The organism is Pseudomonas koreensis, from assembly GCF_024169245.1.
GTDB classification, from domain to species: domain Bacteria; phylum Pseudomonadota; class Gammaproteobacteria; order Pseudomonadales; family Pseudomonadaceae; genus Aquipseudomonas; species Aquipseudomonas koreensis_F.
The window spans coordinates 1,655,686-1,771,028 of record NZ_JALJWP010000001.1 but is presented as its reverse complement, the minus strand read 5'-3'; the positions used below and the strand labels follow the sequence as shown (position 1 = coordinate 1,771,028).

General features: G+C 60.6%; 99 protein-coding genes and 1 pseudogene (2 of these 100 only partly in view). 46 read left to right on the top strand and 54 right to left on the bottom strand.

Annotation, left to right across the window (positions count from 1 at the left end; translation table 11 throughout):
• The 7 genes from J2Y90_RS08110 to J2Y90_RS08080 form a co-directional block, all read left to right on the top strand.
• A protein-coding gene (locus J2Y90_RS08110; RefSeq protein WP_253498277.1) for a beta-ketoacyl-[acyl-carrier-protein] synthase family protein crosses the window boundary here: on the top strand, nucleotides 1-653 show its 3' portion. Its footprint begins 544 nt before the window's first position; the window shows 653 of its 1,197 coding nt (coding positions 545-1,197); the start codon falls outside the window, past its left edge; it ends in the stop codon at nucleotides 651-653.
• Complete coding sequence (locus J2Y90_RS08105; RefSeq protein ID WP_253498273.1) at nucleotides 650-1,114, top strand: hotdog family protein; 465 nt, start codon at nucleotides 650-652, stop codon at nucleotides 1,112-1,114. Before J2Y90_RS08110 ends, J2Y90_RS08105 begins: the two co-directional genes overlap by 4 nt.
• Complete coding sequence (fabG, locus tag J2Y90_RS08100) at nucleotides 1,107-1,835, top strand: 3-oxoacyl-ACP reductase FabG (protein WP_253498270.1); 729 nt, start codon at nucleotides 1,107-1,109, stop codon at nucleotides 1,833-1,835. The genes J2Y90_RS08105 and fabG overlap by 8 nt, the downstream gene beginning before the upstream one ends.
• The gene (locus J2Y90_RS08095) at nucleotides 1,835-3,061 is read left to right on the top strand and encodes a beta-ketoacyl-ACP synthase (RefSeq protein WP_253498267.1); all 1,227 of its coding nucleotides are present in this window, start codon (nucleotides 1,835-1,837) and stop codon (nucleotides 3,059-3,061) included. The genes fabG and J2Y90_RS08095 overlap by 1 nt, the downstream gene beginning before the upstream one ends.
• Before the next feature lie 25 nt (nucleotides 3,062-3,086).
• A complete protein-coding gene (locus tag J2Y90_RS08090) occupies nucleotides 3,087-3,890 on the top strand; it encodes a hypothetical protein (protein WP_253498264.1) in 804 nt (267 codons plus the stop codon).
• A gap of 417 nt (nucleotides 3,891-4,307) precedes the next feature.
• Nucleotides 4,308-4,718 carry a hypothetical protein gene (locus J2Y90_RS08085; protein ID WP_253498261.1) on the top strand — a complete coding sequence of 137 codons (411 nt, stop codon included), beginning with the start codon at nucleotides 4,308-4,310 and terminating at the stop codon, nucleotides 4,716-4,718.
• A 707-nt stretch (nucleotides 4,719-5,425) separates the two neighbouring features.
• On the top strand, nucleotides 5,426-5,821 hold the full coding sequence (locus J2Y90_RS08080) for a hypothetical protein (RefSeq protein ID WP_253498258.1): 396 nt from the start codon (nucleotides 5,426-5,428) through the stop codon (nucleotides 5,819-5,821).
• 138 nt (nucleotides 5,822-5,959) lie between these two features.
• Here J2Y90_RS08080 and J2Y90_RS08075 read toward each other — a convergent pair whose 3' ends face one another.
• Nucleotides 5,960-6,871, bottom strand: coding sequence for a LysR family transcriptional regulator (locus J2Y90_RS08075; RefSeq protein ID WP_253498255.1), 912 nt, complete (start codon nucleotides 6,869-6,871; stop codon nucleotides 5,960-5,962).
• Between the two features lie 118 nt (nucleotides 6,872-6,989).
• Here J2Y90_RS08075 and J2Y90_RS08070 point away from each other — a divergent pair, with 118 nt between their 5' ends.
• Entirely contained in the window at nucleotides 6,990-8,264 is a 1,275-nt protein-coding gene (locus J2Y90_RS08070; RefSeq protein WP_253498252.1) for an MFS transporter, read from the top strand.
• A gap of 177 nt (nucleotides 8,265-8,441) precedes the next feature.
• Here J2Y90_RS08070 and hemE read toward each other — a convergent pair whose 3' ends face one another.
• The 11 genes from hemE to J2Y90_RS08015 all read right to left on the bottom strand — a co-directional run bounded on the left by hemE (nucleotide 8,442) and on the right by J2Y90_RS08015 (nucleotide 24,234).
• Nucleotides 8,442-9,509, bottom strand: coding sequence for a uroporphyrinogen decarboxylase (gene hemE / locus J2Y90_RS08065; protein WP_253498249.1), 1,068 nt, complete (start codon nucleotides 9,507-9,509; stop codon nucleotides 8,442-8,444).
• 239 nt (nucleotides 9,510-9,748) lie between these two features.
• Nucleotides 9,749-11,167, bottom strand: a complete 1,419-nt coding sequence (locus tag J2Y90_RS08060) for an FAD-dependent oxidoreductase (RefSeq protein ID WP_253498246.1) — start codon at nucleotides 11,165-11,167, stop codon at nucleotides 9,749-9,751.
• 33 nt (nucleotides 11,168-11,200) lie between these two features.
• Nucleotides 11,201-15,646, bottom strand: a complete 4,446-nt coding sequence (gltB, locus tag J2Y90_RS08055; RefSeq protein ID WP_253498242.1) for a glutamate synthase large subunit — start codon at nucleotides 15,644-15,646, stop codon at nucleotides 11,201-11,203.
• A gap of 351 nt (nucleotides 15,647-15,997) precedes the next feature.
• A complete protein-coding gene (locus tag J2Y90_RS08050; RefSeq protein ID WP_253498239.1) occupies nucleotides 15,998-17,584 on the bottom strand; it encodes an AAA family ATPase in 1,587 nt (528 codons plus the stop codon).
• Nucleotides 17,585-17,594: 10 nt separating this feature from the next.
• A complete protein-coding gene (gene aroB / locus J2Y90_RS08045) occupies nucleotides 17,595-18,695 on the bottom strand; it encodes a 3-dehydroquinate synthase (protein ID WP_253498236.1) in 1,101 nt (366 codons plus the stop codon).
• A 152-nt stretch (nucleotides 18,696-18,847) separates the two neighbouring features.
• On the bottom strand, nucleotides 18,848-19,366 hold the full coding sequence (gene aroK / locus J2Y90_RS08040) for a shikimate kinase AroK (RefSeq protein WP_024011270.1): 519 nt from the start codon (nucleotides 19,364-19,366) through the stop codon (nucleotides 18,848-18,850).
• Between the two features lie 4 nt (nucleotides 19,367-19,370).
• Entirely contained in the window at nucleotides 19,371-21,449 is a 2,079-nt protein-coding gene (gene pilQ, locus J2Y90_RS08035; RefSeq protein ID WP_253498233.1) for a type IV pilus secretin PilQ, read from the bottom strand.
• 13 nt (nucleotides 21,450-21,462) lie between these two features.
• Nucleotides 21,463-21,987, bottom strand: a complete 525-nt coding sequence (locus J2Y90_RS08030) for a pilus assembly protein PilP (RefSeq protein WP_253498231.1) — start codon at nucleotides 21,985-21,987, stop codon at nucleotides 21,463-21,465.
• Nucleotides 21,984-22,607: a type 4a pilus biogenesis protein PilO gene (pilO, locus tag J2Y90_RS08025; protein ID WP_024011267.1), complete on the bottom strand. Its 624-nt coding sequence runs from the start codon at nucleotides 22,605-22,607 to the stop codon at nucleotides 21,984-21,986. The genes J2Y90_RS08030 and pilO overlap by 4 nt, the downstream gene beginning before the upstream one ends.
• Nucleotides 22,604-23,170 (bottom strand): PilN domain-containing protein, encoded by a 567-nt coding sequence (locus J2Y90_RS08020; RefSeq protein ID WP_253498228.1) that lies wholly within the window; start codon nucleotides 23,168-23,170, stop codon nucleotides 22,604-22,606. The genes pilO and J2Y90_RS08020 overlap by 4 nt, the downstream gene beginning before the upstream one ends.
• Complete coding sequence (locus J2Y90_RS08015; protein WP_253498226.1) at nucleotides 23,170-24,234, bottom strand: pilus assembly protein PilM; 1,065 nt, start codon at nucleotides 24,232-24,234, stop codon at nucleotides 23,170-23,172. The genes J2Y90_RS08020 and J2Y90_RS08015 overlap by 1 nt, the downstream gene beginning before the upstream one ends.
• Before the next feature lie 218 nt (nucleotides 24,235-24,452).
• On the opposite strand from J2Y90_RS08015, the gene J2Y90_RS08010 reads away from it, so the two are divergent.
• Complete coding sequence (locus J2Y90_RS08010) at nucleotides 24,453-26,897, top strand: penicillin-binding protein 1A (protein ID WP_429462253.1); 2,445 nt, start codon at nucleotides 24,453-24,455, stop codon at nucleotides 26,895-26,897.
• Between the two features lie 357 nt (nucleotides 26,898-27,254).
• Here the strand turns inward: J2Y90_RS08010 and J2Y90_RS08005 are convergent, their stop codons facing one another.
• The 3 genes from J2Y90_RS08005 to rpmE form a co-directional block, all read right to left on the bottom strand.
• Nucleotides 27,255-28,523 (bottom strand): malic enzyme-like NAD(P)-binding protein, encoded by a 1,269-nt coding sequence (locus J2Y90_RS08005; RefSeq protein ID WP_064363273.1) that lies wholly within the window; start codon nucleotides 28,521-28,523, stop codon nucleotides 27,255-27,257.
• A gap of 184 nt (nucleotides 28,524-28,707) precedes the next feature.
• Complete coding sequence (locus J2Y90_RS08000; RefSeq protein ID WP_253498220.1) at nucleotides 28,708-29,490, bottom strand: thermonuclease family protein; 783 nt, start codon at nucleotides 29,488-29,490, stop codon at nucleotides 28,708-28,710.
• A gap of 41 nt (nucleotides 29,491-29,531) precedes the next feature.
• Nucleotides 29,532-29,753, bottom strand: coding sequence for a 50S ribosomal protein L31 (gene rpmE, locus J2Y90_RS07995; protein WP_041477565.1), 222 nt, complete (start codon nucleotides 29,751-29,753; stop codon nucleotides 29,532-29,534).
• Between the two features lie 288 nt (nucleotides 29,754-30,041).
• On the opposite strand from rpmE, the gene J2Y90_RS07990 reads away from it, so the two are divergent.
• Nucleotides 30,042-32,261 (top strand): primosomal protein N', encoded by a 2,220-nt coding sequence (locus tag J2Y90_RS07990; RefSeq protein WP_253498217.1) that lies wholly within the window; start codon nucleotides 30,042-30,044, stop codon nucleotides 32,259-32,261.
• 118 nt (nucleotides 32,262-32,379) lie between these two features.
• Here J2Y90_RS07990 and J2Y90_RS26490 read toward each other — a convergent pair whose 3' ends face one another.
• A complete protein-coding gene (locus J2Y90_RS26490) occupies nucleotides 32,380-32,502 on the bottom strand; it encodes a hypothetical protein (protein WP_016772057.1) in 123 nt (40 codons plus the stop codon).
• Here J2Y90_RS26490 and argS point away from each other — a divergent pair.
• From argS to J2Y90_RS07945, 9 genes are all read left to right on the top strand, one after another.
• A complete protein-coding gene (gene argS / locus J2Y90_RS07985; protein ID WP_253498214.1) occupies nucleotides 32,501-34,237 on the top strand; it encodes an arginine--tRNA ligase in 1,737 nt (578 codons plus the stop codon). The two genes, J2Y90_RS26490 and argS, sit on opposite strands and share 2 nt — an antisense overlap.
• A 1-nt stretch (nucleotide 34,238) precedes the next feature.
• Nucleotides 34,239-34,949: an SPOR domain-containing protein gene (locus J2Y90_RS07980; RefSeq protein WP_016772059.1), complete on the top strand. Its 711-nt coding sequence runs from the start codon at nucleotides 34,239-34,241 to the stop codon at nucleotides 34,947-34,949.
• 233 nt (nucleotides 34,950-35,182) lie between these two features.
• A complete protein-coding gene (gene hslV, locus J2Y90_RS07975; protein WP_003186641.1) occupies nucleotides 35,183-35,713 on the top strand; it encodes an ATP-dependent protease subunit HslV in 531 nt (176 codons plus the stop codon).
• A 55-nt stretch (nucleotides 35,714-35,768) separates the two neighbouring features.
• Entirely contained in the window at nucleotides 35,769-37,106 is a 1,338-nt protein-coding gene (gene hslU, locus J2Y90_RS07970) for an ATP-dependent protease ATPase subunit HslU (protein ID WP_253498211.1), read from the top strand.
• A 153-nt stretch (nucleotides 37,107-37,259) separates the two neighbouring features.
• A complete protein-coding gene (locus tag J2Y90_RS07965; RefSeq protein WP_253498207.1) occupies nucleotides 37,260-37,637 on the top strand; it encodes a gamma-butyrobetaine hydroxylase-like domain-containing protein in 378 nt (125 codons plus the stop codon).
• Between the two features lie 257 nt (nucleotides 37,638-37,894).
• Entirely contained in the window at nucleotides 37,895-39,574 is a 1,680-nt protein-coding gene (phaC, locus tag J2Y90_RS07960; protein WP_253498204.1) for a class II poly(R)-hydroxyalkanoic acid synthase, read from the top strand.
• Nucleotides 39,575-39,716: 142 nt separating this feature from the next.
• Nucleotides 39,717-40,571: a poly(3-hydroxyalkanoate) depolymerase gene (gene phaZ / locus J2Y90_RS07955; protein ID WP_042608685.1), complete on the top strand. Its 855-nt coding sequence runs from the start codon at nucleotides 39,717-39,719 to the stop codon at nucleotides 40,569-40,571.
• A gap of 140 nt (nucleotides 40,572-40,711) precedes the next feature.
• The gene (phaC, locus tag J2Y90_RS07950) at nucleotides 40,712-42,394 is read left to right on the top strand and encodes a class II poly(R)-hydroxyalkanoic acid synthase (protein ID WP_253498201.1); all 1,683 of its coding nucleotides are present in this window, start codon (nucleotides 40,712-40,714) and stop codon (nucleotides 42,392-42,394) included.
• 30 nt (nucleotides 42,395-42,424) lie between these two features.
• Nucleotides 42,425-43,045, top strand: a complete 621-nt coding sequence (locus J2Y90_RS07945) for a TetR/AcrR family transcriptional regulator (protein ID WP_042608683.1) — start codon at nucleotides 42,425-42,427, stop codon at nucleotides 43,043-43,045.
• A 381-nt stretch (nucleotides 43,046-43,426) separates the two neighbouring features.
• On the opposite strand, the gene J2Y90_RS07940 is transcribed toward J2Y90_RS07945, so the two are convergent.
• The 3 genes from J2Y90_RS07940 to J2Y90_RS07930 form a co-directional block, all read right to left on the bottom strand.
• A complete protein-coding gene (locus J2Y90_RS07940; protein ID WP_253498198.1) occupies nucleotides 43,427-44,356 on the bottom strand; it encodes a phasin family protein in 930 nt (309 codons plus the stop codon).
• Nucleotides 44,357-44,366: 10 nt separating this feature from the next.
• A complete protein-coding gene (locus J2Y90_RS07935; protein ID WP_253498195.1) occupies nucleotides 44,367-44,789 on the bottom strand; it encodes a phasin family protein in 423 nt (140 codons plus the stop codon).
• 218 nt (nucleotides 44,790-45,007) lie between these two features.
• Nucleotides 45,008-45,283: a polyhydroxyalkanoic acid system family protein gene (locus J2Y90_RS07930; protein ID WP_056787308.1), complete on the bottom strand. Its 276-nt coding sequence runs from the start codon at nucleotides 45,281-45,283 to the stop codon at nucleotides 45,008-45,010.
• A gap of 154 nt (nucleotides 45,284-45,437) precedes the next feature.
• Between J2Y90_RS07930 and ubiE the strand changes: the two genes are divergently transcribed.
• The 11 genes and pseudogenes from ubiE to J2Y90_RS26710 all read left to right on the top strand — a co-directional run bounded on the left by ubiE (nucleotide 45,438) and on the right by J2Y90_RS26710 (nucleotide 53,698).
• Nucleotides 45,438-46,208, top strand: a complete 771-nt coding sequence (ubiE, locus tag J2Y90_RS07925; RefSeq protein ID WP_039756654.1) for a bifunctional demethylmenaquinone methyltransferase/2-methoxy-6-polyprenyl-1,4-benzoquinol methylase UbiE — start codon at nucleotides 45,438-45,440, stop codon at nucleotides 46,206-46,208.
• Complete coding sequence (locus J2Y90_RS07920; RefSeq protein ID WP_253498192.1) at nucleotides 46,208-46,831, top strand: ubiquinone biosynthesis accessory factor UbiJ; 624 nt, start codon at nucleotides 46,208-46,210, stop codon at nucleotides 46,829-46,831. The genes ubiE and J2Y90_RS07920 overlap by 1 nt, the downstream gene beginning before the upstream one ends.
• Nucleotides 46,828-48,432, top strand: a complete 1,605-nt coding sequence (gene ubiB, locus J2Y90_RS07915; protein WP_253498189.1) for a ubiquinone biosynthesis regulatory protein kinase UbiB — start codon at nucleotides 46,828-46,830, stop codon at nucleotides 48,430-48,432. Before J2Y90_RS07920 ends, ubiB begins: the two co-directional genes overlap by 4 nt.
• A gap of 120 nt (nucleotides 48,433-48,552) precedes the next feature.
• Complete coding sequence (hisI, locus tag J2Y90_RS07910) at nucleotides 48,553-48,954, top strand: phosphoribosyl-AMP cyclohydrolase (protein WP_007899278.1); 402 nt, start codon at nucleotides 48,553-48,555, stop codon at nucleotides 48,952-48,954.
• Nucleotides 48,947-49,279 carry a phosphoribosyl-ATP diphosphatase gene (locus J2Y90_RS07905; protein ID WP_007909355.1) on the top strand — a complete coding sequence of 111 codons (333 nt, stop codon included), beginning with the start codon at nucleotides 48,947-48,949 and terminating at the stop codon, nucleotides 49,277-49,279. Before hisI ends, J2Y90_RS07905 begins: the two co-directional genes overlap by 8 nt.
• A 25-nt stretch (nucleotides 49,280-49,304) precedes the next feature.
• On the top strand, nucleotides 49,305-49,586 hold the full coding sequence (locus J2Y90_RS07900) for a twin-arginine translocase TatA/TatE family subunit (protein WP_039756649.1): 282 nt from the start codon (nucleotides 49,305-49,307) through the stop codon (nucleotides 49,584-49,586).
• 10 nt (nucleotides 49,587-49,596) lie between these two features.
• Complete coding sequence (tatB, locus tag J2Y90_RS07895) at nucleotides 49,597-50,055, top strand: Sec-independent protein translocase protein TatB (protein WP_253498186.1); 459 nt, start codon at nucleotides 49,597-49,599, stop codon at nucleotides 50,053-50,055.
• Complete coding sequence (gene tatC / locus J2Y90_RS07890) at nucleotides 50,052-50,843, top strand: twin-arginine translocase subunit TatC (RefSeq protein WP_016772075.1); 792 nt, start codon at nucleotides 50,052-50,054, stop codon at nucleotides 50,841-50,843. The genes tatB and tatC overlap by 4 nt, the downstream gene beginning before the upstream one ends.
• Nucleotides 50,840-51,547: a 16S rRNA (uracil(1498)-N(3))-methyltransferase gene (locus J2Y90_RS07885; RefSeq protein ID WP_253498184.1), complete on the top strand. Its 708-nt coding sequence runs from the start codon at nucleotides 50,840-50,842 to the stop codon at nucleotides 51,545-51,547. Before tatC ends, J2Y90_RS07885 begins: the two co-directional genes overlap by 4 nt.
• Nucleotides 51,548-51,781: 234 nt before the next feature.
• A pseudogene (locus J2Y90_RS26715) lies at nucleotides 51,782-52,843 on the top strand (methyl-accepting chemotaxis protein); the annotation flags it as partial.
• Nucleotides 52,826-53,698 carry a methyl-accepting chemotaxis protein gene (locus J2Y90_RS26710; RefSeq protein ID WP_370695128.1) on the top strand — a complete coding sequence of 291 codons (873 nt, stop codon included), beginning with the start codon at nucleotides 52,826-52,828 and terminating at the stop codon, nucleotides 53,696-53,698. The pseudogene J2Y90_RS26715 and the gene J2Y90_RS26710, both read left to right, overlap by 18 nt.
• Nucleotides 53,699-53,792: 94 nt before the next feature.
• Here J2Y90_RS26710 and J2Y90_RS07875 read toward each other — a convergent pair whose 3' ends face one another.
• From J2Y90_RS07875 to hutC, 18 genes are all read right to left on the bottom strand, one after another.
• Nucleotides 53,793-54,527, bottom strand: a complete 735-nt coding sequence (locus tag J2Y90_RS07875) for an amino acid ABC transporter ATP-binding protein (RefSeq protein ID WP_253498177.1) — start codon at nucleotides 54,525-54,527, stop codon at nucleotides 53,793-53,795.
• Nucleotides 54,520-55,479, bottom strand: coding sequence for an amino acid ABC transporter permease (locus J2Y90_RS07870; protein WP_253498174.1), 960 nt, complete (start codon nucleotides 55,477-55,479; stop codon nucleotides 54,520-54,522). The genes J2Y90_RS07875 and J2Y90_RS07870 overlap by 8 nt, the downstream gene beginning before the upstream one ends.
• 154 nt (nucleotides 55,480-55,633) lie before the next feature.
• Complete coding sequence (locus J2Y90_RS07865; protein WP_253498171.1) at nucleotides 55,634-56,431, bottom strand: transporter substrate-binding domain-containing protein; 798 nt, start codon at nucleotides 56,429-56,431, stop codon at nucleotides 55,634-55,636.
• Between the two features lie 266 nt (nucleotides 56,432-56,697).
• Nucleotides 56,698-59,268 carry a glucans biosynthesis glucosyltransferase MdoH gene (gene mdoH / locus J2Y90_RS07860; RefSeq protein WP_253498167.1) on the bottom strand — a complete coding sequence of 857 codons (2,571 nt, stop codon included), beginning with the start codon at nucleotides 59,266-59,268 and terminating at the stop codon, nucleotides 56,698-56,700.
• A complete protein-coding gene (locus tag J2Y90_RS07855; protein WP_161806073.1) occupies nucleotides 59,261-61,042 on the bottom strand; it encodes a glucan biosynthesis protein G in 1,782 nt (593 codons plus the stop codon). The genes mdoH and J2Y90_RS07855 overlap by 8 nt, the downstream gene beginning before the upstream one ends.
• A 305-nt stretch (nucleotides 61,043-61,347) precedes the next feature.
• A complete protein-coding gene (gene dtd / locus J2Y90_RS07850; RefSeq protein WP_253498164.1) occupies nucleotides 61,348-61,785 on the bottom strand; it encodes a D-aminoacyl-tRNA deacylase in 438 nt (145 codons plus the stop codon).
• Nucleotides 61,782-62,753 carry a prolyl aminopeptidase gene (pip, locus tag J2Y90_RS07845; RefSeq protein ID WP_126359265.1) on the bottom strand — a complete coding sequence of 324 codons (972 nt, stop codon included), beginning with the start codon at nucleotides 62,751-62,753 and terminating at the stop codon, nucleotides 61,782-61,784. The genes dtd and pip overlap by 4 nt, the downstream gene beginning before the upstream one ends.
• A gap of 235 nt (nucleotides 62,754-62,988) precedes the next feature.
• On the bottom strand, nucleotides 62,989-63,792 hold the full coding sequence (gene hutG, locus J2Y90_RS07840) for an N-formylglutamate deformylase (protein WP_253498161.1): 804 nt from the start codon (nucleotides 63,790-63,792) through the stop codon (nucleotides 62,989-62,991).
• 10 nt (nucleotides 63,793-63,802) lie between these two features.
• Nucleotides 63,803-65,008: an imidazolonepropionase gene (gene hutI / locus J2Y90_RS07835; RefSeq protein ID WP_253498158.1), complete on the bottom strand. Its 1,206-nt coding sequence runs from the start codon at nucleotides 65,006-65,008 to the stop codon at nucleotides 63,803-63,805.
• Nucleotides 65,009-65,108: 100 nt separating this feature from the next.
• Nucleotides 65,109-66,641 (bottom strand): histidine ammonia-lyase, encoded by a 1,533-nt coding sequence (gene hutH / locus J2Y90_RS07830; RefSeq protein WP_253498155.1) that lies wholly within the window; start codon nucleotides 66,639-66,641, stop codon nucleotides 65,109-65,111.
• Nucleotides 66,642-66,757: 116 nt separating this feature from the next.
• Entirely contained in the window at nucleotides 66,758-68,281 is a 1,524-nt protein-coding gene (hutH, locus tag J2Y90_RS07825; protein WP_253498152.1) for a histidine ammonia-lyase, read from the bottom strand.
• Nucleotides 68,282-68,414: 133 nt separating this feature from the next.
• Nucleotides 68,415-69,245, bottom strand: a complete 831-nt coding sequence (locus J2Y90_RS07820) for a quaternary amine ABC transporter ATP-binding protein (protein WP_253498150.1) — start codon at nucleotides 69,243-69,245, stop codon at nucleotides 68,415-68,417.
• Complete coding sequence (locus J2Y90_RS07815; protein ID WP_016772087.1) at nucleotides 69,242-70,093, bottom strand: ABC transporter permease; 852 nt, start codon at nucleotides 70,091-70,093, stop codon at nucleotides 69,242-69,244. Before J2Y90_RS07815 ends, J2Y90_RS07820 begins: the two co-directional genes overlap by 4 nt.
• Nucleotides 70,094-70,164: 71 nt before the next feature.
• Nucleotides 70,165-71,133, bottom strand: coding sequence for an ABC transporter substrate-binding protein (locus J2Y90_RS07810; protein WP_253498147.1), 969 nt, complete (start codon nucleotides 71,131-71,133; stop codon nucleotides 70,165-70,167).
• Between the two features lie 71 nt (nucleotides 71,134-71,204).
• Nucleotides 71,205-72,677, bottom strand: a complete 1,473-nt coding sequence (locus J2Y90_RS07805) for a purine-cytosine permease family protein (RefSeq protein WP_252875452.1) — start codon at nucleotides 72,675-72,677, stop codon at nucleotides 71,205-71,207.
• A 143-nt stretch (nucleotides 72,678-72,820) separates the two neighbouring features.
• Nucleotides 72,821-74,509: a urocanate hydratase gene (hutU, locus tag J2Y90_RS07800; protein ID WP_253498144.1), complete on the bottom strand. Its 1,689-nt coding sequence runs from the start codon at nucleotides 74,507-74,509 to the stop codon at nucleotides 72,821-72,823.
• Between the two features lie 447 nt (nucleotides 74,510-74,956).
• Nucleotides 74,957-75,526 carry a HutD/Ves family protein gene (locus tag J2Y90_RS07795; RefSeq protein WP_253498141.1) on the bottom strand — a complete coding sequence of 190 codons (570 nt, stop codon included), beginning with the start codon at nucleotides 75,524-75,526 and terminating at the stop codon, nucleotides 74,957-74,959.
• Nucleotides 75,523-76,233, bottom strand: a complete 711-nt coding sequence (gene hutC / locus J2Y90_RS07790) for a histidine utilization repressor (RefSeq protein WP_162803449.1) — start codon at nucleotides 76,231-76,233, stop codon at nucleotides 75,523-75,525. The genes J2Y90_RS07795 and hutC overlap by 4 nt, the downstream gene beginning before the upstream one ends.
• A 146-nt stretch (nucleotides 76,234-76,379) precedes the next feature.
• Here hutC and J2Y90_RS07785 point away from each other — a divergent pair, with 146 nt between their 5' ends.
• Nucleotides 76,380-77,744: a formimidoylglutamate deiminase gene (locus J2Y90_RS07785; protein ID WP_253498139.1), complete on the top strand. Its 1,365-nt coding sequence runs from the start codon at nucleotides 76,380-76,382 to the stop codon at nucleotides 77,742-77,744.
• Nucleotides 77,745-77,865: 121 nt separating this feature from the next.
• Here the strand turns inward: J2Y90_RS07785 and J2Y90_RS07780 are convergent, their stop codons facing one another.
• Both J2Y90_RS07780 and J2Y90_RS07775 read right to left on the bottom strand, forming a co-directional pair.
• Entirely contained in the window at nucleotides 77,866-78,435 is a 570-nt protein-coding gene (locus J2Y90_RS07780; protein ID WP_253498136.1) for a lipocalin family protein, read from the bottom strand.
• A 29-nt stretch (nucleotides 78,436-78,464) separates the two neighbouring features.
• Entirely contained in the window at nucleotides 78,465-78,719 is a 255-nt protein-coding gene (locus J2Y90_RS07775; protein WP_253498133.1) for an outer membrane protein assembly factor BamE, read from the bottom strand.
• Between the two features lie 281 nt (nucleotides 78,720-79,000).
• Between J2Y90_RS07775 and J2Y90_RS07770 the strand changes: the two genes are divergently transcribed.
• From J2Y90_RS07770 to J2Y90_RS07760, 3 genes are all read left to right on the top strand, one after another.
• A complete protein-coding gene (locus J2Y90_RS07770) occupies nucleotides 79,001-80,893 on the top strand; it encodes a methyl-accepting chemotaxis protein (RefSeq protein WP_253498130.1) in 1,893 nt (630 codons plus the stop codon).
• A 138-nt stretch (nucleotides 80,894-81,031) separates the two neighbouring features.
• Nucleotides 81,032-81,304 (top strand): type II toxin-antitoxin system Phd/YefM family antitoxin, encoded by a 273-nt coding sequence (locus J2Y90_RS07765; protein WP_101156736.1) that lies wholly within the window; start codon nucleotides 81,032-81,034, stop codon nucleotides 81,302-81,304.
• Nucleotides 81,301-81,633, top strand: coding sequence for a type II toxin-antitoxin system RelE/ParE family toxin (locus J2Y90_RS07760; protein ID WP_253498127.1), 333 nt, complete (start codon nucleotides 81,301-81,303; stop codon nucleotides 81,631-81,633). The genes J2Y90_RS07765 and J2Y90_RS07760 overlap by 4 nt, the downstream gene beginning before the upstream one ends.
• 1 nt (nucleotide 81,634) lies before the next feature.
• Here J2Y90_RS07760 and J2Y90_RS07755 read toward each other — a convergent pair whose 3' ends face one another.
• From J2Y90_RS07755 to J2Y90_RS07735, 5 genes are all read right to left on the bottom strand, one after another.
• Entirely contained in the window at nucleotides 81,635-82,237 is a 603-nt protein-coding gene (locus J2Y90_RS07755) for a DUF924 family protein (RefSeq protein WP_253498124.1), read from the bottom strand.
• A 3-nt stretch (nucleotides 82,238-82,240) separates the two neighbouring features.
• On the bottom strand, nucleotides 82,241-83,251 hold the full coding sequence (locus J2Y90_RS07750) for a class 1 fructose-bisphosphatase (RefSeq protein ID WP_039756611.1): 1,011 nt from the start codon (nucleotides 83,249-83,251) through the stop codon (nucleotides 82,241-82,243).
• A 291-nt stretch (nucleotides 83,252-83,542) separates the two neighbouring features.
• The gene (locus J2Y90_RS07745) at nucleotides 83,543-84,907 is read right to left on the bottom strand and encodes a DUF3999 domain-containing protein (protein WP_253498120.1); all 1,365 of its coding nucleotides are present in this window, start codon (nucleotides 84,905-84,907) and stop codon (nucleotides 83,543-83,545) included.
• On the bottom strand, nucleotides 84,904-88,485 hold the full coding sequence (locus tag J2Y90_RS07740; RefSeq protein ID WP_253498117.1) for a DUF2339 domain-containing protein: 3,582 nt from the start codon (nucleotides 88,483-88,485) through the stop codon (nucleotides 84,904-84,906). The genes J2Y90_RS07745 and J2Y90_RS07740 overlap by 4 nt, the downstream gene beginning before the upstream one ends.
• Nucleotides 88,486-88,736: 251 nt before the next feature.
• Nucleotides 88,737-91,187, bottom strand: a complete 2,451-nt coding sequence (locus J2Y90_RS07735; RefSeq protein ID WP_253498114.1) for a glycogen/starch/alpha-glucan phosphorylase — start codon at nucleotides 91,185-91,187, stop codon at nucleotides 88,737-88,739.
• A gap of 259 nt (nucleotides 91,188-91,446) precedes the next feature.
• Between J2Y90_RS07735 and J2Y90_RS07730 the strand changes: the two genes are divergently transcribed.
• Nucleotides 91,447-91,884, top strand: a complete 438-nt coding sequence (locus J2Y90_RS07730) for a YkgJ family cysteine cluster protein (protein WP_042608652.1) — start codon at nucleotides 91,447-91,449, stop codon at nucleotides 91,882-91,884.
• 283 nt (nucleotides 91,885-92,167) lie between these two features.
• Here J2Y90_RS07730 and typA read toward each other — a convergent pair whose 3' ends face one another.
• Together typA and thiI are read right to left on the bottom strand one after the other, a co-directional pair.
• Entirely contained in the window at nucleotides 92,168-93,988 is a 1,821-nt protein-coding gene (gene typA / locus J2Y90_RS07725; RefSeq protein WP_016772102.1) for a translational GTPase TypA, read from the bottom strand.
• A 139-nt stretch (nucleotides 93,989-94,127) separates the two neighbouring features.
• Nucleotides 94,128-95,582 carry a tRNA uracil 4-sulfurtransferase ThiI gene (gene thiI / locus J2Y90_RS07720; protein WP_253498110.1) on the bottom strand — a complete coding sequence of 485 codons (1,455 nt, stop codon included), beginning with the start codon at nucleotides 95,580-95,582 and terminating at the stop codon, nucleotides 94,128-94,130.
• 327 nt (nucleotides 95,583-95,909) lie between these two features.
• Between thiI and glnA the strand changes: the two genes are divergently transcribed.
• The 5 genes from glnA to ntrC all read left to right on the top strand — a co-directional run bounded on the left by glnA (nucleotide 95,910) and on the right by ntrC (nucleotide 101,482).
• Nucleotides 95,910-97,316, top strand: a complete 1,407-nt coding sequence (gene glnA / locus J2Y90_RS07715) for a type I glutamate--ammonia ligase (RefSeq protein WP_016772104.1) — start codon at nucleotides 95,910-95,912, stop codon at nucleotides 97,314-97,316.
• Between the two features lie 284 nt (nucleotides 97,317-97,600).
• Complete coding sequence (locus tag J2Y90_RS07710) at nucleotides 97,601-98,113, top strand: DUF4124 domain-containing protein (RefSeq protein WP_253498107.1); 513 nt, start codon at nucleotides 97,601-97,603, stop codon at nucleotides 98,111-98,113.
• Complete coding sequence (locus J2Y90_RS07705) at nucleotides 98,110-98,733, top strand: DUF4124 domain-containing protein (protein WP_253498104.1); 624 nt, start codon at nucleotides 98,110-98,112, stop codon at nucleotides 98,731-98,733. Before J2Y90_RS07710 ends, J2Y90_RS07705 begins: the two co-directional genes overlap by 4 nt.
• 230 nt (nucleotides 98,734-98,963) lie before the next feature.
• Nucleotides 98,964-100,049 carry a nitrogen regulation protein NR(II) gene (gene glnL, locus J2Y90_RS07700; RefSeq protein WP_039756599.1) on the top strand — a complete coding sequence of 362 codons (1,086 nt, stop codon included), beginning with the start codon at nucleotides 98,964-98,966 and terminating at the stop codon, nucleotides 100,047-100,049.
• Complete coding sequence (gene ntrC / locus J2Y90_RS07695; protein ID WP_016772108.1) at nucleotides 100,046-101,482, top strand: nitrogen regulation protein NR(I); 1,437 nt, start codon at nucleotides 100,046-100,048, stop codon at nucleotides 101,480-101,482. Before glnL ends, ntrC begins: the two co-directional genes overlap by 4 nt.
• A 617-nt stretch (nucleotides 101,483-102,099) precedes the next feature.
• Here ntrC and J2Y90_RS07690 read toward each other — a convergent pair.
• Nucleotides 102,100-104,088: a leucine-rich repeat domain-containing protein gene (locus J2Y90_RS07690; RefSeq protein ID WP_253498101.1), complete on the bottom strand. Its 1,989-nt coding sequence runs from the start codon at nucleotides 104,086-104,088 to the stop codon at nucleotides 102,100-102,102.
• A 179-nt stretch (nucleotides 104,089-104,267) separates the two neighbouring features.
• Entirely contained in the window at nucleotides 104,268-104,708 is a 441-nt protein-coding gene (locus tag J2Y90_RS07685; protein ID WP_253498098.1) for a hypothetical protein, read from the bottom strand.
• Here J2Y90_RS07685 and J2Y90_RS07680 point away from each other — a divergent pair.
• Nucleotides 104,707-105,162 (top strand): tRNA (cytidine(34)-2'-O)-methyltransferase, encoded by a 456-nt coding sequence (locus tag J2Y90_RS07680; RefSeq protein ID WP_016772113.1) that lies wholly within the window; start codon nucleotides 104,707-104,709, stop codon nucleotides 105,160-105,162. The two genes, J2Y90_RS07685 and J2Y90_RS07680, sit on opposite strands and share 2 nt — an antisense overlap.
• Nucleotides 105,163-105,285: 123 nt before the next feature.
• Here J2Y90_RS07680 and secB read toward each other — a convergent pair whose 3' ends face one another.
• The 3 genes from secB to J2Y90_RS07665 are packed head-to-tail and all read right to left on the bottom strand — an operon-like array spanning nucleotide 105,286 to nucleotide 106,498.
• A complete protein-coding gene (gene secB, locus J2Y90_RS07675) occupies nucleotides 105,286-105,771 on the bottom strand; it encodes a protein-export chaperone SecB (protein ID WP_016772114.1) in 486 nt (161 codons plus the stop codon).
• A 57-nt stretch (nucleotides 105,772-105,828) separates the two neighbouring features.
• Nucleotides 105,829-106,083 (bottom strand): glutaredoxin 3, encoded by a 255-nt coding sequence (gene grxC, locus J2Y90_RS07670; protein WP_253498095.1) that lies wholly within the window; start codon nucleotides 106,081-106,083, stop codon nucleotides 105,829-105,831.
• Nucleotide 106,084: 1 nt separating this feature from the next.
• A complete protein-coding gene (locus J2Y90_RS07665) occupies nucleotides 106,085-106,498 on the bottom strand; it encodes a rhodanese-like domain-containing protein (RefSeq protein ID WP_016772116.1) in 414 nt (137 codons plus the stop codon).
• A 153-nt stretch (nucleotides 106,499-106,651) separates the two neighbouring features.
• Between J2Y90_RS07665 and gpmI the strand changes: the two genes are divergently transcribed.
• The 5 genes from gpmI (at nucleotide 106,652) to J2Y90_RS07640 (ending at nucleotide 113,317) form a co-directional block, all read left to right on the top strand.
• Complete coding sequence (gene gpmI, locus J2Y90_RS07660; protein WP_083354002.1) at nucleotides 106,652-108,181, top strand: 2,3-bisphosphoglycerate-independent phosphoglycerate mutase; 1,530 nt, start codon at nucleotides 106,652-106,654, stop codon at nucleotides 108,179-108,181.
• 230 nt (nucleotides 108,182-108,411) lie between these two features.
• A complete protein-coding gene (locus J2Y90_RS07655) occupies nucleotides 108,412-109,698 on the top strand; it encodes a murein hydrolase activator EnvC family protein (RefSeq protein WP_253498092.1) in 1,287 nt (428 codons plus the stop codon).
• A gap of 31 nt (nucleotides 109,699-109,729) precedes the next feature.
• On the top strand, nucleotides 109,730-111,049 hold the full coding sequence (locus J2Y90_RS07650) for a S41 family peptidase (protein ID WP_042608642.1): 1,320 nt from the start codon (nucleotides 109,730-109,732) through the stop codon (nucleotides 111,047-111,049).
• A gap of 2 nt (nucleotides 111,050-111,051) precedes the next feature.
• On the top strand, nucleotides 111,052-111,828 hold the full coding sequence (locus J2Y90_RS07645; RefSeq protein ID WP_253498089.1) for a divergent polysaccharide deacetylase family protein: 777 nt from the start codon (nucleotides 111,052-111,054) through the stop codon (nucleotides 111,826-111,828).
• Nucleotides 111,829-111,943: 115 nt separating this feature from the next.
• Nucleotides 111,944-113,317, top strand: coding sequence for a Vps62-related protein (locus J2Y90_RS07640; RefSeq protein WP_253498086.1), 1,374 nt, complete (start codon nucleotides 111,944-111,946; stop codon nucleotides 113,315-113,317).
• On the opposite strand, the gene J2Y90_RS07635 is transcribed toward J2Y90_RS07640, so the two are convergent.
• From J2Y90_RS07635 to hisA, 3 genes are all read right to left on the bottom strand, one after another.
• Entirely contained in the window at nucleotides 113,298-114,053 is a 756-nt protein-coding gene (locus J2Y90_RS07635; protein WP_253498083.1) for a substrate-binding periplasmic protein, read from the bottom strand. The genes J2Y90_RS07640 and J2Y90_RS07635 overlap by 20 nt on opposite strands.
• Before the next feature lie 73 nt (nucleotides 114,054-114,126).
• Entirely contained in the window at nucleotides 114,127-114,897 is a 771-nt protein-coding gene (gene hisF / locus J2Y90_RS07630) for an imidazole glycerol phosphate synthase subunit HisF (RefSeq protein ID WP_007897430.1), read from the bottom strand.
• A 10-nt stretch (nucleotides 114,898-114,907) separates the two neighbouring features.
• On the bottom strand, nucleotides 114,908-115,343 hold the 3' portion of the coding sequence (hisA, locus tag J2Y90_RS07625) for a 1-(5-phosphoribosyl)-5-[(5-phosphoribosylamino)methylideneamino]imidazole-4-carboxamide isomerase (RefSeq protein WP_064363356.1). Its footprint extends 302 nt past the window's final position; only the last 436 of its 738 coding nucleotides appear in the window; its start codon lies beyond the right edge, outside the window; it ends in the stop codon at nucleotides 114,908-114,910.

Genomic DNA, 115,343 nt, shown 5'->3' with positions numbered 1-115,343 from the left:
GCGGCGTCGACAGTCTGTGCAAGCTCACCCTGAACGGTTTTTCTTCGCTGGAAGCCGTTTCAGATGAACGCTGCAATCCTTTTTCAGCCAACCGCAACGGCATCAATATCGGCGAAGCAGCGGTGCTGTTCGTGATGAGCAAACGGCGCAACGACGGCCCGGGCATCGCCTTGCTCGGCGCCGGTGCCAGCTCGGACGCGCACCATATTTCCGCGCCAGAGCCGAGCGGTCGCGGCGCCCTGCAAGCGATGCAAAAAGCCCTTGGCCGCGCCGCTCTGCAAGCCGCGCAAATCAACTACCTGAACCTGCACGGCACCGCCACCCAGCACAACGACGCGATGGAAAGTCTGGCGGTCGCGGCGCTGTTTCCCCAAGGCGTCGCCTGCTCGTCAACCAAGCCGCTGACCGGCCACACCCTCGGCGCGGCTGGCGCGCTGGAGGCGGCGTTCTGCTGGCTGAGCCTGAGCGCCGACAACCCTGAGCAGGCGTTGCCGCCGCACATCTGGGACGGCCAGGCCGATCCCGCGCTACCGCCACTCAAGTGGGTGACCGCGAGCGAGCGCCTGACGTCCATTGCACCGCGCTACCTGATGAGCAACTCGTTTGCCTTCGGCGGCAACAATGTCAGCCTGATAATCGGAGACGCTCCATGAGCCACTGGCCGCTCGCCGAACTGCTGCCGCATGCCGGCGACATGATTCTGATCGACGCGATCGAGCGCTTCGACGATGAGCAGATTTTCACCCGCCTCACGGTCAAGCCCGACGGTCTGTTCAACCTGCCCGACGGCAGCCTGCCGGCCTGGGTCGGCGTCGAGCTGATGGCGCAGAGCGTCGCCGCTTTCGCCGGTTGCCACGCACGGCAGAAAGGCAATCCGGTGGCGCTGGGCTTTCTCCTCGGCACGCGCAAGTTCGAGTGCAACGTCGACACGTTTCCTGCGGGCAGCGAGTTGACCATCCATGGCCTGCGCTCACTGGAAGACGATAACGGCATGGGCGTATTCGAGTGCCATATCCACGGTGACGGCATTCATGCCAGCGCTCGCCTGAACGTGTACCGTCCGCCGCAAGCCAACCACTATCTGCAACAGACAAAGGAGTCGCACGATGACTGAATCCGTACTGGTCACCGGCTCCAGCCGTGGCATCGGCCGCGCCATTGCCTTGCGTCTGGCGCAGGCCGGGTACGATATCGTCCTGCATTGCCGCAGCGGCATGACCGAAGCCCAAGCGGTGCAGGCGGAAATCGAAGCGCTGGGCCGCCGTGCGCGCATCCTGCAATTCGACGTCGCCGACCGCGAAACCTGCAAAAGCATTCTCGAAGCCGACGTCGAAAACCACGGAGCCTATTACGGCGTGGTACTTAACGCCGGGCTGACCCGCGACGGCGCGTTTCCAGCCCTGAGCGATGACGATTGGGACGTGGTCCTGCGCACCAATCTCGACGGCTTCTACAACGTTTTGCACCCGGTGATGATGCCGATGATCCGTCGTCGCGCCGCCGGACGCATTGTCTGCATCACCTCGGTGTCGGGCCTGATCGGCAACCGTGGCCAGGTCAATTACAGCGCGTCGAAGGCCGGCGTGATCGGCGCGGCAAAGGCGTTGGCGATCGAGCTGGGCAAGCGCAAAATCACCGTTAACTGCGTCGCCCCGGGCCTGATCGACACGGCCATGCTCGACGAAAACGTACCGGTGGAAGAACTGATGAAAATGATCCCCGCGCAACGCATGGGCAGCCCTGAAGAAGTGGCCGCTGCGGTGAATTTCCTGATCTCGGCGGAAGCCTCGTACATCACCCGCCAGGTCCTGGCGGTCAACGGAGGCCTGTGCTGATGAAGCGCGTCGTCGTCACCGGCATGGCCGGCATCACCTCGCTGGGCAGCGACTGGCAGACCATCGCCGGCAACTTCGCGGCCAACCGCAGCGGCATTCGCCGCATGGACGAGTGGGATCGTTTCACTGAGCTCAACACGCGTCTGGCCGGCCCCATCGATGACTTTGTCGTGCCGTCGCACTGGACCCGCAAGCAATTGCGCAGCATGGGCCGGGTCTCGCGACTGGCAGTCGGGGCGGCGGAACAAGCCCTGGCCGACGCTGGCCTGCTCGGCGACGAATCGATCAAGGACGGGCGCATGGGCGTTGCCTGCGGCTCGTCCACCGGCAGCACTGACGAGATCAAGGCTTTCGGCAACATGCTGCTCAACTCGGTGGCCGAGGGGCTGAATGCCAACTCGTATGTACGGATGATGCCGCACACCACCGCCGCCAATATCAGCATCTTCTTTGGCCTCACCGGACGCCTGATTCCGACCTCCAGCGCCTGCACCAGCGGCAGTCAGGGCATCGGTTACGCCTACGAGGCGATCAAGTTCGGCCGTTTGCCGCTGATGCTCGCTGGCGGCGCCGAAGAACTGTGCCCGACCGAAGCCATGGTGTTCGACGCGCTCTACGCCACCAGCCTGAAAAACGATGCACCGCAGACCAGCCCACGCCCGTACGACAAGGGCCGCGATGGCCTGGTGATCGGCGAAGGTGGCGGCATGCTGGTGCTTGAGGAGCTGGAACACGCCCTCGCTCGTGGCGCACACATCCACGCTGAAATCGTCGGTTTCGGCAGCAACGCCGACGGTCAGCACACCACCCGCCCGGAACAGGTGACCATGCGTCGCGCCATGGAGCTGGCGCTGGAAGACGCTGGCCTGGCACCGGATGCCATCGGTTATGTAAATGGTCACGGCACGGCTACAGAACAGGGCGACATTGCCGAAACAATGGCGACCAGTAGTTTGTTCGGTGAGCGCATGCCGATCAGCTCGCAGAAAAGTTTCCTCGGCCACACGCTCGGTGCCTGCGGCGCGCTGGAGTCGTGGTTCAGCATCGAGATGATGAACCGCGACCTGTACGTGCACACGTTCAACCTCGACGAGATCGACCCGCACTGCGGCAAGCTCGATTACCTGCGCGGCGAATTCCGCCAGATGCATCACGACTATGTGATGAACAACAATTTCGCTTTTGGTGGCGTCAACACCTCGTTGATTTTCCGCCGCTGGCACTGACCGCAACACCTTAGGAGTGAAGGGAATGACTCAGTTTCACCGCATCGCCGCTCTGTTGGCACTGGCTTTTGTGCTCGGCGGTTGCACCAGCAAACCGGTTTACAACGCCAAGGAAGAGTTCTCACCCAACCTCGGCTTTACCCAGCAGCAGATGAGCCGCGCCATTGTCACCGCGCTCAACGACCGCCAATGGGTCGTGCAATCGGTGCGTCCGGGCATGATCAAAGCGGCGATCACCGTACGCGGTCGCCATCACGCCGAAGTCGATATTCCGTTTACCCCGACTTCGTTTGAGATCGACTACCGCAGCAGCTACGGCCTCGACGCCAGGGATGGCAAGATACACGGCAACTACAACCGCTGGGTCAACCGCCTGCGCGACAATGTGCTCAAGGAGCTGTCGATCAACCCGGACATCGAATTCGTCAACGATCTGGGCATCGTCAAACAAGGCGCGGACGAGCCGACCTACCTGAGCTTCCGCGAAGGCGTCAAACGCGCCACAGACGCCGGCCTGCTCGACGGCAGCGTGAAGTTCTACCTGGCCGGCGAAACCCTGCCAAAACAGGTGCGCAAACTCGACACCGTGAGCAGCAGCCGCAAGACCAACGGCTCGAACAAGTCCGACGAAGACGCCTGTTTCTGGGCCCTGCAATCGGCCTTGGCAACCTTGCAGAACGCAGCGAAAAAAGCCGACGCCAATGCCGTGATCAACATCGCCAGCGTCGACCAGCGCGACCTGTACAAAGACACCGAGAAATTCCAGTGCCGTGCCGGGATGGTAGTGTCGAGCGTGGCGTTGCGTGGTGATTTGGCGCACGTGGATTGAATAATTGACTAACTAGAACGTGTACAAAGCAATTTGTCCCGTCTAAAAGCGAATGCCCCGACTTTTCGGGGCATTCGCTTTTCTGCGATCTGAAAAAACAAGGAGCTTGTCAGCGCCATCAACTGTTGCCCTCCCAGCGCTGGCGTTGATGGGGTTCCGATCAAGCTGACCTCACTTTCTGAAGTAATGAACCGGGCGCTGATCGATATTGCCTCATTGCGTGCCTAGTCAATCATTCGACTTACGTCTAGAAACTCGCTTATGCCAAAACCCACCAAAGCAAGCGGAATTATAAAAAATATATTCTAAAAAACTGTCAAGGTTGACAGGTGTAAAAAAAACCCTGCCGGCCTATTTTAAATTTTCGGGACGCATCACCCACAACAAATCCCGACAAACTAATTGGAGTCATCGGAAATGAATATACAAAACAAAGCCCAACTTAAGGATTGCCTGGTAGAAATGATGGAAACAGCTACAAGCAACTTTAACACTGCCAATCAAACAGTTGAAAAAAAGGTAACATACAGCTTCGATCTGGAAGCCCGGAATCCGGCCCGGAAACATGAGCTCTTCCCCTTTCCAGATCATCCCTTGTTGACAATCAGAGTAACCGCCTATGGTTCTTCGGCCCCAATATCTCTCGACAAGTATATTGAGGAATTCTGTTATGAAGACACTCATTCATCAATGCTTGAAACTGAATATGAAGTCGAAACAACTCACAACCTTACCACAATGAGATGCAAGATATTTATAAGCGAACAACTGACTGAGACACAACCAGGGTTTTCAATCGGATCTATCGCGCACTTCCCGAAACATTAACTCCAAAATCGAAGTTTCCATACGGATTAAGCTGGCGAGGCAAGCCGAGCGATATTCATAATTCTCGTCAAACTGTTGCTACGAGTCGTCGGTAAATTCGACGTTGTAGATTGATCAGCAAGTTTCATCGTCTGTCGCGTTGCAGCTAGGGTTTGTGCGGTTACCTTAGCCGGCATTGTTTAAACGTACGGCTGCCGTTTCTGCGCTCTTCGCGAGCAGGCCCGCTCCCACAGTTGAAGGCGGTCTAATGTGGGAGAGATTTTGCTCGCGAAGGGTCGTCAGCCTTCACAAAGATTCAGCCCTGCGCATAAGCAATTCGACAAACGCCTTGGCCATCGGCGATCGATGAAGCACGCTGAACATGCTGATGTTCCTTTAGGTCCTTCAATAGCATTCAGCTCGCGTACCGAAACCACATCGAAATTGTCGGTGTATCCGCGTCTGAAGCGCCCCATAGCGAATAACGAATAACGAATAACGAATAACGAATAACGAATAACGAATAACGAATAACGAATCTGACTCCTCATCAAGTTATAACGACCGCGATGAATTTTCCAGACAGCTAGTGCGAACGGGTCTAAAGGACTGTCATTTCTGACAGGTGTAATGACAGTACGGCGCATCTAACCTGCCAACCCAAGCCCGACACCTTCAGCAATGGGCTCGAGGCACGCATCCTGACTATTTTTTGATGAGGACATATCATGAACGACGAAATAATTATTCTGAAAACCCCGCAAAAGCTCAAAGAACAAATTCAAAAACTCATGGTGGATGTCACCGGAGATAGCTATAAAGATATAAGAAGCAAAAGCGCGAAGCTCTGGTACTTCGAGCAACGGCAGGCGGGAAACATCGGCTATCGCTTCGACCTTTCGGTTGAGGCGAACGGGTCTGATATCAATGTCTCGCTTGATAATTTTGTATCTACGATCAAAGAATATCTGTACCTGGACCAGGAGCCTCCATTCATGCAAGAAAGTCATGATGGTCAAATGTTCCGCGAGGGTCATCAACCGTATAAGCAAAACGTCAAGCACGAAGTCCAAGGTAAAACGATGTATTGCGCCGTCTCGATATCTGTCGAGAGAAACCAATAGCATTGATCAGGCTTATCGCTAACCGATCAGGCTTATCATCACCTTGACCTGATATCGAAGAACCTCGATCGAGTGAAGGGGCGCCAGCAATCAAGCGCCCTTTTGCTTTCAATCCAATCTCAACTTAAGCGAGGTTTTTTAAAACCTGCACGCAGTCAGCGGCTCAACCTTGCGCGTAAGCAGTTCGACAAAAGCCTTGGCCATCGGCGATTTCTGATCCTTGCGCTGCACCAGCCACACCGCTGAAATCGCTTCGGGATCCAGCAGCGGGCGGTAGACCACGCCGTCGATGCGCATCCGCTGATAGGACGCCGGCAGCACCGAAACCCCAAGCCCCGCTGCAACCAGACCGATGATGGTCATCGCCTCGCCGGCCTCTTGGGCAAAGTGCGGGCTGAATCCGGCATCGCGGGCCAGACTCAGCAATTGCGCATACAGCCCGCTGCCGTAGCTGCGCGGAAAAAACACGAACGGCTCCAGCGCCAGCGCCGAGAGAAACAGGCCTTCGTCGCTGCCCTGGGCCAACGGATGCTTGGAGCTGAGCACCGCCACCAACGGCTCACGCATCAACTCCACCACACTCAGCGAATCCGGCAAACCGAGCGGGCGCATGATGCCGACTTCGATCGACTCGTCCACCAAGGCATCGGCGACCATGGTGCTGCTCATCTCGCGCAGATTCAGATGCACCGCCGGAAACCGCTGACGAAAGGAAAAGATCGCCTGCGGAATGGTCGAGTTGAACGGTGCCGAAGAAGTGAAGCCAATCTTCAGTTCGCCAAGCTCGCCAAGCTGCGCACGCCGGGCGACGTCAGCCGCTTTATCGACCTGCGCCAGCACCAGCCGCGCCTCCTGCAGAAACAACCTGCCTGCCTCGCTCAACTCGACCCGACGATTGGTACGCTCGAACAATCGCGCGCCGAGTTGTTGCTCCAGCGCCTGAATCTGCTGACTCAGCGGTGGCTGGGAAATGCCCAGCACCTGCGCGGCGCGGCCGAAATGCAACTCTTCGGCGACGGCAATGAAGTAACGCAGATGACGCAGTTCCATGGGAGCTCCAATAGGTCGTCAAAGCTATCAAACAGGTCGAACAATATATTGGATAGAAACATTAGCCAGCTATATGATTTTTTCATTGCCTGCCCGGCTGTGCTTTCCGAGGTCTGAAGTGAAAACTGCTGTCGCGCCCCTTGCCCACGAAATCCCGCCCGCAGCCGACGACGATGCCCTCGCCGAGCTGCAGGAGATCTACATCGAAAAAGGCACGCCGGCGTTCATGCGCACGGTGCTGGCGCTGTTCTGTGGCGGCTTTGCGACGTTCGCGCTGCTCTATTGCGTGCAACCGATGATGCCGCTGCTGTCCCACGAGTACGGAATCAACGCGGCGCAGAGCAGCCTGATTCTTTCGGTGGCCACCGGCATGCTCGCCATTGGTCTGCTGATCACCGGGCCCATTTCCGACCGCATCGGCCGTAAACCGGTGATGGTCGCGGCGCTGTTCGCTGCCGCGTTGTGCACCATCGCCAGTTCGATGATGCCGAGCTGGCACGGTGTATTGATCATGCGCGCGCTGATCGGCCTGTCATTGAGCGGCCTGGCAGCGGTGGCGATGACCTATCTGAGCGAAGAAATCCATCCACAACACATCGGCCTGGCAATGGGTTTGTACATCGGCGGCAACGCGATCGGCGGGATGAGCGGACGCTTGATCACCGGCGTGCTGATCGACTTTGTCAGCTGGCACACGGCGATGCTGGTGATTGGCGGTCTGGCGCTGGTCGCAGCGGCGGTGTTCTGGAAGATTCTTCCCGAGTCGCGCAATTTCCGCTCTCGCTCATTGCACCCGCGAAGCTTGCTCGACGGCTTCACAATGCACTTTCGCGATGCCGGTCTGCCGTTGCTGTTTCTTGAAGCGTTTGTGTTGATGGGCGCGTTTGTCACGCTGTTCAACTACATCGGCTATCGCTTGCTGGCCGCGCCGTACAACCTGGATCAGGTGTTTGTCGGTTTGCTCTCGGTGGTCTACCTGTCCGGGATTTACAGCTCAGCGAAGATCGGTTCGCTGGCGGATAAACTGGGACGGCGCAAAGTATTGTGGGCGACCATTGCGCTGATGTTCGCCGGGCTGGCGCTGACCATGTTCACCTCATTGTGGCTGGTGGTCGTCGGCATGCTGGTGTTTACCTTCGGCTTCTTTGCCGCGCATTCGGTGGCGAGCAGCTGGATCGGCCGACGGGCGTTGAAAGCCAAGGGTCAGGCGTCGTCGCTGTATCTGTTCAGCTATTACGCCGGGTCGAGTATTGCCGGGACGGCGGGCGGGGTGTTCTGGCATCTGGGCGGGTGGAACGGGATTGGTTTGTTTATTGGGGCATTGCTAGTCGTGGCGCTACTGGTGGCGTTGAAGCTGGCGAAGTTGCCGCCGTTGCAGGGTGTTAAAGCCTGACAGAAACCCCCTGTAGGAGTGAGCCTGCTCGCGATAGCGGTGGGTCAGCCAATACATTCAGCGTCTGGCTCGCCGCTATCGCGAGCAGGCTCACTCCTACATTTGAACGGCGCTCGACACTCAATCGCGCAAACAAAAACGCCCGGCATTTAGCCGGGCGTTTTTATCGGGCATTGATCACTCGTGATACTGCGCCGACAGCTCATGCACTGCACGCAGGAACGCGCCGGCATGTTCCGGATCGACTTCCGGGGTGATGCCATGGCCGAGATTGAACACGTGGCCGCTGCCCTTGCCGTAGCTGGCGAGGATGCGCCCGACTTCAGTGCGGATCGCTTCCGGTTTGGCGTAGAGCACGGTCGGGTCCATGTTGCCTTGCAGCGCAACCTTGTCGCCAACGCGGGCGCGGGCGTTGCCGATGTCGCAGGTCCAGTCCAGGCCGAGGGCGTCAGCGCCGGCGTCGGCGATGCTTTCCAGCCACAGGCCACCGTTCTTGGTGAAAAGAATCACCGGCACTTTGCGACCGTCGTTCTCGCGAATCAGGCCGCTGACGATCTTCTTCATGTAGGCCAGCGAGAATTCCTGATACGCCGCCGCCGACAGGTTGCCGCCCCAGGTATCGAAGATCTGCACCGCTTGTGCGCCAGCCATGATCTGGCCGTTAAGGTATGCGGTCACCGACTGCGCCAGCTTGTCGAGCAGCAGGTGCATGGCTTGCGGGTTGTCGTAGAGCATCGCTTTGGTCTTGCGGAAGTCTTTCGACGAGCCGCCTTCGACCATGTAAGTCGCCAGGGTCCACGGGCTGCCGGAGAAACCGATCAACGGCACCCGACCGTTCAGCTCGCGACGGATGGTGCTGACCGCGTCCATGACGTAGCCGAGGTCTTTGTGCGGATCAGGGATCGGCAGAGCTTCGATATCAGCCAGTGTGCTGACGACTTTCTTGAAGCGCGGGCCTTCACCGGTCTCGAAGTACAGGCCCTGGCCCATGGCATCGGGGATGGTGAGGATGTCGGAAAACAGGATCGCCGCGTCCAGTTGCGGGTAGCGGTCGAGCGGTTGCATCGTGACTTCGCAGGCGAATTCCGGATTCATGCACAGGCTCATGAAGTCGCCGGCGTGGGCGCGGCTGGCGCGGTACTCCGGCAGGTAGCGACCGGCCTGGCGCATCATCCACACAGGGGTGACGTCAACGGGTTGCTTGAGCAGGGCGCGGAGGAAACGGTCGTTCTTCAGGGCAGTCATGTCGGCATCCGGAAAAAAAGTGCGGGCATTTTCTCAGAGCGCGAGGCAAAAGGCACGGATGTGGGTCAGCCTTTTGTCTATCGGGTCAATTTACTGTGTTGGAATACAGGATTTGCAGCGCCCAAAAACAACTGTAGGAGTGAGCCTGCTCGCGATAGCGGCGTTTCAGTCACTGCATCAGGTGACTGATCTACCGTTATCGCGAGCAGGCTCACTCCTACAAGGGACTGCGTCGTTAGTTAGACACCCAGGTAATCGAGAATCCCTTCAGCCGCATTGCGCCCTTCGAAGATCGCCGTCACCACCAGGTCGGAACCGCGCACCATGTCGCCACCGGCGAAGATTTTCGGGTTGCTGGTCTGGTGCTTGTACTGACCTTGCTCGGGCGCAACAACGCGGCCCTGGCTGTCGGTCTGGATCTCGAACTGTTCGAACCACGGCGCCGGGCTCGGGCGGAAGCCGAAGGCGATGACCACGGCGTCGGCCGGGATGATCTCTTCGGAACCCGGGATCGGCTCAGGACTGCGACGGCCACGGGCGTCCGGTTCGCCGAGACGGGTCTCGACCACTTTGACGCCTTCGACCTTGTCTTCCCCGACGATTGCAATCGGCTGGCGGTTGTAGAGGAATTTCACGCCTTCTTCCTTGGCGTTCTTCACCTCTTTGCGCGAGCCGGGCATGTTCGCTTCGTCACGACGATAGGCACAGGTCACCGACTTGGCGCCCTGACGGATCGAGGTGCGGTTGCAGTCCATCGCCGTGTCGCCGCCACCAAGGACCACGACCTTCTTGCCTTTCATGTCGACGAAATCTTCCGGCGACTTTTCAAAGCCCAGGTTGCGGTTGACGTTGGCGATGAGGAAGTCCAGTGCGTCATAAACGCCCGGCAGATCCTCACCGGCAAAACCGCCCTTCATGTAGGTGTAGGTGCCCATGCCCATGAACACCGCGTCGTACTCGGCGAGCAGTTGTTCCAAGGTCACGTCTTTGCCGACTTCGGTGTTGAGACGGAACTCGATGCCCATGCCGGTGAAGACTTCGCGACGATTGCTCAGCACGGTCTTCTCAAGCTTGAACTCGGGGATGCCGAAGGTCAGCAAACCGCCGATTTCCGGGTTCTTGTCGAACACCACCGGGGTCACGCCGCCACGCACCAGCACGTCGGCACAACCCAGACCCGCCGGGCCCGCACCGATGATCGCGACACGTTTGCCGGTCGGTTTGACCTTGGACATGTCCGGGCGCCAGCCCATGGCGAACGCGGTGTCGGTAATGTACTTCTCGACTGAACCGATGGTCACCGCGCCGAAGCCGTCGTTGAGGGTGCAGGCACCTTCGCACAGACGATCCTGCGGGCACACCCGGCCGCAGACTTCCGGCAGGGTGTTGGTCTGGTGCGACAGCTCGGCGGCCTGCAGGATGTTGCCCTCGGCCACCAGTTTCAGCCAGTTGGGAATGAAGTTGTGCACCGGGCACTTCCATTCGCAATACGGGTTGCCGCAACCCAGGCAGCGGTGAGCCTGATCGGCCGACTGCTGGGGTTTGAACGGTTCGTAGATTTCGACGAACTCTTTCTTGCGTTGACGCAACAGTTTCTTCTTCGGATCCTTGCGCCCGACATCGATGAACTGGAAGTCGTTATTCAGACGTTCAGCCATTGTTAAAACCTCATCAAACTCTTCAGGCGCATATCACTGCGGGTTGGCACGAGTGCTGGAAAGCAGGGTTTTCAAGCTGGCAGCCTTGGGCTTGACCAACCAGAAGCGCCGCAAGTAATCGTCGAGATTCTCGGCGAGTTCACGACCCCACTCGCTGTCGGTTTCGGCGACGTACTCGTTCAGCACGTTCTGCAGGTGGCTGCGATAGGCCTCCATCGCTTCGCCGCTGATCCGCTGGATCTCCACCAGTTCGTGGTTGACCCGGTCAACGAAGGTGTTGTCCTGATCGAGCACGTAGGCGAAACCACCGGTCATGCCAGAGCCGAAGTTGTAACCGGTCTTGCCCAACACGCAGACGAAACCACCGGTCATGTACTCGCAGCAGTGATCGCCAGTGCCTTCCACGACGGTGTGGGCACCGGAGTTACGCACGGCGAAACGCTCGCCTGCGGTGCCGGCGGCGAACAGCTTGCCACCCGTGGCGCCGTACAGGCAGGTGTTGCCAATGATGGCGCTTTCCTGAGTTTTATAGACGCTGCCCTTCGGCGGCACGATGACCAGCTTGCCACCGGTCATGCCTTTGCCGACGTAGTCGTTGGCGTCGCCTTCCAGGTACATGTTCAGACCGCCAGCGTTCCACACACCGAAACTCTGCCCGGCCGTGCCTTTGAAACGGAAAGTGATCGGTGCCTTGGCCATGCCCTGGTTGCCGTGTTTGCGCGCGATTTCGCCGGAGATCCGTGCGCCGATCGAACGGTCGCAGTTGCAGATGTCCAGCTCGAACTCGGCGCCGCTGAGGTCGTTGATTGCCGACGAGGCCAGCTCGACCATCTTCTCCGCCAGCAGGCCCTTGTCGAAAGGCGGGTTGCGCTCAACGCCGCAGAACTGCGGTTTGTCCGCCGGGATGTGATCGCTGCCCAGCAGCGGCGTCAGGTCCAGGTGATGTTGCTTGGCGGTCTGGCCTTCGAGAATTTCCAGCAGATCGGTGCGACCGATCAGCTCTTCCAAGGAGCGCACACCGAGTTTGGCCAGCCACTCACGGGTCTCTTCGGCGACGTAGGTGAAGAAATTCACCACCATGTCGACGGTGCCGATGTAGTGATCCTTGCGCAGCTTCTCGTTCTGCGTGGCAACGCCAGTGGCGCAGTTGTTCAGGTGGCAGATGCGCAGGTATTTGCAGCCCAGCGCGATCATCGGCGCGGTGCCGAAGCCGAAGCTTTCGGCGCCGAGGATTGCTGCCTTGATCACGTCGAGGCCGGTTTTCAGACCGCCGTCGGTCTGCACCCGGACCTTGCCGCGCAGGTCGTTGCCGCGCAGGGTCTGGTGGGTTTCAGCCAGGCCGAGTTCCCACGGTGCTCCGGCGTACTTGATCGAGGTCAGCGGCGAAGCACCGGTGCCACCGTCGTAACCGGAGATGGTGATCAAGTCCGCATAGGCCTTGGCCACACCGGCGGCGATGGTGCCGACGCCTGCTTCGGCGACGAGTTTCACCGAAACCAGCGCCTGCGGGTTGACCTGCTTGAGGTCAAAGATCAGCTGCGACAGGTCTTCGATCGAATAGATGTCGTGGTGCGGCGGCGGCGAAATCAGGGTCACGCCCGGCACTGCGTAACGCAGCTTGGCGATCAGTCCGTTGACCTTGCCGCCCGGCAGTTGCCCGCCCTCGCCCGGCTTGGCGCCTTGGGCGACTTTGATCTGCAGCACTTCGGCATTGACCAGGTATTCCGGTGTTACACCGAAACGGCCGGTGGCAACCTGCTTGATTTTCGAACTCTTGATGGTGCCGTAACGCGCCGGATCTTCACCACCTTCGCCGGAGTTGGAGCGCGCGCCGAGGCGGTTCATGGCTTCGGCCAGGGCTTCGTGAGCTTCCGGCGACAGTGCGCCCAGCGAGATGCCGGCGGAGTCGAAGCGCTTGAGCACCGACTCCAGCGGCTCGACTTCACTGATGTCCAGCGGTGTGTCGAGGGTCTTGACCTTGAACAGGTCGCGAATCATCGACACCGGACGGTTGTCCACCAGCGAGGTGTATTCCTTGAACTTGGCGTAGTCGCCCTGCTGCACAGCGGCTTGCAGGGTGTTGACCACGTCCGGGTTGTACGCGTGATATTCGCCACCGTGGACGAACTTCAGCAGACCGCCCTGCTGGATCGGCTTGCGCGGACTCCAGGCTTCGACGGCGAGGGCCTTCTGCTCGGCTTCGATGTCGACGAAACGCGCCCCCTTGATGCGGCTTGGTACGCCACGGAAGCTCAGCTCGCAGACTTCTTCGGACAGGCCGATTGCTTCGAACAGCTGCGCACCGCGGTACGAAGCGATGGTCGAAATACCCATCTTCGAGAGGATCTTCAGCAGGCCTTTGGTGATGCCCTTGCGGTAGTTCTTGAACACCTCGTAGAGGTCGCCCAGTACTTCACCGGTACGGATCAGGTCACCCAGCACTTCGTAGGCCAGGAACGGATAGACCGCCGAGGCGCCGAAACCGATCAGCACGGCGAAGTGATGCGGGTCACGGGCGGTGGCGGTTTCCACGAGGATGTTGGAATCGCAACGCAGGCCTTTTTCGGTCAGACGGTGGTGCACTGCACCGGTCGCCAGCGAGGCGTGGATCGGCAGCTTGCCCGGCGCGATATGACGGTCGCTGAGGACGATCTGGGTACGCCCGGCGCGCACGGCTTCTTCAGCCTGATCGGCAACATTGTGGATCGCCGCTTCGAGGCCAACGCTTTCGTCGTAGTTGAGGTCGATGATCGCCCGTTCGAAACCCGGACGGTCGAGGTTCATCAGCGAGCGCCACTTGGCCGGCGAAATCACCGGCGAGCTGAGGATCACGCGCGAGGCGTGTTCCGGCGACTCCTGGAAAATGTTGCGCTCGGCGCCGAGGCAGATTTCCAGCGACATCACGATCGCTTCACGCAGCGGGTCGATCGGCGGGTTGGTGACCTGCGCGAACTGCTGGCGGAAATAGTCGTACGGCGTGCGCACACGCTGGGACAGCACGGCCATCGGCGTGTCGTCGCCCATCGAGCCCACGGCTTCGTAACCTTGTTCGCCAAGCGGACGCAGCACCTGATCACGCTCTTCGAACGTGACCTGATACATCTTCATGTATTGCTTGAGCTGATCGACGTCGTAGAAAGCCGAACCGTGGTCGTTGTCTTCCATGGTCGCCTGAATGCGCAGGGCATTCTTGCGCAGCCATTGCTTGTACGGATGACGGGATTTCAGCCGGTTGTCGATCGCATCGGTGTCGAGGATCTGCCCGGTTTCGGTGTCCACGGCGAAGATCTGACCCGGCCCGACGCGGCCCTTGGCGAGCACGTCTTCAGGCTGGTAATTCCACACGCCGATTTCCGAGGCGAGGGTGATGAAACCGTTTTTGGTGGTGACCCAGCGCGCCGGGCGCAGACCGTTACGGTCGAGCAGGCATACCGCGTAGCGACCGTCGGTCATGACCACGCCGGCTGGGCCGTCCCACGGCTCCATGTGCATCGAGTTGTACTCGTAGAACGCACGCAGATCCGGGTCCATGGTTTCGACGTTCTGCCACGCAGGCGGAATGATCATCCGCACGCCACGGAACAGGTCGATGCCGCCGGTGACCATCAGTTCGAGCATGTTGTCCATGCTCGAGGAGTCGGAACCGACACGGTTGACCAGCGGGCCGAGCTCTTCCAGATCCATCAGATCATTGGTGAACTTGGTCCGACGGGCCTGCGCCCAGTTGCGGTTACCGGTGATGGTGTTGATTTCGCCGTTGTGGGCGAGGAAGCGGAACGGCTGCGCCAGCGGCCATTTCGGCAGGGTGTTGGTGGAGAAGCGCTGGTGGAACACGCAGATCGCGGTTTGCAGGCGCTCGTCACTCAGGTCCGGATAGAACGCGGCCAGGTCGGCCGGCATCATCAGGCCTTTATAGATGATGGTCTTGTGCGAAAAGCTGCAGATGTAGTGGTCGGTGTCAGCGGCGTTGGCCACCGACGAACGGCGACGGGCACTGAACAGCTTCACGGCCATGTCCTGATCGCTCAGGCCTTCGCCGCCGATATAGACCTGCTCGATCTGCGGCAGGCGCTCAAGGGCCAGGCGGCCGAGGACGCTGGTGTCGATCGGCACTTTGCGCCAGCCGATCAGTTGCAGGCCTTCGGCGAGGATCTCGCGGTTCATGTTCTCGCGAGCGGCTTCGGCCTTGGCCGGATCCTGATTGAAGAACACCATGCCCACGGCATATTGCTTGGGCATTTCGACACCGAAGCTCTCCTGGGCAATGGCTCGCAGGAAGGCGTCGGGTTTTTGAATCAGCAGACCGCAACCGTCACCGGTCTTGCCGTCGGCATTAATCCCACCGCGGTGGGTCATGCAGGTCAGGGCCTCGATGGCCGTTTGCAAAAGGGTATGACTGGGCTCGCCCTGCATATGAGCTATCAGGCCGAAACCGCAGTTATCCTTGAATTCATCTGGTTGGTACAGACCTGCTTTCATAGACACTTTCTCACCAGGCTGCCTCTATTCGAGGCAAATTTCTTTTCAATTCAACCACTTGCGTTCCGCGCCGAACGTACGCCGGCTTAGCGGGGGCAAAAGGGTGGTCATTGTACACAGCGACACAGAGGCTCACAAATTTGACGACGAACTGTCGCAAATTCATGTCGCATTTGTGAAAGGTTTAAAGCGATCTGCTGTGCTAGTCAAAACTTTTTTAAATTCTGACCGCAACGACTCAAAAACTACTGTGACGCAGACACCACAAGGCACGCGACCTTTTCAGGAAGCGCGCACTCGTGGAGATTTTGAGGTGCCGGGAGAGGCGGCCTGGGTAAGGCCGCCGAATCTTCAGCGAGTTGTTGCCAGTTCCTGTTGGACGCTGGCGACAGTGCGAGGCCAAGGTTTACCAGCCTGAACCTTCGCTGGCAAGGCCTTGATGGCAGAAACGGCCGCATCACGATTGGCAAAGTTGCCATAGGTGATCACGTAAAGCGGCTTGCCGTTGAGGACTTTCTTGAAATAACGGTACTCGCCGCCCTGCTCCTTGACGAAGTTCTGCGCGGCGGTTTCCGAGCTGGTGCCGAGGATCTGCACCACGTAGTTGCTGGTCGGCTGACCGGCGTACCAGCTGCCACCGGCGGCCTTGGCCACGGTGACCGGCTTGTCGGCAGGCTTGGCCGGAGCGGGGGTCGGTCTCGCGGCGGGCGCTGGAGTGGCCGGAGCGGGCTTGGCCGTGGCGATCTGCGTCGGTGCCGGGGTTGGCGCCGGCTTGGCCGCCGGAGTCGGGACCGGCGTCGGCGCAGGGCCAGCCGGAACGCCTGCAGGCGGTGCAGAGGTGGTCACGGTCGGCGGGGTATCGCTGGAGCCTTCCAGTGGCACGCCGTCATCGCCTTCGGTGATGCCACCGGCGGCTTCGGCCAGCGGGCCGCGCATGACCGGCTGCGAGTTGCCGACCAGCGGCAGCGGCATCGGCTGGGTGTTGCCAGCGAATTCGACGGACGGGTTGGCGCCATTCGCTGCGCCCTGACCCAATGGCAGTTGCGCCTGTTCATTGGCCGGAGCACCGGTGGTCGGTGCCTTGCTGCGACCCGGCATCAGCCAGGCGGCGGCAACCGCGACCACAACGACGGCGGAAATCGCCAATACGTGTTTCTTCGGCATGTTGAACCCCATACTTGGACGCTTGACCGCTGAGCGGCTGGCAATCATGACTTCGATCAGAGCATCGCGAGCGACCTGGTTGATGTTGCCCGGCCAGCCCTCGGAGCTTTCGTGAATATCAGAGATCTGATCTGCGGTGAAAAGTTCGACACCCCGGCCCGCGCCTTCCAGCCGCTGGTCGAGATATTCGCGGGTTTCTTCTTCGGTGTACGGCTGCAATTCGATGACGTGGAAACGCTCTTCCTCAAGCTGCAAAGCCTCGAGCTGAGCGATCAGCGACGACTCGCCGAACAGGAACACATGCGGGCGACCTTCCGGCGTGCCGGCACCCAGCGCCATCAACGCTTCCAGCGCCGACTCGTCGAGCTGCTCGGCATCGTCCACCAGCAGATAGACTTCCTGCCCGGTCAGACCCAGTTGCACCACCTGCTCGAGAATCGCGCCGACTTCGGCCTGAGCGACATCCAGCGCCTGCGCCACCTGGCGCAGCACGCCGGCCGCATCACCGGCGCCACGGGCGGAAACCACCACGCTCTGCACCGATTGTTTATTGGTGCTGGCCACCAGTGCCTGGCGCAGCAGGGTCTTGCCGCTGCCCTGCGGGCCGGTGACCACCAGCAGCAACTGGCTGTAACGCGCCAGATGATGCAGTTGACCCAGCACCGGTTTGCGCTGGGCCGGGAAGAATTTGAAGCCCGGTACCCGTGGCGCGAACGGGTCGTGACTTAACTGAAAATGGCCGAGAAACGCCTCGTCGGCATGCAAACTAGTCATCGGAATCGTTTTAACCTTTAAGCTGAGCCAGGGCACGGTAATCCGCTCCCAGCGTGGCCTGTAGAACCTCTTTCGGATAATCGTCGGTCACTACCGCTTCGCCCATCCGGCGCAGCAGCACCAGGCGCAGACGACCGTCGATCACTTTTTTATCAATTGCCATGTGTTGGAGAAAATCGGCTTCGGTCATTTCTGTCGGCGGAATCACCGGCAGGCCGGCACGCTGGAACAGTCGAATGCCGCGATCACGCTCCTGCTCGCTGATCCAGCCCAGGCGCGCGGACATTTCCAGCGCCATCACGGTACCCGCCGCCACCGCCTCGCCATGCAGCCAGACACCATAGCCCATGTGGGTTTCGATGGCGTGGCCGAAGGTGTGCCCGAGGTTGAGCGTAGCGCGTACGCCGGTTTCCTTTTCATCGGCACCGACCACGGCAGCCTTGGCCGCGCAGGAACGCTCGATCGCGTAGGTCAGCGCGGTTTGATCCAGCGCCCGCAGGGCATCGACGTTTTCTTCCAGCCAGGTCAGAAACGGCTCGTCGCAGATCAGACCGTACTTGATGACTTCCGCCAGCCCCGCCGACAACTCGCGCTGCGGCAGGGTTTTCAGCGATGCGGTATCGATCAGCACCACGTTCGGCTGGTAGAACGCGCCGACCATGTTCTTGCCCAGCGGATGGTTGATGCCGGTCTTGCCGCCTACCGAGGAATCGACCTGCGACAACAGTGTGGTAGGAATCTGGATGAAATCGACACCGCGCTGATAACAGGCCGCAGCGAAACCGGCCATGTCGCCGATCACCCCGCCGCCCAGGGCGATCACGGTGGTGCGGCGGTCGTGACGGGCGGTCAGCAGACCGTCGAAAATCAGCTGCAGGGTTTCCCAGTTCTTGAAGGCTTCGCCGTCGGGCAACACCACCGAGATCACCGAGAACTGCGCAAGGCTGCGGGTCAGACGTTCGAGATAGAGCGGCGCGACGGTTTCGTTGGAGATGATTGCCACCTGCCGCCCGTGGATATGCGGCGCCAGCAGTTCCGGCTGATCCAACAGACCTTCGCCAATATGAATCGGGTAGCTGCGCTCGCCTAGATCGACCTTGAGTGTCTGCATGTGTCCCCACAGTGAAGATGGAAGCAGGCATCCTGCCCTGAAATTATTGGTGTTCTGCAGCCTGTAGCGGTATGACGCCGCTTGCCCGGCATCCGCCACACTCTCGGCGGGCGCTGACAGGACGCCGAGGATAGCGCATTTCGGCCGATGCTTTAACGGGGTGGCAACTGCGCGAGGCGGTCGAGAATGTCGAGCACCACCATGCGTGGCGGCCGCTCGTCGGTTTCCACCACCAGATCGGCGATTTCCCGATAAAGCGGATCACGGATCTCGAGCAGGTCACGCAGGGTTTTCGCCGGATCGGCGGTGCGCAGCAGCGGCCGATTGCGATCGCGGGAGGTGCGGCCGACCTGCTGTTCGACGGAGGCGTGCAGATACACCACGCGCCCGCCCTCATGCAGGGCCTTGCGATTGGCATCACGCATCACGGCGCCGCCTCCGGTCGCCAGCACCACGCCATCGAACGCGCACAGCTCGGCGATCATCGCCTGCTCACGGTCACGAAAGCCGGGCTCGCCTTCCTTGTCGAAGATCCATGGGATATTGGCACCCGTGCGCAGCTCAATTTCCTTGTCGGAATCCTTGAACGGCAGGCGCAGCTCTTTGGCCAGCAATCGGCCGATGGTGCTTTTGCCGGCACCCATCGGTCCTACAAGTATCAAATTTCGCACAGAATCAACGACTCACAGCAATCGCCTGGTTATTCATGATACGCGGAGTGAGAAATACCAGCAGCTCGGATTTTTTCTCCGAAACCACATCACGCCGGAAAAGGCGGCCAAGATACGGCACATCGCCAAGAAATGGCACCTTATCTACAACCTTGCTCTGAGTATTTGAAAAAACACCGCCGATTACGATCGTCTCGCCGTCATTCACCAGCACTTTGGCGTTGACCTCGTTTTTCTTGATCGGCGGTACATCCTGCACTTTGTTCAGGTAGTCGGGCTCATCCTTGGTGACCTTGACCTCCATGATGATGCGGTTGTCAGGCGTGATCTGCGGAGTGACTTCCAGCGACAGCGAAGCCTCCTTGAAGGACACCGAGGTCGCGCCACTGGAGCTGGCCTCCTGATACGGTATCTCGGTGCCTTTGAGGATCTTCGCAGTTTCCTTGTCCGAGGTGACCACCTTCGGCTGCGAGACGATCTCGCCGTTGCCGGTCTTTTCCATCGCCGTCAGCTCCAGATCCAGCAAAACGTTGTCGGTGATGAACGCGATACCGATCCCGGAGGTATTGTTGACCGTGCCCATGTCGACGAATGGCGAGTTGGTGCCGGTGCTGCCCGGCGTACCGATGGTGCTCGACGAACCGTTGACACCGGAGGCGTTCCAGTTGCCCTTGTTCTGCACCGAGCCGCCCCAGCGCACGCCGAGGCTCTTGTCGTAATCGACGTTGGCCTCGACGATGCGCGCCTCGATCATCACCTGGCGCACCGGAATATCCAGCTGCGCGACGATCCGCCGTAGCTCGTCGAGGCGATCCTGGGTCTGGTAGGCAATAATGTTGTTGGTCCGCTCATCGACAGTAATCGAACCGCGCTCATCGACCTTGGCCTCGGCACTGGTTACCGACTGGAACAGCTTGGCAATGTCCGCAGCCTTGGCGTAATTGACTTGCAGCAGTTCGCGACGCAATGGCGCCAGCTCGGCGATCTGCTTTTGCGACTCCAGTTCCTGACGCTCGCGGGCGGCAATTTCATCGGCCGGCGCGACCAGCAGCACATTGCCGATCTTGCGTTTATCCAGGCCTTTGGTTTTCAGCACCAGATCCAGCGCCTGATCCCACGGCACGTTCTGCAGGCGCAAGGTGATGCCGCCCTGCACCGTGTCGCTTGCCACGAGGTTGAGGTTGGTGAAGTCGGCGATCAGTTGCAGCACCGAGCGCACGTCGATGTCCTGAAAATTCAGCGACAGCTTGTCGCCGACATAGGCCTGACGGTCGGCGTTGCGCTTTTGCAGGTCGTCGACACTCATCGGACGAACGCTCACGGTGAGCTTGTTGTCGGTCTGGAACGTCGAATAGTCGAAGGTGCCGCTGGGCTCGACGCTGATCACGGTGCGATCGCCGGTGAGCGCTGCGTTGACGAACTGCACCGGTGTGGCGAAGTCTTTGACGTCGAGGCGCACGCGCAGTTTTTCCGGCAATTGCGTGCGAGCGAAGCTGAGGATGATCTTGCCGTCGTGCTCCTGGATATCCGGGGCGATGGTCGGGTCAGAGAGGTCGATGACCACGTTGCCCTCGCCTTCGGTGCCGCGCTGGAAATCAACGCCGCGAATCGCCCGGCTGCGCGGCGCCGCGGATCTGGCGGGCGCCGAAGTCGCCGTCGCGGCACGCGGTGCAACTGCGGCGGGGCGCGGCGCAGTCGTGGAGGCGCCCTGACCGACCACCACGAACAGATTATTGCCTTCGACCCGCGTGCTGTAAGGCGCCAATTGCGTCAGGCTGACGATCAGCCGCGTGCGATCCTTGGCTTCGGCCACCGTCGCCGTGCGCGCATTGCCGCTGCCCAGATCAAGATTCCTGTTGGCCAGCTGGCTGGTCACGCCCGGCAGATCCAGTGCAATACGCGCGGGTGACTCGGTCGTGTAGCCCTTGGGCTGTGGTGGCGGGCCGTCGAACGACAGCTTCAGTTCGACGCGGTCACCCGGCAGCGCAGCGACATCCAGCGCTTTCAGATTGGCCGCCATTACCATCGGTGACACCAGCGCTATCCATAGCGAAAAACCGAGGGTGGAGAAAATCCTGTTCATTGTTCGACTTCCACTATGAGTGCTCTTTCAAAGGAATGGTGCGCGGCCGCTCCAGCCAGGCGCCGGCGCCGTCGGGCACGATCTCGACGACATCGACCTGGGTCGCGCTGATGGCGACGATGCGACCATCGTTGCGGCCCAGGTAGTCGCCGACCTTGAGGCGGTGCACCCCGCCCGCGCCGCGCAGCAGCGCAAACGAGCCCGAGGCATTGGCAATCGTGCCGACCATTTCGAACTGCTCGATATTGAACCCTTCAAGGTATTGCTTGACCCGGTTGGGGTCGGGTTTGACGTTGCGCGAGCCGTGCTTCTGCCCGGCCAGATCGACCCGCGCCTGCCGCGAAAACGGACTGCGCAGGTTGGCGGCGCTGTAAGTGAATGTGGGGTAAGACCGGAATGTCGGTGTTGGTTCAATCCTGCCGGCGGGCCGCAAGCGCACTTCGTTGAGGTAAGCGTCGAGGTCGCTGAAGTCATCGCCGCCACCGCAGCCGCTCAATGCCAGCATCATGAGCAAGACGAAATAACGAATCGGGGTCATTTCTCCAGCCCCTTGTCGTTATAGCGGTACGTCTTGGCAAGAATGCTCATGCGCAGCTTCGTCCCGCCCTCGGGATTGGCCGGCGCCAGTTCGAAGTCGTGCAGGGTGACAATTCGCGGCAGCCCGGCGACGCCGCTGACGAAGGTCGCAAGATCGTGATAGGCGCCGGTCACGGTGATCTGGATCGGCAATTCGATGTAGAACGGCTGGGTCACTTCCGGCAGCAGTTTGATCTCTTCGAATTCCAGACCGCTGCCCAGTCCGGTGCGAGTGATGTCTTCGAGCAGGCCCGGCACTTCGGTGTCGCTGGGTAGCTGCCGCAGCAGCACGCCGAAGGTGTTTTCCATCTCTTTCATCTGCTGGGTATAGAGCTCGAGGTTCGCGGACAGCCGCGCCTTGCTGGCGAACTGTTCCTTAAGGGTGGTTTCTTCTTCGCGCTTGAGGTCGAGCTGATTTTCCATGTCGCTGATGAAGAAGTAATAGCCAAGCGCGAGGATCAACACCATCACCAGCGCACCGCACAGAGTTTTCACCGCCGGGGGCCAGGAGCCGATGTTGCTGGTGTCGAGGTCATTGAAGTCGATATTGCGCAGGCCTTGCAGCCACTCGGAGGCCTTCATTGCTCGTCCTCCGGAACCTTGGGCTGGGTCTGCCGAACGGTCAGCTGGAAGACATTGGCCTGTTCGACCTGATCGGCGCTGGTGGCCTTGACTTCATTCAGGCTTGGCGCGTCGAACCAGTCGGACGCGTCGAGATTGCGCATCAGCTCGGAAACCCGGTTGTTCGACTCCGCCGCGCCACTGATGGACAGGGTCTTGCCGGCCATTTTCACATCGGTGAAATACACACCGTCCGGCAACGTACGCGCCAGTTGATCGAAGACGCGCCCGCTGATCTGCCGGTTGCCCTGCAGGTCCTGGATGATGCGCATGCGCTCGACTAGTTGCTGACGGCGCGCCTTGAGCTCGCTGATCTGCTTGATGCGTTCGTCGACCACGGCGATCTGTTTACCGATGTAATCGTTGCGCGCCATCTGTCGCTCAATGGCCGCACTGATGATCTGATCGGCAATCAACACCGCACCGATCGAACCGGCCAACACACCGATCAAGATCAGCAGAAAGCGTTTGCGCCGCTCTTCGCGGCGCTCCTCGCGCCAGGGGAGAAGGTTGATCCGCGCCATCAGTCGAAACTCCTGAGCGCGAGCCCGCAGGCAATCATCAAGGCCGGCGCGTCACTGGCCAGCGCACCGGCATTGACCTTGCTGCCCAGGGCCATGTCGGCAAACGGGTTGGCGACCTGGGTCGGCGTATTGAGGCGCTGTTCGATCAGGCGATCCAGGCCAGACACCGAAGCCGTGCCGCCGGCGAGCAGGATATGGTCGACGGCGTTGTACTGGCCGGAGGCGAAGAAGAACTGCAGAGAACGCGATACCTGCTGCACCAGCGCCTCGCGAAATGGCTGCAGGACTTCGGTCACGTAATCGTCAGGCAGGCCGCCCTGCTTTTTCGCCAGGCCCGCCTGCTCGACAGTGAGGCCATAGCGGCGCTGGATCTCTTCGGTGAGCTGGCGCCCGCCGAACAATTGCTCGCGGGTATAGATGATCTTGCCGTTGTGCAGGACGCTGAGGGTGGTCATGGTCGCGCCGATGTCGACCACCGCCACCGTCAGAAGCTCCTGCGAAGCCGCCAGATGCGTCGCGAGCAAGCCGAACGAGCGCTCCAGCGCGTAGGCCTCGACATCGACTACCCGTGCAGTCAGGCCGGCGAGCGCCAGCGCCGCTTCACGCACCTCGACGTTTTCCTTGCGACAGGCGGCGAGCAGCACGTTGACCCGTTCCGGGTTGCGCGGCGAGACGCCCTGGACTTCGAAGTCAATGGCGACCTCGTCCAGCGGATAAGGAATGTATTGGTCGGCCTCGATCTTGAGCTGGCTCTCCAGTTCGTCGTCCGACAGCCCGGCGTCCATTTCGATGACCTTGGTGATCACCGCCGACCCGGCCACCGCCACCGCCACGCTCTTGACCCCGGTGCGTGCCTTGACCAGCAACCGGCTCAGCGCCTGGCCGACGCCCTCGAGCTCGGCGATGTTCTTTTCGACCACGGCGTTCGCCGGCAACGGCTCTACCGCGTAGGCCTCGACCCGGTAGCGCTCGCCCTGACGGCTCAGTTCCAGCAGCTTCACCGACGTGGAGCTGATGTCGATCCCCAGTAACGCATTGGTCTTTTTATTGAAGAGTCCCAGCACTACCAATTCCCTATGACTTTCCGTGAGTTACGGACTCTGTAATACGCATTGCGTTCCTTCACCCCGTCTTGACAGAAGCGCCAATGACGCCTCCGACGGAAAAGTGCTTATAATGCCCAGCGATTTTTTCCGCTTTTTACTGCCCGCGCGGGTGGCTCTGTGTGTAACCGCAGCCCCGTGCCAAATTCATTCTTTGCCCTGGATGTCCAAAAGCCTTGATTCGTCTGCTGAAATTTTTCGGTTGGTCCATCGTCGCCGTTTTCTGCGGACTGCTCTTAGGTCTCAGCGGCGCCTTTCTTTACCTTAGTCCGGGTTTGCCGTCTGTGGAGGCGCTGAGAAGCATTCAGTTGCAGATTCCTCTGCGCGTCTACAGCAGCGACAACAAGTTGATCGCAGAATTTGGTGAAATGCGCCGCACACCGATCCGTTTCGCCGACATTCCGCCCAATTTCATTAATGCGTTACTAAGTGCTGAAGACGACAATTTTGCCAATCACTATGGCGTCGACCCGAGCAGCCTGATGCGCGCGGCGACGCAATTGGTCAAGAGCGGGCACATTCAGTCCGGCGGCAGCACCATCACCATGCAGGTGGCGAAGAACTTCTTCCTCACCAGCGAGCGCAGCTTCTCGCGCAAGACCACGGAAATTCTTCTGGCTCTACAGATCGAGCGACAACTGACCAAGGACGAGATCCTTGAGCTGTACGTCAACAAGATCTACCTGGGCAACCGCGCCTACGGCATCGAGGCGGCGGCGCAGGTGTATTACGGCAAATCGATCCGTGACGTCAGCCTGGCGCAGATGGCGATGATCGCCGGCCTGCCGAAGGCACCGTCGCGCTTCAACCCGTTGGCCAACCCGGCGCGCAGTAAAGAACGCCGCGACTGGATCCTCGGGCGCATGTACAAGCTGGGCAAGATCAGCGAAGCCGACTACACCGCGGCGGTCAACGAGCCGCTGAACGCCAGCTACCACGTGCCGACCCCGGAAGTGAACGCGCCGTACATCGCCGAAATGGCCCGCGCCGAAATGGTCGGCCGTTATGGCAGCGACGCCTACACCGAAGGTTTCCGCGTCACCACCACGGTGCCGAGCAACCTGCAGGAAATGGCTAATACCGCGCTGCACGAAGGCCTGATGACGTACGACCAGCGGCATGGCTACCGTGGCCCCGAGTCGCGCCTGCCGGGCAAGACCCGCGAAGCCTGGGCCAGCGAACTGACCAAACAGCGCACCATCAGCAGCCTCGAACCGGCCATCGTCACTCAGGTCGATAAAACCGGCCTGCAAGTCCTGACCCGCACCGGTGAAGAGCACGTTGCCTGGGACACGATGAAATGGGCGCGACCGTTCCTCAATACCAACAGCATGGGCGCCAATCCACGTCAGCCTTCGGATGTCGCCCAGGTCGGTGATCTGATCCGCGTGCAGCGCCAGAAAGACAATTCGCTGAAATTCAGCCAGATACCGCAGGCCCAAGGCGCGCTGGTGTCGCTGGATCCGCAGAACGGCGCCATCCGTTCGCTGGTCGGCGGTTTTGCCTTCGAGCAGAGCAACTACAACCGTGCTCTGCAGGCCAAGCGTCAGCCGGGTTCGAGCTTCAAGCCGTTCGTCTACAGCGCCGCGCTGGATAACGGCTACACCGCCGCGAGCCTGGTCAACGATGCGCCGATCGTGTTCGTCGACGAGTACCTGGACAAGGTCTGGCGACCGAAGAACGACACCAATACCTTCCTCGGCCCGATCCGCCTGCGTGAAGCGCTGTACAAGTCGCGAAACCTGGTGTCGATCCGCCTGTTGCAGGCCATGGGCGTGGGCAAGACCATCGACTACATCACTCGCTTCGGCTTCAACAAGCAGGACCTGCCGCCGAACCTGTCGCTGGCACTCGGCACCGCGACGCTGACGCCGATGGAAATCGCCACTGGCTGGAGCACCTTTGCCAACGGTGGCTACAAGATCACCCCGTACATCATCGACAAGATCGAAAGTCGTAACGGTGACACTTTGTTCGTCGCCAACCCGCCGACCGTGCCACAGGGTGGTGCGGCGACCGACGGTATCGCTGCGCCCGCCACCGAGTCGTTCACGGTCAATGCCGCTCCGGTTGCCGGTGAAGCGTCGGCCAATCCGGCAGTGCCGCAAGCGCCGGCCGTGGCCGAGCGGATTGTCGATGGGCGTACCACTTACATCCTCAACAGCATGCTTCAGGATGTGATCAAACTCGGTACCGGCCGTCGCGCACTGGCCATGGGTCGCAGCGACATCGCTGGCAAGACCGGTACCACCAACGAATCGAAAGATGCCTGGTTCTCCGGCTACAACGCCGATTACGTGACCACGGTGTGGACCGGTTTCGACCAACCGGAAAGCCTTGGCCGCCGCGAGTTTGGCGGTACTGTGGCGCTGCCGATCTGGATGAATTACATGTCCGCCGCGCTGAAAGACAAACCGCCGCATGTCCAGCCTGAGCCGGAAGGCTTGCTCAGCCTGCGGGTGGATCCGGTGAGTGGCCGCGCCGCGACACCGAGCACGCCCGGCGCCTACTTCGAACTGTTCAAGGCAGAAGACACGCCGCCGTCGGTGAACGAGCTGGGCAACGGCGCCGTGCCGGGCAGCCCGCTGCCGGCGGACGAGCAGGCGCCGATCGATCTGTTCTGATCCAGCACCATTGAAAAGCCCCGCCTTTGTGAGAAGAGCGGGGCTTTTTATTGACTGATGTTTGGAGTTCGCGGCGTTACGAACATCCAGCCCCTCACCCCAGCCCTCTCCCGGAGGTAGAGGGAGCCGAACGAGGTGTCTGGCTTCATGCATCGACCTGCGCAACCGAGTCGATTATGGATTCAAAGCAAGACTTTCACGTCGGCGTCATTCATCAATATCCCCCATTCGGTCCCCTCTCCCTTTGGGAGAGGGCTAGGGTGAGGGCTGCTCCAGATATGGAATACAAAACCCCTAGCCACAAAAAAGCCCCGACTCATAACGAGCCGGGGCTTTCGATTGAAGCGTTACAACGACTTAGCCGTTGAACACGTCATCCACGCTTTTCAGCGGGTAGTTCTTCGGATACGGCAGGGTCGCCACGCCGGTCTCGATCGCGGCCTTGGCCACGGCGTCGGAGATCAGGGTGATCAGGCGCTTGTCCATTGGCTTCGGAATGATGTACTCACGGCCGAATTCCAGCTTGATACCACCGTAGGCGTCGCAGACTTCCTGCGGTACCGGCAGTTTGGCCAATTCGCGCAGGGCGTTGGCGGCGGCGACTTTCATTTCTTCGTTGATGCGCTTGGCGCGAACGTCAAGAGCACCACGGAAGATGAACGGGAAGCCCAGTACGTTGTTGACCTGGTTCGGGTAGTCCGAACGACCGGTGGCCATGATCACGTCGCTACGGGTAGCGTGCGCCAGTTCCGGGGAGATTTCCGGATCCGGGTTCGAGCAGGCGAACACGATCGGGTTGGCCGCCATCGACAGCAGGCCTTCGGCGCTCAGCAGGTTCGGACCGGACAGACCGACGAATACGTCAGCGCCTGCCAGTGCGTCAGCCAGGGTGCGTTTCTCGGTGGCGTGGGCGAACACGGCTTTGTACTGGTTCAGGTCGTCACGGCCGGAATGGATCACGCCAGTACGGTCAACCATGAAGATGTTTTCGATGCGAGCGCCCATGCTCACCAGCAGTTTCATGCAGGAAATGGCGGCAGCGCCGGCGCCAAGGCAGACGATCTTCGCGTCCTGCAGGGTTTTGCCAGCGATTTCCAGGGCGTTGATCATGCCGGCAGCGGTCACGATCGCGGTGCCGTGCTGGTCATCGTGGAACACCGGAATATCGCACTGCTCGATCAGGGCACGTTCGATTTCAAAGCACTCAGGCGCCTTGATGTCTTCCAGGTTGATGCCACCGAAGGTGATCGAGATGCGCTTGACGGTGTCGATGAAGGCTTGCGGGCTCTCCGAGTCAACTTCGATGTCGAACACGTCGATGCCGGCGAAGCGCTTGAACAGCACGCCTTTACCTTCCATTACAGGCTTGGAAGCCAATGGGCCGAGGTTGCCCAGGCCGAGAATCGCGGTGCCATCGGAAATGACTGCCACCAGGTTGCCCTTGCCGGTGTATTTGTAAGCCAGTTCAGGATCGCGAGCGATCTCGCGCACTGGTTCGGCTACGCCGGGGCTGTAGGCCAGCGACAGGTCGCGGGCGGTAGCAGTGGCCTTGGTGAGCTCGACACTCAGCTTCCCCGGACGAGGATTGGCGTGGTATTCGAGAGCGGCAGTTTTCAGATCAGACATTTTGGCATTCCGCTTTTTTACTGTTGGACAGACTGGTCAGCGAGGATACGCGCCTCGCAAAGTCCCCACAAGACTGGGCAGTCACCGCTGTCAAGCGCCCTGCCCTACGACTTTGGGCCAAGAGCCACGGCGTACAAGGGCCGGACTGTTCACAATCAGCCGAAAAAATGTCTACAATTTTTCTTCAACGCGGCACATTCAGCATCGAAGGACCGGTCAACGGCAGCAACCAGCGTGGCTGACCTTTTTGCAATCCACCGCGCCGGGATCGATCGACCACCCAGCCGCGCGCCTCGATCTGCCTGCCTTTCAGAGTCTGCAAGAAAGCACTATCGAATTGCCCGAGCAAATTGGGTGCAACCCGCAATACAAGCGTGTCCTGCAACTCGATCCAGATTCCGCCGCGATTGCGCTGCACCTTGTTCACCCGGCCGCTGACGACGACGAAGCCTGAGCGCTGAATCTGCTGCGCTTTCTGTACCGGCGACTGCCGCCAGAGGCCAAGTCCGGCCTGTCGCGCGCTGCGTTCAGCGGCCTGCTGGCAGGCGACCAGATCGACGTTCGGCGCCACGGCAACCTGAAAACCCAGACCATCGGCAAGCATTTGCGCTTCGAGATTGGCACCGCTGACGCTGTAAACATGCGCAAGCGTACGCCCGTAATGGTCTTTCGCCTGCCTGCCGGGCCGCAGACCGACCCGGCCGCCGCTGTCATCGACCAGCGCTTGCAGGCGTTTGCGCGCCGCCACGGCGAACGGTTCGTCGCTGCGACCCTGCTTGCCCAATTCCGGCGTATTGAGGCCGATCATGCGCACGCTGCGGCCATCGCTCAGGCGCAGGGTGTCGCCATCGACCACCCGCTGCACGCTGACGCTGGTCAGCCCTGCGGATGTCGGGCAGAACGCCTGGGCAGCGGACAGCCAAATCGCAGACACAAAAAAGGCGCCCGCAAGGGACGCCTTTTTCATCAGTCTGGAGAAGTCGGGACGACCTTCCAAAATGATCAGCCTCAGGCTTTTTTGCCGACGCCGAAAGTAGCGAAACGGTCTGCGAACTTCTGCACACGGCCGCCGGTGTCCAGAGTCTTCTGCTTACCGGTGTAGAACGGGTGGCATTCGTTGCAAACGTCGATCGCCAGGGCTTTGCCGTAGGTCGAACGAGTTTCGAACTTGTTACCGCAGCTGCAGGTAACAGCAATTTCCGGGTAGTTCGGATGGATATCGGCTTTCATGGTGTCTTCCTCAGGCTAGCGTGCCGCCACCCAACACTATTGTTGAATACCGCACGTAATTAGGCCGCGGATTCTACCAGACCTTTTCAAACACGCAAGCTGTCACCGAGACCGACCGTCTGCTAGGCTCCCGACCTTGAACGCATTCCCCTGTGGGAGCGAGCTTGCTCGCGAATGCGTTGTGTCAGTCAATGTTTAAGCGCCTGATACACCGCCTTCGCGAGCAAGCTCGCTCCCACAATTGATCTGCGTTCAACCCTTCTTTTGCGTTTATAGAGATCCCCCCGCGTGCCCGACGCCATTCTGCGCCTTGCCCTGCCTTCGCCTCTGCGCCGCCTGTTCGATTACCGGGCGCCGGCCGGGGTGCGGCGTGAGCAATTGCAGCCGGGCATGCGCTTGCGGGTACCGTTCGGTCGGCGCGAGATGATCGGGATTCTGGTCGAAGTCACCGACACCAGCGAGGTGCCGGCGGAAAAACTCAAACCGGCACTGGCCCTCCTCGACTCGACATCGCCGCTGCCGCCAGCACTGTTCAAGCTGTGCCTGTGGACAGCGCAGTATTACCAGCACAGCCTTGGCGACACCTTGAACTGGGCCTTGCCAGTGCTGCTGCGTCAGGGCGAGCTGGCCGAGGCCCGGCAGGAACGCTTCTGGTCGGTGGCGCCCGGCGCCAGCGTCGACGACCCTCGGGTCGCCCGTGCGCCACGCCAGCGCGAGGCGCTGACCACGCTGGCCCAGCATCCCCACGGCGTGGCCCATCAGTTGCTGAGCAAACTGATGCTGAGCAAGGACAGCCTCGACCTGCTGCTGGCCAAGGGTCTGGTGCAAGTCGAGATCCGCCGCCACGCCCCGGGCGTGCGCCATGAGCACTGGCTGGCGCAACCGGAGCTGCCGCTCAACAGCGAACAACGCGCAGCGTATGAAGCGATTCGCGCCGGCTTCGACAGCTACCACGCCTTTCTCCTGGCCGGGGTTACCGGCAGCGGCAAGACCGAAGTCTATCTGCAGCTGATCCGCGAAACCCTCGAAGCCGGTAAACAGGCTTTAGTGCTGATCCCTGAGATAAACCTCGGCCCGCAGACCCTGGCGCGCTTCGAGCAGCGCTTCAATGCGCGCATCGCCCTGCTGCACTCGGCGGTCAACGACCGCGAGCGTCTCGACGCCTGGCTCGCCGCCCGCGATGGCGAGGCCGATATTATTATCGGCACCCGCTCGGCACTGTTCACGCCGATGAAAAATCCCGGGCTGATCATCATCGACGAAGAGCACGACGGTTCCTATAAACAGCAGGAAGGCCTGCGCTACCACGCCCGCGACCTGGCGCTGGTACGCGCACGGCAGGAAAACATCCCGATCGTGCTCGGTTCCGCCACGCCGTCGCTGGAGAGCCTGCACAACGCCTACACCGGTCGCTATGGTCTGTTACGTCTGAACGAACGCGCCGGCGGCGCCAAGCAACCGCGCTTCCTTCGGCTGGACGTGAAAAGCCGTCCGCTCGACAGTGGTATTTCCGGGCCGATGCAACAAGCGATCGGCCAGACCCTTGGCAACGGCCAGCAGGTGCTGGTGTTCCTCAACCGGCGCGGATTCGCGCCGACCCTGCTCTGTCACGATTGCGGCTGGATGTCGGAGTGCTCGCGCTGCGATGCGCGCATGACCGTCCATCAGCGTTATGGCGAATTGCGGTGCCACCATTGCGGCAACGTCGAGCGCACGCCGCGCCAGTGTCCAAAGTGCAGCAAGGTCGATCTGCGTCCGGTCGGCGCTGGCACCGAACGTGCCGAAGAGCGTCTGGCGATTCTGTTCCCTGATTACCCGGTATTGCGCGTCGATCGCGACAGCACCTCGCGCAAGGACGCGATGAATCAGCTGTTCGCGACGATTCAGAAAGGCCAGCCGTGCATTCTGGTCGGCACGCAGATGTTGGCCAAAGGGCACCATTTCCCCCGGGTGACGCTGGTGTCGATTCTGGATGCCGATGGCGGCCTGTTCTCCGGCGACTTCCGCGCCAGCGAGCGCATGGCGCAACTGATCGTCCAGGTCGCCGGGCGCGCCGGGCGGGCGGAGGAGCCTGGCAGGGTGATCATCCAGACCCACTTGGCCGACCATCCTTTACTGGTGCAACTGACCGAGCAGGGTTATTTCGCCTTCGCCGAGCAGGCCTTGAGCGAACGCCGCGCCGCCGGGTTGCCGCCCTTTGCCCATCTGGCTTTGTTGCGCGCCGAGGCGCACAAGCCGGGGCAGGCGGAAGGCTTTCTCGATGAAGCGTGCAGCGAGGCCGAGCGCTTGCTGGCCGAATTGAATCTGAGCGGCATCGAACTGCTCGGGCCGGTGCCGGCGCCGATGGAGCGCCGGGCCGGGCGTTATCGCGCGCAGCTGTTGTTGCAGGCGACCGCGCGGGCGCCACTGCACCGCTTGCTGGCCAGCTGGATGCTGGTGCTGGAGCAGATGCCGAGCGGGCGGGCGGTGCGCTGGTCGCTGGATGTCGATCCGGTGGATCTGTATTGAGCTGAAAATCGCTTTCGCGAGCAGGCTCGCTCCCACAGGGGATCAGCGCCGCACATACCTTGTGTGTCCTGCGCAAAACCTTGTGGGAGCGAGCCTGCTCGCGAAAGCGGACTTTTTGTCACCACATATCCACATCCTGCCTGCTAAGGTTGGCAAGCCCGTCTTCGCAACGGATAATGCCCAGTTTTTCCACCCGCGCATCGATGCGCCCGCCGCGCTTGCGGTCGAAAGAGAAGACCATGAAAGACACCATTCGCCAGCTGATCCAGCAAGCCCTCACCCAACTCGTCAACGAAGGTGTGTTGCCTGAAGGCCTGACGCCGGCGATCCAGGTGGAGAACGCCCGCGACAAGACCCACGGCGACTTCGCCAGCAACATCGCCATGATGCTGGCCAAGCCAGCCGGCATGAAGCCGCGCGACCTGGCGGAGAAAATCATCGCCGCACTGCCCGCCGACGAGAACGTCACCAAGGCCGAAATCGCCGGCCCGGGCTTCATCAATTTTTTCCAGAACACCCAGGCCCTGGCCGCGCGTCTCGACGCCGCGCTGGCCGATGCCCATGTCGGCGTACGCAAGGCCGGCTCGGCGCAGCGCACCGTGGTCGACCTGTCGGCACCGAACCTGGCCAAAGAGATGCACGTCGGCCATTTGCGCTCGACCATCATCGGCGACGGCGTGGCCCGCGTGCTGGAGTTCCTCGGTGACGAAGTGATCCGCCAGAACCACGTCGGCGACTGGGGCACCCAGTTCGGCATGCTGATGGCGTATCTGCAGGAAAATCCGATCACCAGCGACGAGCTGTCGGACCTGGAAAACTTCTACCGCGCCGCCAAGCAGCGCTTCGACGAGTCCGAAGAGTTCGCCGACCGCGCCCGAGGCCTGGTGGTCAAGCTGCAGGCCGGCGATGCCGAATGCCTGGCACTGTGGACCAGGTTCAAGGACATCTCGCTGTCGCACTGCCAGAAGATCTACGAACTGCTCAACGTCAAACTGACCATGGCCGACGTCATGGGCGAAAGCGCCTACAACGACGACCTGATCAATGTGGTCAACGACCTCAAGTCTGCCGGCATGCTCGTCGAGAGCAACGGCGCCCAGTGCGTGTTCCTCGACGAGTTCAAGAACGCCGATGGCGACCCGCTGCCGGTGATCATCGTCAAGGCCGACGGCGGTTACCTGTACGCCACCACTGACCTGGCGGCCGTGCGCTACCGCAGCGGCAAGCTCAAGGCTGATCGCGCGTTGTATTTCGTCGATCAGCGTCAGGCGCTGCATTTCCAGCAAGTCTTCGCCGTGGCGCGCAAGGCCGGTTTCGTCACCCATCCGATGGAAATGGAGCACATGGGTTTCGGCACCATGAACGGTGCCGATGGCCGTCCGTTCAAGACCCGTGACGGCGGCACCGTGAAGCTGATCGACCTGCTGACCGAAGCCCAGGAACGCGCCTACAGCCTGGTGAAAGAGAAGAACCCGACCCTGGCCGAAGACGAGTTGCGCAACATCGCCAAGGTGGTCGGCATCGGCGCGGTGAAATACGCCGACCTGTCCAAGCATCGCACCAGCGACTACAGCTTCAACTTCGACCTGATGCTCAACTTCGAAGGCAACACCGCGCCCTACTTGCTGTACGCCTACACCCGCGTAGCCGGTGTGTTCCGCAAACTGGGCAAGGACTTCCGCGAAGTCGACGGCCAGATCGTCCTCGAAGCGGAACACGAACTTGAGCTGGCGGCGAAACTGGCGCAATTCGGCGAAGTGCTGAACAACGTGGCTGAAAAAGGCACACCGCACATTCTCTGCACCTACCTGTACGACGTCGCCGGTCTGTTCTCCAGCTTCTACGAGAACTGCCCGATCCTCGCCGCCGACACCCCGGCGCAGATGCAGAGTCGTCTGCGTCTTGCCGCACTGACCGGTCGCACCCTCAAGCAAGGCCTGGAGCTGTTGGGTCTGGAAACTCTGGAGCGTATGTAAGTTGGCCGCCAAGAAAAAACCTGCACCCAAACGCGGCGCCAGCCGCTATCAGGCCCCTGCGAAACAACCGATCCCGGGCTGGCTGTGGATGGCCATCGGCCTGACCGTCGGTGCGTTCATCGTGTTTCTGATGAAACTGGAACCGGGCAAGGGCAGCGACACGGTCAAGCGCGAGAAGGTCGAGCAACAGCAGAAAGCATCGAAGATCGCCGAGGCCAACAAGACCCCGCCGAGCCCGACGCAACCGGTGAAGCCGAAGTACGACTTCTACACCCTGCTGCCGGAATCGGAAGTGATCGTGCCGCCGGACGCAGTGCCGGAGAAAACCCTGCCGACGCCGCAAGTGCCGGCAATCCCGACCACGCCGGTGACCCCGGCCGAAGCGGCGAAGATCGACACCGCGCGCGCGCAGGCAGCTCTGGCGGGTATTACTCCGCCGCCTGCGCCGCCAGTGAGCAAGGCCGCGCCGGTCACCAAATTCTTCCTTCAGGCCGGCTCGTTCCGCAAGGAGACGGATGCCGACAAGGTTCGCGCGCAGATCATTCTGCTCGGTCAGGCAGTAGCGGTGGAGTCCGGCACAGTGAAGGATGAAACCTGGTACCGCGTGCTGGTCGGCCCGTTCAGCAACCGCGAACAACTGACCACGGCGCAGAAACAACTGGCCGGCGCCGGCTTCAGCAACCTGTTGTTACAACAACGCCAGAGCCGCTGAGTTCGTCAGAATCACCGCGGCGCCAATATTCGCGAGCAGGCTCGCTCCCACAGGAATTAACGCTGTCCCTGTGGGAGCGAGCCTGCTCGCGAAGGCGTCGGCACAGCCTCCGAAGTTCTCGCCTGACAGCTCACCGCTCGTCCCCTCTCCCACCATGCGGTTGAAATCCCCTCCAGCACCCCCATATGAATGGGCATAAGGCATTTTCGCCCCGCTGCGTGGAGACTCTTCCCTTGACCACCATCGTTTCAGTCCGCCGCCACGGCAAAGTCGTCATGGGCGGCGACGGCCAGGTTTCTCTCGGCAACACCGTGATGAAAGGCAACGCCAAAAAGGTCCGTCGCCTGTACCACGGCCAGGTCATCGCCGGTTTCGCCGGTGCCACCGCTGACGCCTTCACCCTGTTCGAACGTTTCGAAGGCCAGCTCGAGAAACATCAGGGCCACCTGGTGCGCGCCGCTGTCGAACTCGCCAAAGAATGGCGCACCGACCGTTCCCTGAGCCGCCTCGAAGCGATGCTCGCGGTCGCCAACAAGGACGCCTCGCTGATCATCACCGGCAACGGTGACGTGGTCGAACCCGAAGATGGCCTGATCGCCATGGGCTCCGGCGGCGCCTATGCCCAAGCCGCAGCCAGCGCCTTGTTGAAAAAGACCGACCTGTCAGCCCGCGAGATCGTCGAAACCGCCCTTGGCATCGCCGGCGACATCTGCGTATTCACCAACCACACCCAGACCATTGAGGAGCAGGATCTCGCTGAATAAGCCTGTTGCGGCCCATGTGCCACGGCTTGTTTCTGCTTGAGGACCGTCAATTATTATGTCCATGACTCCCCGCGAAATCGTCCACGAACTCAACCGCCATATCATCGGCCAGGACGATGCCAAGCGCGCCGTCGCGATTGCCCTGCGCAACCGCTGGCGCCGCATGCAGCTGCCTGAAGAGCTGCGCGTTGAGGTGACCCCGAAGAACATCCTGATGATCGGCCCGACCGGTGTCGGTAAAACCGAGATCGCCCGTCGCCTGGCAAAACTGGCCAACGCGCCGTTCATCAAGGTCGAAGCGACCAAATTCACCGAAGTCGGTTATGTCGGCCGTGACGTCGAGTCGATCATCCGTGATCTGGCCGATGCTGCGATCAAGATGCTCCGCGAGCAGGAAATGACCCGCGTGCGCCACCGCGCCGAAGACGCTGCCGAGGATCGCATCCTCGACGCGTTGCTGCCGCCGGCACGCATGGGCTTCAGCAATGAAGAAGCGCCGAGCTCCGATTCCAATACGCGTCAGCTGTTCCGCAAGCGCCTGCGCGAAGGCCAGCTGGACGACAAGGAAATCGAAATCGAAGTCGCCGAAGTCGCCGGCATCGAGATCGCCACGCCGCCGGGCATGGAAGAGATGACCAACCAGCTGCAATCGCTGTTTGCCAACATGGGCAAGGGTAAGAAGAAGTCGCGCAAGCTCAAGGTCAAGGAAGCGCTGAAACTGGTCCGGGATGAAGAAGCCGGGCGTCTGGTCAACGAAGAAGAGCTGAAGGCCAAGGCGCTGGAAGCCGTCGAGCAGCACGGCATCGTCTTCATCGACGAAATCGACAAGGTCGCCAAGCGCGGCAATGTCGGCGGCGCCGATGTCTCCCGCGAGGGCGTACAGCGCGACCTGCTGCCACTGATCGAAGGCTGCACCGTCAACACCAAGCTGGGCATGGTCAAGACTGACCACATCCTGTTCATCGCTTCCGGCGCGTTCCACCTGAGCAAGCCGAGCGATCTGGTGCCGGAGCTGCAAGGCCGCCTGCCGATTCGCGTCGAACTCAAGGCGCTGAGCCCGGAAGATTTCGAGCGCATCCTCAGCGAACCGCACGCCTCGCTCACCGAGCAATACTGCGCGCTGCTGAAAACCGAAGGCCTGAACATCCAGTTCCAGCCTGAAGGCATCAAGCGCCTGGCGGAGATCGCCTGGCAGGTTAACGAGAAGACCGAGAACATCGGTGCCCGTCGCCTGCATACCCTGCTCGAGCGCCTGCTCGAAGAGGTGTCGTTCAGCGCCGGCGACCTGGCCAGCGCCCACGATGACAAGGCGATTCTGATCGACGCCGACTACGTCAATAGCCACCTCGGCGAATTGGCGCAGAACGAAGATCTGTCCCGTTATATCCTGTAAGCCATACTTACAGCGATAGCGGACCCTGTGGGAGCGAGCCTGCTCGCGAAGAGGTCGTGTCAGGCGATATCAATGCCGTCTGACCCACCGCTTTCGCGAGCAGGCTCGCTCCCACATTTGAATCAGGGTCGCCCACACATCGGACGCCAGCCCATGAATCGAATCCCCACCGACATCAAACTGCACAAAGCCTCGAAAACCCTGACGCTCACTTATGCGTCCGGCGAGGAATTCACCCTGCCCGCCGAGTTTCTGCGCGTGCACTCGCCCTCCGCCGAGGTCCAGGGCCACGGCAAACCGATCCTGCAATTCGGCAAGCTCAACGTTGGCCTGAGCAAGCTCGAGCCCGCCGGAAACTATGCACTGAAACTGACCTTCGACGACGGTCACGACAGTGGCCTGTTCACCTGGGAATACCTCTACGAACTCGGCAAACGCCAGAACGAACTCTGGGACGATTATCTTGCCGAGCTGCGCACCGCCGGAAAATCCCGCGATCCGGACGAGTCGTTCGTCAAGCTGATGCTCTAGCCCGTGGCTCTTGCTCTTTAGAGGGCATTTTCTAACTTCATCTGTTTGAATGCTCCGCTCACGCAGCCCAGGATGGGCCGCTTGCGAAAAAAATTAAACTCGGGTAACCAATGGAGCTGGCAAGTTCCCTGCAGTGCTCTACGACTGTAAAGCAGCCATGCAGAATCAACGGTCACCCGAGCAGTAGTACCCGGCATTGGCTGTGGAAGCGACAGCGCAAGACCGGGTACTCGTCTCAGGACAATGGAGCGTCGTAGATGAGTGACAAGAATAACGATGACCTGAAGTACCAAGCCTCGGAAAACACCCTGGGGCTTAACCCCGTCGTCGGGCTGCGCGGAAAGGATCTGCTGGCCTCTGCTCGGATGGTGCTGAAACAGGCCATCAGACAACCGATTCACAGTGTCAGGCACGTGACCCATTTCGGCCTCGAGCTGAAGAACGTGCTGCTGGGTAAATCCGCGCTGCAACCGGCCGGTGATGACCGCCGTTTTGCCGACCCGGCGTGGAGCCAGAACCCGCTGTACAAGCGCTATCTGCAAACCTACCTGGCCTGGCGCAAGGAACTGCATGCCTGGATCGACGACAGCAGCCTGTCGCCGAAAGACATCGCTCGCGGCCACTTCGTCATCAACCTGATGACCGAAGCCATGGCGCCGACCAACACGGCGGCCAACCCGGCAGCGGTGAAACGCTTCTTCGAAACCGGCGGCAAGAGCCTGCTCGATGGCCTCTCGCATCTGGCCAAGGATCTGGTGCACAACGGCGGCATGCCGAGCCAGGTCAACATGGGCGCGTTCGAGGTCGGCAAGAGCCTCGGTGTCACCGAAGGCGCCGTGGTGTTTCGCAATGACGTGCTGGAGCTGATCCAGTACCGGCCGATCACCGAACAGGTCCACGAGCGTCCGCTGCTGGTAGTGCCGCCGCAGATCAACAAGTTCTACGTCTTCGATTTGAGCCCGGACAAGAGCCTGGCGCGCTTCTGCCTGCGCAACAACGTGCCGACCTTCATCGTCAGTTGGCGCAACCCGACCAAGGCCCAGCGCGAATGGGGTCTGTCGACCTACATCGAAGCGCTGAAAGAAGCCGTCGACGTGGTCACCGCGATCACCGGCAGCAAAGACGTCAACATGCTCGGTGCCTGCTCCGGCGGCATCACCTGCACCGCCCTGCTCGGCCACTACGCCGCGCTTGGCCAGAACAAGGTCAACGCCCTCACCCTGCTGGTCAGCGTGCTCGACACCACCCTGGACAGCGACGTCGCCCTGTTTGTCGATGAGCAGACCCTGGAGACCGCCAAGCGCCACTCCTACCAGGCCGGCGTGCTCGAGGGCAAAGACATGGCCAAGGTCTTCGCCTGGATGCGTCCCAACGACCTGATCTGGAACTACTGGGTCAACAACTACCTGCTCGGCAATGAGCCGCCAGTGTTCGACATCCTGTTCTGGAACAACGACACCACGCGCTTGCCCGCCGCATTCCACGGCGACCTGATCGAGATGTTCAAAAACAACCCACTGATCCGCCCCAATGCACTGGAAGTGTGCGGCACGCCGATCGACCTCAAGCAGGTGACCGCCGACATTTTCTCGCTGGCCGGGACCAACGACCACATCACCCCATGGAAGTCCTGCTACAAGTCGGCGCAGCTGTTCGGCGGAAAAGTTGAATTCGTGCTGTCGAGCAGCGGCCATATCCAGAGCATCCTCAACCCGCCGGGCAATCCGAAATCACGCTACATGACCGGCGAAGAAATGGCCGCGACTGCTGATGACTGGCAGGAAAACTCGACCAAGCACACCGATTCCTGGTGGCTGTACTGGCAGGCATGGCTGGCCGAGCGCTCGGGCAACCTGAAAAAGGCCCCGACGAAACTGGGCAACAAGGCGTACCCGGCGGGCGAGGCTTCGCCGGGCACTTATGTTCACGAACGGTAACTGACACCACCAGAATCCTACTGTAGGAGCTGCCGAAGGCTGCGATCTCTTGATGTTGCTTGGAAGGCAAGATCAGAAGATCGCAGCCTTCGGCAGCTCCTACAGGGGACGGGGTGGACTTGAAATCTACAGGGCCTCACGCATGCCGCAACCGTTCATATTCCGCACCGTCGATCTGGATGGCCAGACCCTTCGCACGGCGGTGCGTCCCGGCAAGCCTCATTTGACGCCTCTGCTGATTTTCAACGGCATCGGCGCCAACCTGGAGCTGGTGTTTCCGTTTGTCGCGGCGCTGGACCCGGATCTGGAAGTGATCGCCTTCGACGTGCCCGGGGTCGGCGGCTCTTCGACGCCGAACCGGCCGTATCGTTTCCCCGGCCTGGCCAGACTGACGGCGCGGATGCTCGATTATCTCGACTACGGCCAGGTCAATGTGATCGGCGTGTCGTGGGGCGGCGCTCTGGCGCAGCAGTTTGCCTACGACTATCCCGAGCGCTGCAAGAAACTGGTGCTGGCGGCCACCGCGGCCGGTGCGGTGATGGTGCCGGGCAAACCGAAAGTGCTGTGGATGATGGCCAGCCCGCGCCGCTACATTCAGCCGTCCCATGTGATTCGCATCGCGCCGATGATCTACGGCGGCTCGTTCCGCCGCGACCCGACGCTGGCTGCCAGCCATGCGGCGAAAGTGCGCTCGGCGGGCAAGCTCGGTTACTACTGGCAGCTGTTCGCCGGCCTCGGCTGGACCAGCATTCACTGGCTGCACAAGATCCATCAGCCGACGCTGGTGCTGGCCGGCGATGACGATCCGCTGATCCCGCTGATCAACATGCGCATGCTTGCCTGGCGCATTCCCAATGCGCAGCTGCACATCATCGATGACGGTCATCTGTTTCTGATCACCCGCGCCGAGGCGGTGGCGCCGATCATCATGAAGTTTCTCGAGGAAGAGCGTCTGCGCGCGGTCATGCACCCGCATCCGACGCCGCTGGGCGGCTGATGGCGGCGGCAGGCTTTATGCAACACTTTTAAAATCGAGCGTGCGGCAGGACGCCGCGCAGGCAGCAACCGGCAACAGCGTCTATGGTGTTCTGGTTCGGTGAGTGTGTTTTTGCCCTGAAGACGAAGGAGTGTTGAGTCATGCGCGAAAAACCAGCGACGGGCGTGGTGCCCAGCCCCGCCGTGTTTATCAACGCCCAAAGTGCGATCGCCGGTCTGCGTGGCAGGGATCTGCTGTCGACACTGCGCAGCGTCGCCGCCCACGGCTTGCGCAATCCCCTGCACAGCGCGAAGCACGCACTGAAATTCGGCGGACAGTTGGGCCGCGTTCTGCTCGGCGAAACCATGCATCCGACCAACCCGCAGGACAGCCGCTTCGCCGATCCGGCGTGGAGCCTCAACCCGTTTTACCGGCGCAGCCTGCAGGCGTATCTGGCCTGGCAGAAACAGGTCAAGAGCTGGATCGATGAAGGCGACATGAGCCCTGAAGATCGCGCCCGCGCGCACTTCGCTTTCACCCTGCTCAATGACGCCGTGGCGCCGTCCAACACCCTGCTCAACCCGCTGGCGGTCAAGGAGCTGTTCAATTCCGGCGGGCAGAGTCTGGTGCGTGGCCTGAGCCATCTGTTCGATGATCTTTTGCACAACGACGGCCTGCCACGGCAAGTGACCAGGCAGGCGTTCGAGGTCGGCAAAACCGTGGCGACCACCAGCGGATCGGTGGTCTTTCGCAATGAAATGTTCGAGTTGATCCAGTACAAATCGATGAGCGAAAAGCAGTACGCCAAGCCGCTGCTGGTGGTGCCGCCGCAAATCAACAAGTACTACATCTTCGACCTGAGCCCGCAGAACAGCTTCGTCCAGTACGCCCTGAAAAACAGCCTGCAGACTTTCATGATCAGCTGGCGCAACCCCGATGTGCGCCATCGCGAGTGGGGCCTGTCGAGTTATGTCGAAGCGGTCGAAGAAGCGATGAACATCTGCCGGGCGATCACCGGCGCGCGCGAAGTGAACCTGATGGGCGCCTGCGCCGGTGGCCTGACCATCGCTGCCCTGCAAGGCCATCTGCAGGCCAAACGGCAATTGCGCCGGGTCGCCAGTGCGACGTATCTGGTCAGCCTGCTCGACAGCCAGATCGACACCCCGGCCACGCTGTTCGCCGACGAGCAAACACTGGAAGCGGCTAAGCGTCGCTCGTATCAGAGGGGCGTGCTCGACGGTCGCGACATGGCCAGGGTCTTCGCCTGGATGCGCCCCAACGATCTGATCTGGAGCTACTTCGTCAACAACTACCTGCTGGGCAAAGAGCCGCCAGCTTTCGACATCCTCTACTGGAACAATGACAACACGCGCCTGCCTGCGGCGCTGCACGGTGATCTGCTGGACTTCTTCAAGCACAACCCGCTGACCCACGCTGGCGGTCTCGAGGTGTGCGGCACGCCGATCGATCTGCAGAAGGTCAACGTCGACAGCTTCAGCGTCGCCGGCATGAACGACCACATCACGCCGTGGGACGCGGTGTATCGCTCGACCCTGCTGCTCGGTGGCGAGCGACGTTTCGTGCTGTCCAACAGCGGCCACGTGCAAAGCATCCTCAACCCGCCGAGCAACCCGAAAGCTGCCTACGTCGAGAACGCCAGACTGAGCAGCGACCCGCGCGCCTGGTACTACGATGCCAAACACGTCGACGGCAGCTGGTGGCCACAGTGGATCGACTGGGTCGCGCAGCGTTCCGGCGCCCTGCACGAAACCCGCACCACCCTGGGCAACCCGAACTATCCACCGATGGAAGCGGCACCGGGCACCTATGTGCATGTGCGCTGACGCTCAACCGAAATTTTCTAAGAAGACTGGATGAAAACCCGCGACCGGATTCTCGAATGTGCGCTGCAACTGTTCAACGAAAAGGGCGAGCCGAACGTTTCCACCATGGAGGTGGCCAACGAAATGGGGATCAGCCCCGGCAATCTCTACTACCACTTCCACGGCAAGGAACCGCTGATTCTCGGCCTGTTCGAACGCTTCCAGCATGAACTCGCACCCCTGCTCGACCCGCCACCGGAGGTGGAACTGGCGCCGGAGGATTACTGGCTGTTTCTGCACTTGATCGTCGAGCGGCTGGCGCAATACCGGTTCCTGTTCCAGGACCTGTCGAACCTCGCCGGACGCCTGCCAAAACTGGCCAAGGGCATTCGCAATCTGCTCAATGCGCTGAAGCGGACGCTGGCGTCGCTGCTGGCGCGGTTGAAGGCTGCCGGGCAACTGGTCAGCGATACCCAGGCGCTGGGGCAACTGGTGGAGCAGGTGACCATGACGTTGCTGTTCTCGCTCGATTACCAGCGGATCCTCGATCGTGAGGGCGAGGTTCGGTTGGTGGTTTATCAGATCATGATGCTGGTGGCGCCGCATTTGCTGCCGCCGGTGAAGGTGGCGACAGAGCGGATGGCCTTGCAATACCTTGAGGATCACGACTGACCTGAAAAGCCCCTCACCCTAACCCTCTCCCAGAGGGAGAGGGGACTGATTGGGGGATGTTCGAGGGCTACGCCGACCTAAGCGAGCTTCGTGGAATCCATAATCAAATACCCGAAGATTACGGCTGAATCCAAAAGCCCCTCACCCTAACCCTCTCCCGGAGGGAGAGGGGACTGATTGCGGGATGTTCGAGAGCTACGCCGACCTGAGCGAGCTTTCTCGAATCCATAATCGACTCGATTTCTCACGTCGGTGCATGACGCAAGACACCTCGGTCGGCTCCCTCTCCCAGGGGAGAGGGCTGGGGTGAGGGGCCGCCTGCAATGCACGAACAAAAACGCCCGACCTTCACAGGCCGGGCGTTTTTGATTTGCCCTGAAATCAGGACTGACTGGAGGGCGTCGACGGAGTCGATGCTGCAGTCGGGGTAGCTGCTGCCGTGGGTGCCGCAGCGGAGTTCGCTGCGTTGGCCGGAGCTGTTGGAGCCGTCGATGCCGCGGCGGCCGGTTTCGGCGCAGCGGCTTTCGGCGCGGCCGGTTTTTTCACTGCAGGCTTTTTCGCCGCAGCCGGCTTGGCCGCAGCCTTCGCAGCGGGTTTGGCGGCAGCGGTTTTCGCTGCTGGCTTGGCCGCTGGTTTCGCTGCAGTTTTAGCGGCCGGTTTTGCTGCCGCTTTGGTTGCCGCTTTGGTTGCCGGTTTGGCAGCGGCCTTCGCGGCAACCGGTTTGGCGGCCGCTTTGGTCGCAGGCTTGGCGGCTGCGGTTTTCGCGGCCGGCTTGGCCGCAGCTTTCGCAGCAGGTTTTGCCGCCGCTTTGGTCAGTGGCTTGGCTGCGGTTTTCGTCGCAGGTTTGGCCGCCGCAGTTTTGGTAGCCGGTTTCGCCGCCGCGGTTTTCGCCGCTACGGGCTGAGCCTTCAGACCGGTGAGTTTTTCGATCTGCCTGGTCAGCGTATCGACCTTGGCGTTGAGCGCCTTGACCTCGTTGCGGCTCGGTACACCCAGGCGCGAAATCGCGCTGTTCAGACGCTTGTCGAACGCGCCTTCGAGCTCGTCCCACTTGCCCAGTGCGCGGTCTTTCACGCCGCTGATGCGCGACTTGGCCGAAGAGGTCGAGTCCTCGACTTTCTTGCCGACCGCTGTCTTGGTGAGCTTCTCGGCTTTCTCGCCGTCTTTGACCAATGCATCGAAGAGTTTGCTGCCGTCAGTGTCGATCTTCGAGTACACGCCTAAACCAGCCAGCCAGATTTTGCGGGAGTAGTCTTCGACTTTCCCGATCCACGAGCTGCCTTCTTTATCGGTGTTCTTTTTGCCAGCCATCCCGTTCTCCTTAAGATTTTCGCGCGACGCGTTCGAGCAATGCCGTCAGCTCATCGAGCTTAGCAGAGAGTGCCTCAACGTCATGTTTAGACGGAATGCCGATCCGATTCAAGGCGCTGCCCACACGGTTGTCGAAGGCCTTCTCGACCTTGTCCAGCTGAACCTCAACGCGGCCCTTGAACGAGCTGACCTGAGTGGCCGCGTCATCGATCTCGGCGTTGGCCGCGAGGAGTTTTTCGCTGACAGCTTTTTTGCCTTTCTTTTCAACAGTTTGACCAGCGGCGACGAGCTCTTGAAAGTACTCGCTGCCCTCCTGGCCGACCTTGGTGTAGGCGCCCAGGCCTGCCAGCCAGATCTTGCGGGCATAGGATTTGACGTCGCTCAGAGTGGAAGTCGGAGCGTCGATTTTTTTCTTCAAAATGACTTTGGCCATGGTGCACCTCACGCGCAGAAGGTTTGAGGAACTGCCGGACGAGTGTCGGGCTCAGGCACAAAGTAGGCAGAAAAATTAGAAAGGGCACCCTAACCAGCGGGAGCAACTCTAAACAAATGTGGGAGCGAGCCTGCTCGCGAAAGCGGTCTGTCCGTCATTGATAATTTGACTCAAAGACCGCTTTCGCGAGCAGGCTCACTCCTACAGGGGATCGTGTTTCAGGCCAAGGCTTTGTCGAGGGCTTTTTCGATCTCGGCTTTGATCATGCCGCTCATGGCCGACATCATCAGGCCCAGCTCGACGTCGACCCTGATCGAATCGTCTGCCACGTGCACTTCACCTTTCACGCCCGAGCGCTTGAGGTTCAGGGTGTCGCCTGACCACTGTGGCTCCAGGCCGTATTGTTCATTGAGTTTTTTGGCCAGCTTGTCGGCCTTCTCGCGGGCAGCTTCCTTGCCCAGGGTGTGGGCGCGCTCAACACTGATTTTGGCCATGGAGTGACTCCTGATGATTGAATGGCTGACGTAGAATCTTGACCGCATCTGCGGCAAATCGTCCCTAAGGTTGCCCATCTTACCTTTAGCCATTCCAAGACAAAGCATGGCTTGGGGATTAGAATGTCGCGCATTCTCTTTTGGTGACAGCGATATGACTGATCAGCGCAAAGGCAGCGATGCCGAACCCACCACTCACTTCGGCTTCAAAAACGTTCCGGAAAGCCAGAAAGCGGAAAAAGTCGCTGAGGTTTTCCATTCCGTAGCCGCGAAATACGACCTGATGAACGACCTTCTGTCGGGCGGCATGCACCGCCTGTGGAAGCGTTTCGCGATCGAGCTTTCCGGCGTGCGCAGCGGCAACCGCGTGCTCGACATTGCCGGCGGCACCGGCGACCTGACCCGCAAGTTCTCGCACCTCGTCGGCCCGACCGGCCAGGTCGTGCTGGCAGACATCAACGAATCGATGCTCAAGGTCGGCCGTGATCGCCTGCTCGATCTGGGCGTTGCCGGCAACGTCGAATTCGTCCAGGCCGACGCGGAAAAACTGCCATTCCCGGACAACCACTTCGACTGCGTGACCATCGCCTTCGGCCTGCGCAACGTGACGCACAAAGAGGACGCGTTGCGTTCGATGCTGCGTGTGCTCAAGCCCGGCGGACGCCTGCTGGTGCTGGAATTCTCCAAGCCGACCAACGCGCTGATGTCCAAAGCCTACGACGCCTACTCGTTCGCTTTCATGCCGCTGATGGGCAAGCTGATCACCAATGACTCGGAAAGCTATCGCTATCTGGCCGAATCGATCCGCATGCACCCGAATCAGGAAACCCTGAAGTCGATGATGGTCGAGGCCGGTTTCGACCGCGTGACCTATCACAACATGACCGCAGGCATCGTCGCCCTGCACCGCGGCATCAAACCCTGATGTTGCTCACCGGGCTGCTCGCCAGCGTCGAACTCGGCCTCAACCGGGTGCTGCGTCTCGACAGCACGGCGATGCCGCGCCTGGCGCATCTGACCGGCAAGGTGATTGCCGTCGATTGCCGCAGTCCGGCCATACAACTATTCATTCTGCCCAGCGACGAAGGCCTGATGCTGGCTTCACAGTGGGCCGCGGATGTCGACTGCACGCTGCGCGCACCGGCCTCGAGCCTGGTGAAACTGGCTCTGAGCAAAGACAAGACCGCCGTGCTGCACGCACCCGAAGTCGAGCTCGATGGCGACAGCGGCGTGTTGCTGGAGCTGGCCGGCGTGCTGCAAGACCTCGAGCTGGACTGGGAGTACGAACTCTCGCGCTGGCTCGGCCCGGTCGCCACGCAGTTGCTCGGTGGTCATCTGCGCAGCCGCGCGCGCTGGTATCAACAAGGATTTGCCAGCCTCAACCAGAATCTTGCCGAATACCTCGCCGAAGAATCACGCACCCTTGTCGGGCAGCGCGAAGCCGAAGCGCGGTTCAGCGAACTGGACCGGATCAAACTTGATCTGGAACGACTCGAGGCGCGTTTCGAGCGCCTTTCCCGATCCCTCGACCCAAGCGATAACGCATGAAGCTGCTTGCCGTCCGCCGTCTGTTGCGCATCCAGCGCGTCGTGATCCGCTACCGCCTCGATGACCTGCTGTTCGATCTGCCGCTGCCCTGGTTTCTCCTGGCAGTACGCTTTCTGCTGCCGTGGCGCTGGCTGCCGCGCAAGCCGCTGGAGCTCAATCGAGGCGCGCGCTTGCGTCTGGCATTGCAGGATCTGGGGCCGATTTTCATCAAGTTCGGGCAGATTCTTTCGACCCGCCGCGACCTGTTGCCGGAAGACATCGCCGATGAGCTGATGCTGTTGCAGGACCGCGTGCCGCCGTTCGATTCGCAACTGTCAATCAAGCTGATCGAAGAACAGCTGGGCAAGAAAATCAGCGAAGTGTTCAGTCGCTTCGACGTTGAGCCGCTGGCCTCGGCCTCGGTGGCGCAGGTGCATGCGGCGCAGCTCAAAAGCGGCGAAGAAGTGGTGGTCAAGGTCATTCGCCCCGGCCTGAAACCGGTGATCGCGCAGGATCTGGCGTGGCTGTTCATCCTCGCCCGCGCTGCCGAGAAATTCTCCGCTGACGCGCGCCTGCTGCACCCGGTCGACGTGGTGCAGGATTACGAAAAAACCATTTACGACGAACTCGACCTGTTGCGCGAGGCGGCCAACGCCAGCCAGTTGCGCCGCAACTTCGAAGGCTCGCAGCTGCTGTACGTGCCGCAAGTCTATTGGGACTGGTGCCGGCCGAAAGTGCTGGTAATGGAGCGCATCTACGGGATACAGGTCACTGACCTGGCGACCCTCGCCGACCAGCGCACCGACATGAAAATGCTCGCCGAGCGCGGTGTGGAGATCTTCTTCACCCAAGTGTTCCGCGACAGCTTTTTCCACGCCGACATGCACCCGGGCAACATCTTCGTCAGCACCGTCAATCCGTGGAGCCCGCAGTACATTGCGATCGACTGCGGCATCGTCGGCAGCCTGACGCCGGAAGACCAGGATTATCTGGCGCGCAACCTGTTCGCCTTCTTCAAGCGTGACTACCGCCGTGTCGCGCAGTTGCACATCGATTCGGGCTGGGTGCCGGCGGAAACCAAACTCAACGAATTCGAAGCAGCGATCCGTACCGTCTGCGAACCGATCTTCGAAAAACCGTTAAAAGATATTTCATTTGGCCAGGTGCTGATGCGCCTGTTCCAGACTGCGCGCCGCTTCAACATGGAAGTGCAGCCGCAGCTGGTGCTGTTGCAGAAGACCCTGCTGAACATCGAAGGCCTTGGTCGTCAGCTGTATCCGGATCTGGATCTGTGGAACACCGCGCAGCCGTTTCTCGAGCGCTGGATGCGCGAACGCGTCAGCCCGAAAGCCTTGCTGGGCAACGTGCAGAGCCAGCTGGAGCAGATTCCGCACCTGTCGAACATGGCCCGCGATCTGCTCGAACGCATGTCGCAACCTCACGCCAAAGATCCACCGCCGCCGTGGCACAAACGCAAGGACGACTGGTTCCTGCGCCTGCTCGGCTGCGCGCATCTGGCCGGCGGCGCGACCCTCGCCGCCGGTGGCCCGCTGACCGATTGGGCACACTGGCCCGCCGGAATCATGCTGGCGGTCGGTTTGTATCTGGTCGTTCGCCGATAGCACGATCGAGCTGCAAGTTATAAGCTGCGAGCTGCATGCATGGCGACACAGACACACCGCAACCTGCTTTTACTTGCAGCTTGAAGCTTGAAACTCGAAGCTGCTTTTCAGGAATCGAAGATGAAAAACTGGCTGGACGAGATCAAGTGGGACGCCGACGGCCTGGTGCCGGCGATTGCCCAGGATCACAAGACCGGGCGCGTATTGATGATGGCCTGGATGAACCGCGAAGCGCTGGAACTGACCGCCGCGGAGAATCGTGCAATCTACTGGTCACGTTCCCGTGGCAAGCTGTGGCGCAAGGGCGAGGAGTCCGGCCATGTGCAGACCCTGCATGAAATGCGTCTGGACTGTGACGCCGACGTGATCATCCTGATGGTTGAACAGATCGGCGACATCGCCTGCCACACCGGCCGTCAGAGCTGCTTTTACCGGGTCTTCGAAAACGGCGACTGGAAAACGGTCGACCCGGTTCTGAAAGACCCGCATGCCATCTACTCCGCAGGACACACACATGAGTGACACCCTGACCCGTCTGGCTGAAGTGCTCGAAGAGCGCAAAGGCGCAGCCGCCGACAGTTCGTATGTCGCCAGCCTGTATCACAAGGGGCTGAACAAGATTCTGGAGAAAGTCGGCGAAGAGTCGGTCGAAACCATTATTGCCGCCAAGGATGCCGCCATCAGCGGCGACTGCAGTGATGTGATCTACGAGACCGCCGACCTGTGGTTCCACAGCATGGTCATGCTCGCCCAACTGGGGCAGCATCCGCAGGCCGTGCTGGATGAACTGGACCGTCGCTTCGGCCTGTCCGGACACGTCGAGAAAGCCTCGCGTCCGTCCGCCTGAACAATTTTTAGAGAGGAATCGCCACATGGGCATTTTTGACTGGAAACACTGGGTCGTCATTCTGATTGTCGTGGTGCTGGTGTTCGGTACCAAGAAACTGAAAAACCTCGGCACCGACGTTGGCGAATCGATCAAGGGCTTTCGCAAAGCCATGAATGACGACGAAAAACCGACCGAGCCGAACGTGACCCCGCCAGCGCAGCCCGTGCCACCGGTGCAGCCGCAAACCACCGCTCAGGCCAACCCGCCGCACACCATCGACGTGCAGGCGCAGAAAGTCGAAGAGCCGATCCGCAAAGACGTGTGAGCACTGACTAATGTTTGGTATCAGCTTCTCTGAACTGCTGCTCGTCGGCCTCGTTGCCCTGCTGGTGCTCGGCCCCGAGCGTCTGCCGGGCGCTGCGCGCACCGCCGGTCTGTGGGTCGGCCGCCTGAAGCGCAGCTTCAACGCGATCAAGCAGGAAGTTGAACGTGAAATCGGCGCCGACGAGATCCGTCGGCAACTGCACAACGAACATATTCTGTCGCTGGAGCAGGAGGCGCGGAAGATTTTCAATCCGAACCAGCAGGAGCCGACGCCGGTCGAGCATGTAGGCGAGCAGACGATTCACAGCGCTGCCGCTCCGACTGCACCTGCACCTGCACCTGCACCGGTTGTAACACCGCCAGCACCGGCGCCGGTTGCCGCAGACACATCGGTTGAACACGTAGCTCCCACCGCCGCGCCGACTACACCTGCGCCTCACGACACCACTTTGCCGCCGCGAGCCCCATGAGCGATCTTCCGGAAAACGACCAGCACATGCCGCTGGTTTCGCATCTCACCGAGTTGCGCACCCGCCTGCTGCGTTGCGTGGCGGCGATCTTCATCATTTTTGCCGGGCTGTTCGCCTTTACCCAGCAGATCTATACCTTCGTCTCGACGCCGCTGCGCCAGTACCTGCCGGTCGGCGCGACGATGATCGCCACCGACGTGTCGTCGCCATTCCTGACGCCGCTGAAGCTGACGATGATGGTTTCGCTGTTTCTTGCGATTCCGGTGATCCTGCACCAGATCTGGGGCTTTATCGCGCCGGGTCTGTACAAGCATGAAAAACGCGTCGCGGTACCGCTGCTGATCTCCAGCATCCTGCTGTTCTACATCGGCATGGCGTTCGCCTATTACTTCGTCTTTCCGCTGATCTTCAAGTTCTTCGCCGCCGCCACCCCGGCCGGCGTGGAAATGATGACCGACATCGCCAGCTACCTCGATTTTGTGATGACGCTGTTCTTCGCCTTCGGCGTGGCGTTCGAGATTCCGGTGGCCGTGGTGCTGCTGGTGTGGATCGGCGTGGTCGACGTCAAATACCTGAAGAAGATCCGCCCGTACGTGATCATCGGCTGCTTCGTGGTGGGCATGATCCTGACGCCGCCGGACATCTTCTCGCAGACCCTGCTGGCCGTGCCGATGTGGATGCTGTTCGAGATCGGCATCCTCTTCGGCGCGCTGGTCAGCAAGCGCGAACGCCCGGACGAAACGCCGGCCGACGACCACAACGACCAGCCGCCAGCGACCCAGGCATGAACCTGCTGCTGCTCGAAGAGGCCGACTTCATTGCGGCCGACCGCGTGGTCCTGCGCGATCGCCGCCTGACCCATATGCAGGAAGTCCATCGCTCGGAAGTCGGCGACAGCCTGCGTGTCGGGCGCATCAACGGGCTGATGGGTTCGGCCGAGTTGCTGCGCCTGGAGGCATGCGAAGCGGAACTGCGTGTCAGCCTCGATCAGCCACCGCCGGCCAAACTGCCGCTGACCCTGGTACTGGCCCTGCCCCGGCCGAAAATGCTCCGCCGCGTGTTCCAGACCGTCGCGACCATGGGCGTGGCCAAGGTGATTCTGGTCAACAGTTACCGCGTGGAGAAAAGCTTCTGGCAAACGCCATTTCTGGATCCGGAAGCGATTCGTGAGCAGTTGATCCTGGGGCTCGAACAGGCTCGCGATACGGTGCTGCCGGAGATCATCATCGAGAAGCGTTTCAAGCCTTTCGTCGAGGATCGACTGCCGGCGGTCACCGAGGGCACCCTCGGCCTGGTCGGCCATCCCGGCAACTTCCCACCGTGCCCCCGCGCCCTCAGCGAACCGGTGACGTTGGCCATCGGCCCCGAGGGTGGCTGGATTCCCTATGAAATCGATCTACTGGCCAAATCCGGCCTGCAACCGGTGCAATTGGGTGAGCGCATTCTGCGCGTCGAAACCGCCGTCACCGCCCTGCTCGCGCGCCTGTTCTGAATGTTGCACCGGTCCCTGTAGGAGCTGCCGAGTGCAACGAGGCTGCGATCTTTTGACCTTGCCTCTAAAAAACAAGATCAAGAGATCGCAGCCTCGTTGCACTCGTCAGCTCCTACAAGCTCCTACAAGCTCCTACCAGCTCCTACGGGCGGACAAGTGGCGTTACAGATTGCCATCACCCAGCCGATACAGCCCCTATAAGTCCAATTTTAGTGGTCCGAAGGGAGTGGTCGCATGTACCGTTGGTTAGCCGAGAGTCTTGGAAACGTCAGCGTCAAACGCAAGCTGGGCATCGGTTTCGGCCTGGTGCTGTTACTGACGCTGTTGATCACTTTCACCGGCTGGACCGGCATGAGCGGCATCATCAGCCGCGGCGACAAGCTCGGCTTCATCTCAAGCCTCAATGAGCTGACCAAAGACCTGCGCCTGGCGCGCATGGACTATGACATGCGCCGTGGCGAACAGGGCCCGGGCGCGGTCAACGAATTCCTCAACAAGCTCGAAAGCGGTCTGCAATCGGCACGCGGCATGATCGAGCAGCCGTCCGATGTGGCGATGGTCGACCAGCAATTGGCTGCCGTTGCCGAATACAAACGCGCTTTCGGCGAAATGACCCAGGCCACCGTGCAGCGTGAAGATGCGCGCAGCAAGCTGGGCGCCAACGCCGACAATGCTGTGGCCAGGGTTGGCGAAGTCGAAAGTGCACTGCTGCAGGGCGACAGCGTCGCGCAATACAACGCGGTGATCGAGCTGAGCAAATTGCTCCAGCAGGCACGCTATCAGGTGCGCGGCTACACCTACAGCGGCAAGGCCGACGCCGAGCAACCGGCGCTGACCGCCATCGACAACGCGCTGAAAAACCTCGAAAGCCTGCCGACTCGCGTGCCGGAGCAGCACATCGCCAACCTGCAGCAGGCCACCGACTCGCTCAAGGCCTACCGCGCCGCCGTCGCACAATTTCGTGACTCGCAGGTGAAGAACACCGCCGCACTGGCGAACATGGCGGCTCAGGGCGAGATCCTGATGTCAGTCAGCAAGAAACTCACCGAATCGCAAACCGTGGTGCGCGACACTGACGCTGCCCACGCCAAGAACATGCTGCTGATCGCCACCGTGCTGGCGCTGGTGTTCGGTTTGCTGGCAGCGTGGATCATCACTCGGCAAATCATCATTCCGCTGACCCAGACCCTGAAAGTGGCCGAGCGCGTGGCAGCCGGCGACCTGACCCACAACCTGGTTTCCCTGCGTCGCGACGAACTTGGCCAATTGCAGCGCTCGATGCAAAGCATGACCCAGGGCCTGCGCGAATTGATCGGCGGCATCAGCGACGGCGTCACGCAGATCGCCAGCGCCGCCGAAGAACTTTCGGCCGTGACCGAGCAGACCAGCGCCGGGGTCAACAATCAGAAGGTCGAGACCGATCAGGTCGCCACCGCCATGAACGAAATGGCCGCCACCGTGCAGGAAGTCGCGCGCAACGCTGAAGAAGCTTCGGAAGCCGCTGTCGCTGCCGACCAACAGGCCCGTGAGGGCGACAAGGTCGTCGGCGAAGCCATCGCCCAGATCGAGCGTCTGGCGATCGAGGTCGGGCATTCCACCGAAGCCATGGGCGAGCTCAAGCGCGAAAGCGACAAGATCGGCAGCGTCCTCGACGTGATCAAGTCGGTCGCCCAGCAAACCAACCTGCTGGCGCTCAATGCCGCCATCGAGGCCGCCCGTGCCGGTGAAGCCGGGCGTGGTTTCGCCGTGGTTGCCGATGAAGTGCGCAGCCTCGCCCAGCGCACGCAGAAGTCCACAGAAGAGATCGAAGAGCTGATCGTCGGCCTGCAAAACGGCACTCAGCAAGTGGCGACGATCATGGACAACAGCCGCAGCCTCACCGACAGCAGCGTCGAACTGACCCGTCGCGCCGGTGGCTCACTGGAAAGCATCACCCGCACCGTCTCGGCGATCCAGGCGATGAACCAGCAGATCGCCGCAGCCGCCGAGCAGCAGAGCGCCGTGGCCGAAGAGATCAACCGCAGCGTGCTGAATGTGCGCGATGTGTCGGATCAGACCTCGGCGGCGAGTGAAGAGACCGCCGCATCCAGCGTTGAACTGGCGCGGTTGGGCACGCATCTGCAGATGCTGGTGGGTCGATTCAAGGTTTAACAGCCCAAAAACAAAAGATCGCAGCCTTCGGCAGCTCCTACAGGTGTACACAAAACCTTGTAGGAGCTGCCGAAGGCTGCGATCTTTTTTGCCGTTAAAGAACCTGTCTTAGAAAGGCCTGAGCCCGCGGATCCTTCGGTGCATCGAAGAACTGCGCCGGCGCTGCATCTTCAAGCAACTTGCCGTGATCGAAGAACAACACCCGATCCGCTACTTCCCGAGCGAAACCCATTTCATGGGTCACGCAGACCATGGTCATGCCTTCCACGGCCAGGTTCTTCATCACGTCGAGCACTTCGCCGACCATTTCCGGATCGAGCGCCGAGGTCGGCTCATCGAACAACATCACCTTCGGCTCCATCGCCAACGCCCGGGCAATCGCCACGCGCTGTTGCTGACCGCCGGACAGGCGTGACGGAAATTCGTGAGCCTTCTGTGCAATGCCGACCTTTTCCAGCAACGCCATGGCCTTGGCTTCGCGTTCTTTCTTGCCGCGCTTGCGCACGACTTTCTGCGCCAGACAGAGGTTTTCCAGCACGGTCATGTGCGGGAACAGGTTGAAATGCTGGAAAACCATGCCGACTTCGCGGCGGTAGGCGTTGACGTCGGTTTTCGCGTCGGCCAGTTGCAGGCCATCGATGCTCACCGAACCGGAATCAAATTCCTCCAGACCATTGAGGCAACGCAGGAAGGTCGACTTGCCGGAACCCGACGGGCCGATCACCACCAGCACTTCGCCCTTGGCCACCGTCGTGCTGACGTTATCCACCGCGCGCACAACCTGCCCACGGGTGTCGAAGACTTTTACCAGATCGCGAACTTCAATCACTTTGCGCGAGCCTCCGCTCAAGCCGGCTGGCGATCTTCGACAGCGGCAGGTTGATCAACAGGTACAGGCCGGCAACGCAGAACAGGATTTCGAAAGGCGAAAATGAGGTGGTGATGACTTCCCGACCGCTTTTCAGCAGCTCGGTGATGGCGATCACCGACACCAGCGACGTGTCCTTGACCAGACTGATGAACTGCCCGGCCAGCGGCGGCAGCACCCGCTTGAACGCCTGCGGCAGGACCACGTGGCGCATCGACTGGCCGGCGCTCAGACCGAGCGAGCGCGCCGCCTCGTTCTGACCACGGGCGATCGATTGCACGCCGGAACGGATGATCTCCGCCACGTAGGCGCCAGTGAACAACGACAGCGCGGCGATCCCGGCGAACTCGCGGGACAGGTTCATCACCGTGCCGATGAAGAAATAGAAAATGAAGATCTGCACCAGCAGCGGTGTGCCACGGACCAGTTCGACGTAAATCGTCGACAGGTCGCGGAGAGTCGGGTTGCTCGACAGCCGGCACAGGCCGGTGACCAGACCAATCAGCAAGCCGAGCACGCCAGACACCAGCGACAGCCACAACGTCGTCCACAGTCCCCACAACAGCGGTCCTGCCGCCCAATGCCGGGTCACGCCGACGACATCGCCTTCAGCAACATCGTCGCCCTGAGCGAATTGCAGGCTGTTTTCGTCGACGGTCAGGCGCTGCTCGTCACCGGCATCGTTGCGCAGCGTGACCTCGGCACTGCTGCCCTTGCGCACCAGTTCGGTGACGGTGGAAATATCCGCGGCGCGCTGGGTTTCTTCTGCCTGGTAGGCGAAGTACTGCGGCACGCGATTCCAGCGCCATTCGTAGGACATCAGCGACGTGGCGTAATACAACGCGCCCGCCAAGCCGACCAGCACCAGCACGGTGAGGACGTGCCAGGGCCATTGGGCTTTTTTCTGTTTCATTGCAGGTTCCGGGATTTGTGTTGCCCTTCAGGGTCTTTTCGCGAGCAAGCTCGCTCCCACAGGTCCAGCGTCTGACACAAAATGTGTGTTCACCTGAATCACTGTGGGAGCGAGCTTGCTCGCGAATGGGGCGACTCGGTCTGGCAGACCGGGCTTATTCCATGTCCTTGAGCCACTCGGTGCTCTTGAACCACTTGTCATGGATGCGATCGTAGGTGCCGTCTTCGTGGATCTGGTGCAGGAAGTTGTTGATGAAGTTAAGGCTATCGTAATCGCCCTTCTTCAGACCGAAGGCCAGCGGCTCGTAGGTGAACGGCTTGTCGAGAAACACCAGTTTGCCGGCGCCGACCTTGTTCAGCGCAACGACGTTGTACGGCGCGTCGTAGATAAAGGCGTCAGCCTTGCCATTGACCACGTCGAGCACGGCTTCCTGCTCGTTGTCGTAGCCGTGGTACTTGGCTTTGGAGATCAGCTTCCTGGCGACCATTTCGCCGGTGGTGCCGAGCTTGGAGGTGATGCGGTAGTCAGCCGTGTTCAGGTCTTTGTAGGACTTGATGGTGCCTTCCAGCTCCTTGCGGATCAGCAGGGTCTGGCCGACGACGATGAACGGATCGCTGAAGTTCAGGCGCAGATTGCGCTCCTGGGTGAGGGTCATACCGCTGCCGATCATGTCGAACTTGTCGGTCATCAGCGCCGGGATGATGCCGTCGTAACCGGTCGAGACCAGCTCGAGCTTGACGCCCATGGCCTTGGTCATGGCCTTGAGGATATCGACTTCGAAACCGATGATTTCGCCACGTTTGTTGGTCATCTCGAACGGCATGTAGGTCGGGTCCATGCCGACTTTCAGCGAGCCGCGCTTTACCGCTTCATCGATAGCGCCGGCCTGCGCCGCATTGACTGCAACCAGTGCCGTGACGCCGACCAGCAGCATCGACAGATACTTCTTCATCTTCAAGTCCCCAAAACCATTGCGTGTGCGGCGCGAAAACCAACAGTTACAGGCAAAAAGCCCGGGTGCGCCAATTCGGAGACGGATGCTAACGCACTCGTTCATTAGCACAAGGCTTTTTGCCGGCAATTGTTGTGATGGGTCAGGCCGTACAAGCAAAGATCGCAGCCTTCGGCAGCTCCTACACAGGATCGATGTACACCCTGTAGGAGCTGCCGAAGGCTGCGATCTTTAAAAAAAAGCCCCGCATTCGCGGGGCAATTTCATCAGGCCGGCTGAGCCTGCAGGCTCACCGGTCGCAACGGCAGCAACGGCGCATGCGGATCGGCTTTCACCGAGGCGCGCCAGGCGTCCAGCCACTCGGCGAGACCTTCGGCCCAGACCTGCTCATGCAGGCGTGCCAGTGCAACAGGGTCGCTGAGCAGTTGCAGGCGATCATGGTTGTTCAGCCCGGACGGGCCGACCTTGATCGCGTGACGCACGCGCTCCTGACGTAGCCACTCGATCGGCTCGGCGTGACCGTGACGCGAAGTCGCCAGCGAGCACGCCAGGGCGTTCTGCTGCGGGTCGACCACGGCGCGGACGAAGCCGTCGTTGAGGGCGTGATAACGGTTCTCGTGGGTGTACTGATCGGTCGCCAGCAGCGCCTGTGGCGGATTGTATTCCTCAGGAATGAGGAACAGGCTCTCGTCACGGGACTTCAGGCCCAGACCGACGCGGCTGGAGATCACCGACACCGGGATCGACAGCATCAGCGAACCGACGATCGGCACCAGCCACCACAAGAAGCTCGGGTTCAGCCAGATCACCAGCAGCGCCCAGAAGAAGCCCAGCAATGTCTGCGGACCATGGCGCTTGACCGCTTCGCTCCACGGCGTCGAGTCGTCGTCACGCTGCGGCGAGTTCCAGGTCGCGGCCCAGCCGAGGAACGCGGCGAGGACGAAGCGGGTGTGGAAAATCATCCGCACCGGCGCCAGCAGCATGGAGAACAACATCTCCAGCAGCATCGACAAGGTCACCTTGAACTTGCCGCCGAACTCTTTCGCGCCCTTGGCCCAGATCAGGATGATGCTCAACAGCTTCGGCAGGAACAGCAGCACGATGGTCGTCGAGAACAGCGCAATGGCTTTGTCCGGGTGCCATTGAGGCCACAGCGGATAGAGCTGGCGCGGTTCGAGGAAGTATTGCGGCTCCATCAACGTGTTCACCGCCAGCAGCGCAGTCGACAACACGAGGAAGAAGAACCACAACGGCGCCGACAGGTAGGACATCACGCCGGTCAGGAACACCGCACGGTGTACCGGGTGCATGCCCTTGACCAGGAACAGGCGGAAGTTCATCAGGTTGCCGTGGCACCAGCGACGGTCACGCTTGAGCTCATCGAGCAGGTTCGGCGGTAGTTCTTCGTAGCTGCCCGGCAGATCGTAGGCAATCCACACGCCCCAACCGGCACGGCGCATTAGCGCAGCTTCAACGAAGTCGTGGGAAAGGATCGCACCGGAGAACGCGCCCTTGCCCGGCAACGGCGCCAGGGCGCAGTGGTCGATGAACGGCTTCATGCGAATGATCGCGTTGTGACCCCAATAGTGGGATTCACCCAACTGCCAGAAGTGCAGGCCGGCAGTGAACAGCGGGCCATACACACGGGTAGCGAACTGCTGCATGCGCGCATACAGGGTGTCCATGCCCGACGCACGCGGCGCGGTCTGGATGATCCCGGCGTCCGGCGTGGCTTCCATCAGGCGCACCAGACTGGTCAGGCATTCGCCGCTCATCACCGAGTCGGCGTCGAGCACGACCATGTACTTGTAGTCACCGCCCCAACGACGGCAGAAGTCGTCGAGGTTGCCGCTCTTGCGCTTCACACGACGGCGACGGCGGCGATAGAAGATCTTGCCGAAGCCCTTGGCTTCGCGGCAGACGTCCAGCCAGGCCTGCTGTTCGGCGACGCAGATATCGGTGTCGTTACTGTCGCTGAGGACGAAAAAGTCGAAGCGATCCAGATCACCGGTCGCGGCGACCGATTCAAACGTCGCACGCAGACCGGCGAATACACGCGGCACGTCTTCGTTGCAGATTGGCATCACCAGCGCAGTACGCGCATCTTTCGGAATCGGCTCGTTACCGGCGCTTTTCCCGGAAATACGGTATTTATCGTGACCGGTGAGCAACTCGAGGAAGCCCATCAGCGCGGTCCAGAAACCGGCGGACACCCAGCAGAACAGAATCCCGAACAGAATCAGGATGCTGGTTTGCAGCGCATACGGCAGCACTTGCGTAGCGGTTTGCAGCAGCGGTTGATGCAGGACTTCATCGAGATCGACGAACGACCAGCCCTGGTAAGGCATGATGCCCTTCATGTACCAGCCGGCGACGATGGTCTGGCCGAGCATCAGCAGCAACAGGATGTAGCGACGGATCGAACCGACGGTGCGCCAGCGCGCGGCCGGCAGGACGTTGGCGTCCTTCGGTGGTTGCGGCGGGTTGGTGCGCCCGGTCATACGGCGCCAGCCACGCACCAGAATGTTGGTGCGCCACGGCTCCGGCACGACCTTGGTACGGCGGATCGGCGGGGTCGCCTTGAGGCTGACCCGACCGCTGGAGTCGAGCACCAGCATTTCCGCTTCGGCCAGTTCTTCGGCAGTGCTCAGGGTCAGGCGCTTGCCCACCGAAGCCTGGGCGGCTTCGGCAGGGGCGTCGAATGTCGAGGACGACAGGCGTTCATGCAGCTCGCTGAACGACTGGCAACCCGCGAGTTCCGCGCGTTGCTCGTCGGTCATCGGCAGATGCGCCAGATACTCGGACAGAGTCTCTGGCTGTACGTGTGAGTTACTCATCGGCAGGCAACTGATAGCTCCAGGTCTCGGTCAGGACTTCTTCAGTCGGCGCCGATTCCGGTGTGGCTGGGGCCGCGTCGGCAGCGACTGGCTGCTTGGCGTCTTTGTTGGCCTTGTCCTTGGCATCGGCTGCCGGCTTGGCTTCAGCCTGTTTGGCTTCGGCGGCCTTCGCTTCCTTGTCGAGTTTCTCCTGTTGCTTGGCGGCAACCTTGTCAGCCTTGGCGACCGACGAGTTGGAAGCCGGCACCGATTTGGCCAGATCCGCGGTGACCACCGGCTGAACCAGTGCGGCGCGCATCTCGGTCGCCTTGCTGGCGTCCTTGATCTTCATTCGCAGGGTCAAGCGCCAGCCCTTGGTTTCCGGGTTGTAGCGCACGCTGTTCTCGACCAGTTCGGCGTTGTCGCCGACGCTGACCTGACTGCGCACGTCGGCGTCCGGCGTCAGGGCCGCCAGCGACGGGCCTTCGAAGTCGACCAGATAGGCAACGCTGCCATCCGGCTGACGGATCAGGTTCGATTGCTTGACGTCACCGGTCGAACGCAGGGTCTGCGCCACCCAGGCGCTGTCCGGCGCGTGGATTGCTGCTTCGTCCATGGTCCAGTGCATGCGATAGGCGAAGTCCAGCGGCTGGCCCGGCTCAGGCATTTTTTCCGGGCTCCAGAACGCAACGATGTTGTCGTTGGTTTCGTCAGCGGTCGGAATCTCTACCAGATCGACGGTGCCCTTGCCCCACTCGCCCTTCGGCTCGATCCAGGCGCTTGGGCGCTTGTCGTATCGATCGTCGAGGTCTTCGTAGTGGCTGAAGTCGCGGCCACGCTGCAGCAGGCCGAAACCACGCGGGTTCTCGACGCTGAAGTTGCTCACGGCCAGATGTTTAGGGTTGTTCAGCGGACGCCAGATCCACTCGCCGTTGCCGGCATGGATCGACAGACCGCTGGAGTCGTGCAGTTCACGACGGTAGTTGAGGACTTTCGACGGCTGGTTGGCGCCGAACAGGAACATGCTGGTCAGCGGCGCGATGCCCAGTTTGCCGACCTTGTCACGCAGGAACATCTGCGCCTTGACGTCGACGATGGTGTCGCTGCCCGGACGCAGGATCAGCCGATAGGCACCGGTGGCGCGCGGCGAATCGAGCAGGGCGAAGATCACCAGGTGCTTGTCGCCGGGCTTCGGCTGCTGGATCCAGAACTCGCGGAAACGCGGGAATTCTTCACCCGACGGCAGCGCGGTATCGATCGCCAGACCACGGGCCGACAGACCATAGGTGTGGCCCTTGCCGACGACGCGGAAGTAACTCGCGCCGAGCATGGTCATGATCTCGTCTTGCTTGTCGGCCTTGTTGATCGGGTACAGCACACGGAAACCGGCGTAGCCCAGTTGTTCGGTGGCTTTCGGATCGAATTTCAGGTCGCCGAAATCGAAGCGGCTCGGATCGTATTTGATCTCGGAGACGGTGTTCGCGGTGATTTCGTTGATTTTCACCGGCGTATCGAAGTGCATACCCTGGTGATAGAAGGAGAGCTTGAACGGCGTCTTCTGATCGGCCCACTCAGCCTTTTCGGTGAGGAAGCGGATCTTCTGGTAGTCCGCGAACTTCATTTCGCGGAATTCGTTCGGCAGGTTGCTGCGCGGGGCTTCGAACTTCTGCCCGGCCAGCTCTTTGGCCTTGGCCGATACGTCGTCAAGATTGAACGCCCAAAGCTGACCGGCGCTGAGCAGGCACAGGAGCGCCGAACCCGCTACCAGAGCACTTCGCATGCGTTTGGCAGACATTTTTGCTGCATTACAGGGACTAACAATCACGAGCAACCCTCGCCGAAAACAGATCAATAAACCAACGGCCAGCTATCTTTATGCCAGGTTGGCGAGCATTGTTCCGACTCCGCCGGGGCAAAATGATTCCCCAATCGGATCCAGACAAGTCTCTACCTAAGTCAAAACGGATCAACGAATGTCGATCCCCGCAGCGCGCGATTATCTAGTAGCCCGGATGACAACGCATCAGGGGTAACAAAGTATTTATCGCGAAAACAGCCTAAAAACAGGCGAAACGTCCGAAAAAGATGTTTCAGGCACCGTCAGGTCTGTAACAAAAAGGTAACCGGGCCATCGTTGACCAGGTGCACCTGCATATCGGCGCCGAATCTACCTGATGCCACAGTGCCATGCACCTGTTTCGCCCCGCTCAATAAATAGTCGAACAATTCCTCACCCAGTGCCGGCGGTGCGGCCGTGGAAAAGCTCGGGCGCAGGCCGCTTTTGGTGTCGGCGGCGAGGGTGAACTGCGAGACCAGCAGCAACCCGCCGCCCACATCCGCCAAGGACAGATTCATCTTGCCTTCGGCGTCACTGAATACCCGATAGTTAAGCAGCTTATGCAGAAGTTTGTCGGCGCTGGCACGCGTGTCGTCGGGTTCTACCGCCACCAGCACGAGCAAACCTTGATCGACCGCGCCGACCACCTCGCCAGCGACCTCGACCCGCGCACCGCGTACGCGCTGCAACAGCGCCTTCATGCTTCTTCGAGCGGCAGATCGAGCAGGCGCTGAGCCATTTTGCTCGCAGCGCGCACCAGTGCATCGGTGATACCCGGCTCGGACGCGGCATGACCGGCGTCACGGATCACCTGCAATTCGCTGTTCGGCCAGGCCTGGTGCAACTCCCAGGCATTGTCGAGCGGGCAGATCACGTCGTAGCGACCGTGAATGATCACGCCGGGCAAGTGGGCGATCTTGCCCATGTCGCGGATCAGCTGGTTCGGCTCAAGGAAGGCGTTGTTGGTGAAGTAATGGCATTCGATCCGCGCAATCGACAGCGCGCGCTGCGGCTCGGAGAAGCGATCAACCACCAGCGGGTTCGGCCGCAGGGTCGCGGTGCGCCCTTCCCAGGTCGACCACGCCTTGGCCGCATGCATCTGGGCGATCTGGTCGTTGCCGATCAGGCGTTTGTGGAAAGCGCTGAGCAGGTCGTCGCGCTCGTCCAGCGGGATCGGCGCGATGTAGTCCTGCCAGTAATCGGGAAACAGACGGCTGGCGCCGGCCTGATAGAACCATTCGATTTCCTGCGGTCGGCAGAGAAAGATCCCGCGCAGAATCAGACCGTGGACCCGCTCCGGATGGGTTTGCGCGTAGGCCAGCGCCAGGGTAGAACCCCAGGAGCCGCCGAACAGCACCCATTTTTCGATACCCAGATGTTTGCGGATGCGCTCGAGATCCTCGACCAGATCCCAGGTGGTGTTGTTTTCCAGGCTGGCGTGCGGGGTGGAGCGACCGCATCCGCGCTGGTCGAACGTGACGATGCGATACAGATTCGGATCGAAATAGCGCCGGCTCTGGGCGTCGCAACCGGCGCCGGGGCCACCGTGGATGAACACCACCGGCAAACCCTCCGGCGAGCCGCTTTCATCGACGTACAGCGTATGGGTGTCATCGACAGCCAGATCGTGCCGGGCGTGAGGTTTGATCTGCGGAAACAAAGTCTGCATTGCGCGCTCCGTAAGGGGTCGAGGTCATCCCTGGGGGGACTCGAATTATTCTGCCGTTGGGCATCATAAACCCGATTTGCGTCAATGAGCATGCTCGCTCGTTGACGCAATTTATCTGCTGCATGCAAACCTTGTGGGAGCGAGCTTGCTCGCGAAAACGGCAGACCAGTCGAATTTGATGTCGACTGACACGACGCCTTCGCGAGCAAGCTCGCTCCCACAGGGGATGGTGGTGTTATTTGCAGTAATGTTTTTCACCCCAAGCGAGCAGTCCCTGCAGCAATTCCCGGAGCACCACCCGCGTCGGTTCGGCCAGGTCGGCGCGGTAGCGGAACGGTTCGAACTCTTCCATGTAGGTGGACTGGCACAATTCCAACTGCACCGCGTGGATGTTCTGCGCCGGGTCGCCGTACTGGCGGGTGATGTGCCCGCCCTTGAAGCGACCGTTGAGCACATGAGTGAACTGCTCGTGCCGCGCGCAGATCGTTTCCAGCTGCGTAGCGAGTTGCGGATCACAACTGGCGCCATTGAACGTGCCGAGATTGAAATCCGGCAGTTTGCCGTCGAACAGGTGCGGGATGATCGAGCGGATCGAGTGCGCGTCGAACAGCAGCGCGTAGCCGAATTCGGCTTTCAATCGCGCCAGCTCTTCCTGCAGCGTGCGATGGTACGGCGTCCAGACCTGCTCCAGGTAAGTTGCACGTTCTTCTCTCGAAGGCTCATGCCCTTCGCGGAACAACGCAATGCCGTCGAACAAGGTCGCCGGATATAAACCGGTGGTCGCCCCGGCATACAACGGCTTGTCGTCGGACGGCCGGTTGAGGTCGATGACGAAACGCGAATACTCGGCAGCCAGGGTGCTGGCGCCCAGTTCCTCGGCAAAATCGTAGAGCTGCGGGATATGCCAGTCGGTGTCCGGCAAACTCTTCGCGGCGGGGATCAACCCGGCTTCGACCGCCGGGGTCAGACGCACGCCGGCGTGGGGCATGCTGATCAGCAGCGGCACGCGGCCTTGTTTGAAATTCAGAACCTTATTCACAACCGCCCTCCTAGAAATTCGATTCAACGCCGTGACGCACGACGCGCTTGTCCAGATCGCCCCCGAGCCAATAGGCCAGATCCGCCGGACGCTCGATGTCCCATGCGACAAAGTCGGCGACCTTGCCGACCTCCAGCGAGCCGCGGGTGTCAGCCATGCCCAATGCCTGCGCGGCATGAAGGGTTGCCCCGGCCAGGGCTTCTTCCGGAGTCATGCGAAAACAGGTGCAGGCCATGTTCAACATCAGGCGCAACGACAGCGCCGGCGAGGTGCCGGGGTTGAGGTCACTGGCGATGGCGATCTTCACCTTGTGTTTGCGCAGTGCATCCATTGGCGGTAATTGAGTTTCACGCAGAAAATAGAACGCGCCCGGCAGCAGCACCGCGACAGTGTCGGATGCAGCCATGGCGATGGCGTCGTCCTCGTCCATGAATTCCAGATGATCGGCGGACAAGGCTTTATAGCGCGCGGCAAGGCTCGAGCCGTGCAGCGAAGACAATTGTTCGGCGTGCAGTTTTACCGGTAGACCGAGTTGTTGCGCGGCAACGAACACCCGCTCGACCTGCTCCGGCGAGAACGCCAGGTATTCGCAGAACGCATCCACGGCATCCACCAGACCTTCAGCAGCGAGGGCCGGGAGCATCTCGCTGCAGACCAGATCGATGTAATCGTCGGCGCGATCCTTGTACTCCGGCGGCAACGCGTGCGCCGCCAGGCAAGTGCTGCGTACGCTGATCGGCAGTTCTTCGGCCAGGCGCCGGATGACCCGCAGAAGCTTGCGCTCGTTGGCCAGATCGAGGCCGTAGCCGGATTTCATTTCCACCGTGGTCACGCCGTCGCGCATCAGGCTTTTCAAGCGCTTGGCGGCGCTGGCGAACAGCTCGTCTTCAGTGGCTTCGCGCGTGGCGCGCACGGTGCTGGCGATGCCCCCGCCCTGCGCGGCGATCTCGGCGTAGCTGACGCCTTGCAGACGCTGCTCGAACTCGCCGCTGCGGTTGCCGCCGAACACGGTGTGGGTGTGACAGTCGATCAGCCCGGGCGTGACCCACGCACCTTGCAGGTCATTGACCGCCGGGTATTCGCCGGACGGCAGTTGAGTGCGCGGGCCGATCCACTCGATCAGCGTGCCGGACGTCACGATCGCGGCATCCTCGATGATCGAATAGGCGCCGTTGGCCATGGTTGCGACGTGGCAGTGTTGCCAGAGGGTTTTCATCCCGGTTCCTCGTCTTGTTCAAAATCGATTCGCGAGCAGGCTCGCTCCCACAGTTGAATAGCGTTCCCCTGTGGGAGCGAGCCTGCTCGCGAAGAGGCCATCACAGGCTCGGCAAAAGCTTCACCGAAACCAGCTCGGTCAAACACCGCGAAGCCAGCAATTCAGTCGCCGCATTGATATCCGGCGCAAAAAACCGGTCCTTCTCATAAAACGGCACTTCCCTGCGCAGGATCGCCCGCGCCTGTTCCAGCTTCGGCGAGGTCTTCAGGCCGTTGCGCAGATCCAGGCCCTGCGCCGCCGCCAGCCATTCCACCGCAAGAATCCCGCGAGTGTTTTCAGCCATTTCCCACAGACGCTTGCCCGCAGCGGGCGCCATGGAAACGTGGTCCTCTTGGTTAGCCGAAGTCGGCAGGCTGTCCACCGAATGCGGATGGGCCAGGGCCTTGTTCTCGCTGGCCAGTGCCGCCGCGGTGACCTGGGCGATCATGAAACCGGAGTTCACCCCGCCATTGGCGACGAGGAACGGCGGCAGTTGCGACATGTGCTTGTCCATCATCAGCGAGATGCGCCGTTCGCTCAGCGAGCCGATTTCGGCGATGGCCAGAGCCAGATTGTCAGCGGCCATGGCCACCGGTTCGGCGTGAAAGTTGCCGCCGGAAATCACATCGCCTTCAGTGGCGAATACCAGCGGATTATCCGACACCGCGTTGGCTTCCACCGCCAGCACTTCAGCGGCCTGCCGGAACTGGGTCAGGCAGGCGCCCATGACTTGCGGCTGGCAGCGCAGCGAATACGGATCCTGGACCTTGTCGCAGTTCTGGTGCGAGGCAGAGACTTCGCTGCGCTCACCGAGCAGATCGCGGTAGGCCGCAGCGGCATCGATCTGTCCTCTCTGCCCACGCGCGGCATGAATGCGCGCGTCGAACGGCGAGCGCGAACCGAGCACGGCTTCTACGGTGAGACTGCCCAGCGCCAAGGCACCGGCGAACAGGTCTTCGCCTTCGAACAAACCACGCAGCGCAAACGCTGTGGAAACCTGAGTACCGTTGAGCAGCGCCAGACCTTCTTTAGCCGCTAAAGTCAGCGGCGTCAGGCCGGCGACTTTCAGTGCTTGAGTGGCATCAAGCCATTCGCCCTTGTAGCGCGCCTTGCCCTCGCCCAGCAGCACCAGCGACATGTGCGCCAACGGCGCCAGATCGCCCGACGCACCGACCGAACCTTTCAGCGGAATGTGCGGATAGACCTCGGCATTGACCAGCGCAATCAGCGCATCGATCACCTGCCGACGGATCCCGGAGAAACCGCGGCTGAGGCTGTTGACCTTGAGCACCATGATCAGTCGCACAAGGTCATCGCTGATCGGCTGGCCGACGCCGGCCGCGTGCGAGAGCACCAGCGAACGCTGCAGGTTCTCCAGGTCTTCGCTGGCGATGCGCGTCGAGGCCAGCAGGCCGAAACCGGTGTTGATGCCGTAGGCGGTGCGGTTCTCCGCAAGAATTTGTTCGACGCAGGCGACGCTGGCCTCGATCTGCGCGCTGGCGCTGTTGTCGAGGGTCAACGTGACGGGATGCTGGTAGACTTCACGCAGTTGGGCCAGGCTCAGTTGGCCGGGGATCAGGTTCAGCGCAGTCATTAAAATGCTCCTGTTAGGCATTGTTATTAACTACCAGTCGCTCCGGAGCATTCCGTTATCCGTCGTTTCTCGTCTTGTGAACGATCCACGCCTTGGCACGCTGGTATGAGTAGTTGTCAGTGCAAATCCGGTAGAACGTTGTGCGGCAGATTCGGGTCTTTCAAGACGCTTGCAGCGGCAGCGATGTCCGGCGCCAGCCAGCGATCCTGATCGTAGGCGGGGACCGTTTCGCGCAGCAGTTTCCACGCGCGGTCAGTGCCCACGCCAAAGCGCTGTTCCTTGAGGAATTCAAACGCCTGCGCCGCCAGCAGATATTCAATCGCGAGGATCTGTGTGCAGTTTTCCAGGGCGCGGTGCAGCTTCAGCGCGGCGTTGGTGCCCATGCTCAGGTGATCTTCCTGCAGGCCCGAGGTGATGTAGTTGTCGAGTACCGCCGGTTGCCCCAACTGGCGGTTTTCCGCACACAGCGAAGCGGCGACGTACTGCACGATCATCATCCCCGAGTTGACCCCGGGGTTGGCCACCAGAAACGCTGGCAGACCGCTGACGTGCGGATTGACCAAACGGTCCAGACGGCGCTCGGCAATCGAGCCGATTTCAGCCATGGCAATCGCCAGCAGATCCGCAGCCATCGCCACGGATTGACCGTGCGGGTTGGCCTGCGACATCACCCGGAAATTGTCCGGTGTGCCGAGCAGTAACGGGTTGTCGGTGCAGCCGTTGAGCTCCGCTTCGACCTGCTTTATTGCGTGCTCCAGTTGATCACGCGCGGCGCCGTGCACCTGCGGGATCGAGCGGATGCTCAGCGCGTCCTGAGTGCGAATGCCTTTGCTTGCGGCGATCACTTGGCTGCCATCGAGTAATGCACGCAGATTTTGGCCGACCTGCTGCATGCCCGGATGCGGCTTGAGCGCAATGATCTCGGCATCGAAGGCATCGATCTGGCCGCGCTGGGCTTCGAAACTCATCGCACCAATGACATCGGCCCATTGCAGCAGCCGCGTAGCATCGGCAATCGCCAGGCAACTGAGGCCGGTCATGCAGGGTGTGCCGTTGACCAGACACAAGCCATCCTTCGCGCCGAGCTGCACAGGTTGCAGGCCCTGTTCGGCCAGCGCCTGTTGCGCCGAAATGATCTGCCCGCGATAACTGACATTGCCAACCCCGAGCAACGCGATGCCGATGTGCGCCATGTGCGTCAGATAACCCACCGAACCCTGCGACGGCACCTGCGGGGTGATGCCGCGATTGAGCAGCGCCAGCAGCCCTTCGACCACACGCCGATGCAGGCCGGACTTGCCGTGGCTGTAGTTGTGGATCGCAGCGCAGATGATTGCGCGGGTCTGCTCGTCGCTGAGCACCGGGCCGACACCGCAGGCATGGCTGAGCAAGGTGTTGCGCGAGAGTTGGCTGAGCTGTTCGTCCTGCAGCGAGACGTTGGACAGACCGCCCAGACCAGTATTGACGCCATAGGCGCGCTCGCCGCTGGCGACGATGCGCTGGACGATCGCCTGAGCGTTGTCGATGCGCGCCCAGGTGTCGCTGGACAGTTCCAGCGGCGCGCCGTGACGGGCAACGGCGACCACGTCCTGCCAACGCAGAGGCGCACCGGTGATGATGATTTTTTCAGCCTGGGACATCTAAAACCTCAACCGTAATATTGATGCAGCTCTGCCGGCCCCTTCGCGAGCAAGCTCGCTCCCACATTGGAATGCGGTCTCCTGTGGGAGCGAGCTCGCTCGCGAAGGGGCCGGCCGCATCACCGCAAGTTTGTTAAACCACAGCCGCCCGCCGCTGCACAAACCGGTCGACATACTCATCGGCCGGTGAATGCAGGATTTCCCGTGGCGTACCCACCTGAATCAACCGTCCGTCCTTGAGAATCGCGATGCGGTTGCCGATGCGCACGGCTTCGTCGAGGTCGTGTGTGATGAAGACGATGGTCTTGTGCAGGGTCTTTTGCAGCTCCAGCAACTGGTCCTGCATCTCGGCGCGGATCAGCGGATCCAGCGCACTGAACGCTTCGTCCATGAGAATGATGTCAGTGTCCGCCGCCAACGCCCGGGCCAGGCCAACGCGCTGACGCATGCCGCCGGAGAGCTGGTGCGGGTATTTGTTTTCGTAGCCTTTGAGACCGACGGTGTTGATCCAGTGCAGCGCGCGTTCGGCGCAGACCTGCTTGCTTTCGCCACGGACTTTCAGGCCATAGGCGACGTTATCGAGCACGGTCTTGTGCGGCAGCAGGCCGAAGCTCTGGAACACCATGCTGATCTTGTGCCGGCGAAATTCGCGCAGGGCGTCCATGTCGTACTGCAGGATGTCCTCGCCATCGACCAGAATCGCCCCGCTGGTCGGATCGATCAGGCGATTGAAGTGGCGCACCAGGGTGGATTTGCCCGAGCCGGACAGGCCCATGATCACAAAAATTTCGCCGGTGCCGATGCTCAGTGACAGGTCGTTCACGCCAACCACGCAACCGGTTTCGCTCAGCACCTGATCCTTGCTCTTGCCTTGGCCGACCATGGCCAGCGCATCCTTGGCGCGGTTGCCGAAAATTTTGAAGACGTTTTTGACTTCGATCTTGCTCACGCTTGCGTTGCTCATTTGCTCACCTCGTGGCGTGGCCGACCGTACGCTTGAGTGATGCGGTCGATGACCACAGCGAGAATCACGATCGCCAGCCCGGCTTCCAGACCGCGACCGACGTTGAGGGTCTGAATGCCCACCAGCACGTCCTCACCGAGGCCGCGGGCGCCGATCATCGAAGCGATGACCACCATCGACAGGGCCATCATCGTGGTCTGGTTGATCCCGGCCATGATGCTCGGCAACGCCAGCGGCAATTGCACGCCGAACAGTTGCTGCCAGCGGTTGGCGCCGAAGGCATTAATCGCTTCCATCACTTCACCATCGACCTGGCGAATACCCAGGTCGGTCAGGCGAATCAGCGGTGGCGCGGCGTAGATCACCGTGGCGAAAATCGCCGGCACCTTGCCCAGGCCGAACAGCATCAGCACCGGAATCAGGTACACGAAACTCGGCATGGTCTGCATGATGTCGAGCAACGGCATCAGCACCGAACGCAGACGATTGCTGCGCGCCGAGAGGATCCCCAGCGGGATGCCGATCAGCACCGAAATGATCGTCGCGACCATCATCAGCGCGAGGGTCTGCATGAGCTTGTCCCAGAGGCCGACCGCGCCCACCAGAAACAACAAGCCGACAATCACGGCGGTGGTGACTACCTTACGCGTGGCGTGCCAGGCGATGACACCGACGATCGCCAGCATCAGCCACCACGGCGCAGCACGCAGCAGACCTTCAAGGCTGACGATGGCCCATAGCAGCGTGTCGGAGATGTGGCGGAACACGTCGCCGTAATTGGTCACCAGCGAATCGACCCAACCGTTGACCCAGTCGGCGATGGAAAAGGTAAAGCTTTCGGGAAACATAAGGGACTCTCAATCAAGGGGGTTGCGATCAAGCGTCCGGCTGCCAGTGTCGGCAGCCGGGGAAACCTGACCTACAAGGCCGCGTCGATTTTCTTGGCTGCGTCGTCGCTCACCCATGCGTGCCAGACTTCAGGATGTTCCTTGAGGAAGATTTTCGCCAGTTTTGCCGACTCGATACGTTCCTTGGCCATGCGGCCGAGGTTCTGGTTGAGCAGGTCGATCGGCAGGTTGACCTTCTCCAGCACGGCGACCAGTTCCGGGGCTTCGTCGTGGAAGGTTTTCGACAGGCCGACCTTGATGGTCACGCGCTTGTCGACTCCCGGTTTCTCTTCGAGTTTGACCGCATCGATCTGCCCCATCAGCGGGGTCGGCGACCAGTAGTAGAAGAGGATCGGCTCGCCCCGCTTGTAGCTCGACAGCACTGCCGCATCCAGCGCAGGGCCGGTGCCCGGGCGGAAGTTGGTGTAGCTGTTTTCCAGACCGTAGCTCTTGAGCATTTCGCTGTTGTCGAGTTCGCAGGTCCAGCCGGCCGGGCAGTTATAGAAGCGGCCCTTGGACGGCTCTTCGGCGTCCTTGAACACGGCGGCGTATTTACCCAGGTCGGCGATGTTTTTCAGGTCCGGGGCTTTCGGCTCCAGCTTGCGCTTGGCATCGCCTTCGATGACGTAACGCGGCACGTACCAGCCTTCGACCGCGCCCACCACCGGTGCACCGACACCGACGACCTTGCCGGCCTTCTCGGCCTTGTTCCAGACCTCGCTGCGGCCGACCCACTCTTCGGCAAACACTTGAATATCGTTGCTGCTCAGGGCGTTTTCCATGGTGATGGAATTGCCCGGCAGGCTGTCGGTCTTGCAGCCGTAACCTTTCTCCAGCACCACTTGCAGCACGTCGGTCAGGAGCATGCCGCTTTCCCAGTTCAGCCCGGCGAATTTCACCGGTTTGCCCGATTCGCACCAGCCGACGGCTTGGGTCGCACCGGCACTGGCCAACAGGCCCATGGACAGCAATGTGGTCAGCAGGGTCTTGTTCGATTTCATTGTCGTGACGCTCCTAATCATGAATGGGCTTACGGCAGTTCAAGAGGCATCCAGCCTGGTCCACGTCCAGATCAGGCCTGCGCCGCAGCGCGACCGGTTCCGCTGGTTTTTGCTTGTACGACGCTGTTCTGCTCGACCGGCAGAATCAGCTGATCGGGCACTGCGCTGTGCCATTTTTTCGCGCAGAAGTAATAGACCGCGGCCGGCAGCACCAGGCCGATGATCCAGGAAATGTCCACATCACCCAGGGCCGCCACCAACGGCCCGGTATAGAACTTGGTCGAGATGAACGGCAGCTGTACCAGTACGCCGAACACATAGACGCTGATGCCGAGCAGATTCCAGCGGCCGTAGCGCCCGTTCGGATCGGCCAGCGCCGGCACGTCGTAGCGCTCGCGGGTGATGCAGTAGTAGTCGACCAGATTGATCGCGCTCCACGGGGTGAAGAAGGCGAGCAGAAACAGGATGAACGACTTGAACGCACCGAGGAACGAGTGCTGGCCGAGCAGGGCAATCAGCGTCGCCGCGCCGACGATGAACAGCACGAACACCAGGCGCTGCATACGGGTCACCGTCAGGTGTCCTTTGAAGCCACTGATGATGGTCGCGATGCACATGAAGCTGCCGTAGGAGTTCAGCGTCGAAATGGTCACCTTGCCGAACGCGATGCTGAAATACAGCAGCGCGGCGGTGGCGCCGGTACCGCCGAGGCCGACGATGTAGGCAACTTCATGGCCTGCGAATTGACCGTTGGCCGAAGCGGCAGCAAACACGCCGAGGATCATCGCCACCTGCGCGCCGATCACCGAGCCTGCGCCAGCGGCGAAAAAGGTTTTCACCGACGAAGTAGCGCTCGGCAAGTAGCGCGAGTAGTCCGCGACATACGGGCCGAAAGCGATCTGCCAGGACGCGGCCAGCGACACCGCGAGGAGAAAGCTGCTCCAGCTGAAATGACGGATTTGCAGGAGTGCACCGACGTCGGTCTGGCTCATCAGCCGCCAGAACAGAAACACGAAAGCGATCACGCCAATGACACTGGCGACGCGGCCGATCCAGTGAATCACCCGATAGCCGAGCACCGTGACCAGCACGATGACACTGGCGAAAATCAGGATGCCAACGCTATCGCTGACACCGAACAACTGACCCAGCGCCTGCCCGGACAGCACCGTCCCGGTGGCGGTGAAGCCGAGGTACATCAGGCACACCAGCACGATCGGAATCGCCGCGCCATAAACGCCGAATTGCACACGGCTTGAGATCATCTGCGGCAAGCCCAGTTTCGGCCCTTGCGCGGCATGCAGCGCCATCACGCCACCGCCGAGCAACTGACCGATCAACAGACCGATCAACGACCAGAACACATCACCGCCGAGCACCACAGCCAAGGCCCCGGTGACGATGGCGGTGATCTGCAGGTTGGCGCCCATCCACAGGGTGAACTGGCTGAACAGACGACCGTGTCTTTCCGCTTCCGGGATGTAGTCGATCGAACGCCTTTCGATCAACGGAGTACTGCCTGCACGTTCGTTGTTAACCGCCATGATTCAACCTCTGTGGATTGTTGTGCGTTGCGAGTGGGTTGATCTCTGTAGGAGCTGCCGAAGGCTGCGATCTTTTGCTCTTCGGCGTCGGTGAGGACGCCAAAAGATCGCAGCCTGCGGCAGCTCCTACAGGGGTTCAGCATTTATTTGCCAGTAATCATCGGCAGATTCAGCCCCTGCTCTTTCGCGCAGTCGATCGCAATCTGGTAACCGGCATCCGCATGGCGCATGACGCCGGTGGCCGGGTCGTTGTGCAGTACGCGAGCGATGCGCTCTGCGGCCTCATCGGTACCGTCGCAGACAATCACCATCCCCGAATGCTGCGAGAAGCCCATGCCGACACCGCCGCCATGGTGCAGCGATACCCAGGTCGCGCCGCTCGCAGTGTTCAGCAGCGCGTTGAGCAGTGGCCAGTCGGACACGGCGTCGGAACCGTCCTGCATCGATTCGGTTTCGCGGTTGGGACTGGCGACCGAGCCGGAGTCGAGGTGGTCGCGACCGATCACCACCGGTGCCGACAGCTCACCGCTACGGACCATTTCGTTGAAGGCCAGACCGAGCTTGGCGCGCAGGCCCAGGCCGACCCAGCAGATACGCGCCGGCAGACCCTGGAAGCTGATGCGCTCACGGGCCATGTCCAGCCAGTTGTGCAGGTGCGCGTCGTCCGGGATGAGCTCTTTGACCTTGGCGTCGGTTTTGTAGATGTCCTGCGGATCACCCGACAGCGCCGCCCAACGGAACGGGCCGATGCCACGGCAGAACAGCGGACGGATGTAGGCCGGAACGAAACCCGGGAAATCGAAGGCATTTTCGACGCCTTCTTCCTGGGCCATCTGCCGGATGTTGTTGCCGTAGTCGAAGGTCGGAATGCCTTGCTTCTGGAATTCCAGCATCGCTTTGACGTGCACGGCCATCGACTGCTTGGCGGCTTTGATCACAGCAGCCGGTTCGGTCTTGGCGCGGGCGCGGTATTCGTCCCAGCTCCAGCCGGCCGGCAGGTAACCGTTGAGCGGGTCGTGGGCGCTGGTCTGGTCAGTGACCATGTCCGGGCGCACGCCACGCTTGACCAGTACCGGAAGGATTTCCGCCGCGTTGCCGAGCAGCGCGATGGAGATTGCCTTGCCTTCCTTGGTGTATTTTTCGATGCGCGCCAAGGCGTCGTCGAGGTCTTTGGCTTGCTCGTCGACGTAACGGCTTTTCAGGCGGAAATCGATGCTGACCTGCTGGCATTCAATGTTCAGCGAGCAGGCGCCGGCCAGGGTGGCGGCCAGCGGTTGCGCGCCGCCCATGCCACCGAGGCCCGCGGTCAGCACCCAGCGACCCTTGAGGTCAGCGTTGTAATGCTGGCGACCGGCTTCGACGAAGGTTTCGTAGGTGCCTTGAACGATGCCCTGACTGCCGATGTAGATCCAGCTGCCAGCGGTCATCTGGCCGTACATGGCCAGGCCCTTGGCGTCGAGTTCGTTGAAGTGCTCCCAGCTCGCCCAGTGCGGCACGAGGTTGGAGTTGGCGATGAGCACGCGCGGCGCGTTGCTATGAGTCTTGAACACGCCGACCGGCTTGCCCGATTGCACCAGCAGGGTTTCGTCGTCGTTCAGGTGGGTCAGGCTCTCGACGATTTTGTCGTAGCACTCCCAGTTCCGGGCGGCGCGGCCGATGCCACCGTAGACCACCAGTTCTTTCGGGTTCTCGGCGACTTCCGGGTCGAGATTGTTCATCAACATGCGCAGCGGCGCTTCGGTCAGCCAGCTCTTGGCGGTCAGCGTGTTACCGCGTGCGGCGCGAATCTGCACGTCACGAAACTTGTTGCTGTTCTGGGTATTGTCAGTCACGAAAAAGACTCCTCAGCGATCAATTCAAACCAACCCTGGCATTGGGCAGCAGCCTGCACGCGTCAATGCGTGACAAGCGAATCAGTGGACGCTGCGGAGAGTCTCGGACGACTCATACGCATACGTCTTTACTTGTACATACAAGCATATGCAATCAAGCGGCCAACTTGCTGGAGCGGTGTTCAAGAAAAACCATGGGCGAGGCTGGAGAGCGCCTGGAACAAGGGTTCTGACGTGAATGAAATTTTTCTGAGGTGTAGTTGAGAAAGGCGGGGGCTTGGCTGTGTGACTTGGACTTTGCGCCACGCTGGGGCGTTCGGTAACAAGTTGGTGCGAGGTTTGGGAACATCCAAAAGCACAAGATCGCAGCCTTCGGCAGCTCCCACGGGGTGTACCTTAATCCCACTGTAGGAGCTGCCGAAGGCTGCGATCTTTTAGATTGTCGAATCAGCGCGCAGTCAGCTCAATCACACAGCAGCCCGCATCGACGCAGACTTCAATAAGCCCGGAATTACCGTCCAGTTGCAGGCAATCATGTCGCCCCAACTGAGACCCGCTTGCCCCAACCTGCACTTGCAGCAAGTCACTGACACTGAACACCAGCACTGTCGATGCCGAACTGAAGAACCGCTGCTCGCCGGCCAACCACTGCAATCGCGCGCTGTAACGTTGCGGCGCGTAAATCAGATTGAAGTCGCGAATCGCACCGCCGAGCAAGGTGCAGGACACCTGACTTTCGCCGCTGAAAGCAAACGGGTCGAGGGGTAATAGTGGGTGGGTATCGTCACCGTCGACGCACAGGGTCATGCCGTCACCCTGCAACACGGTGATCACTCGCTGGTAACCGGCGAATGTCGAGAAACCGCCCGATTCAGCGATGTCGGCAATCGACAGGCGCCAGCCGAATCCATCCAGACCTGCGCCCGCATCCCGAGTAATTTCTTCGGTGCTGCCGCCACCGTTCTTCCACGGCATGCGTGGGTAGCCCTCAGCGCGTAAAACTTTTACCTGGCTCATTTGTGAAACCGACCCTCCAGACGATGACGCGAACCGGGATGAATCAAACGCGCCGCCGTCACCGGCTGACGCCCCGACCAGGTACGCCGACGAATCAACAAGCAGGGCTCGCCCTTTTCGATCTGCAGCAACTTGCATTCGGAAGGCTCGGCGAGTATCGCTTCGACCACGTGCTCGCCTTCGGTCAGCGGTGCGACCTGGTTGAGATAGGCATAAGGTGTTTGCAGGGTGAAATCCTGCTTGAGGTATTCCGGGGCAACCAGGGCGTTGACGAAACGGTCTTCGATTTGCACCGGAATGTCGTTTTCGTAATGCACGATCAGCGAGTGGAAGACTTTCTGCCCTTCGCGCATGTCCAGTGCCAGCGCGCGCTCGGAACCGGCGGCCTCTTCTTCGAGGGTGATGACCTGGCAGGTGTGGCGATGACCGCGCGAGGCGATTTCGTCGGCGATGTTGTGCACTTCGAACAGCGCGGACTGGCTCTTCGGTTCGGCGACAAAGGTGCCGACGCCTTGCATGCGCACCAGCAGGCCGTCAGCAGTCATCTCGCGCAGGGCGCGGTTGATGGTCATGCGGCTGAAGCCGAGCTGGCTGACCAGCTCGCTTTCGGACGGTACGCGGTAGTGCGGCGGCCAGTTACCGCTGTCGATCTGCTGGGTGATCATCTGTTTGACGCGGGCGTACAAGGGCGCCGGACTGTCGCCCATGTTCGCGGCCAACGGAGAGACTGGAGGCGGAGTCGGCACGGTTGATCCCTGTTCATTGGATGAAAGTGACTAGCTTGCCGGAGTTTACCGGGCAGGCAAACGTCTGTATATGTATATACAAATTACACACGATGGGGTGCCGAACGATGTCCGCCTTCTTTGCCGAACGCGCACTGCTGCCTAACGGATGGGCCAACAATGTACGTCTCGAGGTCAGCGCCGATGGCCTGCTGACCCGAATCCAGGCCGATTCCACCGCAGACGGTGCCGAGCGGCTGAACGGGCCTTTGCTGCCGGGGATGCCCAATCTGCACTCCCATGCCTTCCAGCGTGCGATGGCTGGATTGGCCGAAGTGGCCGGCAATCCTAACGACAGTTTCTGGACCTGGCGCGATCTGATGTATCGCCTCGTCGGAAAGATCAGCCCGGACCAGCTCGGCATCATTGCCCGCCAGCTGTACATCGAAATGCTCAAGGCCGGGTACACATCGGTGGCCGAATTTCATTACGTGCACCACGAGAGCAACGGCCAGCCGTATGCCGATCCGGCCGAACTGGCCTTGCGCATCAGTCAGGCCGCGAGCGAAAGCGGAATCGGTCTGACATTGCTGCCGGTGCTCTACAGCCATTCCGGTTTCGGTGGCCAGATGCCTAACGATGGCCAGCGGCGATTTATCAACAGCACCGAAAACTATTTGAATCTGCAATCGCGTCTGCAGCCCTTACTGGCACAGCAAAAGGCGCAATCGCTGGGGCTGTGTTTCCATTCGCTGCGTGCGGTCACGCCACAGCAGATCAGTGAAGTGCTGGCTGCCAGCGACAGACAATGCCCGGTACATATCCACATCGCCGAACAGCAGAAAGAAGTCGATGACTGCCTGAGCTGGAGCGGGCGGCGTCCGTTGCAATGGCTGTATGAAAACACCGAGGTCGATCAGCGCTGGTGTCTGGTCCACGCGACCCATGCGAATCCCGAGGAAGTCACGCTGATGGCCAACAGTCGCGCGATCGCCGGGCTGTGTCTGACCACTGAAGCCAATCTGGGCGACGGGATTTTCCCGGCGGTGGATTTTCTCGCCCAGGGCGGGCGCATGGGCATTGGCTCCGACAGCCATGTGTCGCTGAGCGTGGTGGAAGAATTGCGCTGGCTGGAATATGGCCAGCGCCTGCGCGATCAGCGGCGCAATCGCTTGTATGGCGCGGATCAGCCGATGGTCGGCCGCACGCTGTATGACGCGGCGCTGGACGGCGGCGCGCAGGCGTTGGGGCAGCCGATCGGTGCGCTGGAGGTGGGCAAGCGCGCGGACTGGATCGTGCTCGATGGCAACGATCCGTATCTGGCGACAGCGTCGGGGGACGGGATTCTCAATCGCTGGTTGTTCGCCGGCGGCGATCGGCAGGTGCGCGATGTGCTGGTGAATGGTCAGTGGGTGGTGCGCGATGGACGGCATTCTGGCGAAGAAGACAGCGCCCTAGCCTTTACCCAGGTCCTGCGCGATCTCTTGGGCTGATCCAAAACCAAACTGTGGGAGCGAGCCTGCTCGCGAACGCGGTGTATCAGTCAACATTCATATCGACTGACACGCCCTCTTCGCGAGCAGGCTCGCTCCCACATTTGATTTGTATAGCGGCTTAATTGGATGTCTTGGCCATCTGCCGATCCGACGCGCGCCAGATCAATCGCGTAGTGTCGTAGCCCTGCTGACGCGCCTTGCTCAGCAATTCTTCGCGCACTACGCCGTTGACAGTCGGCGTGCGTGACAGCAGCCACAGATACTTGCGACTTGGATCGCCGACAATCGCGGTCTTGTAATCGCCGCTGACGTACAACACCCAATACTCGCCCTTCGCCACACCCGGCACCAGGCGCGAGAACCAGTTATCGAATTCGACCCAGAGCTTATCGGTCTTGCCGGGCACCTGGGGATAAGCCGTGCCCTTGGCTTCTTCCCACTGCCAGTCCGGCGTCAGACAGCGGTTGAGCACGCCGACATTACCGTCAGGCTTGAGGCTGTAGTGGGCTTCGGATTGCGCGCAATGGCGTTGAAAGTACATCGGCAAGCGTGCCAGTTCATACCAGGTGCCCTGATAACGCTTGAGATTGACGCTGTCGACGGTCTTCGGCGCCAGCGGGTCGACGCCGGAAGTGGCGCAGCCGGCCAGTACCAGGCCAGCAAAAAGGATCAGCAATAACCGCTTCATTTTTATCTCCGTGGGCGCGAAGCCCCGGTTTACTTCAGGCCTTGGCCGGAAAACATCAGCACTTTGTCACCGGCGTATTGCACGCTGATAAAGCTGTTCTTGTCGCCCCAGGTGCAGCTGGACATACCGAGCGCGCCCGAGCAATCGGTGGGCTTGCCGAGAAGGCTTTCCACTTCGGACTTGGCCATGCCGGCCGAGAGCTTCGAGTAGTTTTCCTGATTGACCTTGCTGCATGCGGCCAACAGCACGCAAAACGACAGCAGGGCGATAGATCGCAGCGACATGGTGAAACTCCTGGAACGAGGGGGGATGGCATGGTGCCAACCAGAAGCTTAGAAGAGCAAAGTGTCATCTGGTTCCGTGACCGGATGCCTATTTATCAGGCCGCCCGTCCGGCTTTTGCCGGTAAATCAAAAACTTTGTGAAGCTGTCGAGCATTTCGTCGACTTTCCCCGCAAGCGCCTAATCTTTGGCGCGCCGCGGTCGAAATAAGAGCAGCGCAACGCTGCCGAATATGGCAAATTGCCGCCCTTTCCTGACCAGCCCCTTCGCGGTAGTTCATTAGATGACCAGAAACATGAAATTCAGCCACAAGATCCTGCTGGCTGCTGCCCTCGTGGTGGCCGTTGCGTTCGCCTGTTTCATCTTCTTCAACGACTATCGCCAGCGTCAGGCATTGAGCAGCAGCACCGAAGCGACCATGCAGGAGCTGGGCAGCCTGACCACCAGCAACATCCAGACCTGGCTGGAAAGCCGCATTCAACTGCTGCAATCGCTGTCACAGCAGGTAGCCGTCGACGGCAACGCGCCCGCCAGCCTCAAGCGCATCATCGACCTGCCCGCCTACACCGGCAATTTCCAGCTCAGCTACTTCGGTGGCGCTGACGGCGTGATGTTTTCCGTGCCCGCCGGCAACCGCGCGCCGGACTATGACCCGCGTGCTCGCGGCTGGTACAAAGCGGCGAACAGCGCGCAACAGACTATCGTCACCGAACCGTACATCGCCGCTTCGTCGGGCAAACTGGTGATCACTGTGGCCACCCCGGTGCAGCGTCAAGGCCAGATGCTTGGCGTCGCCGGGGCCGATATCGACCTGACCAGTGTCAGCGCGATCATCAACTCGCTGAATTTCGGCGGCCACGGGCACGCGTTCATCGTCAGCGCCGAAGGCAAGATCCTGATTCACCCGGACAGCAAACTGGTGCTCAAAACCCTCGCCGAGGCCTATCCGAACGGTGCGCCTCAAGTCAGTCCGGGCCTGAAAGAAGTCGAGCTTGATGGCAAGACCCAGTTGATTTCCTTCACTCGCGTCAACGGCGTGCCGTCGGCCGACTGGTACGTGGCGCTGGTGCTCGACAAAGACACCGCGTTCTCGATGCTCAGTGAATTCCGCACCTCGGCACTGATCGCCATGGTCATCGCCGTGCTGATCATCATCGGCCTGCTCGGCATGCTGATTCGCGTGCTGATGCAGCCGCTGCTGACCATGGGCCGTGCAATGCACGACATCGCTGAAGGCGAAGGCGACCTGACCAAACGTCTGGTGATCCACGGCAACGATGAATTCGGCGCGCTGGGCACTTCGTTCAACCGCTTCGTCGAACGTATCCACACTTCGATCCGCGAAGTGTCTTCGGCCACCGGCCAGGTCAACGAGGTCGCCCTGCGCGTCGTCGCCGCCTCGAACTCGTCGATGTACAACTCCGACCAGCAGGCCAGCCGCACCAACAGCGTTGCCGCCGCGATCAATGAGCTTGGCGCCGCCGCCCAGGAAATCGCCCAGAACGCCGCCCTCGCCTCGCAGCATTCCAGCGATGCGCGCAGCCTTGCGGTCGACGGCCAGCAGGTGGTGGATAAAACCATTCAAGCCATGCAGCAACTGTCGGCGAAAATCAGCGACTCCTGCGGCAACATCGAAACCCTGAACAGCAACACGGTGAACATCGGCCAGATTCTCGAGGTGATCACCAGCATTTCCCAGCAGACCAACCTGCTCGCACTCAACGCCGCCATCGAAGCGGCGCGTGCCGGTGAAGCCGGACGCGGTTTCGCCGTGGTCGCCGACGAGGTGCGTAATCTCGCGCATCGCACCCAGGATTCGGCGCAGCAAGTGCAGAAGATGATCGAAGAATTGCAGGTCGGCGCACGCCAGGCGGTGACCATCATGACCGAGAGCCAGCGCGAGAGCGAAAGCAGCGTCGGCATCGCCAACCAGGCAGGCGAGCGCCTGGGCAGCGTGACCCAGCGCATCGGCGAAATCGACGGCATGAACCAGTCGGTGGCGACCGCGACTGAAGAGCAGACTGCTGTGGTCGAGTCGATCAATGTCGATATCAACGAGATCAACACGCTGAATCAGGAGGGTGTGGAAAACTTGCAGGCTACGTTGCGCGCCTGTTCGGATCTTGAGCAGCAGGCGGCGCGGTTGAAGCAGCTGGTCGGCAGCTTCAGGATTTAAGCTGCGGCCTCAAGCCTGCTCGCGAAAGCGGCAGCAGCGACGAAAACGTTTCGAACTGAAATACGCTTGGTCAGCCCGCACAGACTATGGACCAAATTAAGACTAAACTCAGCCCTGTTCAATTTGGCAGGGTTCATCATGAAGCTTTCTTCGCAAATCAAACCGATCAGTTACCTGAAAAGCCATACGGCCGAGATCGTCAAATCAATCACTGAGAGCCGCGAGCCGCTGGTAATTACCCAAAACGGTGAAGCCAAGTTAGTCGTTATGGATGTGAAGAGTTTTGAAGAGCAAGAAGGCACGATGGCCTTGCTCAAATTGTTGGCGATGGGTAATCGGGAGATTGAGGAAGGCAAGTTCAATGACGCTCAAGATGTCTTTGCCGAACTGGATAAGGCCGATCATCAATGAGTATAAAGGTGGTTATCCTTCAGTCCGCTCAAACAGATCTCAAAGAAATTCGCACGTACCTCGTCAAAGAATTCTCCAGCCAGATTTGGCAAAAAACCTATGCCGATCTCAAAATTTCGATTCTTGGTCTTGCAGATCTGCCTTATTCAGGATCGATTCCCGAAGAGATCGAAAAGCTCAATCTCGGCCAGTATCGGCAAATCATTTCAGGTATGAATCGGATTATTTATGAGGTGCGAGAAAAAACGGTTTTCGTCCATATCATTGTCGATACACGAAAAAGCCTACCGGCACTGTTGATGAAACGGCTTCTACGAGGCAGTCCTTGATTTAGAACCGGGCTCCGGGTTGACCAAGAAACTCCAACTCCTCCACCGTAGACTCCCGCCCCAACACCGAATTGCGGTGCGGAAATCTTCCAAACTGCGCAATCACTTTCCGATGCCGCTCGGCATAGTCTAGGTTATCGGCAAACACCGCCCGCTCCGCCTCCGGCTGTTCAGCCACCAGCGCCATGAAGCGCGATACGGCTTCGTTCTGCACCGCGAGGTTTTCGCAGTGTTCGAACACCAGATAAATGAACACGCGCTGAATCGGCTTCAACTGCCGATCAAAATCTGCCGCAACGCCTTGCGCGACAAGTTTCTGTGCAAGCAGATCGCCGGAAAATGCTTTGGGGGTATCGCGGTAGATCATGCGCGGCAGTTGATCGAGCAGCAGCACTACCGACAGCCAACCTTCGGGACATTGCGTCCACTCGGTCAATTCGCCGGCCAGGGCCTGATCGACAAAGACCCCGAAACGCGTCTGCGCTTCGAGGTCCTGGCTGTTTCGCTTACCGAACCACAACTTGCCCTTGTCAGCCGATATCTCGTCCGGTGATTCGGCGTGTCCGAACCACCAGTCAAGCAACGGCTGCCAGGGCGCGTGCATGGTTTATTCCTTGTGGTAGGCCGTGGCGCGGGCGACTTCTTCTTTCGAACCGAGGAACACTGCAACGCGCTGGTGCAGGCCTTCCGGCTGGATGTCGAGAATACGCTGGTGACCATCGGTGGACGCGCCGCCGGCTTGTTCGACGAGGAACGACATCGGGTTGGCTTCGTACATCAGGCGCAGCTTGCCCGGCTTGGATGGCTCGCGGCTGTCGCGCGGATACATGAACAGACCGCCACGGGTCAGGATACGGTGCACGTCGGCAACCATCGCCGCGACCCAGCGCATGTTGTAGTTCTTCTTCAACGGGCCTTCTTCACCGGCTAGCAATTCACCGACGTAGCGCTGCACCGGGGCTTCCCAGTGACGCTGGTTGGACATGTTGATGGCGAATTCCTGGGTGGTTTCAGGAATGGTGATGTCTTCGTGAGTCAGGACGAAGCTGCCCATCTCACGATCCAGGGTGAAGCCTTTAACGCCGTCGCCCAAGGTCAGCACCAGCATGGTCTGCGGGCCGTAGATCGCGTAGCCGGCGGCCACTTGCTGGGTGCCTGGCTGCAAGAAGGCTTTTTCGTTCAGCGGCTCGTTCTGGCTCAGGTATTCGTTCGGGCAACGCAATACCGAGAAGATCGTGCCGACCGGGGCGTTGATGTCGATGTTCGACGAGCCGTCCAGTGGATCGAATACCAGCAGGTACGCGCCTTTCGGATATTTGCCCGGGATCTGGTAGGCATTGTCCATTTCTTCGGACGCCATGCCGGCCAGGTGACCGCCCCATTCGTTGGCTTCGAGCAGGATCTCGTTCGACAGCACGTCGAGCTTCTTCTGCACTTCGCCTTGTACGTTCTCGGTGCCCATGCTGCCCAGAACACCACCCAGGGCGCCTTTGGACACGGCGTGGCTGATCTCCTTGCAGGCACGCGCCACCACTTCGATCAAAAAGCGCAGATCGGCAGGAGTGTTGTTGCTGCGGGTCTGCTCAATCAAATAGCGACTCAAGGTAACGCGGGACATGGACGGCTCCGGTGGAATGGGGGGCTGAAAACCCGCGCAGTTTACAGGGAGTCTGAAAACCTAGCGAGCGAAGACGCCGGCTAACGTGCGCCTGGGTGTATTTGCCTGTATGAGACGTGATTGTCGGTGGAGAGTTCAGGTGTCGGATTGAGCGTAGTTCGGTTCGGCATGAGCGATTGAGATTTTCAGTGTCTGCCCGGGCGCTTTCGCGAGCAGGCTCGCTCCCACAATGGAATGCATTTCAACTGTGGGAGCGAGCCTGCTCGCGAATGGCGCGCAGCGCCGCCATGCTCAGGTATTGGTCGGGGGCTTGCGCAACAGGCTGAACGCCATCGCTGCGAGAAACACCACACTGAGCAACAACACCGCCCACAAGCCGAGCTTCTTCCAGTTGGTCCCGGCCACCGCCGCCGTCGTCGCCGTCGAGGTTTGCGTGGCCAGCGCCTCGCCCTGCACCGCTGCCTTGCCCAGTGTGGCCAGCATCTGTGGTTTGAAATCCGGAATAAGCGTTGCCAGCGGCAGGTTCGCCGCTTTCACATGCGGATTGCCCAGCGCCAGACTGTACGGCCCTTCGCCCCGGGCGAGGAAAATCACCTGCGTGGCGCGCACCGCATATTTCAGGTCCGGCGCCTGCTCACCCAGACCGCCGCCGCGCTCATCCACGGTCAGCTTGAGATGCTGCACGGTCTGCCCGGACAGCGCGATTTCGTTCTGTACCACGTCCTGATTGTTCTGGGTCAGGCGATACAGCAAGCCACTGCTCATTGCTTGCCAAGGCAGGTTGCTTTCGCGCCGGCCAGCTAGCGCGACCGGCGCCAGGCTGTTCGGCTGTTTCAGCTCCACCTGCACCCGTTCCACATTCAGCCCCATCGGCAGCTGCCAGATGTATTCCCCGGATTTGCTGCTGGTGCCGGCCACGCTCGGCGACCAGACCAAGGGCAGCGGCAAGTTGCGCGGGTCGCTGCTTTTCAGTTGCGCCGAGGTCAGGATCGGCGCCGAACCCGGCGACTCCCACAGCAGGCGCACATAACGCGCGGTTTGCCCCGGCAAGGTCACTTCGTGCTGTTCGATGCGCTCATCGGAAAAGGTCAGCCGTGCCACTTGGCCTTCGCCCCAGGACTGCCAGTGCTGCAGATCGTCGCTGGCTTCGATGGTGAAACGCTGGAAACCGTCGCGCTCGCTGGTCCAGTCGAGGATCAACTGCTGCAGCGGCGCCTTTATCGCGCTGGCATCGAGCAGCCAGCCACGCAGCACTTCCTCGCCCGCCTCCAGTTGCGAGGACGGCTGCACTTCCACCAGCGTGCCATTGGTGGTCGACTGCACGCGCACATTCGGCGCACGCTCGCTGGCGTCGGCGGCGTTGTACAGCGGGAACCACTTGACCTCCTGCAGCTTGCCGTCGTCGCGGGTCTGCGCCGACTCGCGAGCCAAGGCGTAAGCCTGCGCTTCGCCGGCAGCGTTGAATACGCGCAGGTCGCTGAGATCGGTCTGGCGCGCCTGCAATTGCGCGCTCAGCGGCAGGTCGAGGCGATACCACGGACCGTTGCCGCTCACCGACAATGGCACCTGCGTAGCGAAGTCCGCCGGTTTTTCCTGAGCGCCGGCCAGCATCACCACGCCCAGCGCCAACCACCCCAGATTCAGCATGCGACTCAAGATGCAACTCCTTCGGTTTCCGGCGCGGGTTTGTCCGCCGCCGGTTCAGCCTCGACGCGTTTGGGCGGCAGCGGCGCAAAGTAGCCGACCACCAGCAGCAACACGCCAACACCGATAAACGAGACGATCCGGGCGAGGCCGCCACGGTTGCTCAGTTCGACAAAAATCAGTTTGGCCACCACCAGCGCAATCAGGGCCGCGCCGATCAGCCACACTTCGCGGCGATGGCGCAGATGGCCGCCGATCATCAGCCCCAGCGCCATCAACGTCCAGACGATCGACAGGCCGGCCTGCACCAGCATCGACGCGAGCAGTTGATCAAGCTCGAACGGAATGCCGGCCCAGTGATGCGCAGCGCGAGTGACCAGCGCGGTACAGAAAGCGAACAGCGAGACCCCGGCGATCAGTTGCGTGGCGTGGTCCGCGTAATCCTGGCGGACCGACAACCGCGTAACGGCGCTGCGCGACCAGACATAAACCCCGAACAACGCAAACAGCAGACCCAGCTCCAATGGGTTGAGCAACGGCACATAGGGCAACGGTTCGGCATTGCCATCGCTGACGCCATTGGCCAGCCAGAACCACGCCAGCATCAGCACGGCCAGCGGTGCCGCCGCATACAAGCGGTACTCGCGGGTGAACGCGGCGACCGGCCACGGCCAGTCGCGCGGTGCCGCCATCAGCAACAGGTAAACGCTCGGCAGAATCGCCCAGCCCAGCCAGCGCCACGCGTTGTATTGCTCGGACATCAGCAGCAGGCCGTAACGCAACTCCAGCGCCAGCACGCCGATCAGCAGCCAGCAACCGAGAACATGGGCCGCGCTCAACGCGCGCGCCGGCAGCATCGACGCCAAGCGGCGCAGACTGAAGAAATGCACCGCGAACAGCGCTGGCCAGGCCAGCCAGCCGAAGTCGGCGGCCGGGTGATAACGTCCATGCCACGCGCCGAGCAGAATCAGCGCCGCCGCCGGAATCAGCAAGGTGCAAAGCAAACCCAGCGCCGGCCATTTGAGGCGCAATGCCAACAACGTCAACAGCGCCACACTGATCGCAGCGACTAGCAGCAACAATGTGCCTTGCAAGTCTGGCGAGGCGAAACGCAGGATTTCGCTGACCCACGCCAGCGTCCACCAGCCGGCGCCCCAGACCAGCAGCACTTGCGACAAGCGCTGCAAACTCAAGGCATCAAACGCCGAGGCATGGTTGCCCAGTTGCAAGCGCCACGCGCCGACCATTGCCGCCAGCCCCAGTACCAACGGCGTCCAGAATCCGCCATGGGCCAACGGTTTCAGCCCTTCGCTGGACAGCGGCCCGAGCAACTCGGGGCCGGCGAGCAAAAACGCGGGGCCGCCGATCACCTGCAACAGCAACCCGAAGACGAAACTCAGACGCTGTTGCAGGTACAGGCTCAGCCAGATGATCAGCAAGCCGCTGGCCGCCCACACTGCACTCGCGGTTTGCCACGGCAGCACGAACAGCACCGCCAGATTGATCAGCACCAAGCCGGCCAGCAGCACCACCGACAAGCCGCGCAGCAGGCGCACATCGCCGCGCACCATCTCGTCCCGCGCCGCGAGCAGCATGCCGCCGATCAAGGCCAGCCCGATCAAGGACGCACTGAGCAAACCGCTCCATCCAGCGCTGAACACCGCCGCCGAATCTTCGCCGGCCGTTTGCAGGCGCAACAGGAACAACGCGCCGCCCAGCAACTGCACGGCGAACGCGGTAAACAGGAATGTGCGCGATTGAATTCGCAAGCCAACAAACAAGGTCGCCAACCCGGCCAAGGCCCAACTGATCGCTGTGCCCTGGATGAACAGGAACAACGGCGCCAGCAGATACAGGAACGTCAGACCCAGACACGCCAGCACTGGCAGGCCTTGCCTTTCCCACGGCAATGTTTGCTCGGGCGTAGCCTTGCGCAGTTGGAAGAAACTGAACAGCAGCGCGGCGCCAAGCATCAGCGCGCCCAGCGGTGCGCCGTCGAGCAGGCTGCTCTCGCCGGGCTGCAACTGGCTGAGAAACGCCAGTGCCGAACCCAGTTGCAGCAGTAAGGCAAAGGCCCGGGCAAACGGCCGATGCTGACGCAACCCGAGCCAGAAAATTCCCGCGCCTTCCACGGCCCACGCCGCAGAAGTCCAGCGCGCATCGAGCCCCAGCGGAATCGCCAGGCTGGCGAAAATCACTCCCAGCGCCAGGCAGGTTTCGCCCAGCAGCATCGCGCGCCCGCCCATCAAAACTTTGGCCAGCGCCATATAGATCATGCCCAGCGCCAACGCACTGAACGCCGCCGCAAATTCGAGGTGCTGGACCAAGGCGAACTGCAAACCGAAGCCAATGATCGGCGGGCCGAACAGCATGGTGCCGTCGACGTAATCACCCTTGCGTGCCGACCATTGCAGCAGCGCCTCGCGATCAGCCTCCGTCGGAGCGTTCGGCAAGTCGCGCAATTTGCGCCGGGCGAAGAGCAGGCCGATGGCGAGGTACATGAGGAAAAACACAATCAGGAACGGCTCGGTGCTCCACAGCAGTTCCGGCGTGTAGGAACGCAGGCCCCAGGCGAAACCGATGCCGAAGGTGCCGACAAAGCCGATCAGGTTGAGCAGGCGCCAGGCCTTGAACCAGGCGATGGCGAGAATCCCGGCGTTGAGCAAGGCGAAATAGCTGAACAGGGCGACGTGGTTGCCTTCGCCGGTAGAAGTCAGGATTGGCGCGGCGAAACCACCAAGTGCCGCCGCTGCGGCCAATCCGAGCGCATCCTGAGTGATCGCCAGAATCGCCGAGAACACCGTCACCGCGACCAGCAGGCCGAGTGCAGCAGACGGATCGAGCAACGGATGCAGACGCATCGCCGCAAACACCGTCAGGTACAACACCGCGATCCCGGTGCCTTGCAGCATCAACGCATAGTGGCTGTTGCGCCGGCGCAGCCACCAGCCCAGCGCCAGCAGGGCCAATGCCGCTGCCGCGACACCGGCGTAACGCAACTCGATCGGCACGACCATGCCTTCGGTGGCGTAACGCAGCAAAAACGCCAGACCGAAAAACAGCAGCACCACACCGACGCGCAACACGGTGTTGCCGCCGAACAGCCAGTTGCGCGCAGCGCTGATGCCGCGTTCGACCAGGTTAGGGCCACGGGGTTCGGCTGGTTGTTGTGGAGAGGCAGCAGGCGCCGGCTCGGCGCGCCAGACATCAGCCGGTAGCGGCTGACTGGTTTCGCGGGCGGCGGCTGAGATCGGTTCGAGTTCGGGAGGCAGCTCCCAGATCAGCTCAGGGGTCGGGGCGGCCTGCTCAGCCACGTCGAAGGGTTCGGCGACAGGCTCGACTTCAGGTGGCGGTGTTGGCGCATTCGAGGGCGAGCCCTCCAGCACAAACAGCCGCTGAGCCACGCCCTGCAAGGCTTCCCGCACCTGTTCGAGTTGGCGCTGCTGCTCCGCCGCCTGCGCGCCAAGGCGTGCAATGCGTAGCGTCTGGCCGATGACCAGCCCCAGCAGCGCCCCCAACAGCGCGCCACTGAATGACTCGTCAAACAGTCCACCGAGCACCAGCCCGATCAACATGAACATCCATTGCATGGTCGATATCCCTAAGCAGCCCCGAGGCGAGGCGAGTCCGGCGATGGCTTCAGTCTAGGCACAAACCGTGTGGGAGCGATCCTGCTCGCGAAGGCGGATTGTCAGCCAACATTTCTGTTTAAGTCGACGATCGCTTCGCGAGCAGGCTCGCTCCCACAGGGTACGGCGGTGATTGATGCCTTGTAACCGGCGCTCAGTATATCGATCCGGCCCAACAAACGTCGGGCCTTGCGCAGATTTGTCGGGGAAAGTTACTCCAAAGCTTTCCAGATATCCGTGGCGTATTCGCGAATCGTCCGGTCCGAGGAGAACCAGCCCATCCGCGAGGTGTTGAGCACCGCCGAGCGCCACCAGTTCTGCGAGTCATGCCAGTGCGCATCGACGCGCTTCTGCGCTTCCCAGTAGGAGTCGAAGTCGGCGCAGACCAGGAAGCGGTCATAGTCGATCAACGAGTCGATCAGGCCGGTGTAGCGCGAGGTGTCGTCCGGCGAGAACACACCGCTGCGAATCGCTTGCAGCACATCATTCAACCGATGGGACGCGGCGATGTCGGGCACGGCGCTGAACTCGTGGTTCTGCTTGCGCGCTTCAACCTGTTGCGCACTGAGGCCGAAGATGAACATGTGCTCGGCACCGATGCGCTCACACATTTCCACGTTGGCACCGTCGAGGGTGCCGATGGTCAGCGCGCCGTTGAGGCCGAACTTCATGTTACTGGTGCCCGAGGCCTCGAAACCGGCGGTGGAAATCTGCTCGGACAAGTCCGCCGCCGGGATGATGCTCTCGGCCAGGCTGACGTTGTAGTTGGGCAGGAACACCACTTTCAGCAGGCCGCGCACAGTCGGGTCGTTATTCACCACCCGGGCGATGTCGTTGGTCAGTTTGATGATCAATTTGGCCTGGTGATAACTCGCCGCCGCTTTACCGGCGAAAATCTTCACCCGTGGCACCCAGTCGACTTCCGGCTCGGCACGAATCGCCTGGTACAACGCCACGGTGTGCAGCAGGTTGAGCAACTGGCGTTTGTATTCGTGGATCCGTTTGACCTGCACATCGAACATGGCCGCCGGATTGACTGCAATCCCCAGGCGTTCGTGAATCAGATAGGCCAGCGCCTTCTTGCTGTGCAAACGCTGCTCGGCGAACGCTTTGCGGAACGCGGTTTTCTCGGCGAACGGTTCAAGTTCGAGCAGGCGCTCTTCGGGATGGTCGAGCACATCCGGGCCGAGAGCGTCGATCAGCATCGAGGTCAGTTCCGGGTTGGCCTGATACAGCCAGCGGCGGAAGGTGATGCCGTTGGTTTTGTTGTTGATCCGCTCCGGATAGAGCTTGTGCAGTTCGGCGAATACGGTTTTGCGCATCAGCTGCGTATGCAGACCGGACACGCCGTTGACGCTGTGCGAACCGAGGAACGCGAGGTTGCCCATGCGCACCCGGCGGCCGTTGTCTTCTTCGATCAGCGACACCGCGCGCAATACGTCGAAGTCGTGAATGCCCTTGGCCCGCAGCGAGTCGATGTGCTGGGCGTTGATCAGATAGATGATCTGCATGTGCCGAGGCAGCATGCGCTCCATCAGCCCGACCGGCCAGGTTTCCAGTGCTTCCGGCAGCAGCGTGTGGTTGGTGTACGACAACGTGTCGACGGTGACTTGCCACGCCGCGTCCCACGCCACGTCGTAAACGTCGACCAGTTGGCGCATCAGTTCGGCCACCGCGATCGACGGGTGAGTGTCGTTGAGCTGGATCGCCGCGTGGTCACCAAGGGTCAGCACCGAGGTGTGCATGTTGCGGTGACGGCGCAGCAGATCCTGCAGCGAGGCGGCGACGAAGAAATATTCCTGACGCAGACGCAGCTCTTGCCCGGCTTCGGTGCTGTCTGCCGGGTAGAGGACGCGAGAGATACTCTCGGCGCGGGCCACTTCCGCCACGGCGCCCAAGTGGTCACCGGCGTTGAAGCGCTCCAGGTGCAGATCTTCCATGGCGCGGGCACGCCACAGGCGCAGGGTGTTGACGCTCGCCCCGCGCCAGCCGACCACCGGCGTGTCGTAGGCAATCGCGCGCACGGTTTCCGCCGGCGACCAGACCTGACGGGTTTTGCCATTGGCATCGGTGACGGTTTCGACGCTGCCGCCGAAGCCGATCGGGTACACCACTTCCGGCCGTTCGAATTCCCAAGGGTTGCCGAAATCCAGCCAGTGCTCGGTCTGCTCCTGTTGCCAGCCATCGACAATCGCCTGACGGAACAAGCCGTGTTCATAACGAATGCCATAGCCATGGCCGGCGATGCCGAGGGTCGACATGCTTTCCATGAAGCACGCCGCGAGACGACCGAGGCCGCCATTGCCGAGCGCCGCGTCGGGCTCCAGCAGGCGGATGCGCTCCAGATCGACGCCCAGTTCGGTCAACGCCTCACGGGCGACGTCGAGCAGGCCGAGGTTGCTCAGGCTGTCGTAGAGCAGCCTGCCGATGAGAAACTCCAGCGAGAGGTAATAAACCCGCTTCTGGCCTTTGCGGTAGATCTGCCGGGTGTGGTCCATCCAGTGTTCGACCATGTGATCACGCGCGGCCAGGGCAATGGCTTCGAACCAGTCATGGTCGAAGGCGTGATCAGGGTCTTTGCCCACGGCATAGGTGAGTTTGGTCAGGACGGCGTCGCGGAATGCGGCCACCTCTGCTTCGCGAACTAGTGGTTCTTGAGTCATCAACAGGACCTCGAGCGAGCGGGAATTTTCTGAGCCTAGACGGTCTGACCGGCGGTAACGGCTCTGGTTCGGCGGTATTTGCCCGGACTGTGCACCAGTCCGACATAACCTTGGCGGATGAACCAATGAATGCAGGGGCCGTGCCGTCCTCTCGGGCAAATTGCAGTCGTTGCAAAAATATCCGGCGAAAGGTTGTTCAAAATTCCACCACTCCCGGTATGATCGCGCGCCCTGATGCACACACGCCTGGTAACTCCCGATGATGAAGCCCAACCTGATTGCCGCCGCCGAGATTGATCGTCTCGATACGTGGGCCAAATACTCGGCGCCGATGTGCGGCTCGTGCATGTCCAGCTGCTGCACGCTGCCGGTCGAAGTGAAAATCAAGGATCTGGTGCGCATCGGTGTGGTCGACGAATTCGAACTGGGCGATCCGCCGAAGAACATCGCCAAGCGTCTGCAAAAGGAAGGTCTGGTCGAACGCTTCAATCAGAAGTCGGGGATCTTCACCCTCCAGCGCATGAGCAACAACGACTGCTATTACCTCGATCGTAAAAGCCGCCTGTGCACCATTTATGACAAGCGCCCGGACACCTGCCGCAACCACCCGAAAATCGGCCCGCGGCCGGGGTATTGCGCTTACAAGCCGAAGGAAGTCGAGCGCGTGCAGAATTCCCGAGCGATCGAGAAGTTTTAACAGCAAACCCTCACCCCAGCCCTCTCCCAGAGGGAGAGGGAGCCGACCGAGGTGTCTGGCGCCATACACCGACCTGAAAAAACCAGTCGATTATGGATTCGGTGAAGCCCGCCAAATCGACTCTGGATTCGGCAGAATTCGCTCAGGTCGATGCATCTCCTGAGCATCCCCAATCAGTCGCCTCTCCCTCTGGGAGAGGGTTAGGGTGAGGGGCTTTTGATCCCGGACAAACAAAAACGCCCCCGGTCTCGCGACCGGGGGCGTTTTCTATTCCAGGGCTGAATTACGCCTTGGCTTTCTTGGCAGCGCGGGTACGCTCGCTTTCGTCGAGGATCTTCTTGCGAAGACGGATCGACTTAGGCGTGACTTCGCACAGCTCGTCTTCCTGGATGTATTCCAGAGCCTGTTCCAGAGTGAAGCGAACAGGTGGGACCAGAGCGATGGTTTCGTCTTTACCCGAAGCACGCATGTTGTCGAGCTTCTTGCCTTTGGTTGGGTTGACACCCAGGTCGTTGTCGCGGCTGTTCTGACCAACGATCTGACCGTTGTAGATCTCCTGGCCGTGTTCTACGAACAGCTTGCCACGAGCCTGCAGGGTTTCCAGCGAGTAGGTCAGAGCCTTGCCGGTTTCAACCGAAACCAGAACGCCGTTCTGACGGCCGGACATGTGGCCCGACTTCACTGGAGCGTAACGGTCGAAGATCGAGGTCAGGATGCCAGCACCGTTGGTCAGGGTCAGGAACTGGTTACGGAAACCGATCAGACCGCGAGCAGGGATGTTGTATTCCAGACGAACACGGCCCTTGCCATCCGGCACCATGTTGCTCAGGTCGCCCTTACGCAGCCCCATCTCTTCCATGACCTTGCCCTGGGATTCTTCAGGGATGTCGATGGTGACGTTTTCGAACGGTTCCTGCTTCACGCCGTCAACTTCACGGATGATCACTTCAGGGCGGCCCAGGGCCAGCTCGAAGCCTTCGCGACGCATGGTTTCGATCAGTACCGAGAGGTGCAGCTCACCACGGCCGGAAACCTTGAACTTGTCAGCCGAGTCGCCTTCTTCAACGCGCAGTGCAACGTTGTACAGCAGCTCTTTGTCCAGACGATCCTTGATGTTACGGGAGGTCACGAACTTGCCTTCTTTACCGCAGAATGGCGAGTCGTTTACCTGGAAGGTCATGGAAACGGTTGGCTCGTCAACGGTCAGCGGCTTCATCGCCTCGACGGTGTTGATATCGCACAGCGTGTCGGAGATGAACAGCTCGTCGAAGCCGCTGATGCAAACGATGTCGCCGGCTGCTGCTTCGTCAACGTCAATGCGGTGCAGACCGTGGTGACCCATCAGCTTCAGGATACGACCGTTGCGGCGCTTGCCGTCGGCGCTGATAGCGACAACCGGGGTGTTCGGCTTGACGCGACCGCGAGCGATACGGCCAACACCGATAACACCCAGGAAGCTGTTGTAGTCCAGTGCCGAGATCTGCATCTGGAACGGACCGTCACGGTCAACGGCCGGAGGCGGAACGTGGTCGACTACTGCCTGGTACAGCGGAGTCATGTCTTCCGCCATGGCGGTGTGGTCCAGACCGGCAATGCCGTTCAGGGCCGAAGCGTAAACAACCTGGAAGTCCAGTTGTTCTTCGGTCGCACCGAGGTTGTCGAACAGGTCGAAGATCTGGTCCAGAACCCAGTCCGGACGCGCGCCTGGACGGTCAACCTTGTTGATCACCACGATTGGACGCAGGCCGGCTTCGAAAGCCTTCTTGGTCACGAAACGGGTTTGCGGCATAGGGCCGTCTTGAGCGTCAACCAGCAGCAGAACGGAGTCGACCATCGACATTACGCGTTCAACTTCGCCGCCGAAGTCGGCGTGGCCCGGGGTGTCCACGATGTTGATGTGGTAGCCGTTCCAGTTGATGGCGGTGTTCTTCGCCAGAATGGTAATACCGCGCTCTTTTTCCTGGTCGTTGGAGTCCATCACGCGCTCGTCGTTGAGCTCGTTGCGCTCCAGGGTGCCGGATTGACGCAGGAGTTTGTCTACCAGGGTGGTTTTACCGTGGTCAACGTGGGCAATGATGGCGATGTTGCGTAGATTTTCGATCACTTGTGTATCTCGATCAGAGGATTCGGTTTGCTGACAAGTCATGGCAGCGATTAGCAGTAGTGTCCGGCATGGCCGTTACAGCTTGACGGCGGTGTCGGGGGGCCGGTGACGCAGGCCACAGGCAAACAGCCCCGGGCACTTAGCTCGGTCGATAAACGCGCACATTGGCATGCCCCTCACTGAGCAAATGGTGGGCATGCAGGCGACTCATCACGCCTTTGTCGCAATACAGCAGGTACTGGCGCGTAGGGTCCAGTTCCTTGAAACGTGCGTTCACTGCATAGAACGGCATCGTCTGTACCTCTATGCCGGCGATTTCCAGCGGGTCATCCTCGGCGGCATCCGGGTGGCGGATGTCGATCACGATCTGACCGGCCAGCGCTTCGCTGACTTCTTCAATCTGCAAATCCTGGCCCAATTCGTCGATCACCCGATCGATCGGCACCAGTTTGGCGTTGGCGAGCGCACGCTCGAGTACCGCCATGTCGAATTCTTTCTCTTCGTGCTCAACCCGGCCACGCTTGGCGGCGGTCTTCGGGTTGACCGAAATCACGCCGCAATATTCCGGCATGTGCCGGGCGAAATCGGCGGTGCCAATCTCGTTGGCGGTGTCGATGATGTCCTGCTTGTGCGCGACGATCAGCGGCCGCAGCACCAGCTTGTCGGTCACGCAATCGATCACCGACAGGTTCGGCAACGTCTGGCTCGACACTTGGGAGATCGCTTCACCGGTGACCAGCGCATCGATATGCAGGCGTTCGGCGATTTCGGACGAGGCGCGCAACATCATACGCTTCAAAACCACGCCCATATGACTGTTATCGACTTTGCCGAGAATTTCGCCCAGCACTTCCTCGAACGGCACACTGACAAATAGCACGCGTTGCGAGCTGCCGTACTTCTTCCAGATGAAATGCGCGACTTCCATCACGCCCAATTCGTGGGCACGCCCGCCGAGATTGAAGAAGCAGAAATGCGCCATCAGGCCGCGGCGCATGATCTGGTAAGCCGCCACGGTCGAGTCGAAGCCGCCGGACATCAATACCAGCGTCTGCTCCAGCGCACCCAGCGGGTAGCCGCCGATGCCGTTGTGCTGGCTGTGAATCACGAATAACCGTTTGTCGCGAACTTCGATACGAACTTCGATTTCCGGCGCTTTCAGGTCGATTCCGGCTGCACCGCACTCGCGACGCAGCTTGCTGCCGACGTATTTTTCGACGTCCATGGAGCTGAACGCATGCTTGCCCGCACGCTTGCAGCGTACCGAGAAAATCTTCCCGGCCAGCGCATCGCCGTAGTGCTGTTTGCACTTTTCGGTGATGTCGTCGAAGTCGCCCAGCGGGTACTCGTCGATCTGCAGAAAGTGCGCGATGCCCGGCATGCAGGTCAGGCGCTCGCCCATCTCTTTCAAGGCTTTGGCGTCGGTGACGCGGGTTTCCAGCTCGAGGTTGTCCCACACGCCGTTCACCACCACGGCCGGGTCCAGGTCACGGAGCACGGTGCGGATGTTCTTGGCCAACTGGCGGATGAATTTCGTCCGGACAGGTCGGCTTTTGATGGTGATCTCGGGGAAGACTTTTACGATAAGTTTCATGAAAACAGCGCGCGAACGGCCAGCCGAAAAAGGGGGGCGCGGATTATAGCGGAAATTGCTCAAGGTTTAACCAGTTAATGTGCAGAAGGTTTTACACGCACCAAAACAGGTCATTTCTGAATTCAAACGCAACATTACGGGGCGAGATTTGTCGATTCACTACCTCGCGCACCTTAATAAGCGTGAATTTGGGGCAAAAAACCCATGCTGGGGCACTGGCATGCAATTTGCTCCCTTGTGAGGCAGGTTGCCTTGGCAGAGTATTCGCGCCGGCATCACCATTATTAAGGGCATCCACTACCCGCCCTAATTCACCCGGAGGACACTATGTCGAAGTCGGTTCAACTCATCAAAGATCATGACGTCAAGTGGATTGATCTGCGCTTCACGGACACCAAAGGCACTCAGCACCACGTGACCATGCCGGCTCGCGATGCGCTGGATGACGACTTCTTCGAAGTCGGCAAGATGTTCGACGGTTCCTCCATCTCCGGCTGGAAAGGCATCGAAGCCTCCGACATGATCCTGATGCCAGTCGACGAAACGGCCGTTCTCGATCCGTTCACCGAAGACCCAACCCTGATTCTGGTGTGCGACATCATCGAGCCTTCGAGCATGCAAGGCTACGACCGCGACCCACGTGCGATCGCCAAGCGTGCCGAAGAGCACCTGAAAGCCACCGGTATCGGTGACACCGTATTCGCCGGTCCAGAGCCAGAATTCTTCATCTTCGACTCGGTTAAATTCAAGTCGGACATCTCCGGCTCGATGTTCAAGATCTACTCCGAGCAAGGTTCGTGGATGTCCGACCAGGACATCGAAGGCGGCAACAAGGGTCACCGTCCAGGCGTGAAAGGCGGCTACTTCCCGGTTCCACCGTTCGACCACGACCACGAGATCCGTACCGCCATGTGCAACGCACTGGAAGAAATGGGTCAGTCGGTTGAAGTTCACCACCACGAAGTGGCAACTGCCGGCCAGAACGAAATTGGCGTCAAGTTCAACACCCTGGTGAAGAAAGCTGACGAAGTTCAGACCCTGAAATACGTTGTGCACAACGTTGCCGACGCTTACGGCCGCACCGCGACCTTCATGCCGAAGCCACTGTACGGCGACAACGGTTCGGGCATGCACGTACACATGTCGATCTGGAAAGACGGCAAGAACACCTTCGCTGGCGAAGGCTATGCCGGCCTGTCCGACACCGCTCTGTACTTCATCGGCGGGATCATCAAGCACGGTAAGGCCCTGAACGGCTTCACCAACCCGGCGACCAACTCCTACAAGCGTCTGGTACCAGGCTTCGAAGCTCCAGTGATGCTGGCCTACTCGGCGCGCAACCGTTCCGCTTCGATCCGTATTCCTTACGTGTCGAGCCCGAAAGCCCGCCGTATCGAAGCGCGCTTCCCGGATCCGGCTGCCAACCCGTACCTGGCTTTCGCAGCTCTGCTGATGGCCGGTCTGGACGGTATCCAGAACAAGATCCACCCAGGCGATGCCGCCGACAAGAACCTGTACGACCTGCCGCCTGAAGAGGCGAAAGAGATTCCACAGGTTTGCGGCAGCCTGAAAGAAGCCCTGGAAGAGCTGGACAAGGGCCGCGCGTTCCTGACCAAGGGCGGCGTGTTCTCCGACGACTTCATCGACGCTTACATCGCGCTGAAATCGGAAGAAGAAATCAAGGTTCGCACCTTCGTACACCCACTGGAATATGAGCTGTACTACAGCTGCTGATCCGGTAGCGCTGCGTAAAGTGGCGTGACAAAAGAGGCCTCCTTCGGGAGGCCTTTTTTATTGCCTGGATTTTTAGCCCGACGATGAACCCTGTAGGAGTGAGCCTGCTCGCGATCTGGTGGGTCGTTGAAAAAATTGGCGACTGACACGACGCCATCGCGAGCAGGCTCACTCCTACAGGGGATTTGTGGTGTCTGAACGATCTCTGGATGTGTGCCGAGGCTGGGCCAACCGCCGCACCTGTCCTATGCTGCTACCCACAGTTTCCAACCCCGGTCGATTTCATGGGTCGCACGTTTCTCTACATTCTGCTGCTGATCGCTCTGCCCGCCGTGGCGCAGATCTACAAGTACACCGATGCGAACGGCAACACCGCGTACAGCAATCAACCGCCGGACGGCGTGCAAGCGCAACCGGTCGAGTTGCCGCCACTCAATCGAGTCGAACCGCAACCACCGAGCGCGCCGCAATCATCCAGCGCCGAAGCACCGCAATCGCCGCGCGACGCCTATGAAATCCTCGAACTCTCCGGTCTGCCCACTGACGAGGCCCTGCGCGCCAACAACGGCACCTTCACGGTCAATGTCCTGATCAAGCCGCGCCTGCAACCGCCCCATCAACTGAGACTGGTGCTGGACGACGAGCCCTATGGCCAGCCGAGCAACGTGCCGGTTCTGCAACTGGTCAACGTCGATCGCGGCGAGCATCGCCTGGCCGTGCAGGTGATCGACGGTCAGACCGTCATCCAGCAGAGCCCGCCCGCCGCGCTCAACGTGCAACGGGTGCACAAACCATGATCCGCCGCGGGCTGCTGCTGATCCTGGCGCTGATGGCGCTGCCCGCCACGGCTGAGGTCTTCACCTATATCGACGCACAGGGCAACCGCGTCTACACCGACCAGCCGCGCGCCAACGCCAAGCGAGTGCCGATCGCGACGAGCAATCGCATGGCTGTCCCTGCCAACACCGCAGCGCCGATCACCACAGCGAAAAAATCCGCCGAACCACCGCCCTTTCACTACGACATGCTGCGCATCCTGATCCCGGAGCCCGACGCGACCCTGCGCAGCAGCGCCGGCGAGCTGATCGTCAGCGTCACCAGCGAGCCTGGCCTGCAAAGCGGCCACCGTTATCGCCTGTTGCTCGATGGCCAGGCCACTGGCGAGCCCGGCGTCAGTCCGGTATTTGCGCTGAACAATATCGATCGCGGCAGCCACAGCCTTTCCATCGAGATACTCGACGCCGCCGGGCGTACCGTGGAGCGCACCGCCAATCAGCCGTTCCACATGCTGCGCATTTCCCTGGCGCAGAAACGTCAGGTCAAACCCTGTGTCGCCGACGACTATGGCGTACGTCCGGAATGCCCGCTCAAGGACAAACCTGAAGAACCGAAAAATCCGTTTCTGCGCTTCTTCTAGCCCGCGCAAGTCATGCGCACCCTATTGGTGCACTAAACTGCATCTCGCCCACAGCCCAACCCATTTTGGTTCGAAACTTCCCGTTTGAGCTGGCGTCGTGCCATACAAACGCGCGTCAAACGCCTGTTTCAGGGCTTGAACGCTTCTTTTCGGAGCCTTGGTTTGGTTTTTGCATTTTCCCGATATCAGCGCTTTGTTCTTGCGCACGCCTTGCTCCAAAAGGGGTCCAGATGACCATAAGCGACGCTATCCACCGTTTGCTGCTCGACAACCTGACCACGGCGACCATCCTGCTCGACGCCGAACTGCGCCTCGAGTACATGAACCCGGCGGCGGAAATGCTGCTGGCCGTCAGCGGGCAGCGCAGCCATGGCCAGTTCATCAGCGAGCTGTTCACCGAATCCCCCGAGGCGCTCAATTCCCTGCGCCAGGCGGTGGAGCAGGCGCATCCCTTCACCAAACGCGAAGCAATGCTCACCGCCCTCACCGGCCAGACCCTGACCGTGGATTACGCGGTCACACCGATCCTCAGCAACGGCGCGACCCTGCTACTGCTTGAAGTCCACCCGCGCGATCGCCTGCTGCGGATTACCAAGGAAGAGGCGCAGCTGTCCAAACAGGAAACCAGCAAGATGCTGGTGCGCGGCCTCGCCCACGAGATCAAGAATCCCCTCGGTGGCATCCGCGGTGCGGCACAGTTGCTGGCACGCGAGCTGCCGGAAGAAAGCCTGCGTGACTACACCAATGTGATCATCGAAGAGGCCGATCGCCTGCGTAATCTGGTCGACCGCATGCTCGGCTCGAACAAATTGCCGTCGCTGGCGATGTGCAACGTTCACGAAGTCCTCGAACGCGTTTGCCAATTGGTCGAAGCCGAAAGCCAGGGCTGCATCACTCTGGTGCGTGATTACGATCCGAGCATTCCGGATGTCTTGATCGACCGCGAACAAATGATCCAGGCGGTGTTGAACATCGTGCGCAACGCGATGCAGGCGATCAGTAGCCAGAACGAGCTGCGCCTGGGCCGCATCAGCCTGCGCACCCGCGCCATGCGCCAGTTCACCATCGGCCACATCCGCCATCGCCTGGTGACCAAGATCGAGATCATCGACAACGGTCCGGGCATCCCGGCGGAACTGCAGGAAACCATTTTCTTTCCGATGGTCAGCGGCCGCCCGGACGGTACCGGGCTGGGCCTGGCCATTACCCAGAACATCATCAGTCAGCACCAGGGCCTGATCGAGTGTGAGAGCCATCCAGGCCACACCACCTTCTCGATCTTCCTGCCACTGGAACAAGGAGCCACATCGACATGAGCCGTAGTGAAACCGTGTGGATCGTCGATGACGACCGTTCTATCCGTTGGGTTCTGGAAAAGGCCTTGCAGCAGGAAGGCATGACCACCCAGAGCTTCGACAGCGCCGATGGCGTGATGAGTCGTCTGGCCCGGCAGCAGCCGGACGTGATCATTTCCGACATCCGCATGCCCGGTGCCAGTGGCCTGGATCTGCTGGCGCGGATCCGCGAACAGCACCCACGGCTGCCGGTCATCATCATGACCGCTCACTCCGATCTGGACAGCGCTGTCGCCTCGTATCAGGGCGGCGCTTTCGAGTATCTGCCCAAGCCGTTCGACGTCGATGAAGCGGTGTCGCTGGTCAAACGCGCCAATCAACATGCGCAGGAACAGCAAGGCCTGGAAGTGGTGCCAGCGCTGACCCGTACTCCGGAAATCATCGGCGAAGCTCCGGCGATGCAGGAAGTGTTTCGCGCCATCGGCCGCCTGAGCCACTCCAACATCACCGTGCTGATCAACGGCGAATCCGGTACCGGTAAGGAACTGGTTGCCCACGCTCTGCACCGCCATAGCCCGCGGGCGGCCTCGCCGTTCATCGCGCTGAACATGGCGGCGATTCCCAAGGATCTGATGGAATCGGAGCTGTTCGGCCACGAGAAAGGCGCGTTCACCGGCGCGGCAAATTTGCGTCGCGGTCGCTTTGAACAGGCCGACGGCGGCACGCTGTTCCTCGATGAGATCGGCGACATGCCGGCGGACACCCAGACCCGTCTGTTGCGGGTGCTGGCCGATGGCGAGTTCTATCGCGTTGGCGGGCATGTGCCGGTCAAGGTCGATGTACGCATCATCGCCGCCACCCACCAGAATCTGGAAACGCTGGTCCACGCCGGTAAATTCCGTGAGGACTTGTTCCACCGCCTCAACGTCATTCGCATCCACATACCGCGCCTGTCGGATCGTCGCGAAGACATTCCGACGCTGGCCCGGCACTTCCTCAGCCGCGCCGCGCAGGAACTGGCGGTCGAGCCGAAGCTGCTGAAAAGCGAGACCGAGGAATACCTGAAAAACCTGCCGTGGCCGGGCAACGTCCGCCAGCTGGAGAACACTTGCCGCTGGATCACCGTCATGGCCTCCGGCCGCGAGGTGCACATCAGCGACCTGCCGCCTGAGCTGCTCAACTTACCGCAAGACTCGGCGCCAGTGACTAACTGGGAACAGGCCCTGCGCCAGTGGGCCGATCAGGCTTTGGCTCGAGGCCAGTCGAGCCTGCTCGACAGCGCGGTGCCTGCGTTCGAGCGAATCATGATCGAGACGGCGTTGAAGCACACCGCCGGGCGCCGTCGTGATGCTGCCGTTTTGTTGGGTTGGGGGCGTAATACCCTGACGCGCAAGATCAAGGAATTGGGGATGAAGGTTGATGGTGGCGATGATGATGAGGGGGAAGAGGGTTAATGCTTAAGGATTGTCGTGTACTCAGGATCGATCCCCCTCACCCCAGCCCTCTCCCCCAAGGGGGAGAGGGGGCGGATCTCGGGTGGTTTCGATGCCTGAGTTCGGCTCGGTATCTCAAGTCGGCGTAATTTGACCGGGCAACTCGGTCAGTCCCCTCTCCCTCTGGGAGAGGGTTAGGGTGAGGGGCCCCCGTGCACCGCATCAATGCACGATGACCTGCGATCGCGCACAGCCGTATCGCCACAATCACTCCTGAAAACACTGAAGAACCCTTTATTCAAAAACGCGAAAGCCCGAAGTACCGGGGCTTTAGCGCCTCTCAGGCGCTTTTTTGTTTCAGCAGATTAAAACCTGGCACGGCGCCTGCAATACCTTCTACAGGTGATTCGATTCACCACCCGTTTCGGGGACCTTGGTACAGGCAGGCCGGGGATTCCCCTCTTTACACCGGGCTCATACCGCAACGCGACGAGCCCACCCTTTTGGGATCCTTGGTACAGGCAGGCCGGGGGTTCCCTCTTTACACCGGATCGCCGCTCAAGCGAGGTCCACCCCGTTTTGGGAACCCTGATACAGGCAGGTCAGGGATTCCCGCTTTTATTGCTTTGGCCATGCGTTCATTCAAGCTTCGGCCGCTTGGGCAAATGGTGCAGAGGGTCGTTTTGACGGCCCGGATCACTGGCCCGCAATTCCTCCTCCAGCCTTTCCAGCATTCTTCCGGGACTGGTCTCGTTAATCGCAATTGCGTCCAACCGAGCCCGTTCGCTGAGAGCTGCCTTATCGTAACTTTCCAGAAACGCCCAGACTCGACGCTGCAACAGCTGACGCTCGACTTGAAACTCGGGCGTGCGACTCAGCATACGAATCGGCCGATTCAAAGGCCTGTCCAAAGCTGCGACTTGCCTATCCCAAAGCGCCAGTTTTCCAGGGATCTGCTCTTGCGGCACATTGCGCAACCATAGATAGGCCCGAGGATCGATACTCGCCTCACCCAGCCAGAGATCGCTCCCTGTTTTGCGCCGAGCACGAATCAAGCGCCGCAAGGAGGCGGGATCGGTGATGGGATTATCGCCAAGATTGAATCCGGCCCTGAGTTCCAGGAACTCGGGGATCGACTCGATACGATTGCCAGCGACATTCAGAACTTCGCCGGGAACAGTCGAAGAGATGCCGTCGGGGAAGCGACTGATGCCTGTGCCGGACAAATCAAGTTGCTGCAACGCGCTCATCCCTTCAAGCGAGGGCACATCCGACAATGGATTAGCGCCAAGTCTCAAAACTTGCAGTTGTGGTGTTCCATTGTCAGAACCAAGCCCGACGGGCAGTCGCCTTATGCCGGTATCAGTCAGATCCAGTATCCGCAGTTGCGGCATTCCGCTAATGCGAGGGGCAGCTCTCATAAGAGGGTTCTGATGCAGATCGAGCACTTGCAAGCGTGACAGTCCGGAAACTTCATTTACCAGGGCATTAAAATCTACCGTTCCCTGAACGTTATTGATTTTCAAAACCTGCAACCCTGGCATGCCGAGCAATGAGAAACCAGGCTCGATAATGCAGTCTTGCAGATTCATCTCTCGTAAACGGGGCCGCTTCGCCAGATGCTCAATGATGCCCGGCTCAAGCCTGAATCTTGAATAATGAATGGTCCTGAACAAACCAGAACCGCGACCCAACCGCATCAAGCTGGCCGTTTTGAAAGTCTCGATTTCGGGAAATTGCGAAAGGAATATTTCCGGGTTCATTTGCGCATCGCCTCTCAGGGTTAGAGAGGCAACTGAACTGAATTGCGCGGAAAGAGTTGGGTTGCTCGGCCAAAGTGACAGATCGACATCCAAATTGAAGCCACGGAATCGGCCATCATGATAAACCCGCTCATCAGCTGTACCCTGCCATTTATACAATCGGCGCAGCTCAGCCGCCATTGCTCCTCGTCCAGATATTGTTTCGACATCGGAACCTTTCGAAGCATCTGCCCAGGCAAGGAGTTCGCGCTCCAGTTGCGGGTATCCAAGCTCTATCCGCTTGAGCTCCGCCTCGGCTGCTTCGCTGTCAGCGAAGCGGAAGATAAAGTCATCTGCGTGTTGATCAGTCGCATCGGGCAGGTATTTTCTGACCTGCTCTCGACTGGTTGAGACTGAAACCTCGCGCAGGCGCCACAGACCGCTGCCTGTATCGCGCAGCAGCACCGGGCCAGATGGTGACAACTCACTGGGCAATCTGGCACGGAAGAGTCCCGTTTCCGAATCGATTGCCACAAGCACGATGCGACCATCGGACACCTCGGCATAGGTGCGTTGCCTGAATACGCGCAGACCTTCGCTGTTGGCTTGTGGAAGTGACGCCACTGCACTGACGTAATGGTCCAACGACGGTAGAGACTTCGGCAAACGAGCATCTACCTGAGCCGCATGCACCACGACGGCTGGCGAGGGGTGCGGAGCGCCCACCACGGCGGCACGCAACGGAGGATTACCCGGAGCGCTGCTTGAATCGAAGCCTGTTTGTCGCAATGGGCCGGGAAGCGAAGTATCCACATCTGTCGAGCGAGTCGGGCTGATCGGTAAATCCACGTGGGTACCGCCACGGCGCGGTGGTTTTACTGGCATGGTTTTTCATCCTTGAAGAATTCGCCCCCGCATGTGTGCAAAGGAGCTTGTGTACGGCATCCTGCCGTTTGAGCGTAGCGCAGACGATAGCGCAGGATTGCAGTGGACTGGATCGGAAAGGTCGATGGCAGCAGTGGGAAATGCGACAAAGGAACGTGGGAGGGAACGAGACATTGAGGTCACGGCTCTTGTAACCGAACCTCCAACCGCCAGCGGTCATCGACTTCGCTGCCGGCCCAATCGCCCTGCAACGGCCGCGCAGCCAGCACGGTCAGCAACAACCCGCCGTCACTCTTGCGCGTGCGCCAGTTCACGTCCCTGCCGTTGAGCTTGAGCTGACCTTTCTGCGGCCGACCTTCGGCCTGAAACAGCAGCGCGAGAGTGCCGTCGATGATCTCGCCGTGCAGCTTCGGCTCGTTGTTGAACCACACCACCAGGCCACCATCAGTGACCTCGACCCGCTCCAGCACGCTCGGGTCCGGCGTGGTCAGACGGCCGATCATCAAGCCGATCATCAGGCCGACAATCGCCAGCGAGCCGATGACTCGCGGCAATAGTTTCGAACGGTTGTCCACAGGCGGCGTAGAATGCCGCTCATCTTTACCTTCGGAGCCGTGCATGTTTCACGTCATCCTTTTTCAACCAGAAATTCCGCCGAATACCGGCAACGTTATCAGGCTGTGCGCCAACAGTGGCTGCCACCTGCATTTGATCGAACCACTGGGTTTCGAGATGGACGACAAGCGTCTGCGCCGCGCCGGTCTCGACTACCACGAATATGCCACGTTGCAGCGTCACGCTGACCTGGCCAGCTGTCTGGAAAGCCTGGGCAACCCGCGCGTGTTCGCCTTCACCACCAAGGGCTCACGGCCGTTCCATGATGCCGCGTTCGTGCCCGGCGATGCGTTTCTGTTCGGCCCGGAAAGCCGTGGTCTGCCGGCGGACGTGCTCGACGCCCTGCCCGCCGAACAGCGCCTGCGCCTGCCGATGCGTGAAGGCTGTCGCAGCCTGAACCTGTCCAACACCGTGGCGGTCGCCGTGTACGAAGCGTGGCGCCAGAACGACTTCAAGTAACGCAACAAAACAAATGTGGGAGCGAGCCTGCTCGCGATTACGGAGTGTCAGTCAACATTGAAGTGTCTGACAGACTGCTTTCGCGAGCAGGCTCGCTCCCACATGGGGTGTTGCTGAACCGTCTTACTGAACGGTCGGCGTCTCGCCACTTTCCTGCATGCGCTGTAGCTCTTGGGCGTACAGGGCGTCGAAGTTCACCGGGGCCAGCATCAGCGCCGGGAACGAGCCACGGGTGACCAGGCTGTCCAGGGTTTCGCGGGCATACGGGAACAGGATGTTCGGGCAGAACGCACCGAGGGTGTGACTCATCGAAGCCGCATCGAGGTTCTTGATCAGGAAGATACCGGCCTGTTGCACTTCAGCAATGAAGGCCACTTCTTCACCGTTTTTCACGGTAACGGAAAGGGTCAGCACCACTTCGTAGAAATCGCCTTCCAGCGCTTTCTGGCGGGTGTTCAGATCCAGACCGACCGCCGGATCCCACTGCTGGCGGAAGATCGCCGGGCTTTTCGGGGCTTCGAAGGACAGGTCGCGTACGTAGATGCGCTGCAAGGAGAATTGCGGTGCGGTTTCTTCTTCGCTGGCTGCAGTGTTCTGTTGGTCAGTCATCTCAGATCCTTATCGATCTTGGGTCTTTTAGGGAGTGCTGTACGTGGGTGCAGCCGTTCAACCCTTGAGCAGCGCGTCGAGTTTGCCGGCGCGCTCCAGGGCATATAAATCATCGCAACCGCCGATGTGTTTGCTGCCGATCCAGATCTGCGGCACGGAGGTACGTCCGGCTTTCTGGGTCATCTCGGCACGCAGCTGCGGCTTGCCATCGACCTTGATCTCTTCGAAGGCCACGCCTTTGCTGGCGAGCAGATGCTTGGCGCGCGAGCAGTAGGGGCAGTAATCGCTGGAGTAGACGACGACGTGGCTCATATCACTTCACCAACGGCAGGTTGTCGCCTTTCCAGCTGGAAATCCCGCCGGACAGCTTGGCGGCGGTGAAGCCGGATTTCATCAGTTCGCGGGCGTGGGTGCCGGCGGTCTGGCCGAGGGCATCGACCAGAATGATGGTCTTGGCCTTGTGTTTTTCCAGCTCGCCGACGCGGGCCGCCAGCTTGTCTTGAGGGATGTTCACCGCGCCAACGATATGGCCAGCGGCGTAATCCTTGGCCGGACGGATGTCCACCACCACGCCTGCATCTTTATTGACCAGCGCGGTCAGCTCGCCGGTGCTCAGGCTTTTACCGCCGCCCTGCATCGTGTGCGCCAGCAACAGAGCCAGCAGTACGACGAAGATACCGACAAGAATGTAGTGGTTAGTGGCAAATTCAATCAGGTGAGCAACCATCGAAGGAGGTTCCAGGGCGTTAAAATGTCGGCCAGTATACACAGCCACTATGGTCGGCCAAACCCCGTCCGGCGGTGACGCGGTCGGAACTTCGCTTTAAACTCCAACTCCGTTTTCCATCGCCCTCTTCTTTATCAGCCACGAGTGGATTCCATGACGACTACGCCCAAACCTTTGGTCCTGATGATTCTCGACGGCTTCGGTCACAGCGACAGCCCCGAATCCAATGCCGTGTTCGCGGCGAAGAAACCTGTGCTGGATCGTCTGTGGGCCACCGTGCCGAACGGCTTGATTTCGGGCAGTGGTATGGACGTCGGCCTGCCGGACGGGCAGATGGGCAACTCCGAAGTCGGCCACATGAACCTCGGCGCCGGGCGCGTGGTGTATCAGGACTTCACCCGCGTGACCAAAGCGATCCGCGACGGCGAGTTCTTCGAGAACCCGACTATCTGCGCCGCTGTGGATAAAGCCGTGGCCGCCGGCAAAGCCGTGCATTTCATGGGCCTGCTGTCCGATGGCGGCGTGCACAGTCATCAGGATCACCTGATCGCCATGGCCGAACTGGCCTTCAAGCGCGGCGCGGAAAAAATCTACCTGCACGCCTTCCTCGACGGCCGCGACACCCCGCCGAAAAGCGCTGCTTCGTCGATCGAACTGCTCGACGCGACTTTCCAGGCACTCGGCAAGGGCCGTATCGCCAGCATTATCGGCCGTTACTTCGCCATGGACCGTGACAACCGCTGGGACCGTGTCGCTCAGGCCTACAACCTGATCGTCGACGGCAACGGCGAATTCAACGCCGCCACCGCTCAGGAAGGCCTCGAAGCCGCCTATGCCCGTGGCGAAAGCGACGAGTTCGTCAAAGCTACTTCCATCGGCGAGCCGGTGAAAGTCGAAGACGGCGATGCCGTGGTGTTCATGAACTTCCGTGCCGACCGCGCCCGTGAGCTGACCCGGGTGTTCGTCGAAGACGATTTCAAGGAATTCGAGCGCGCCCGTCAGCCGAAGCTGGCCGGTTTCGTCATGCTCACCCAGTACGCCGCGAGCATTCCGGCACCGTCGGCTTTCGCCGCTGGCAGCCTGGAAAACGTTCTCGGCGATTACCTGGCGAAAAACGGCAAGACCCAACTGCGCATCGCTGAGACCGAGAAGTACGCGCACGTGACCTTCTTCTTCTCCGGCGGTCGTGAAGAACCGTTCCCGGGCGAAGAGCGCATCCTGATTCCGTCGCCGAAAGTCGCTACCTACGATTTGCAGCCGGAAATGAGCGCGCCGGAAGTCACCGACCGCATCGTCGACGCTATCGAAAACCAGCGTTACGACGTGATTATCGTCAACTACGCCAACGGCGACATGGTCGGCCACAGCGGTGTGTTCGACGCCGCGGTGAAAGCGGTCGAGTGCCTGGACACCTGCGTCGGTCGCATCGTTGAAGCGCTGGAAAAAGTCGGCGGCGAAGCCTTGATCACTGCCGACCACGGCAACGTCGAAAAAATGGCCGATGAAGAAACCCACCAAGCGCACACCGCGCATACCACCGAGCCGGTGCCGTTCATTTATGTCGGCAAACGCAACCTGAAGGTGCGCGAAGGCGGCGTGCTGGCGGACGTGGCACCGACCATGCTGATGCTGCTGGGTCTGGAAAAACCGGCGGAGATGACCGGGACTTCGATCCTGGTCTGAGCCGAATCCAGAAAACACCGCAAAACCCTTGTAGGAGTGAGCCTGCTCGCGATAGCCATCTGACAGTCAACTAACTGTTGAATGTGAGAAAGCCATCGCGAGCAGGCTCACTCCTACATTGGTATGTAGTGTTTTTCTGTCCAGTTATCACACAGCCCCAATTGGGCGTTTTTTTTGCAGCCTCGGGCGGGCATACTAGGCCGTCCCTTACCCTGGTGCCGCCCGCCCCTATGCTTCGCGTCCTGATCGCCCTTGCTCTGACCTGTCTGCTCCAGCCGGCCTTCGCCGACGAGCGCGCGCAAACCCAACAGCAGTTGGACGCCACGCGTCAGGATATTGCCGAGCTGAAGAAGCTCCTGGGCAAGCTGCAGGAAGAAAAGTCCGGCGTGCAGAAAGAGCTCAAGGGGACCGAAACCGAGATGGGCAAGCTGCAGAAGCAGGTCGACGCGCTGCAGAAAGAACTGCAGAAAAGCGAATCCGAGCTGCAGCGGCTCGATGCAGAGAAAAAAAAACTCCAGAGCGCGCGTACTGAACAGCAGCGATTGATCGCCATTCAGGCCCGTGCGGCCTATCAGAACGGTCGCCAGGAATACCTCAAGCTGCTGCTCAACCAGCAGAATCCCGAGAAGTTCGCCCGCACCCTCACCTATTACGACTACCTGAGCCAGGCACGCCTGGAGCAGTTGAAGAACTTCAACGAAACCCTGCGCCAACTGGCCAATGTCGAAAAAGACATCGGCCTGCAGCAAGCGCAGTTGCTGGTGCAGAAAAGCGACCTCGACACTCAGCGCGAAGCACTCGAGAAAGTCCGCAAGGAACGCCAGCAGGTTCTCGCCAGACTCAATGACGACGTGAAAGCCCGCGACCAGAAACTGGCCGCCCGCGAGCAGGATCAGGCAGACCTGTCTAAAGTCCTTAAAACCATTGAAGAAACCCTGGCCCGTCAGGCTCGTGAGGCAGAAGAAGCGCGGCAGAAAGCGCTGATCGCCCAGCAGGAAGCGGAAAAAAAGCGTTTGCGTGAGGCGCAGGCTGATAGCAGCGACGCCCCACGAAAACCCGTCAGATCAAGCCCCGGCGCGCTGGTATCGAGCAGCGGCGAAACGTTTGGCGGGCCTTTTGCTGCAACCCGGGGAAAACTTCCGTGGCCGGTTGATGGTCGATTACTCGCACGCTTCGGTGAAAGCCGCGGCGACGATGCCCGCACCAAGTGGGATGGCGTGATGATCAGCGCCTCCGCCGGCAGTCAGGTGCACGCCGTACACGGCGGGCGCGTGGTGTTTGCCGACTGGCTGCGCGGTGCCGGGTTGCTGGTGATCCTCGATCACGGCAACGGTTTTCTGAGTCTTTACGGTCACAACCAGACGCTGCTCAAGTCGGCGGGTGATGTGGTCAAGGCGGGCGAGTCGATTTCCACTGTCGGTAACAGTGGCGGTCAGGACACGCCCGCGCTGTATTTCGCAATTCGTCAGCAGGGTCACCCGAGTGATCCGGCGCAATGGTGTCGTGCGCAAGGATAAGCACGTTGCCTAATTCAGGAGTTCGTTCGACATGCTGCATTTGTCCCGCCTTACCTCGCTGGCCCTGACGATCGCCCTGGTGATCGGCGCGCCTCTGGCGTTCGCCGCGCAACCGGCCCCGACCGTCGCTCCGGCAGGCACTGCTGCGACCGCCAAGGCGCCGTTGCCGCTGGAAGAGTTGCGCACTTTCGCCGAGGTCATGGACCGGATCAAAGCCGCGTACGTCGAACCTGTGGACGACAAGACCCTGCTGGAAAACGCGATCAAGGGCATGCTCAGCAACCTCGATCCGCACTCGGCCTACCTTGGCCCGGAAGACTTCACCGAACTGCAGGAAAGTACCAGCGGTGAGTTCGGCGGCCTGGGCATCGAAGTCGGTGCTGAAGACGGCTTCATCAAGGTCGTCTCGCCAATCGATGACACCCCGGCATCCAAGGCCGGCATTCAGGCCGGTGACTTCATCGTCAAGATCAACGGACAGCCGACACGCGGCCAGACCATGACCGAAGCCGTCGACAAGATGCGCGGCAAGATCGGTCAGAAAATCACCCTGACCCTGGTTCGCGACGGCGGCACGCCGTTCGACGTGACCCTGGCGCGAGCAGTGATTCAGGTGAAGAGCGTCAAGGCGCAGCTGCTGGAATCGGGCTACGGCTACATCCGCATTACCCAGTTCCAGGTCAAGACCGGCGAAGAAGTCTCCAAAGCCCTGGCCAAGCTGCGCAAGGACAACGGCAAGAAGCTCAACGGCATCATTCTCGACCTGCGCAACAACCCGGGCGGCGTACTGCAATCGGCGGTGGAAGTGGTCGACCATTTCATCACCAAAGGCCTGATCGTTTACACCAAAGGTCGGATCGCCAATTCCGAACTGCGCTTCTCCGCCACCGGCAAGGACGAAAGCGAAGCGGTGCCGATGGTCGTGTTGATCAACGGTGGCAGCGCCTCGGCCTCGGAAATCGTTGCCGGCGCCCTGCAGGATCAGAAACGCGCGGTGGTCATGGGCACCACCAGTTTCGGCAAGGGCTCGGTGCAAACCGTTCTGCCGCTGAACAATGATCGCGCGCTGAAGATCACCACCGCGCTGTACTTCACGCCCAATGGCCGCTCGATTCAGGCCCAGGGCATCGTGCCGGACATCGAAGTGCGCCGCGCGAAGATCACCAATGAAGCCGACAGCGAGTACTTCAAGGAAGCCGATCTGCAAGGCCATTTGGGCAACGGCAACGGCGGCGCCGACAAGCCGAGTGGTTCGGCTGGCAAGGCCAAAGCGATGCCGCAGGATGACGATTACCAGTTGGCCCAGGCCCTGAGCCTGCTCAAAGGGCTGAGCATCACGTCCGGCCGTTGAGGATGTCTCTGCGTTTCGTCTTCGTTCTGTTGTGCTGTCTGGCGGGTGCTGCTCATGCAGAGCCCGTCAGCTCTGCGCCGCATAAAGCTTACCTGACACTGATCATCGACGACCTGGGGCAGAACCTGCCCCGGGATCGACGCGTGCTGGCCCTGCCCGGCCCGGTGACGACAGCGATCATGCCAGATACACCGCACGCCACCGAATTTGCCCGCGAAGCCCATCGCGCCGGCAAGATCGTTATCCTGCACATGCCGATGGACCCGGCCACCGGGCCGTACGCCTGGCATCCCGAACTGCCCATCGAAGAGCTGCAGAAACGCCTGAATGCCGCATTCGAAAAAGTGCCGTTTACCGCTGGCATCAACAATCACATGGGCAGCCGCATGACCGCGCAGCCAGCGGCGATGGCGTGGTTGATGGGTGAATTGCAGCGTCGGCACAAGTTCTTCGTCGACAGCCGCACCAGCGCTCAAACCGTCGCTGCGCAGCAAGCGCAGAAAATCGATCTGGCCAGCGTTTCACGGGATGTATTTCTTGATGATGAGCGCACTGAAGCGGCCATTGCCACTCAGCTACAGACCGCGATTACCCTGGCGCACAAACAGGGCTCAGCGGTGATGATCGGCCATCCTTATCCGCAGACCCTGGCGGTGCTGGAGCGCGAGTTGCCGAAGCTGAAAGCGCAGGGCATCGACTGGATCGATATCAGGCAGATGATCAGCGTACGCAGCAACCGCGCCATGGCTGGCCATGGCAAAGACGGCGTCTATCGGTAACACCCGGTTACGTTGCCATACATGGTTACCACCGAACGCCCGGCCCCGTTCCGGATAGTGAGACCTGCTACAGGTCGCGGCTCCTTTGAGCCGCTTTCAACTATCAGGAGTGCCCATGACAAACAACACCCCGATCATCCCGCCCATTGGCCGGACTGAACCGATCAGAATCGACAACTTGTTGATCAACTTCACCACAGAGTTTTTGCGGATCTGGGATACCAACGGTATATCGGCCAAACCTGCGGCCTTCTGGCGCCCGACTCCGGCACCCGACGCGCTGCCCGGTTATTTCCCCTTGGGCGATGTCATCACCACAGGCCTGGGCAACATCAACGGCGAACGAGTGGTGGCAGTGGCTTGCGAAGCAGATATTGCCAGCACTGATCCCGGCAAGGGCAAGGCACTGCGGCGTCCCGATGATTACGAGCTGGTCTGGAAGGATTCCGGGTCCGGTTCAAAAAGAGATGTGTCGATCTGGCGACCGCTGCCTCCCGCAGGCTATGTGGCGCTGGGGTCAGTGTGCTCGAATGATCATGAGAAACCGTCGCTCAACGCGGTCCGCTGCGTTCGCGCTGATCTGGTGATCGGGTCGAATACCAGCGACCTGATCTGGGACGGCAAGGGCAGCAAAGCACGACAGCGTGTCAGCGCCTGGGGCGCCGTTCCTCGAGTCGCTCTACCTGGCGAAGTCAACTTGGCATCGGGCAGTTTTTTCGCTTTGAGTAACTACACCAGACCGGCGAGCTTCCCGGTCTACTGCTTGCGCCTGCAGATTGCACTGCAGACCTACCCACGCCCATCGCCACCGGTGCTGTGCGGGGAAACACCGACACCCGTAGACCCTGTGGGCGAAGCGACTTACACCGCCAGTCTCCCGTGGTTCACCATCAACGATCCGCGTTATACCGCCACTGAACAGTTGCGTCACTCGCCCTTCTATTTGCTGCAACGCAAGGATCAGTACGTGCTCGTCGGTCATGCACGCAACAGTGGCGACGTCAGCCAGATATTCAAATGGACAGCGCGCCGCGCCCAGCGGACCGGCGGCTTGCGAACATTCACCCAGACTACTTCGGTCGAATTCGGCGTCCAATGGCAAAACTATCAGAACAACGCGCTGATGTTTTCGGCACGACTGGGCCATGATTTCACCCAATGCGAACTACATTCGAACGAATGGCTCAATGCAGCGGTAATCGAAGTGGTTGCGGTCGTGGATAAAAACAGGTCCGTGGCAGCCTATCTGGTGCAGAGCGACTACAGATTGGTGCGCGCAGACGGCACGCCAGTGATGGCGGGTTTCAGCTATACCGATGGCAGTAGTTTGCACTTCAGCCAGTACGCACCAGCCGAGCCTGAAATCGTCGCCCTGGCGGAGCCGAACCCGGTCGAAGAACGCACCGTCCAGCCGTCTCTGACCGAGGACGATACCAGCATTCCGCTGCCAGAGCCGGACCGGTCAGGCGCTACAGATAGCGCGCCATGATTTCATCGACCACACCCTCTTTGCGCAGTTGATCCAGCGCCGCCTGGAGCTTGTTGACGACTTCATCGGAAACGTCCTTGTTCAGCGCCAGGTACAACTCGGCGCTGTTGAAGCGCAGCACGGTCTTCAGGCCGGTCACACCATCCTGCCGCGCCAGATAACGCCCGGCAGGATCACCGGTGGCCCACAGATCGATCTGGCCGTTGACCAGTTTCTTCGCATTGTCCTGATCACGCAGCACCACCACCGGTTTGAGGCCTTGCTTGGTCAGCGTCTCGGCAATCGCGTCGCCCTTGTAGGCGCCGATCCTGTACTTGCGCGCATCATGGAGGGTTTCGAGGGTGATCTTGCTGTCTGCCTTGGCCAGCAGGATCCAGTCATCGGGACCGATCGGGCCGACCCATTTGAACAGTTTTTCCCGGTCAGGCAGGCGCGCCATGACGAAGGCCCCGTAACCGGGATTTTCCAGCGCGAGTTTGTAGACACGTTCCCAGGGGAACCGCAGGGTCAGGCTGTAAGTGAGGCCGGCGCGCTGGAACATCTCGCGTACGATGTCGGTGGCAATGCCGTTGATGTTGTCGCCCTGGGCGAAATTCTTGCCGTTCGTCGCCATGTTGTACGGCGGGAAGTTTTCGGTGAGCAGCACCAGATCGGTGTCGGGGCTGTTTTCCGCCCGGGCATTGTTGATGAGCAACAATGAGGCGCTGGCGAGAACAACAAGCAGGCGTTTGATCATGTCGGGCTACCGGAATCCATGGCGTGCCCAAGAGTGCCTTGGGCGCGCCATGCTGTCCACTGGCCTGTACGCTTTAGCGCATGACGATGCCGCGATGCGCCATGTAGGCCTTGGCTTCCTGCACGGTGTATTCGCCGAAGTGAAAAATGCTCGCCGCCAGCACCGCGCTGGCATGACCTTCGAGAATGCCGTCGGCCAGATGCTGCAGGTTGCCGACGCCGCCAGAGGCAATGACCGGAATGCCCAGCGCATCGCTGATCGCGCGGGTCACGCCGAGGTCGAAGCCGTTTTTCATGCCGTCCTGATCCATGCTGGTCAGCAGGATCTCGCCAGCACCGAGGCCTTCCATTTTCTTCGCCCACTCGACTGCGTCGAGGCCGGTCGGCTTGCGCCCGCCGTGGGTGAAGATCTCCCAACGCGGCGTTTCGCCGGGGCCGGAGACTTTCTTGGCGTCGATCGCAACGACGATGCACTGCGAGCCGAAATGCTGCGCGGCTTCGCCGACAAATTCCGGGTTGAACACGGCAGCGGTGTTGATCGAGACCTTGTCCGCGCCAGCATTGAGCAGATTGCGGATGTCCTGCACGGTGCGCACGCCACCACCAACGGTCAGCGGGATGAACACCTGACTGGCCATGCGCTCAACGGTATGCAGCGTGGTGTCACGACCATCGACGCTGGCGGTGATGTCGAGGAAGGTAATCTCGTCGGCACCCTGCTCGTCGTAGCGACGGGCGATTTCCACCGGGTCACCGGCGTCTCGGATGTTCTCGAACTTCACGCCCTTGACGACCCGGCCGTTGTCCACGTCCAGGCAGGGGATAATGCGTTTGGCCAGCGCCATGGGTCAGTCCTCAGCCTTGGTACGAATCGCAGAATGCTTGCGCTTCGGCGACGTCGAGAGTGCCCTCATAGATCGCCCGGCCGGTAATCGCGCCGATGATGCCCGGTGCCTTGGCGTCGAGCAGCGACTTGATGTCACCCAGATTGTGGATGCCGCCGGAAGCGATCACCGGAATCTTCGTCGCAGCAGCCAGCGCAGCGGTGAACGGCACGTTGCAGCCCTGCATCATGCCGTCTTTGGCGATGTCGGTATAAACGATCGACGAGACGCCGTCGGCTTCAAATTGCCTGGCCAGATCGATCACCTGCACGGTGCTGATTTCCGCCCAGCCGTCGGTGGCGACGAAACCGTCTTTGGCGTCGAGGCCGACAATGATCTTGCCCGGAAAGGCGCGGCAGGCTTCAGCGACGAACGCCGGATCTTTTACGGCTTTGGTGCCGATGATC

Excerpts from the sequence above, each read along its gene's own strand:
- J2Y90_RS08105 (WP_253498273.1), top strand. The coding sequence starts at position 650 with ATGAGCCACTGGCCGCTCGCCGAACTGCTGCCGCATGCCGGCGACATG.
- fabG (WP_253498270.1), top strand. The coding sequence starts at position 1,107 with ATGACTGAATCCGTACTGGTCACCGGCTCCAGCCGTGGCATCGGCCGC.
- J2Y90_RS08095 (WP_253498267.1), top strand. The coding sequence starts at position 1,835 with ATGAAGCGCGTCGTCGTCACCGGCATGGCCGGCATCACCTCGCTGGGC.
- J2Y90_RS08090 (WP_253498264.1), top strand. The coding sequence starts at position 3,087 with ATGACTCAGTTTCACCGCATCGCCGCTCTGTTGGCACTGGCTTTTGTG.
- J2Y90_RS08085 (WP_253498261.1), top strand. The coding sequence starts at position 4,308 with ATGAATATACAAAACAAAGCCCAACTTAAGGATTGCCTGGTAGAAATG.
- J2Y90_RS08080 (WP_253498258.1), top strand. The coding sequence starts at position 5,426 with ATGAACGACGAAATAATTATTCTGAAAACCCCGCAAAAGCTCAAAGAA.
- J2Y90_RS08075 (WP_253498255.1), bottom strand. The coding sequence starts at position 6,871 with ATGGAACTGCGTCATCTGCGTTACTTCATTGCCGTCGCCGAAGAGTTG.
- hemE (WP_253498249.1), bottom strand. The coding sequence starts at position 9,509 with ATGACTGCCCTGAAGAACGACCGTTTCCTCCGCGCCCTGCTCAAGCAA.
- J2Y90_RS08060 (WP_253498246.1), bottom strand. The coding sequence starts at position 11,167 with ATGGCTGAACGTCTGAATAACGACTTCCAGTTCATCGATGTCGGGCGC.
- gltB (WP_253498242.1), bottom strand. The coding sequence starts at position 15,646 with ATGAAAGCAGGTCTGTACCAACCAGATGAATTCAAGGATAACTGCGGT.
- J2Y90_RS08050 (WP_253498239.1), bottom strand. The coding sequence starts at position 17,584 with ATGACTAGTTTGCATGCCGACGAGGCGTTTCTCGGCCATTTTCAGTTA.
- aroB (WP_253498236.1), bottom strand. The coding sequence starts at position 18,695 with ATGCAGACACTCAAGGTCGATCTAGGCGAGCGCAGCTACCCGATTCAT.
- pilQ (WP_253498233.1), bottom strand. The coding sequence starts at position 21,449 with ATGAACAGGATTTTCTCCACCCTCGGTTTTTCGCTATGGATAGCGCTG.
- J2Y90_RS08030 (WP_253498231.1), bottom strand. The coding sequence starts at position 21,987 with ATGACCCCGATTCGTTATTTCGTCTTGCTCATGATGCTGGCATTGAGC.
- pilO (WP_024011267.1), bottom strand. The coding sequence starts at position 22,607 with ATGAAGGCCTCCGAGTGGCTGCAAGGCCTGCGCAATATCGACTTCAAT.
- J2Y90_RS08020 (WP_253498228.1), bottom strand. The coding sequence starts at position 23,170 with ATGGCGCGGATCAACCTTCTCCCCTGGCGCGAGGAGCGCCGCGAAGAG.
- J2Y90_RS08005 (WP_064363273.1), bottom strand. The coding sequence starts at position 28,523 with ATGTCTGATCTGAAAACTGCCGCTCTCGAATACCACGCCAATCCTCGT.
- J2Y90_RS08000 (WP_253498220.1), bottom strand. The coding sequence starts at position 29,490 with ATGAAAAAGGCGTCCCTTGCGGGCGCCTTTTTTGTGTCTGCGATTTGG.
- rpmE (WP_041477565.1), bottom strand. The coding sequence starts at position 29,753 with ATGAAAGCCGATATCCATCCGAACTACCCGGAAATTGCTGTTACCTGC.
- argS (WP_253498214.1), top strand. The coding sequence starts at position 32,501 with ATGAAAGACACCATTCGCCAGCTGATCCAGCAAGCCCTCACCCAACTC.
- J2Y90_RS26490 (WP_016772057.1), bottom strand. The coding sequence starts at position 32,502 with ATGGTCTTCTCTTTCGACCGCAAGCGCGGCGGGCGCATCGATGCGCGG.
- hslU (WP_253498211.1), top strand. The coding sequence starts at position 35,769 with ATGTCCATGACTCCCCGCGAAATCGTCCACGAACTCAACCGCCATATC.
- J2Y90_RS07965 (WP_253498207.1), top strand. The coding sequence starts at position 37,260 with ATGAATCGAATCCCCACCGACATCAAACTGCACAAAGCCTCGAAAACC.
- phaC (WP_253498204.1), top strand. The coding sequence starts at position 37,895 with ATGAGTGACAAGAATAACGATGACCTGAAGTACCAAGCCTCGGAAAAC.
- phaZ (WP_042608685.1), top strand. The coding sequence starts at position 39,717 with ATGCCGCAACCGTTCATATTCCGCACCGTCGATCTGGATGGCCAGACC.
- phaC (WP_253498201.1), top strand. The coding sequence starts at position 40,712 with ATGCGCGAAAAACCAGCGACGGGCGTGGTGCCCAGCCCCGCCGTGTTT.
- J2Y90_RS07945 (WP_042608683.1), top strand. The coding sequence starts at position 42,425 with ATGAAAACCCGCGACCGGATTCTCGAATGTGCGCTGCAACTGTTCAAC.
- J2Y90_RS07940 (WP_253498198.1), bottom strand. The coding sequence starts at position 44,356 with ATGGCTGGCAAAAAGAACACCGATAAAGAAGGCAGCTCGTGGATCGGG.
- J2Y90_RS07935 (WP_253498195.1), bottom strand. The coding sequence starts at position 44,789 with ATGGCCAAAGTCATTTTGAAGAAAAAAATCGACGCTCCGACTTCCACT.
- J2Y90_RS07930 (WP_056787308.1), bottom strand. The coding sequence starts at position 45,283 with ATGGCCAAAATCAGTGTTGAGCGCGCCCACACCCTGGGCAAGGAAGCT.
- ubiE (WP_039756654.1), top strand. The coding sequence starts at position 45,438 with ATGACTGATCAGCGCAAAGGCAGCGATGCCGAACCCACCACTCACTTC.
- J2Y90_RS07920 (WP_253498192.1), top strand. The coding sequence starts at position 46,208 with ATGTTGCTCACCGGGCTGCTCGCCAGCGTCGAACTCGGCCTCAACCGG.
- ubiB (WP_253498189.1), top strand. The coding sequence starts at position 46,828 with ATGAAGCTGCTTGCCGTCCGCCGTCTGTTGCGCATCCAGCGCGTCGTG.
- hisI (WP_007899278.1), top strand. The coding sequence starts at position 48,553 with ATGAAAAACTGGCTGGACGAGATCAAGTGGGACGCCGACGGCCTGGTG.
- J2Y90_RS07905 (WP_007909355.1), top strand. The coding sequence starts at position 48,947 with ATGAGTGACACCCTGACCCGTCTGGCTGAAGTGCTCGAAGAGCGCAAA.
- J2Y90_RS07900 (WP_039756649.1), top strand. The coding sequence starts at position 49,305 with ATGGGCATTTTTGACTGGAAACACTGGGTCGTCATTCTGATTGTCGTG.
- tatB (WP_253498186.1), top strand. The coding sequence starts at position 49,597 with ATGTTTGGTATCAGCTTCTCTGAACTGCTGCTCGTCGGCCTCGTTGCC.
- tatC (WP_016772075.1), top strand. The coding sequence starts at position 50,052 with ATGAGCGATCTTCCGGAAAACGACCAGCACATGCCGCTGGTTTCGCAT.
- J2Y90_RS07885 (WP_253498184.1), top strand. The coding sequence starts at position 50,840 with ATGAACCTGCTGCTGCTCGAAGAGGCCGACTTCATTGCGGCCGACCGC.
- J2Y90_RS26710 (WP_370695128.1), top strand. The coding sequence starts at position 52,826 with ATGCAAAGCATGACCCAGGGCCTGCGCGAATTGATCGGCGGCATCAGC.
- J2Y90_RS07870 (WP_253498174.1), bottom strand. The coding sequence starts at position 55,479 with ATGAAACAGAAAAAAGCCCAATGGCCCTGGCACGTCCTCACCGTGCTG.
- J2Y90_RS07865 (WP_253498171.1), bottom strand. The coding sequence starts at position 56,431 with ATGAAGAAGTATCTGTCGATGCTGCTGGTCGGCGTCACGGCACTGGTT.
- mdoH (WP_253498167.1), bottom strand. The coding sequence starts at position 59,268 with ATGAGTAACTCACACGTACAGCCAGAGACTCTGTCCGAGTATCTGGCG.
- J2Y90_RS07855 (WP_161806073.1), bottom strand. The coding sequence starts at position 61,042 with ATGTCTGCCAAACGCATGCGAAGTGCTCTGGTAGCGGGTTCGGCGCTC.
- dtd (WP_253498164.1), bottom strand. The coding sequence starts at position 61,785 with ATGAAGGCGCTGTTGCAGCGCGTACGCGGTGCGCGGGTCGAGGTCGCT.
- pip (WP_126359265.1), bottom strand. The coding sequence starts at position 62,753 with ATGCAGACTTTGTTTCCGCAGATCAAACCTCACGCCCGGCACGATCTG.
- hutI (WP_253498158.1), bottom strand. The coding sequence starts at position 65,008 with ATGAAAACCCTCTGGCAACACTGCCACGTCGCAACCATGGCCAACGGC.
- hutH (WP_253498155.1), bottom strand. The coding sequence starts at position 66,641 with ATGACTGCGCTGAACCTGATCCCCGGCCAACTGAGCCTGGCCCAACTG.
- hutH (WP_253498152.1), bottom strand. The coding sequence starts at position 68,281 with ATGTCCCAGGCTGAAAAAATCATCATCACCGGTGCGCCTCTGCGTTGG.
- J2Y90_RS07820 (WP_253498150.1), bottom strand. The coding sequence starts at position 69,245 with ATGAGCAACGCAAGCGTGAGCAAGATCGAAGTCAAAAACGTCTTCAAA.
- J2Y90_RS07815 (WP_016772087.1), bottom strand. The coding sequence starts at position 70,093 with ATGTTTCCCGAAAGCTTTACCTTTTCCATCGCCGACTGGGTCAACGGT.
- J2Y90_RS07810 (WP_253498147.1), bottom strand. The coding sequence starts at position 71,133 with ATGAAATCGAACAAGACCCTGCTGACCACATTGCTGTCCATGGGCCTG.
- J2Y90_RS07805 (WP_252875452.1), bottom strand. The coding sequence starts at position 72,677 with ATGGCGGTTAACAACGAACGTGCAGGCAGTACTCCGTTGATCGAAAGG.
- J2Y90_RS07795 (WP_253498141.1), bottom strand. The coding sequence starts at position 75,526 with ATGAGCCAGGTAAAAGTTTTACGCGCTGAGGGCTACCCACGCATGCCG.
- hutC (WP_162803449.1), bottom strand. The coding sequence starts at position 76,233 with ATGGGCGACAGTCCGGCGCCCTTGTACGCCCGCGTCAAACAGATGATC.
- J2Y90_RS07785 (WP_253498139.1), top strand. The coding sequence starts at position 76,380 with ATGTCCGCCTTCTTTGCCGAACGCGCACTGCTGCCTAACGGATGGGCC.
- J2Y90_RS07780 (WP_253498136.1), bottom strand. The coding sequence starts at position 78,435 with ATGAAGCGGTTATTGCTGATCCTTTTTGCTGGCCTGGTACTGGCCGGC.
- J2Y90_RS07775 (WP_253498133.1), bottom strand. The coding sequence starts at position 78,719 with ATGTCGCTGCGATCTATCGCCCTGCTGTCGTTTTGCGTGCTGTTGGCC.
- J2Y90_RS07770 (WP_253498130.1), top strand. The coding sequence starts at position 79,001 with ATGACCAGAAACATGAAATTCAGCCACAAGATCCTGCTGGCTGCTGCC.
- J2Y90_RS07765 (WP_101156736.1), top strand. The coding sequence starts at position 81,032 with ATGAAGCTTTCTTCGCAAATCAAACCGATCAGTTACCTGAAAAGCCAT.
- J2Y90_RS07760 (WP_253498127.1), top strand. The coding sequence starts at position 81,301 with ATGAGTATAAAGGTGGTTATCCTTCAGTCCGCTCAAACAGATCTCAAA.
- J2Y90_RS07755 (WP_253498124.1), bottom strand. The coding sequence starts at position 82,237 with ATGCACGCGCCCTGGCAGCCGTTGCTTGACTGGTGGTTCGGACACGCC.
- J2Y90_RS07750 (WP_039756611.1), bottom strand. The coding sequence starts at position 83,251 with ATGTCCCGCGTTACCTTGAGTCGCTATTTGATTGAGCAGACCCGCAGC.
- J2Y90_RS07740 (WP_253498117.1), bottom strand. The coding sequence starts at position 88,485 with ATGCAATGGATGTTCATGTTGATCGGGCTGGTGCTCGGTGGACTGTTT.
- J2Y90_RS07735 (WP_253498114.1), bottom strand. The coding sequence starts at position 91,187 with ATGACTCAAGAACCACTAGTTCGCGAAGCAGAGGTGGCCGCATTCCGC.
- J2Y90_RS07730 (WP_042608652.1), top strand. The coding sequence starts at position 91,447 with ATGATGAAGCCCAACCTGATTGCCGCCGCCGAGATTGATCGTCTCGAT.
- thiI (WP_253498110.1), bottom strand. The coding sequence starts at position 95,582 with ATGAAACTTATCGTAAAAGTCTTCCCCGAGATCACCATCAAAAGCCGA.
- glnA (WP_016772104.1), top strand. The coding sequence starts at position 95,910 with ATGTCGAAGTCGGTTCAACTCATCAAAGATCATGACGTCAAGTGGATT.
- J2Y90_RS07710 (WP_253498107.1), top strand. The coding sequence starts at position 97,601 with ATGGGTCGCACGTTTCTCTACATTCTGCTGCTGATCGCTCTGCCCGCC.
- J2Y90_RS07705 (WP_253498104.1), top strand. The coding sequence starts at position 98,110 with ATGATCCGCCGCGGGCTGCTGCTGATCCTGGCGCTGATGGCGCTGCCC.
- glnL (WP_039756599.1), top strand. The coding sequence starts at position 98,964 with ATGACCATAAGCGACGCTATCCACCGTTTGCTGCTCGACAACCTGACC.
- ntrC (WP_016772108.1), top strand. The coding sequence starts at position 100,046 with ATGAGCCGTAGTGAAACCGTGTGGATCGTCGATGACGACCGTTCTATC.
- J2Y90_RS07690 (WP_253498101.1), bottom strand. The coding sequence starts at position 104,088 with ATGCCAGTAAAACCACCGCGCCGTGGCGGTACCCACGTGGATTTACCG.
- J2Y90_RS07680 (WP_016772113.1), top strand. The coding sequence starts at position 104,707 with ATGTTTCACGTCATCCTTTTTCAACCAGAAATTCCGCCGAATACCGGC.
- J2Y90_RS07685 (WP_253498098.1), bottom strand. The coding sequence starts at position 104,708 with ATGCACGGCTCCGAAGGTAAAGATGAGCGGCATTCTACGCCGCCTGTG.
- secB (WP_016772114.1), bottom strand. The coding sequence starts at position 105,771 with ATGACTGACCAACAGAACACTGCAGCCAGCGAAGAAGAAACCGCACCG.
- grxC (WP_253498095.1), bottom strand. The coding sequence starts at position 106,083 with ATGAGCCACGTCGTCGTCTACTCCAGCGATTACTGCCCCTACTGCTCG.
- J2Y90_RS07665 (WP_016772116.1), bottom strand. The coding sequence starts at position 106,498 with ATGGTTGCTCACCTGATTGAATTTGCCACTAACCACTACATTCTTGTC.
- gpmI (WP_083354002.1), top strand. The coding sequence starts at position 106,652 with ATGACGACTACGCCCAAACCTTTGGTCCTGATGATTCTCGACGGCTTC.
- J2Y90_RS07655 (WP_253498092.1), top strand. The coding sequence starts at position 108,412 with ATGCTTCGCGTCCTGATCGCCCTTGCTCTGACCTGTCTGCTCCAGCCG.
- J2Y90_RS07650 (WP_042608642.1), top strand. The coding sequence starts at position 109,730 with ATGCTGCATTTGTCCCGCCTTACCTCGCTGGCCCTGACGATCGCCCTG.
- J2Y90_RS07645 (WP_253498089.1), top strand. The coding sequence starts at position 111,052 with ATGTCTCTGCGTTTCGTCTTCGTTCTGTTGTGCTGTCTGGCGGGTGCT.
- J2Y90_RS07640 (WP_253498086.1), top strand. The coding sequence starts at position 111,944 with ATGACAAACAACACCCCGATCATCCCGCCCATTGGCCGGACTGAACCG.
- J2Y90_RS07635 (WP_253498083.1), bottom strand. The coding sequence starts at position 114,053 with ATGATCAAACGCCTGCTTGTTGTTCTCGCCAGCGCCTCATTGTTGCTC.
- hisF (WP_007897430.1), bottom strand. The coding sequence starts at position 114,897 with ATGGCGCTGGCCAAACGCATTATCCCCTGCCTGGACGTGGACAACGGC.